This is a genomic window from Parafrankia discariae, assembly GCF_000373365.1.
Taxonomy (GTDB): domain Bacteria; phylum Actinomycetota; class Actinomycetes; order Frankiales; family Frankiaceae; genus Parafrankia; species Parafrankia discariae.
Window position 1 is genome coordinate 57672 of record NZ_KB891263.1, and the last position, 113196, is coordinate 170867.

At 72.3% G+C, this 113196-nt stretch carries 106 protein-coding genes and 1 pseudogene (1 of these 107 cut by a window edge); 57 read left to right on the plus strand and 50 right to left on the minus strand.

Going from position 1 to position 113196, the window contains the following annotated elements; translation table 11 throughout:
• Positions 1-60 carry the beginning of a helix-turn-helix domain-containing protein gene (locus B056_RS46270; RefSeq protein ID WP_076784804.1) on the minus strand. The gene continues 255 nt to the left of window position 1, outside the view, so only the first 60 of its 315 coding nucleotides appear in the window; the start codon lies at positions 58-60; its stop codon lies off the left edge, out of view.
• A 5-nt stretch (positions 61-65) separates the two neighbouring features.
• Here B056_RS46270 and B056_RS0130245 point away from each other — a divergent pair, with 5 nt between their 5' ends.
• Complete coding sequence (locus B056_RS0130245) at positions 66-2345, plus strand: S9 family peptidase (protein ID WP_018505589.1); 2280 nt, start codon at positions 66-68, stop codon at positions 2343-2345.
• A 49-nt stretch (positions 2346-2394) separates the two neighbouring features.
• Here B056_RS0130245 and B056_RS0130250 read toward each other — a convergent pair whose 3' ends face one another.
• Complete coding sequence (locus B056_RS0130250; RefSeq protein WP_018505590.1) at positions 2395-3018, minus strand: GNAT family N-acetyltransferase; 624 nt, start codon at positions 3016-3018, stop codon at positions 2395-2397.
• 286 nt (positions 3019-3304) lie between these two features.
• Here B056_RS0130250 and B056_RS0130255 point away from each other — a divergent pair, with 286 nt between their 5' ends.
• The 5 genes from B056_RS0130255 to B056_RS43220 all read left to right on the plus strand — a co-directional run bounded on the left by B056_RS0130255 (position 3305) and on the right by B056_RS43220 (position 7800).
• Positions 3305-3730 carry a GNAT family N-acetyltransferase gene (locus tag B056_RS0130255; RefSeq protein ID WP_018505591.1) on the plus strand — a complete coding sequence of 142 codons (426 nt, stop codon included), beginning with the start codon at positions 3305-3307 and terminating at the stop codon, positions 3728-3730.
• A gap of 474 nt (positions 3731-4204) precedes the next feature.
• Positions 4205-5503 carry a sensor histidine kinase gene (locus B056_RS0130260; protein WP_018505592.1) on the plus strand — a complete coding sequence of 433 codons (1299 nt, stop codon included), beginning with the start codon at positions 4205-4207 and terminating at the stop codon, positions 5501-5503.
• Between the two features lie 31 nt (positions 5504-5534).
• Complete coding sequence (locus B056_RS0130265; RefSeq protein ID WP_018505593.1) at positions 5535-6251, plus strand: response regulator transcription factor; 717 nt, start codon at positions 5535-5537, stop codon at positions 6249-6251.
• On the plus strand, positions 6244-7020 hold the full coding sequence (locus tag B056_RS0130270) for a DUF4097 family beta strand repeat-containing protein (protein WP_035753344.1): 777 nt from the start codon (positions 6244-6246) through the stop codon (positions 7018-7020). The genes B056_RS0130265 and B056_RS0130270 overlap by 8 nt, the downstream gene beginning before the upstream one ends.
• Before the next feature lie 612 nt (positions 7021-7632).
• Complete coding sequence (locus tag B056_RS43220; protein WP_018505595.1) at positions 7633-7800, plus strand: hypothetical protein; 168 nt, start codon at positions 7633-7635, stop codon at positions 7798-7800.
• Between the two features lie 536 nt (positions 7801-8336).
• Here the strand turns inward: B056_RS43220 and B056_RS0130280 are convergent.
• Complete coding sequence (locus B056_RS0130280; protein ID WP_020572795.1) at positions 8337-9446, minus strand: pectate lyase; 1110 nt, start codon at positions 9444-9446, stop codon at positions 8337-8339.
• 389 nt (positions 9447-9835) lie between these two features.
• On the opposite strand from B056_RS0130280, the gene B056_RS0130285 reads away from it, so the two are divergent.
• A complete protein-coding gene (locus tag B056_RS0130285) occupies positions 9836-10360 on the plus strand; it encodes a DUF3995 domain-containing protein (protein ID WP_230203269.1) in 525 nt (174 codons plus the stop codon).
• A gap of 165 nt (positions 10361-10525) precedes the next feature.
• Here the strand turns inward: B056_RS0130285 and B056_RS0130290 are convergent, their stop codons facing one another.
• Positions 10526-11305: a sporulation protein gene (locus B056_RS0130290; protein ID WP_026240319.1), complete on the minus strand. Its 780-nt coding sequence runs from the start codon at positions 11303-11305 to the stop codon at positions 10526-10528.
• Between the two features lie 317 nt (positions 11306-11622).
• On the opposite strand from B056_RS0130290, the gene fdhD reads away from it, so the two are divergent.
• Both fdhD and B056_RS0130300 read left to right on the plus strand, forming a co-directional pair.
• On the plus strand, positions 11623-12483 hold the full coding sequence (gene fdhD / locus B056_RS0130295; protein ID WP_026240320.1) for a formate dehydrogenase accessory sulfurtransferase FdhD: 861 nt from the start codon (positions 11623-11625) through the stop codon (positions 12481-12483).
• 117 nt (positions 12484-12600) lie between these two features.
• On the plus strand, positions 12601-13188 hold the full coding sequence (locus B056_RS0130300; RefSeq protein WP_018505600.1) for an Ntn hydrolase family protein: 588 nt from the start codon (positions 12601-12603) through the stop codon (positions 13186-13188).
• A gap of 41 nt (positions 13189-13229) precedes the next feature.
• Here B056_RS0130300 and B056_RS0130305 read toward each other — a convergent pair whose 3' ends face one another.
• Complete coding sequence (locus B056_RS0130305) at positions 13230-14264, minus strand: aldo/keto reductase (RefSeq protein ID WP_018505601.1); 1035 nt, start codon at positions 14262-14264, stop codon at positions 13230-13232.
• Positions 14265-14563: 299 nt separating this feature from the next.
• On the opposite strand from B056_RS0130305, the gene B056_RS0130310 reads away from it, so the two are divergent.
• The 3 genes from B056_RS0130310 to B056_RS38565 all read left to right on the plus strand — a co-directional run bounded on the left by B056_RS0130310 (position 14564) and on the right by B056_RS38565 (position 18020).
• The gene (locus B056_RS0130310; RefSeq protein ID WP_018505602.1) at positions 14564-16174 is read left to right on the plus strand and encodes a TerD family protein; all 1611 of its coding nucleotides are present in this window, start codon (positions 14564-14566) and stop codon (positions 16172-16174) included.
• Between the two features lie 78 nt (positions 16175-16252).
• Positions 16253-16930, plus strand: a complete 678-nt coding sequence (locus B056_RS0130315; RefSeq protein ID WP_020572796.1) for an AIM24 family protein — start codon at positions 16253-16255, stop codon at positions 16928-16930.
• A 28-nt stretch (positions 16931-16958) separates the two neighbouring features.
• On the plus strand, positions 16959-18020 hold the full coding sequence (locus tag B056_RS38565; RefSeq protein ID WP_063826678.1) for an AIM24 family protein: 1062 nt from the start codon (positions 16959-16961) through the stop codon (positions 18018-18020).
• A gap of 22 nt (positions 18021-18042) precedes the next feature.
• On the opposite strand, the gene B056_RS0130325 is transcribed toward B056_RS38565, so the two are convergent.
• Complete coding sequence (locus B056_RS0130325) at positions 18043-18930, minus strand: DMT family transporter (RefSeq protein ID WP_026240322.1); 888 nt, start codon at positions 18928-18930, stop codon at positions 18043-18045.
• Between the two features lie 276 nt (positions 18931-19206).
• Positions 19207-20535, minus strand: a complete 1329-nt coding sequence (locus B056_RS0130330; protein ID WP_018505606.1) for a hypothetical protein — start codon at positions 20533-20535, stop codon at positions 19207-19209.
• A 253-nt stretch (positions 20536-20788) separates the two neighbouring features.
• Here B056_RS0130330 and B056_RS0130335 point away from each other — a divergent pair, with 253 nt between their 5' ends.
• The gene (locus B056_RS0130335) at positions 20789-21874 is read left to right on the plus strand and encodes an LLM class flavin-dependent oxidoreductase (RefSeq protein WP_018505607.1); all 1086 of its coding nucleotides are present in this window, start codon (positions 20789-20791) and stop codon (positions 21872-21874) included.
• Between the two features lie 12 nt (positions 21875-21886).
• On the opposite strand, the gene B056_RS0130340 is transcribed toward B056_RS0130335, so the two are convergent.
• Both B056_RS0130340 and B056_RS0130345 read right to left on the minus strand, forming a co-directional pair.
• Positions 21887-22324, minus strand: coding sequence for a nuclear transport factor 2 family protein (locus B056_RS0130340; RefSeq protein ID WP_230203270.1), 438 nt, complete (start codon positions 22322-22324; stop codon positions 21887-21889).
• Positions 22321-22806 (minus strand): hypothetical protein, encoded by a 486-nt coding sequence (locus tag B056_RS0130345; RefSeq protein ID WP_018505609.1) that lies wholly within the window; start codon positions 22804-22806, stop codon positions 22321-22323. Before B056_RS0130345 ends, B056_RS0130340 begins: the two co-directional genes overlap by 4 nt.
• Positions 22807-22906: 100 nt before the next feature.
• On the opposite strand from B056_RS0130345, the pseudogene B056_RS38570 reads away from it, so the two are divergent.
• Positions 22907-23148, plus strand: a pseudogene (locus B056_RS38570) (flavodoxin); the annotation flags it as partial.
• Between the two features lie 403 nt (positions 23149-23551).
• Here B056_RS38570 and B056_RS41260 read toward each other — a convergent pair.
• Positions 23552-25198 carry a toll/interleukin-1 receptor domain-containing protein gene (locus B056_RS41260; RefSeq protein WP_076784805.1) on the minus strand — a complete coding sequence of 549 codons (1647 nt, stop codon included), beginning with the start codon at positions 25196-25198 and terminating at the stop codon, positions 23552-23554.
• Positions 25199-25441: 243 nt separating this feature from the next.
• Between B056_RS41260 and B056_RS45000 the strand changes: the two genes are divergently transcribed.
• The gene (locus B056_RS45000; protein WP_018505611.1) at positions 25442-25843 is read left to right on the plus strand and encodes a flavodoxin family protein; all 402 of its coding nucleotides are present in this window, start codon (positions 25442-25444) and stop codon (positions 25841-25843) included.
• On the opposite strand, the gene B056_RS0130360 is transcribed toward B056_RS45000, so the two are convergent.
• Positions 25816-26358, minus strand: a complete 543-nt coding sequence (locus B056_RS0130360) for a WD40 repeat domain-containing protein (RefSeq protein WP_026240323.1) — start codon at positions 26356-26358, stop codon at positions 25816-25818. The two genes, B056_RS45000 and B056_RS0130360, sit on opposite strands and share 28 nt — an antisense overlap.
• A 510-nt stretch (positions 26359-26868) precedes the next feature.
• Positions 26869-27138 carry a four-helix bundle copper-binding protein gene (locus tag B056_RS0130365; protein ID WP_230203271.1) on the minus strand — a complete coding sequence of 90 codons (270 nt, stop codon included), beginning with the start codon at positions 27136-27138 and terminating at the stop codon, positions 26869-26871.
• A gap of 310 nt (positions 27139-27448) precedes the next feature.
• Between B056_RS0130365 and B056_RS43755 the strand changes: the two genes are divergently transcribed.
• Entirely contained in the window at positions 27449-27598 is a 150-nt protein-coding gene (locus tag B056_RS43755) for a hypothetical protein (RefSeq protein ID WP_018505613.1), read from the plus strand.
• Positions 27599-27812: 214 nt separating this feature from the next.
• Here the strand turns inward: B056_RS43755 and B056_RS0130375 are convergent, their stop codons facing one another.
• On the minus strand, positions 27813-28085 hold the full coding sequence (locus B056_RS0130375; protein ID WP_018505614.1) for a helix-turn-helix transcriptional regulator: 273 nt from the start codon (positions 28083-28085) through the stop codon (positions 27813-27815).
• A 234-nt stretch (positions 28086-28319) separates the two neighbouring features.
• On the opposite strand from B056_RS0130375, the gene B056_RS0130380 reads away from it, so the two are divergent.
• Positions 28320-28604 carry a hypothetical protein gene (locus B056_RS0130380; protein ID WP_018505615.1) on the plus strand — a complete coding sequence of 95 codons (285 nt, stop codon included), beginning with the start codon at positions 28320-28322 and terminating at the stop codon, positions 28602-28604.
• Between the two features lie 98 nt (positions 28605-28702).
• Entirely contained in the window at positions 28703-29167 is a 465-nt protein-coding gene (locus B056_RS0130385; protein WP_018505616.1) for a flavodoxin family protein, read from the plus strand.
• Between the two features lie 590 nt (positions 29168-29757).
• Here B056_RS0130385 and B056_RS0130390 read toward each other — a convergent pair.
• Genes B056_RS0130390 through B056_RS0130400 form a run of 3 tightly spaced genes read right to left on the minus strand, consistent with a single transcriptional unit; the run spans position 29758 to position 32109 of the window.
• Entirely contained in the window at positions 29758-30498 is a 741-nt protein-coding gene (locus B056_RS0130390; RefSeq protein ID WP_268258403.1) for an NADPH-dependent F420 reductase, read from the minus strand.
• Positions 30498-31433 carry an SDR family oxidoreductase gene (locus tag B056_RS0130395; RefSeq protein WP_018505618.1) on the minus strand — a complete coding sequence of 312 codons (936 nt, stop codon included), beginning with the start codon at positions 31431-31433 and terminating at the stop codon, positions 30498-30500. Before B056_RS0130395 ends, B056_RS0130390 begins: the two co-directional genes overlap by 1 nt.
• Before the next feature lie 52 nt (positions 31434-31485).
• Complete coding sequence (locus B056_RS0130400) at positions 31486-32109, minus strand: NADPH-dependent F420 reductase (RefSeq protein WP_018505619.1); 624 nt, start codon at positions 32107-32109, stop codon at positions 31486-31488.
• A 199-nt stretch (positions 32110-32308) separates the two neighbouring features.
• On the opposite strand from B056_RS0130400, the gene B056_RS0130405 reads away from it, so the two are divergent.
• Together B056_RS0130405 and B056_RS0130410 are read left to right on the plus strand one after the other, a co-directional pair.
• On the plus strand, positions 32309-33232 hold the full coding sequence (locus tag B056_RS0130405) for a LysR family transcriptional regulator (protein WP_018505620.1): 924 nt from the start codon (positions 32309-32311) through the stop codon (positions 33230-33232).
• Positions 33233-33404: 172 nt separating this feature from the next.
• Complete coding sequence (locus B056_RS0130410) at positions 33405-33620, plus strand: hypothetical protein (RefSeq protein ID WP_018505621.1); 216 nt, start codon at positions 33405-33407, stop codon at positions 33618-33620.
• Between the two features lie 7 nt (positions 33621-33627).
• On the opposite strand, the gene B056_RS0130415 is transcribed toward B056_RS0130410, so the two are convergent.
• Both B056_RS0130415 and B056_RS0130420 read right to left on the minus strand, forming a co-directional pair.
• Positions 33628-34893 carry an MFS transporter gene (locus B056_RS0130415; RefSeq protein ID WP_018505622.1) on the minus strand — a complete coding sequence of 422 codons (1266 nt, stop codon included), beginning with the start codon at positions 34891-34893 and terminating at the stop codon, positions 33628-33630.
• On the minus strand, positions 34890-35768 hold the full coding sequence (locus B056_RS0130420) for an alpha/beta fold hydrolase (RefSeq protein WP_018505623.1): 879 nt from the start codon (positions 35766-35768) through the stop codon (positions 34890-34892). Before B056_RS0130420 ends, B056_RS0130415 begins: the two co-directional genes overlap by 4 nt.
• A gap of 94 nt (positions 35769-35862) precedes the next feature.
• On the opposite strand from B056_RS0130420, the gene B056_RS0130425 reads away from it, so the two are divergent.
• A complete protein-coding gene (locus B056_RS0130425; RefSeq protein WP_018505624.1) occupies positions 35863-36603 on the plus strand; it encodes a helix-turn-helix domain-containing protein in 741 nt (246 codons plus the stop codon).
• 235 nt (positions 36604-36838) lie between these two features.
• Here the strand turns inward: B056_RS0130425 and B056_RS45005 are convergent, their stop codons facing one another.
• Complete coding sequence (locus B056_RS45005) at positions 36839-37090, minus strand: CGNR zinc finger domain-containing protein (protein ID WP_018505625.1); 252 nt, start codon at positions 37088-37090, stop codon at positions 36839-36841.
• Between the two features lie 213 nt (positions 37091-37303).
• Here B056_RS45005 and B056_RS0130435 point away from each other — a divergent pair, with 213 nt between their 5' ends.
• On the plus strand, positions 37304-37741 hold the full coding sequence (locus B056_RS0130435) for an SRPBCC family protein (protein WP_026240326.1): 438 nt from the start codon (positions 37304-37306) through the stop codon (positions 37739-37741).
• A gap of 23 nt (positions 37742-37764) precedes the next feature.
• The gene (locus B056_RS0130440) at positions 37765-38196 is read left to right on the plus strand and encodes a MarR family winged helix-turn-helix transcriptional regulator (RefSeq protein WP_018505627.1); all 432 of its coding nucleotides are present in this window, start codon (positions 37765-37767) and stop codon (positions 38194-38196) included.
• Between the two features lie 46 nt (positions 38197-38242).
• Here B056_RS0130440 and B056_RS0130445 read toward each other — a convergent pair whose 3' ends face one another.
• Positions 38243-39202 carry a GlxA family transcriptional regulator gene (locus B056_RS0130445; protein ID WP_018505628.1) on the minus strand — a complete coding sequence of 320 codons (960 nt, stop codon included), beginning with the start codon at positions 39200-39202 and terminating at the stop codon, positions 38243-38245.
• 82 nt (positions 39203-39284) lie between these two features.
• On the opposite strand from B056_RS0130445, the gene B056_RS0130450 reads away from it, so the two are divergent.
• Positions 39285-40250, plus strand: coding sequence for an NmrA family NAD(P)-binding protein (locus B056_RS0130450; protein WP_154677318.1), 966 nt, complete (start codon positions 39285-39287; stop codon positions 40248-40250).
• A 149-nt stretch (positions 40251-40399) separates the two neighbouring features.
• Here B056_RS0130450 and B056_RS0130455 read toward each other — a convergent pair whose 3' ends face one another.
• Together B056_RS0130455 and B056_RS0130460 are read right to left on the minus strand one after the other, a co-directional pair.
• Positions 40400-41245, minus strand: coding sequence for an LLM class F420-dependent oxidoreductase (locus tag B056_RS0130455; protein ID WP_018505630.1), 846 nt, complete (start codon positions 41243-41245; stop codon positions 40400-40402).
• A gap of 191 nt (positions 41246-41436) precedes the next feature.
• Positions 41437-42354, minus strand: a complete 918-nt coding sequence (locus B056_RS0130460) for a zinc-binding dehydrogenase (protein WP_018505631.1) — start codon at positions 42352-42354, stop codon at positions 41437-41439.
• A gap of 99 nt (positions 42355-42453) precedes the next feature.
• Here B056_RS0130460 and B056_RS0130465 point away from each other — a divergent pair, with 99 nt between their 5' ends.
• Positions 42454-43386 (plus strand): LysR family transcriptional regulator, encoded by a 933-nt coding sequence (locus tag B056_RS0130465; protein ID WP_026240327.1) that lies wholly within the window; start codon positions 42454-42456, stop codon positions 43384-43386.
• A gap of 157 nt (positions 43387-43543) precedes the next feature.
• Here B056_RS0130465 and B056_RS38580 read toward each other — a convergent pair whose 3' ends face one another.
• Positions 43544-44893: an APC family permease gene (locus tag B056_RS38580; protein ID WP_018505633.1), complete on the minus strand. Its 1350-nt coding sequence runs from the start codon at positions 44891-44893 to the stop codon at positions 43544-43546.
• Positions 44894-45288: 395 nt separating this feature from the next.
• Here B056_RS38580 and B056_RS0130475 point away from each other — a divergent pair, with 395 nt between their 5' ends.
• Together B056_RS0130475 and B056_RS0130480 are read left to right on the plus strand one after the other, a co-directional pair.
• Complete coding sequence (locus B056_RS0130475) at positions 45289-45930, plus strand: type II toxin-antitoxin system PemK/MazF family toxin (protein ID WP_018505634.1); 642 nt, start codon at positions 45289-45291, stop codon at positions 45928-45930.
• Positions 45931-46674: 744 nt separating this feature from the next.
• Complete coding sequence (locus B056_RS0130480; RefSeq protein WP_018505635.1) at positions 46675-47670, plus strand: aldo/keto reductase; 996 nt, start codon at positions 46675-46677, stop codon at positions 47668-47670.
• Positions 47671-47761: 91 nt separating this feature from the next.
• Here B056_RS0130480 and B056_RS0130485 read toward each other — a convergent pair whose 3' ends face one another.
• Positions 47762-48736, minus strand: coding sequence for an alpha/beta hydrolase family protein (locus B056_RS0130485; RefSeq protein ID WP_018505636.1), 975 nt, complete (start codon positions 48734-48736; stop codon positions 47762-47764).
• A gap of 141 nt (positions 48737-48877) precedes the next feature.
• Here B056_RS0130485 and B056_RS0130490 point away from each other — a divergent pair, with 141 nt between their 5' ends.
• Positions 48878-49468 carry a TetR/AcrR family transcriptional regulator gene (locus B056_RS0130490; RefSeq protein WP_018505637.1) on the plus strand — a complete coding sequence of 197 codons (591 nt, stop codon included), beginning with the start codon at positions 48878-48880 and terminating at the stop codon, positions 49466-49468.
• A gap of 245 nt (positions 49469-49713) precedes the next feature.
• On the opposite strand, the gene B056_RS0130495 is transcribed toward B056_RS0130490, so the two are convergent.
• Positions 49714-50202 (minus strand): hypothetical protein, encoded by a 489-nt coding sequence (locus B056_RS0130495; protein WP_018505638.1) that lies wholly within the window; start codon positions 50200-50202, stop codon positions 49714-49716.
• Between the two features lie 6 nt (positions 50203-50208).
• Positions 50209-50829 (minus strand): GNAT family N-acetyltransferase, encoded by a 621-nt coding sequence (locus tag B056_RS0130500; RefSeq protein ID WP_018505639.1) that lies wholly within the window; start codon positions 50827-50829, stop codon positions 50209-50211.
• 494 nt (positions 50830-51323) lie between these two features.
• On the opposite strand from B056_RS0130500, the gene B056_RS0130510 reads away from it, so the two are divergent.
• A complete protein-coding gene (locus B056_RS0130510; RefSeq protein ID WP_018505641.1) occupies positions 51324-52430 on the plus strand; it encodes a lipase family protein in 1107 nt (368 codons plus the stop codon).
• Positions 52431-52552: 122 nt separating this feature from the next.
• Here the strand turns inward: B056_RS0130510 and B056_RS0130515 are convergent, their stop codons facing one another.
• Both B056_RS0130515 and B056_RS0130520 read right to left on the minus strand, forming a co-directional pair.
• Positions 52553-53347, minus strand: coding sequence for a nitroreductase family protein (locus B056_RS0130515; RefSeq protein ID WP_018505642.1), 795 nt, complete (start codon positions 53345-53347; stop codon positions 52553-52555).
• A gap of 180 nt (positions 53348-53527) precedes the next feature.
• Positions 53528-55051 carry a wax ester/triacylglycerol synthase domain-containing protein gene (locus B056_RS0130520; protein WP_020572799.1) on the minus strand — a complete coding sequence of 508 codons (1524 nt, stop codon included), beginning with the start codon at positions 55049-55051 and terminating at the stop codon, positions 53528-53530.
• 722 nt (positions 55052-55773) lie between these two features.
• Between B056_RS0130520 and B056_RS0130525 the strand changes: the two genes are divergently transcribed.
• Positions 55774-56442 carry an OsmC family protein gene (locus B056_RS0130525; RefSeq protein ID WP_084647279.1) on the plus strand — a complete coding sequence of 223 codons (669 nt, stop codon included), beginning with the start codon at positions 55774-55776 and terminating at the stop codon, positions 56440-56442.
• Positions 56443-56503: 61 nt separating this feature from the next.
• On the opposite strand, the gene B056_RS0130530 is transcribed toward B056_RS0130525, so the two are convergent.
• Together B056_RS0130530 and B056_RS38585 are read right to left on the minus strand one after the other, a co-directional pair.
• Complete coding sequence (locus B056_RS0130530) at positions 56504-56893, minus strand: SRPBCC family protein (protein ID WP_018505645.1); 390 nt, start codon at positions 56891-56893, stop codon at positions 56504-56506.
• An 89-nt stretch (positions 56894-56982) separates the two neighbouring features.
• Positions 56983-57570 carry a TetR/AcrR family transcriptional regulator gene (locus tag B056_RS38585; RefSeq protein ID WP_018505646.1) on the minus strand — a complete coding sequence of 196 codons (588 nt, stop codon included), beginning with the start codon at positions 57568-57570 and terminating at the stop codon, positions 56983-56985.
• A gap of 89 nt (positions 57571-57659) precedes the next feature.
• On the opposite strand from B056_RS38585, the gene B056_RS38590 reads away from it, so the two are divergent.
• Positions 57660-58574 (plus strand): TIGR03564 family F420-dependent LLM class oxidoreductase, encoded by a 915-nt coding sequence (locus B056_RS38590; RefSeq protein WP_035753314.1) that lies wholly within the window; start codon positions 57660-57662, stop codon positions 58572-58574.
• A 191-nt stretch (positions 58575-58765) separates the two neighbouring features.
• Entirely contained in the window at positions 58766-59650 is an 885-nt protein-coding gene (locus B056_RS0130545; protein WP_018505648.1) for a sigma-70 family RNA polymerase sigma factor, read from the plus strand.
• Between the two features lie 37 nt (positions 59651-59687).
• Here B056_RS0130545 and B056_RS0130550 read toward each other — a convergent pair whose 3' ends face one another.
• The 3 genes from B056_RS0130550 to B056_RS39810 all read right to left on the minus strand — a co-directional run bounded on the left by B056_RS0130550 (position 59688) and on the right by B056_RS39810 (position 61024).
• Positions 59688-60146, minus strand: a complete 459-nt coding sequence (locus tag B056_RS0130550; RefSeq protein WP_026240332.1) for a carboxymuconolactone decarboxylase family protein — start codon at positions 60144-60146, stop codon at positions 59688-59690.
• Between the two features lie 213 nt (positions 60147-60359).
• Entirely contained in the window at positions 60360-60527 is a 168-nt protein-coding gene (locus B056_RS43230) for a hypothetical protein (RefSeq protein WP_018505650.1), read from the minus strand.
• Positions 60524-61024 carry a MarR family winged helix-turn-helix transcriptional regulator gene (locus B056_RS39810; RefSeq protein WP_230203272.1) on the minus strand — a complete coding sequence of 167 codons (501 nt, stop codon included), beginning with the start codon at positions 61022-61024 and terminating at the stop codon, positions 60524-60526. The genes B056_RS43230 and B056_RS39810 overlap by 4 nt, the downstream gene beginning before the upstream one ends.
• A 263-nt stretch (positions 61025-61287) precedes the next feature.
• Between B056_RS39810 and B056_RS0130565 the strand changes: the two genes are divergently transcribed.
• The 3 genes from B056_RS0130565 to B056_RS0130575 all read left to right on the plus strand — a co-directional run bounded on the left by B056_RS0130565 (position 61288) and on the right by B056_RS0130575 (position 67408).
• The gene (locus B056_RS0130565) at positions 61288-62634 is read left to right on the plus strand and encodes an acyltransferase family protein (RefSeq protein WP_230203278.1); all 1347 of its coding nucleotides are present in this window, start codon (positions 61288-61290) and stop codon (positions 62632-62634) included.
• 90 nt (positions 62635-62724) lie between these two features.
• Positions 62725-63840 (plus strand): macro domain-containing protein, encoded by a 1116-nt coding sequence (locus tag B056_RS38600; protein ID WP_230203273.1) that lies wholly within the window; start codon positions 62725-62727, stop codon positions 63838-63840.
• Positions 63841-63874: 34 nt separating this feature from the next.
• Positions 63875-67408, plus strand: a complete 3534-nt coding sequence (locus B056_RS0130575; RefSeq protein ID WP_018505654.1) for a CHAT domain-containing protein — start codon at positions 63875-63877, stop codon at positions 67406-67408.
• Positions 67409-67414: 6 nt separating this feature from the next.
• On the opposite strand, the gene B056_RS0130580 is transcribed toward B056_RS0130575, so the two are convergent.
• From B056_RS0130580 to B056_RS0130590, 3 genes are read right to left on the minus strand one after another with little or no spacing between them, the layout of a single operon-like run.
• A complete protein-coding gene (locus tag B056_RS0130580) occupies positions 67415-67744 on the minus strand; it encodes a hypothetical protein (protein WP_018505655.1) in 330 nt (109 codons plus the stop codon).
• Positions 67741-69039: an ATP-binding protein gene (locus B056_RS38605; protein ID WP_154677320.1), complete on the minus strand. Its 1299-nt coding sequence runs from the start codon at positions 69037-69039 to the stop codon at positions 67741-67743. Before B056_RS38605 ends, B056_RS0130580 begins: the two co-directional genes overlap by 4 nt.
• Complete coding sequence (locus tag B056_RS0130590) at positions 69036-69530, minus strand: hypothetical protein (RefSeq protein ID WP_018505657.1); 495 nt, start codon at positions 69528-69530, stop codon at positions 69036-69038. The genes B056_RS38605 and B056_RS0130590 overlap by 4 nt, the downstream gene beginning before the upstream one ends.
• A gap of 112 nt (positions 69531-69642) precedes the next feature.
• On the opposite strand from B056_RS0130590, the gene B056_RS39815 reads away from it, so the two are divergent.
• The 3 genes from B056_RS39815 (at position 69643) to B056_RS0130605 (ending at position 72212) form a co-directional block, all read left to right on the plus strand.
• Entirely contained in the window at positions 69643-70380 is a 738-nt protein-coding gene (locus B056_RS39815) for a hypothetical protein (protein WP_018505658.1), read from the plus strand.
• A gap of 3 nt (positions 70381-70383) precedes the next feature.
• Positions 70384-71061 carry an RES family NAD+ phosphorylase gene (locus tag B056_RS38615; RefSeq protein ID WP_018505659.1) on the plus strand — a complete coding sequence of 226 codons (678 nt, stop codon included), beginning with the start codon at positions 70384-70386 and terminating at the stop codon, positions 71059-71061.
• Between the two features lie 377 nt (positions 71062-71438).
• The gene (locus B056_RS0130605) at positions 71439-72212 is read left to right on the plus strand and encodes an SDR family NAD(P)-dependent oxidoreductase (RefSeq protein ID WP_018505660.1); all 774 of its coding nucleotides are present in this window, start codon (positions 71439-71441) and stop codon (positions 72210-72212) included.
• On the opposite strand, the gene B056_RS38620 is transcribed toward B056_RS0130605, so the two are convergent.
• Entirely contained in the window at positions 72209-72667 is a 459-nt protein-coding gene (locus B056_RS38620; RefSeq protein WP_018505661.1) for a winged helix-turn-helix transcriptional regulator, read from the minus strand. The two genes, B056_RS0130605 and B056_RS38620, sit on opposite strands and share 4 nt — an antisense overlap.
• A 60-nt stretch (positions 72668-72727) precedes the next feature.
• On the opposite strand from B056_RS38620, the gene B056_RS0130615 reads away from it, so the two are divergent.
• Positions 72728-73474 carry an NAD(P)-dependent oxidoreductase gene (locus B056_RS0130615; RefSeq protein WP_076784807.1) on the plus strand — a complete coding sequence of 249 codons (747 nt, stop codon included), beginning with the start codon at positions 72728-72730 and terminating at the stop codon, positions 73472-73474.
• 101 nt (positions 73475-73575) lie between these two features.
• On the opposite strand, the gene B056_RS45010 is transcribed toward B056_RS0130615, so the two are convergent.
• Positions 73576-74763 carry a glycoside hydrolase family 26 protein gene (locus B056_RS45010; protein WP_018505663.1) on the minus strand — a complete coding sequence of 396 codons (1188 nt, stop codon included), beginning with the start codon at positions 74761-74763 and terminating at the stop codon, positions 73576-73578.
• 566 nt (positions 74764-75329) lie between these two features.
• Between B056_RS45010 and B056_RS43240 the strand changes: the two genes are divergently transcribed.
• On the plus strand, positions 75330-75479 hold the full coding sequence (locus B056_RS43240; RefSeq protein WP_018505664.1) for a hypothetical protein: 150 nt from the start codon (positions 75330-75332) through the stop codon (positions 75477-75479).
• A gap of 112 nt (positions 75480-75591) precedes the next feature.
• On the opposite strand, the gene B056_RS0130630 is transcribed toward B056_RS43240, so the two are convergent.
• The 4 genes from B056_RS0130630 to B056_RS0130645 all read right to left on the minus strand — a co-directional run bounded on the left by B056_RS0130630 (position 75592) and on the right by B056_RS0130645 (position 81293).
• The gene (locus B056_RS0130630; RefSeq protein ID WP_063826681.1) at positions 75592-76659 is read right to left on the minus strand and encodes an ADP-ribosylglycohydrolase family protein; all 1068 of its coding nucleotides are present in this window, start codon (positions 76657-76659) and stop codon (positions 75592-75594) included.
• Positions 76660-76743: 84 nt separating this feature from the next.
• Positions 76744-77184 carry a carboxymuconolactone decarboxylase family protein gene (locus B056_RS0130635; RefSeq protein ID WP_026240334.1) on the minus strand — a complete coding sequence of 147 codons (441 nt, stop codon included), beginning with the start codon at positions 77182-77184 and terminating at the stop codon, positions 76744-76746.
• A gap of 182 nt (positions 77185-77366) precedes the next feature.
• Positions 77367-79286 carry a serine/threonine-protein kinase gene (locus B056_RS0130640; RefSeq protein ID WP_018505667.1) on the minus strand — a complete coding sequence of 640 codons (1920 nt, stop codon included), beginning with the start codon at positions 79284-79286 and terminating at the stop codon, positions 77367-77369.
• A 228-nt stretch (positions 79287-79514) separates the two neighbouring features.
• Complete coding sequence (locus B056_RS0130645; RefSeq protein ID WP_018505668.1) at positions 79515-81293, minus strand: protein kinase domain-containing protein; 1779 nt, start codon at positions 81291-81293, stop codon at positions 79515-79517.
• A 392-nt stretch (positions 81294-81685) separates the two neighbouring features.
• Here B056_RS0130645 and lat point away from each other — a divergent pair, with 392 nt between their 5' ends.
• Together lat and B056_RS0130655 are read left to right on the plus strand one after the other, a co-directional pair.
• Positions 81686-83128: an L-lysine 6-transaminase gene (gene lat, locus B056_RS38625; protein WP_230203279.1), complete on the plus strand. Its 1443-nt coding sequence runs from the start codon at positions 81686-81688 to the stop codon at positions 83126-83128.
• Positions 83125-84726 carry an aldehyde dehydrogenase family protein gene (locus B056_RS0130655; protein WP_026240335.1) on the plus strand — a complete coding sequence of 534 codons (1602 nt, stop codon included), beginning with the start codon at positions 83125-83127 and terminating at the stop codon, positions 84724-84726. Before lat ends, B056_RS0130655 begins: the two co-directional genes overlap by 4 nt.
• A gap of 12 nt (positions 84727-84738) precedes the next feature.
• Here B056_RS0130655 and B056_RS0130660 read toward each other — a convergent pair whose 3' ends face one another.
• The 3 genes from B056_RS0130660 to B056_RS0130670 form a co-directional block, all read right to left on the minus strand.
• Entirely contained in the window at positions 84739-86136 is a 1398-nt protein-coding gene (locus B056_RS0130660) for an SAM-dependent methyltransferase (RefSeq protein WP_020572801.1), read from the minus strand.
• 302 nt (positions 86137-86438) lie between these two features.
• Positions 86439-89975, minus strand: a complete 3537-nt coding sequence (dnaE, locus tag B056_RS0130665) for a DNA polymerase III subunit alpha (RefSeq protein WP_018505672.1) — start codon at positions 89973-89975, stop codon at positions 86439-86441.
• Positions 89976-90423: 448 nt separating this feature from the next.
• Positions 90424-91857, minus strand: coding sequence for a pyridoxal phosphate-dependent decarboxylase family protein (locus B056_RS0130670; protein WP_018505673.1), 1434 nt, complete (start codon positions 91855-91857; stop codon positions 90424-90426).
• Between the two features lie 353 nt (positions 91858-92210).
• On the opposite strand from B056_RS0130670, the gene B056_RS45015 reads away from it, so the two are divergent.
• Positions 92211-92387 (plus strand): hypothetical protein, encoded by a 177-nt coding sequence (locus B056_RS45015; RefSeq protein WP_230203274.1) that lies wholly within the window; start codon positions 92211-92213, stop codon positions 92385-92387.
• Positions 92388-92548: 161 nt separating this feature from the next.
• Here B056_RS45015 and B056_RS0130680 read toward each other — a convergent pair whose 3' ends face one another.
• The 5 genes from B056_RS0130680 to B056_RS0130700 all read right to left on the minus strand — a co-directional run bounded on the left by B056_RS0130680 (position 92549) and on the right by B056_RS0130700 (position 99156).
• Entirely contained in the window at positions 92549-93889 is a 1341-nt protein-coding gene (locus B056_RS0130680; RefSeq protein ID WP_020572802.1) for a DEAD/DEAH box helicase, read from the minus strand.
• A gap of 725 nt (positions 93890-94614) precedes the next feature.
• Positions 94615-96141: a glycosyltransferase 87 family protein gene (locus B056_RS0130685; protein WP_018505676.1), complete on the minus strand. Its 1527-nt coding sequence runs from the start codon at positions 96139-96141 to the stop codon at positions 94615-94617.
• Between the two features lie 87 nt (positions 96142-96228).
• On the minus strand, positions 96229-97536 hold the full coding sequence (locus B056_RS0130690) for a DUF445 domain-containing protein (RefSeq protein WP_018505677.1): 1308 nt from the start codon (positions 97534-97536) through the stop codon (positions 96229-96231).
• A gap of 64 nt (positions 97537-97600) precedes the next feature.
• Positions 97601-97924 (minus strand): DUF6343 family protein, encoded by a 324-nt coding sequence (locus B056_RS0130695; protein ID WP_018505678.1) that lies wholly within the window; start codon positions 97922-97924, stop codon positions 97601-97603.
• Positions 97925-98169: 245 nt separating this feature from the next.
• On the minus strand, positions 98170-99156 hold the full coding sequence (locus tag B056_RS0130700) for a hypothetical protein (protein ID WP_018505679.1): 987 nt from the start codon (positions 99154-99156) through the stop codon (positions 98170-98172).
• Positions 99157-100439: 1283 nt separating this feature from the next.
• Here B056_RS0130700 and B056_RS0130705 point away from each other — a divergent pair.
• The 14 genes from B056_RS0130705 to B056_RS45850 all read left to right on the plus strand — a co-directional run bounded on the left by B056_RS0130705 (position 100440) and on the right by B056_RS45850 (position 113095).
• Complete coding sequence (locus B056_RS0130705) at positions 100440-103877, plus strand: sensor histidine kinase (RefSeq protein ID WP_026240338.1); 3438 nt, start codon at positions 100440-100442, stop codon at positions 103875-103877.
• Positions 103877-104296, plus strand: a complete 420-nt coding sequence (locus B056_RS0130710) for a roadblock/LC7 domain-containing protein (RefSeq protein ID WP_018505681.1) — start codon at positions 103877-103879, stop codon at positions 104294-104296. Before B056_RS0130705 ends, B056_RS0130710 begins: the two co-directional genes overlap by 1 nt.
• 119 nt (positions 104297-104415) lie before the next feature.
• Positions 104416-104787 carry a DUF742 domain-containing protein gene (locus B056_RS0130715; protein ID WP_020572803.1) on the plus strand — a complete coding sequence of 124 codons (372 nt, stop codon included), beginning with the start codon at positions 104416-104418 and terminating at the stop codon, positions 104785-104787.
• Positions 104768-105391 (plus strand): GTP-binding protein, encoded by a 624-nt coding sequence (locus B056_RS0130720; RefSeq protein ID WP_026240339.1) that lies wholly within the window; start codon positions 104768-104770, stop codon positions 105389-105391. Before B056_RS0130715 ends, B056_RS0130720 begins: the two co-directional genes overlap by 20 nt.
• 62 nt (positions 105392-105453) lie before the next feature.
• Positions 105454-106452 (plus strand): LuxR C-terminal-related transcriptional regulator, encoded by a 999-nt coding sequence (locus B056_RS0130725; protein ID WP_020572804.1) that lies wholly within the window; start codon positions 105454-105456, stop codon positions 106450-106452.
• Positions 106453-106784: 332 nt separating this feature from the next.
• Positions 106785-107162, plus strand: a complete 378-nt coding sequence (locus B056_RS0130730; RefSeq protein ID WP_018505685.1) for a TcmI family type II polyketide cyclase — start codon at positions 106785-106787, stop codon at positions 107160-107162.
• Between the two features lie 334 nt (positions 107163-107496).
• Positions 107497-107754: an acyl carrier protein gene (locus tag B056_RS0130735; protein WP_018505686.1), complete on the plus strand. Its 258-nt coding sequence runs from the start codon at positions 107497-107499 to the stop codon at positions 107752-107754.
• Between the two features lie 50 nt (positions 107755-107804).
• Positions 107805-108299 (plus strand): SRPBCC family protein, encoded by a 495-nt coding sequence (locus B056_RS0130740; protein ID WP_026240340.1) that lies wholly within the window; start codon positions 107805-107807, stop codon positions 108297-108299.
• Between the two features lie 10 nt (positions 108300-108309).
• A complete protein-coding gene (locus B056_RS0130745) occupies positions 108310-108732 on the plus strand; it encodes a cupin domain-containing protein (protein WP_018505688.1) in 423 nt (140 codons plus the stop codon).
• 77 nt (positions 108733-108809) lie between these two features.
• Complete coding sequence (locus tag B056_RS0130750; protein ID WP_018505689.1) at positions 108810-110081, plus strand: beta-ketoacyl-[acyl-carrier-protein] synthase family protein; 1272 nt, start codon at positions 108810-108812, stop codon at positions 110079-110081.
• Positions 110078-111367 carry a beta-ketoacyl synthase N-terminal-like domain-containing protein gene (locus tag B056_RS0130755; RefSeq protein ID WP_018505690.1) on the plus strand — a complete coding sequence of 430 codons (1290 nt, stop codon included), beginning with the start codon at positions 110078-110080 and terminating at the stop codon, positions 111365-111367. The genes B056_RS0130750 and B056_RS0130755 overlap by 4 nt, the downstream gene beginning before the upstream one ends.
• Before the next feature lie 152 nt (positions 111368-111519).
• Positions 111520-112257 carry an SDR family NAD(P)-dependent oxidoreductase gene (locus tag B056_RS0130760; protein WP_018505691.1) on the plus strand — a complete coding sequence of 246 codons (738 nt, stop codon included), beginning with the start codon at positions 111520-111522 and terminating at the stop codon, positions 112255-112257.
• Positions 112257-112580 carry an antibiotic biosynthesis monooxygenase family protein gene (locus B056_RS0130765; protein WP_018505692.1) on the plus strand — a complete coding sequence of 108 codons (324 nt, stop codon included), beginning with the start codon at positions 112257-112259 and terminating at the stop codon, positions 112578-112580. The genes B056_RS0130760 and B056_RS0130765 overlap by 1 nt, the downstream gene beginning before the upstream one ends.
• Positions 112577-113095 (plus strand): antibiotic biosynthesis monooxygenase family protein, encoded by a 519-nt coding sequence (locus B056_RS45850; protein WP_018505693.1) that lies wholly within the window; start codon positions 112577-112579, stop codon positions 113093-113095. The genes B056_RS0130765 and B056_RS45850 overlap by 4 nt, the downstream gene beginning before the upstream one ends.
• Positions 113096-113196: the final 101 nt, after the last annotated feature.

The following is a 113196-nucleotide window of genomic DNA, read 5'->3' on the forward strand; positions in this document are numbered from 1 at the left end:
CGTTCTGACGTGGGACGGCGTTTCCGCCCCGGTATGAAGGTCCGGGTCGCCACACCGCAAACCCGATGATCCGTCCGGTCGAGTCGGTTCTCACCGGCTTCCCGCCCCAAACCGTCGCGGCGCGGTGTGAGACCACCGCGGCACCAGCCGGTGCGCTGCCGGCTGGTGCCGTCCCGGTCCAACCGGTGGACTCGCCGATCCTGGGAGCGGTGGAGTCGTCGCCCCCGGCCCCGCGGGACCTGGTGGACGAGTGGGCCGCGCCGCCGAGTGTGCGCGGGCCCGCACCCGGCCCGGACGGCTCGATCGCCTTCGTCGGGGACGCCACCGGCCGGCCGGCCCTGTGGGTCCGCGCGGCCGACGGGACGGAACGGGTCCTCGACACCGGCCCGGCGCACGTCCGGGCGGCGCTGTGGTCCCCGGACGGCGCCTGGATCGCGATCACCGTCGCCCCGGGCGGCGGAGAGCACACCGAGGTCCACCTCGTCCGCCCGGACGGCACGGTCCGCCCGGACGGCACGGTCCGCCCGGACGGCACGGCGACGCACCGGCTGGCCGGTGGCGTCCGGCCCGGCACGGCGGGAGCCGTGGAGGCGTGCGCGGCCACGGCCTCCCGGTGGGCGGCGGGCGGGCGGCTGCTCGTGGTCACCGAGTCCGCCCGCTCCGGGCTGACCCACGTGGTCGCCGTCGACCCGGCCGGGCACCGCCGCCACCTCGCCGTGGGACTGGCCCTGCAGGTCTGCGCTGTCCACGAGACCGCCGACCGGTGGCTGCTGCTCCTGCGGGAGGGCCCGCGCGGCGCCCGGCGCGTGCTGGTGGCCCGGGTCGACGCGCCCGACCCGCTGGGACCGGGCGCAGCCCCGCTCGAGGCGTTCCCGCTCAACGACGAGATGACCAGCGGACTGGCCGCGGGGGCGGTCGGCGGCGGGACCGCCGGCGGGGTCGCGGTCGAGGCGTTCGAGGTCGCGGGCGGCACCGCCACGGCCGTCTCGGGCACGTTCGCCGCGGACGCCTCCCGCGCCCTGCTCGCCTGCGACCTCGGCCGCGACCGGGTGGGCCTGCTCGAGGTGCTCCTCGACCCGGCCGGCCGGCCGGGGCCGACCCGGCTGCTCGCCGGCCGCGCCGACGCGGACCTCGAGCGCCTGCTGCTCCTCGACCCGGCCACGGCCGTGCTCGGCTGGAACGTCGGCGGGCGCACCGAGCTCGCCGTCCACAGCCTGGCCGACGGGACGTCGCGCCCCCTGCCGTCGTTGCCCCGCGAGGTGGTCACCGGCCTGCTCCCCGGCCCCGACGGGGCGGGCCTGCTCCTGGCACTGGACGGCTCCACCGCCCCCGGCGAGGTGTGGACCTGCGACCTGACCGACGCCTCGGCGGGCACGGCGGGCACGGCGGGCGGCGGCGGGCCGGCCTACCGCTGCCTGATCTCGCACACGCCGACGGCGTACCCCACCGTCGAGATCACGGATGTCGCCACGAACGGCCCGGAGGACGTGGGCTACCGGTTCGTCCGCCCGGTCGCGCGCCGCTTCCTCGCCCACGACGGGCTGGAGCTCACCGGCTGGTGGTACCGCCCGCGGGTGGGCCCGGGGCCGGTGCCCACTCTGCTCTACTTCCACGGCGGACCGGAGGCGCAGGAGCGCCCGGTCCTCAACCCGCTCTTCCACGCGCTGCTCGCCCGCGGCATCGCCGTGTTCGCGCCGAACGTGCGCGGCTCCACCGGGTTCGGCCGCTCGTTCGAGGAGGCCGACCACCTGGCCGGCCGCTTCGCCGGGATCGCCGACGTCGCGAGCGCCGTGAACCACCTGGTCACCGAGGGCCTGGCCGCGCCGGGCCACATCGGCGTGGCCGGCCGCTCCTACGGCGGCTACCTGACGCTGGCCGCGCTGGTCCGCCACCCCGAGCTGTTCGCCGTCGGCGTCGACGTGTGCGGGATGGCCGACCTGGAGACCTTCTACCGGCACACCGAACCGTGGATCGCGGCTCCGGCGGTCACCAAGTACGGCGACCCGGCCACCGACCGCGACCTGCTGCGCGCGCTGTCGCCGCTGCACCGGATGGACGCGCTCGCGGCCCCGCTGCTGGTCGTGCACGGGGCCAACGACACCAACGTCCCCGTGTGCGAGGCCGAGCAGACCGTCGCGGCGGCCCGGGCCCGCGGGATCCCGTGTGAGTACCTGCTCTTCGAGGGGGAGGGCCACGAGGTCGCCGAGCGCGCGAACCGGCTGGTGTTCGTCCGCACCGTGGTGGAGTTCGTCGCGGGCCGGCTGACCGGCGCGCGGACGCCGGCGGACCACCTCGGCGAGGCCGGACTGCCGGTCGCGGCCGGGCGACCGGTCGAGGTCGGCTGACCGGACGGGAGCCGTCGGACCGGTCGCGCCCGCGACGGTCAGCGGGCGGTCAGCGGCGGGCGGATGGGCCGGTGGGGTGGTCCGCCCGCGCGCGTTCCAGCAGCAGCAGCTCGCCGGCCTCCTCGTCGTGCGCCCGGCCGATCACCGACAGGCCCAGCCGGCGCGCGACGCCGACCGACGCGTCGTGCGCCGGCGGGACGACGGCGAGCACCCGCCGGACCCGCGGGTCCTCGAACACCCAGTCGAGCAGCAGCCGCCCGCCCTCGACCGCGTACCCGCGCCCAACGAACTCGGGGTAGGTGGCGTACCCGAACTCGACGGTGCCGTCCGCGTCGGGCGGGCCGGACAGCGCCGGCGACCCGACCGCGGCCCCGGTGGCGCGGTCGACGGCGAGCCAGGCCCACCAGCCCAGCTCGGCCGGGCTGGCGGCCAGGCGGTCGCGCATCCGGGAGAGGGCGCCCTCCTCCAACGGGGGAGCCGCCAGCGGATCGGGGAAGACCGCCCCGGTGGCCCGCTGCGCGCCCGCGCGGTCGCCGCCGAGCAGCGCTCCCAGCGCCTCGACAGTCAGCGGCCGCAGGCACAGCCGCGGACCGTTCAGCGCCGGGCCACCCGCGCCGGGACGGGGCGGCTCGGGACAGTGGGGGTCGGGACGGGGTGGGTCAGCCGGCGACAACGCTGCTCCTGAAGGCATCCTGTAGGTCTCTCTGTGTACGCCCGCCCGGTGGGCGGGCCCGCGCGACCGGCGCCGATCTCCCGGTCGCGCTGGGGACCCTAGCCGGGGGGTCCGACAGTTCGCGAGGTGTTTTCGGCCCGGGTGGCGGGCCCGGGCCGCCGGACGGGCGCCGCGTCCCGGGCGCCACGCCCGGCGTGATGTATGTCATCCGCACCTGGCGTCCGCCTATGCCCGTCCACACATCCCTGTCCACACGTCACGCCATCGAGCTGTAACAATGCGTAATGTGAAGATAGAGGAGCTGGAGGCCGAACGCACCTGGCTGGCTTTCGATCCCATGCGGCAGCTGCGTCCTCATCTGACCTCGACCGGGTTCGTCAAGCTGGTGAACGAGGTGCAGCGTCCGCAGGGATACCGCCTGGTGGGGTCGTGGGACGGCGAGACCGGGAGGGTCGTGGCGGCCGTCGGCTTCCGGGAGAGCAGCTCGCTCGCCTACGGGCGGCACCTGCTCGTGGACGACCTGACGACGATGCCCGGGATGCGGGGGCGCGGGCACGCCACCCGGCTGCTCGCCTGGGTCGAACGGGAGGCGAAGCGCCTGGGCTGTGCCCAGATCCACCTGGACGCCGGCACGCACCGCCACGAGGCCCACCGCCTCTATCTGCGCAGCGGCTACATCATCCCGTCGTTCCACTTCGCCCGCCGGCTCTGATCGTCCCCGCCGACTCACCGACCCCGCGGCCTCGGCCACCCCGTCCCGTTCCGCTCGTTCGCCCGCCGGCGCCGACCGCGCCCCCCCAGTCGCGTGATCATCACGGCTGGAGGTGCGGTTAGCCCCCGGACGAACTGACGGGCCAGCTCGGTCGCCGGGCCGGGCACCGGCGATCTACCGTCGGCACGGACGGTCCTGACCCGTCGTCGGGCCCGGGCCCGCCGGGCGGATGCGGCAGTGGACGGAGCAGAGGTGAGCGAGGTACAGGTCGGCGCGTCGGCGGCACCGACGCCGGACGGACTGCCGGGACGGCCGGACCAGCCGGCCGCCCCGCCGCCCGGCGCGGTGGCGCCTGGAACAGTGACGCCCGGAACGACGGAGCCCGGGACTGCGCCGCCCGGGACGACGGAGCCTGGGGCAGCGGTGTCCGGGACGACGGAGCCCGGGACGACGGCGTCCGGGGCGGCACGCGGGGTGCGCCGTGCGATCGTGGGTGCCGCGCGGGCGACCTACGGGTCGGCAGGCTGGACCGCCACCATCTTCGTCGCCCAGTCGGCGGTGATCGCCACCGTGGCCTTCGTCGTGGTTCTCGTCGCGATCGCCGCCGGCGTCCCGATGATGTTCGTGGCGCTCCTCGGCCTGCCCCTGCTGTGGTTCGCCCTGTTCAGCGCGCGGACGGCGGCCGTCGTGGACGCCTGGCGGTTCCGGGTCGTGCTCCGCCAGCGGCTGTGGCTGCGCTCCCCGCCGGGCTCGGTGCCCCCCGGTACGCCCCCCGCCGACACCCCGAGCTGGTACCGCCGCGGCTGGCTCCGGCTGCGTGGCCGGGGGAGCTGGCTGGAGGTCCTCTACGCCCTGGTCATCCTGCCGCTGTTCGGCTGGCTGGGCGCCTGGCTGGTCTTCTCCGCGTGGGGCGGCGGCCTGTCGTTCCTGATGTTCCCGCTGTACGGGCACGCGCTCGCCGACGGCGACCGGGTGTTCGGGATGGACCTGGGCTACGGCGGCTCACTGGCGTTCCACGTGGGTGTCGGGCTGGTCGTCCTGCTCGCGGCGCCGTGGCTCGCCCGCGGGGTGGTCACCGCGCACCTGGCGCTGGCGCGGCTGGTCCTCTCCCCGCCGGGTGATCCCGAGCTGCTGGCCCGGGTGGACGACCTGGAGTCCAGCCGGGCCGGGATGGTCGCCGCGGCCGCCGCCGAGCGGCGCCGCATCGAGCGGGATCTGCACGACGGCGCCCAGCAGCGCCTCGTCGCCGTCGCGATGACCCTGGGCCGCGCCCAGGCCCGTTTCGCCGACGACCCGGACGGCGCCCACGGGCTCATCGCCGAGGCCCACGCGGAGACCAAGCGGGCGTTGGCCGAGCTGCGGGACCTGGCCCGCGGGATCCACCCGTCGGTGCTCACCGACCGCGGGCTGGACGCCGCGCTGTCCGGTCTCGCCGCGCGCTCCCCGGTGCCCGTCACCCTGGACATAACGACCACACCGCGACCGGACATCTCGACCGAGTCGGTGGCCTACTTCTTCGTCGCGGAGGCGCTGACCAACATCGCCCGCCACGCGCAGGCCCGGCACGTCCGCATCGCCGTGCGCCGGGCCGGCGACCGGCTGACGGTCGAGGTGTCCGACGACGGGCGGGGCGGGGCCAGCGAGGGCGCCGGCTCCGGCATCGCCGGCCTGCGCGACCGCGCCCGCGCCGTCGACGGAGCGTTCGAGCTCGTCAGCCCCCCCGGCGGCGGGACGACCCTGCGGATGGAGCTGCCATGCGGGGACGCGGCGTGACCGGGCCCGGCCGGCCCGGGGAGGTGGCCCGGTGAACATCATGATCGCGGAGGACTCGGTCCTGCTGCGGGAGGGGCTGACCAGGCTCCTCGAGGAGGACGGCTGCACCGTCACCGCCGCGGTCGGCGACGGCGAGGACCTGCTGCGGGCGGTCGCCCGGAACCGGCCGCGGGTGTGCGTCGTCGACGTCCGCCTGCCGCCGACCTTCACCGATGAGGGCATCCGCACCGCGCTCGTCCTGCGCCGGCAGTGGCCGGAGGTCGCGGTGCTCGTGCTGTCCCAGTACGTCGAGGAGCGCTACGCCGTCGACCTGATCGCCGGGCGGGCGCGGGGCGTCGGCTACCTGCTCAAGGACCGGGTCTCCGACGTGGCCGACTTCCGCGAGGCGCTGCACCGGATCGCCGCCGGCGGCACCGTGCTCGACCCGGAGGTCGTCGCCCAGCTGTTGCTCCGCTCGCGCCGGCGGGACCCGCTCGCCAGCCTGACCAGACGGGAGTCCGAGGTGCTGGCGCTGATGGCGCAGGGCCGGTCGAACACCGCGATCGCGGACGCGCTCGTGGTCACCGAGCGGGCGGTCGAGAAGCACGTGACCGGCATCTTCGGCAAGTTCGGTCTGGCTCCGGCCGAGGACGACCACCGCCGCGTGCTCGCCGTCCTGCGCTTCCTGGACTCCGCCGCCGGCGCCCGCGGCGAACAGCCGGCCCGTCCGGCGGGCGCGCGGGCGAGTGGGGGGCACGGCGATGTCTGAGCCGGGCCGGCGGGTGGCGCTCGCCGTCGGCGCCCTGCTCGCCGTGGTGGGTACCACCGTCTGCGGCGTGCAGACCGTCGACGAGACGTCCGGCGAGGTGCGGCGGGTGGAGCACCGGGTGTTCCCCGGCGACGTCCAGATGGTCCGGGTGTACACCAACTCCGGCCGGATCCAGATCGCCGGCGCCGCCGGGCGTGTCGTCGACGTCGAGGGCAGCCTCGCCGGGACGGTCGCCGTCCCGGCGATGTCGGCCGAGGTCCGCGACGGCGTCCTCACCCTCGACGCCGACTGCGGCGGGGGATTCTGGGACTGCGAGGCGTCGTTCGCGGTCCGCGTGCCGGCGGGCGTCCGGGTGGTCGCCGAGACGGGCTCCGGCGAGGTCGAGGCGACCGACCTGCTCTCCGCGGCGACGCTGCGCAGCGGATCCGGGACCATCCGGGTGGACGGTGCCCGCGCGGAGCTGACGATGTCGACGGCCTCGGGGAACCTGCGCGCGGTCGATGTCACCGCCACCGAGGTCGACGCGTCCACGGCGTCCGGGAACGTGCGCATCGAGCTGGCCACCGCCCCCGAGGACGTCTCCGCGCATTCGGCGTCGGGCAACGTGCGGATCACGGTGCCGGACGACGGCGCGGTGTACGCGACCGAGGTCCACACCGGGTCGGGCAACACCCTGGTCGGCGTGCGGACGGACCCGTTGGCACCGCGCCGCCTGCGCGCGTCAACCAGCTCGGGGAACGCCGAGATCGACTACGCCGATCCGGCCTGAGGCCGTCCGCATCCGGCACGGTCGGGCTGAGCTCCCGAGCGACGTCCGTCCGGCGGCGTCCCGACCGGCGTGGCCCGGGAGCGGCCGTATCGGATCGGGCCGGCTTCGGTGAAGGTCGCGACAGCGGTTAGCGCATCGTCGCTTCACCGCCGATGTCGACAGATTGCGGCGTTCGCCTCCGGTAAGGACATTGTTCTCCGCGGGTGTCGGCGCCGTTCTCATCTCCGCAGGCCACAGGGGTAGGGCGGCGCCTTCCAAGGCGATGCGCCCGCGTGCCCCGAGTGGTCTTTTGGTGCACTATGCTGGGGCAGCCGTCGGGGGGGGGCGTGGTTCCGCTCTCCTCGCGGCTGCCACGTCGCCTCGTAAGCCCAGCCCGGGCTACGGGGCTTTTTTTCTCTGAAGGAGAAAAATAGGACGTCCTGTTTGAGCGCGCACAACTTGAGTACTTTGCGTAACCGCCCCGGCACTGCTGACGCTAGATCTTTGGCGAGACGGCCAGCAGTGCCGGGGGATGATCCCACCTTGTCTGAAGGGACCACTTCCTTGGATACACCATCAACGCCTCCCGCGTCGCCATCTCCCCCACCGAGGGGCGGAAATTGGGGACCTCTGGTGATCACCGTCGTCGTCATCCTCATCGTCGTCGTTGTTGGCTGGCTGTCGCTCCGAACGCTGGCGGGCATCCTGGTGGCCGAGGCGCTCCGGACTGCGCTCACCTGTCGGCCGCGACGCCGGTCGATTCCGCCGGATGACGGTCCGGACGAAGCGCCCGACAGGTAGTCCCGTACCTTCCGGGTGCGCACGGGGCGGGGTTGTGGGGCAAATCCCGACCTGACATCGGAGCCCTTCCAGGGCCCGCTCAAGACTGCGGCGGCGCTGCCGAGACGGGGGGCGGCGGCGCCGCGGCTTCTCCGGTGCGACTTCCGGAAGCTGCTCGACCTGGGTGTCGGCCGGGAATCGCCGTGGTTCCCGGCGAAATACCTGTCAAGTATTTTGCTATTAGATGCCTAATGAAATCTTCGTTTCCGTTCCGGTCCTCCTCCGGCGCGCGGGATGATGGACGAATTTACGCCGGATACGCTGCCGCCGGGCGGCCCGTGTCGCCAGCGTGACCATGAGTCGCACGGTCACCGGGCGATCGGGTGAGGCGCGTCGTCAACCCCGTCCGCAAGGTGGTCGGACTGCCGGGGAGGTCGTCCCGTCCACCGGGAATGGCGCGGCAATTCATACCATTCATCGCACTCGGGCACCACGCGGTCACGTCGGCGGCTCCACCACCGTGCGCCGCCGGCCGGCGGCGCACGGTGGTGGACGCCCTACCGGTAGGTGATGTCGGACGCCGCGTAGCGGCAGTACGTCCCGTCCGCCCCGCTGCCCGTCTTCGTCGGCTCGGAGCCGCTGCTGTTGCCGGTGTAGCGGTCGCAGATACTGATCTTCCTGCCGCTGTCCCCGACGATGGTGATGCCGGACAGCTGCGCGGTGTCGCCGTAGTTGGTGTTGATGCCGACCAGCGTCTTGCCCGGGGCCGTCACGGTGACGCCGCGGACGATGACGTGCCGGGCGTACTGCTTCGAGCAGTTCCCGCACGACCGGTACAGCTTGCCGAAGTCCTGCACCTGGACGTTCTGAATGATCATCGTGCCGGGCCCGTTGTGCTGGAACACCTTGTCCGAGGCGCCGCGGGCCCCGCCGCCGTCGATGGTCATGGTCTGCGACGCGGACGTGCCCTTGAACGTCGCCGCGTCCTCGCCGACGTCCTCCCACCACACGTTGCGCAGTGTGCAGCTGCCCTTGCAGTGGATGCCGTCCGCGGCCGGCGACCCGATGATCACGTTCTGGACCGTCCCGCCGTCGGCCACCTCGAAGATCGGGTCCTGGCCCTCCTCCTGGCCGCCGTCGCTGACGCCGGAGTAGCGCTTGAGGCCACCGTCGAACGTTCCGGTCACCGAGATGGTGCTGTCGACGTCCACGTCCGCCGTGGCACGCGGCCAGCTCGCCGGCGGCCCCTGTGACGCGGGCGCGCCCGGGTTCGCGGAGGTCGTCGGCTCCGCGGGCGAGGCCGTGGCCGGTGCCCCGGTCGGACTCACCGGAGCGGACGGTCCCGCGCTCGGCGTGGCGCCGACCGGCGGCGCCGACGGCGTCGAGCCACCCGGCCCGGCGCTCGGCGTCCCCGCGGCCGGGGTGGTCGGGCCGGCGCTCGGCGAGGACGTCGGTGCCGGGGCGCCCCCGCCGCCCACCGGGGTGCCGTCGAACGGCTGGCACCCGGCGAACAGCGTGCCGGCCCCGAGGGCCAGCGTCGCCATCAGGACGGGCAGACCCCACCCGGCCCGCGGCCGCGCCCCGCGCGCCGGGCCGGCCGGTGCCGCCTCCCCGCTCGAGGTCGATTCACCCAGGTACGTGTGTCTGGTGCGTGTTCGGCGTGCCACCAATGTCGTCCTTTCAGCGGCGGCCACCAGCCGACCCGTCTTCGCCCCTCCTCGGTGGATGCCGCTCTCCGACGCTTCCACCAGAACTGTCGCCGTGGAGGGTCGGAAGGTTGCTCTCGGCGTCGCCACTTTCCGCACAACACAGGATGCTCACGGTCACCCGACGGGTTGGCGGAGCCCCGGGCGGTCGATCCAGGACCATCTCGATGAGTTCTCGGGTCGGGGCGGGTCTGGGGAGCGAACCGCCCGTCACGAGGAGTGCCGAAAAGGTCCGTCCCGTACCCGCCGACACCGCCGTACCCGCCGACCCCGCCACGCCGGCCGTGTCCGCCGACCCGGCCGCCGGGGAGCCAGGCCGCCGGGGGTGGGGACCGTGCCAGACTGCGGGCGTGAGCGTGGCGGCGGTGAGTCGGTGGACGGGCGCGGTGGGCCTGGCGGGGGCCGGGGTCCTCCACGCGGCCTGGGGTGCCGGGGCGAGCTGGCCGATGCCCGACCGGGCGGCGCTCGCCGATGCCGTCGTCGGCAGAGCCGCGGTGCCGGGTGGGCCGGCGGCGTCGGCCGTGCCGGGTGGGCCGGCCTCATCGGACGGTCCGGGGGCCGGCCCGTGCTTCGCCGTCGCGGGTGCGCTGGTCACGGCGGCCGCCGTCGTCGCGCACCCGCCCCGCCGCATACCGCGTCTGGACGCTCTGCACCGCGCCGGTGTCACCGGCGTCGTCGCCGTGCTCGCGGCCCGCGGGTCACTGGGGGCCGCAGGCCGGACCGATCTTGTCGCCCGGGGCTCCGTCTCCGACCGGTTCCGCCGGCTGGACCGCCGCGTCTACTCGCCGCTGTGCCTCGCCCTGGCGGGACTGTCCGCCGCCGGGGTCCTGCTCGACCGCGCGGAACCGCGGGGCTCCGGAGCGGGCCGGAAGTGATGAACACTCACGCCGGCCAGCCCTGCCGGCACGGTGCCGAGTAACCGTGGCGGTCGAGCGACAGCCCGGACCCACCTGACCGCCACACATCGCCCGGAGACAGGAGCTGGGTGCACACAAGGGCCGGCCGGCGCGAGGAAGGAGCTGGGAGGAGCAGGGGGAGGGTCAGAACCAGCCGCGGCGGGCGCCGAGGGCCTGCAGCTGCTGGTGCAGCGCGCCGGCGAGCTGGTGGCGGTCGGTGTCGTGGTGGCCGACCCGGAACCGGCTGAGCTGGTCGCCGCCGGAGGAGAGCAGCCCGCCGCGGCGGTCCGCCTCCAGGACGATGTCCATCCCGTTGCCGTCGACGAGGAAGGTCACCTCCAGCTCCTTGATCCGCCGGGCGTACTCGCCGGACGGCTTGAGTTCGATCTCCTGGTAGAAGGGCAGGTCGGAGCCGTGCAGCCGGCCCTTCTCGACGTCCGCGGTGTGGAAGTGGAAGCCCAGGTCGCCGAGCGCGGCGAGCACCGCCTCCTGCACGGGCAGCGGGTGCACCGACACCGGGTCCAGATCACCCGGGTCCAGCGCGCCGGGGATCGACAGGGTCGTCCGCACCCCGATCTTCATCCCGCGCAGGTGCCAGCCGGCGACGTCCGTGATCGGGGTCTGCCAGGGCACCGGCAGCTCGAAGCGCCCGGACTGCTCCTGCCCGGGCTGGATGACGAAGCCGCCGCCGATCTGCTGCGAACCGAAGGTCACCTGCTCGTACCAGGTGGAGTCGTCCCGCTCGACCTCGACCGTCGCCTCCAGCGCGACGAGCACCTTCTCGATCTCCTGCTCGACCTTGCCGCCCTTGATGGTGGTCAGTCCGGTCACCACCGCGCCGGGCAGTGCGTCCGGACGATCCAGCACGGTCTCCACCTCGGCGGCGCCGACCCCGAGCCGCGACATGAACCGCTTCATTCCCATCCCTCTTCCAGCCTTTCGTCCGTGAGTTCCGGTTGTCCTGTGGCGGGCGGCGCCGATCCCACAGCCGCACACTCCGCCACATAGCTGTAGCAGGTGCCCGCCGCCGCGCCGCCCCGCGTCGCCGAACAGACACCGCTTCCCCGCCGCGGGGCGTCCCACGGGGCGGGATGGTGCGCTCTGGCGGACAGCGCCGGGTTTCCGACTTTGTGTCCAGATGTGCTCCGTCCGTCCCGATGTGATCGCCGAGGAGGCGGTGACCGTGACGCCGAAGGCTCGACATGATGGATTTCTCGTCCCTCCTGGGGGACGGTTGGCCCATGGGGCGAGCAAGCACGCGACGCCGGGTCATGCGGGTGACTCTGGGGACGGAGCCGACGCTGCGGCCCGACACCGTCGTCGGGGAGGAACCGCTCGAGATCCGGGTCGGCGGCCAGCCACTGGCGGTCACGATGCGGACCCCGGGGGACGACATGGACCTCGCCGTCGGCTTCCTGATCGGTGAGGGCCTGATCGGGACCGCCGCGGACGTCGCGGGCATGCGGTACTGCGCCGCCAGCGAGGGCGCCGTCGACGACGAGGGCCGGCTGACCTACAACGTGCTGGACGTGACCCTGGCCCCCGGCGTGCCCGAGCCGGAGGTCGACCTGCGACGGAACTTCTACACCACCAGTTCGTGCGGGGTGTGCGGGCGGGCGAGCATCGACGCCGTGCGGCTGCGCGGGCGCTACGAGATCCGCGACGACCCGCTGCGCATCACCGCCGAGGTGCTCGTCGACCTGCCGGGACGGCTGCGCCGCGCGCAGCGGCTGTTCGCCACGACCGGTGGCCTGCACGCCGCCGCCCTCGCGGACGTCGACGGCGAGGTGCTGGCCGTGCGCGAGGACGTCGGCCGGCACAACGCGGTCGACAAGGTCGTCGGGTGGGCGGCGCGCGCGGGGATGGTGCCGCTGCGCGGGCTGGTGCTCCTGGTCAGCGGCCGCGCCTCGTTCGAGCTGGTCCAGAAGGCGCTGCTGGCCGGGATCCCGGTGCTCGCCGCGGTGTCGGCGCCCTCGGCGCTCGCCGTCGACCTGGCCGAGGAGTCCGGGATGACGTTGGCCGGGTTCGTCCGCGGGTCGTCGATGAACCTCTACGCCGGAACCCACCGGGTGATCCTGCCCGCGGTCGCCGCCGCCCACTGAAGATCCCGGACCGCCCCCGGTGGAAACCCGTCCCGGGATGGGATCCGGGCAGGTCGGGAGGGGACAAAGGGGATGAGGTCGCCGGGCCGTCCGAAGCACCGGATAGCATCCTCAACCGTGACCTGCATCGTCGGTGTGGAGCACGACGGACGGGTCGTGATCGGGGGAGACAGCGCCGGCGTAGCCGGCTGGTCGATCACGGTCCGGGCGGATACGAAGGTCTTCCGCAACGGCGAGTTCGTCATGGGCTTCACGGACTCGTTCCGGATGGGGCAGCTGCTTCGGTACAGCCTCGTCCCGCCCGTGCCGCACAGCTGGGACCTCGACCGCTTCATGGCCACCGAGTTCGTCTCGGTCGTCCGTGACTGCCTGCGCGACGGCGGTTTCGCCCGCAACGACGCCGGCAACGAGTCGGGCGGGCTGTTTCTCGTCGGCATCCGGGGCCAGCTGTACCGGATCGACTCGGACTACCAGATCGGCCGCACCCTCGACAACTACGACGCGGCGGGCTGCGGCGAGGAGTACGCGCGCGGGTCGCTGCACAGCACGGTGGGGGAGGAACCCGAGGAGCGGGTGCGCAAGGCCCTGGAGGCCGCCGCCCACCACTCGACCGGGGTCTGCCCGCCGTTCCACATCCTCTCCGACGACGGCTTCGACGGCGGCGGCCACGGCCCCGACGATCACGGCGGCCAGCCACTGATGTAGCCGCTGTGACCGGGGCGACCGAGGTAGGCGCCGGCCGGCGGTCAGGGGCGGCGCATCCGCTCCGCCGCGACGGCGGCCCACGAGGCGGGGCCGGTCAGCGGCCGGAAGTTCTCCGCGGCCGAGGTCAGGGCGTCGTACTCGGCGTCGGTCAGCTCGATGTCGGCGGCCGCCGCGTTGCTCTCCACCTGCGCCACGCTCGACGCGCCCGGGATCGCGACCACCGACGGATGGTGGATCACCCACGCCAGCGCGATCTGCGCCGCGCTGGCGCCGTGCGCCGCCCCGACCTCGCGCAGGGCGTCCAGCAGGGGCGTCAGCCGGGCCAGGTTCTCGGTCAGGAACAGCGGGTTCGCCATCCGCACGGCGCCGGTGGGCCGGCTCGTGACGTCGTAGCGCCCGGAGAGCAGGCCCTGCGCCAGCGGGCTGTAGGCGATGATCAGGCGCCCCTCCCGGCGGGCGTACGGCAGCAGGTCGCGCTCCGGCTCGCGGCGCACCAGACTGTACTGGACCTGGTTGGACAGGACGCGGTCACCGAGGGCGGCCTCGGCGGCGCGCCAGCGCTCGAGCGAGTAGTTGCTGACCCCGACCTCGTCGATGAGGCCGACCCGGCGCAGCGCGGCCATCCCGCGCATCGTCGTGCCGTCCCGAACGACGGGATTGGGCTGGTGCACCTGGTACAGGTCGATCGTGCGCACGCCGAGCCGGTTGGCGCTGCCGACGGCGCGCTGCTCGACGACCGGCGCCAGTGGCAGCACCGGGAAGATCTTGGTGGCGACGAAGGCCGCCTCCGGCGGCACGGCGGTCGCGGCGACCGCCGTGTCCGCACCCGGGTGCACGCCATCGCCGGGGGCGGCGGCCAGCGCCTGACCGAGGATGCGTTCACTGCGTCCGAACGCGTACATCTCAGCGGTGTCGAACAGGGTCACGCCGAGCTCGAGGGCGCGCCGGACGATCAGGGCGGCGTCGGTCTGCGCGTAGGCCGAGCCGTAGCCCCACTCCCGTGAGCCGAACTGCCAGGTGCCGAGCCCGATCTTGGAGATCTTCTTCGTGGTGGAGAGGCCAGCCGCGTAGCGCATGGGAACAGTCAACGCCAGGTACGCATCCGGGGCGAGGGCGCGGTCCGATGTGTCCCGCCGCCACCCCTCCGACCCGGGCGGGCCCGGCCAGTTCGCGCGGCCCTGCCGCCGGGAGCGCGGCCGGGCTCCTCGGTCGCGCTGTGTGTCCGCGGTCCGACAGGCCTTCAGGCGCACACAGGTTCTGCCGTGGGCCGTCCGGGCTGCTAGTTTCCGGACAGTCCGGTTCGTGTGGGTGCGGTCGGGCCACGCGCGCGACGCCCGCGCGCCGATTCAGCGGCATGCTGACGGGAGGGAGCGCGGTGGCAACGCAGTTCGGTCGGGGGCAGAAGTCCCAACTGTCGGCGATCACCGCTGGCACCGATCTGTACATCGGGATCCAGATCAACGCGCCGGGCGAATGGGACGTGTCCTGCTTCGGGCTGGACGGCACCGACCGGCTCTCGGACGACCGGTACTTCGTCTTCTTCAACCAGCCGAACTCGCCCGAGTCCTCGATCCAGCTGCTTGGTGCCCAGTCCGGTGACACCCAGTCGTTCCGGGTGACGCTCGACAAGGTCCCCGACGCGATCCAGAAGCTGTCGTTCTGCGCGGCGCTCGACGGCCCGGGCAGCGCCGCGCAGATCACGTCCGGCTACCTGCGCATCGTGGCCGGTGGTACGGAGGTGCTCCGCTACGCGTTCACCGGCGCGGACTTCTCCGACGAGCGCGCCGTCATGATCGGTGACGTCTACCGCAAGGGTGTCTGGCGGGTCGCCGCGGTCGGCCAGGGGTTCCGGGGCGGCCTGGCGGAGCTGATCCGCAGCTACGGCGGCGAGGTGGCCGACGAGCCCGAGCCCACGCCGGCGCCCGCGCCCGGGGCTCCGGGCGCTCCGGGGTTCGGTGCCCCGCCCGCGCCCGCCTTCAGCCAGCAGAAGCCACCCGCCGCGCCGGGCTTCGGTGCCCCGCCCGGGGGACCACTCCCGCCGCCGCCCCCGCCCGCTCCGGCGCCTCCCGGTCAGGGCTACGGCCAGCCGCAGCCGGCCTACGGCCAGGTCGGCAGCGCGCAGCAGGGCTACGGCCAGCCTCCCGGTGCGCAGCAGGGCTACGGCCAGCCCCCGCCGGCGATGCCCGCCGCCCAGGGCTACGACGCCCAGGGCTACGGCCCGCCCGGTCAGCAGCAACCCGGCCAGCCGATGCCCGGACAGCACCCGCCGGGCCGTCCCACGCCGGGCGGCTTCGGGCCGACGGAGGTCCTGCCGTCGCAGGCTCAGCCTGTCCAGCCCGGCGCCATGAACAGCCTGAACCCGTACCGCGAGGTGCCGACCGCGGGGCGCTGGACCCAGCAGAACGGCAAGCTGGTCAAGGTCACCCTGGGCCCGGAAGCCCTGGCGCTGCGCGGTTCGATGGTCGCCTACCAGGGCAACGTCGAGTTCGACTACAAGAGCGGCGGGATCCGCGGGCTGATCGAGGAGAAGCTCACCGGTCAGGGCCTCAAGCTCATGACGTGCAAGGGCAACGGCGAGGTCTTCCTCGCCCAGGACGCCGCCGACCTGCACATCGTCGAGCTCGGCAACCAGTCGCTGTGCATCAACTCGAAGAACCTGCTGGCGATGGACGCCACCGTGCGCTCGGAGATCCGCCGGATCGAGAGCCCCGGCATCCCCGGCGGCGGCTTCTTCCACTTCGAGGTCTCCGGCCCCGGGTCGGTCGTCGTGATGACCAAGGGCACGCCGATGACCCTCAACGTCGCCGGCCCCACGTTCGCCGACATGAACGCGCTGGTGGCGTGGACGTCCGGCATGCGGGTCAGTGTGTCCACCCAGGTCCGGATCTCCCGGCAGATCTACGCGGGAGCCAGCGGCGAGTCGTTCGCGTTGCAGTTCATGGGATTCGCCGGGCATTTCGTCGTCGTCCAGCCGTATGAGGTCTGACAGCCGGACGAGGTCCGGGACGCGCGCCGGGGCGATCCCGGGCATTCCCGCGGGTGCGCGGGGAGAGGGGAGCAGGCCGTGCAGGGCAGCCTGATGAACAACTACGGCCCGACCCCGATCATGGACCGGATGAGCAGGCACGGGTCCAAGATCGCCAAGGTGGTCATGCAGCCGGGCCAGGACCTGTTCGCCCGGGTCGGCTCGATGATCGCCTACGAGGGGCTCATCGACTTCAACCCGCAGCCGCCGCAGCTCGGGCGGATGGCCTCCTCCTGGGCGACCGGCGAGGGCGTCCCGCTGATGACCGCCACCGGCCAGGGCCTGCTCTATCTGGCGGACTACGGCAAGGAGGTCATCGTCGTCCAGCTCGCCGGCGAGGGCCTGTCCATCAACGGGAAGAACATCCTCGCCTTCGACGCGCACCTGCAGTGGGGCATCGAGCGGGTCAAGGGCGTGAACATGCTCTCCGGCATGGGCATGTTCAACGTCGTCGTGCGCGGCCACGGCTGGGTGGCGCTGACCGCCAAGGGCAACCCGATCATGCTGGACACCCGGGAGGCACCGACGTTCGTCGACACCGACGCGCTCGTCGCCTACACCGACGGCCTGCGCGTCGAACCGCGGCGCACCGCCCGGCTCGGCGGGTTGATCGGGCGCGGTTCGGGGGAGGCGTTCCAGCTCGGTTTCTCGGGCCAGGGCTTCGTCGTGGTACAGCCGAGCGAGGACGAGCGGCCCTCGTTCTCGATGCGCGGCTGACCGTCGGCGTGGGTGAGAGGATCTGATCATGACGCATGGCGGGATGTACGGCGGCCAGCCCGGTGGGATGCCCGGCGGCCACCCGGGCGGAATGCCCCCTGGCGGCTTTCCGCCCGGCCCCGGCCCCGGCATGCCCGGCGGGATGCCTCCCGGCGGGATGCCGCCGATGCCGCCCGGTGGGATGCCGCCCGGCCCCGGTGGGCCCGCGGGGGGCATCCGCAGCAGCCTGCTGAACAACCCGGAGGTCACCAGCGGCGAGCGGTTCGCCCTGCAGAACGGCAAGATGCTCAAGGCGACCCTCGGCGCGCAGGGGATGCGTGAGTTCTACGCCCGGCGCGGCGCCATGGTCGCCTACCAGGGCGCCGCGACCTTCGACGCCCACTGGGAGGGCTGGGGCTCCCGGTTCCGCAGCTTCTTCAGTGGCGGCGAGGGCCTGAACCTGATGAACGTCGCCGGCTCCGGCACGGTCTACCTCGCCAACCAGGCCCAGGACGTCCACATTCTCGACCTGGCGGGTGACGGCCTCACCGTGGACGGCAAGAACGTGCTCGCGTTCGACGCCGGCCTGAACTGGGATCTCGTCCGCGTCGACAGCCAGGTGGGCATCGCCGGTGTCGGTGGCTACCAGATCGAGCTGCGCGGCAACGGCCAGGCCGTCGTGTGCACCTCGGGCGCCCCGCTGGTGATGCGGGTGACCTCCCAGAACTACTACTTCGCGGACGCCGACGCCGTCGTCGGCTGGTCGTCGAGCCTGCAGGTCTCGATGCAGGCCGCGGTCACCTCCAGCGCGGCCTGGAAGCCGCGGGGCAACACGGGGGAAAGCTGGCAGCTCCAGTTCTCCGGTGAGGGCTTCGTGATCGTCCAGCCCTGCGAGCTGCTGCCGCCGTACAACGCGCTCGCCGGCTCCGGCCTGGCCGGCCAGTTCGGGCTCGGCCAGGGGGGCTTCGCCGGCAACCAGCTCGGCGGGCACGGCGGTGGTCACGGTGGCCAGGGCGGCCATGGCGGCGGGTTCGGCGGCCTCGGTGGGTTCGGCGGCGGTGGCCCCGGCGGCTTCGGCGGCCTGTTCGGCAACCAGGGCGGCCGCCACTGACCAGGCCGCCGCACGGCAGCGGTCAGGGCAGCTGGCGGCTGGGCCGGGGCAGGGTGGGCGTGCGGGCGAGCAGTGCGACACCGGTGACGATCAGTCCCGTGCCCACGGTGACGCCGAGAAGCTGGACGGCCGTGCTCGGCGCCGGGGCGCCGTAGAGCAGCACCGCCAGCAGGCAGGAGACCACCGGGTTGGTGATGTTCATGGCGGTGAGCGCCGGCGCCAGCGGCCCGCTGGCGTAGGCGGCCTGCCCGAGCAGCATGCTGGACAGCGTGGCCGCGGCGAGCCCGAAGCCACACCAGTCCGCCGCCGTGGCCAGGAACCCGTCCGTCACGAGCCGGTCCGCGGACTCCTTCATCAGGACGGCGGTCAGCGCGTAGACCATGCCCGCGGCGACCCCGAACAGCACGGCCCGCGCGGTGGGCGACCGGCCGAGAGAGACCACGGTCAGCACACCGGCGACGAGCACCATCGCCCCGATGGTGAGGAGCAGCCGCGGCCGGTCGACCCCGGCCGCTGTCGGTAGATCCCCCCGGGACGACAACAGAGCGGCCAGCCCGGCGCAGATGCCCGCCGCGCCCCACCAGGCCACGCCGGACATCCGCCGGCCGGTGCCGACCAGGCCGAGCGGGAGCGCGAACAGCAGCTGACAGACCATCAGCGGCTGTACCTCGGCCACCGACCCCAGGTGCAGCGCGGCGGCCTGCACGCAGAACCCGCTGATGTTCGCCGTCCAGCCCAGCACCCACAGCCTGTCCTGGACGAGCTCGGCCAGCAGGCCCACCCCGGGCACGGCGTGCGCGCTGTCGGCGCGCTTCGCGAAACTGCTCCGCCCGGCGGCGCGTTGCTGGAGGGCGGCGGACGAGGCGAACAGAAAGGACGCCAGCAGACTGACGGGGACGACGGCGGGCATGGTCACCCAACCAGGATGGCTACCGGACAGACAAGATCACGGGATCGGAATTGTCACAGAACCGGATCGACCCGCACGGGACGGTCACCGGACCGCGGTAGCCAGCCCGCTGACCTCGGCGCATGCCCAGATCCGCGCGGCCCACCCGGCGATCGCCGGGCCGCCGAGCGCCGAACACGACGCTCAGCCGAAGGCGACGGCCTGCACCCAGGTGGGCCTCCCACCATCGCCCACCGCCGTCGGCACGGCCCGCGCCAGCGCACCGTCCGCGCCGGCTCACCTGGGTTTGCGAGTGATGCGGTAGTGGAGAACGAGGAAGGGGATGCCGAACAGGGCGAAGGCGTGCTCGGCGCGGAGGTCACCGTCCTGCCGGTACACGTCGAGATCCTCGGCGAAGCCGTGGACGGCCAGCGCGGTGAGACTGTCGTCGGACGGGTCACGGTAGGCGAGGTAGTGGCCGGGGTGCTCCAGATCGCTGCGGCTGGTCAGGGCCAGACCGCCGTCCGCCCGGGCGCGCGGCAGCAGAGTCGCGGTGAAACTGGACTGGGCCAGCGGGAAGCCGACGCTGACATAGCCCCGGTCGCCATCCCGATAGGTCGTGTAGATGCCCACGTAGATGGGTTCGTCGGTGTCGGCGAACGAGCGGATCCAGCCACGGACCGCCACCGCGTCGGTACCGGGACCGGTGCCGGTGCCGGTGCCGGGAAGGGTGATCGTGTCGATCCGGCTCCGGATGCCCCGCTGCGTCTCACGCTGGTTCATCGGCACGTTCGCCTGCCCCAGCGGGCGGGCCAGCGCGTAACGGTAGAGCAGGTAGCCGGGGCGGACCCACAGCCGCCACCGCGGCACGATGTCGAGCGTGAACCGGGTGGTGTGCTCGTAGAACTCCCGGACGAGGGGGTCGACGCCCGCCGGATCGAAGTCCGGGCCGGCCAGGTCGTCCATGGAGGCGACGATTCCCACGTCGGCCGCGTCGGCGACATAGCCGCCGCCGAGCTCCCCGGCCAGCTCCCGGACATAGCCGGTGCCGACGACGCGTGAGCGCGACTGCCAGGGCACGACGAACGGCAGCTTCTCCGCCGGAACCCGCTCGGCGAGCAGATCGACCTGCGGATCCCGGAAAACCAGCGAGGAGGCGGTCCGGTAGGCCGCCATCGTGACGGCGGCGACGGCGGCGGCCGGCATGGGGCTGCCGTGGGCGCGGCCGTGCGCCACCAACGCCGCGCCCACGGCGGCGCCGAAGGGCGGCCCGAGCAGCACCTTCTGGGGCCGGAGTCCGAGCAGGCCACCGACGCTCCCGCTCGCCGCCCCCACCGCGACGGGGCCGGCGCCGGTCAGCCGCCCGGCCGCCCACCCGGCGGGTGCCACGAGCGCCGCGCTGGTCACGATCCGCTGCCACAACGCGGGTATCTCGCCGGGCCGCTGCCGGGCCCGCGCGACGGCTTCAGTGGCCGCCAGCGCGGCCGCACCCGCCAACCCACCCAGCCCGGCCGCCCGCCGGCCCCGGTGACCGGCGAGTGACGCCCCCGCCGCACCTCCGATGACGGCCGCGGACAGCACCGCCGCGCCGAGTCCCGCCGACTTCGTCCCCTCGCCCGCCGCCACCGGCCCAACGTATCGCCGGCCCGGCCCGGCGACAGGCCGTCCGGGGCGGGCGGAATCCCGGGTATCCCTACCGGTTTGATGGGTTTGCTGTCTGGGTCCTTCTGGAGTCCTAACGTGAGGGTGAGGACACGGCGGACGGGGGCCTTCGGGGAGCGGGCAGGAACGTTTCCACAGGTTCTCGGGTCCAGGTGGTGCGGGTGCGCGGAGACATCCGCCGGACCCCAGGCCGCCCGGGAACTGGAGGGCGACACAGATGAAGTTCCTGGCGATCACTCTGATCGTCCACGCGCCCGACCCGTTGACCGGGGTGCGCCGGTCGACCACGGCCCGGCTCCGTGAGGTGGTCGACAACGCGGTGCTGGCAGAGGAGCTGGGGTTCGACGGTTTCGGGGTCGGCGAGCGGCACGAGCGGCCGTTCATCTCCTCCTCGCCGCCGGTGGTGCTCAGCCACATCGCGGCCCGTACGTCCAGGATCCGGCTGTTCACCGCCGTCACGACGTTGAGTCTGCTCGACCCGGTGCGGGCCTTCGAGGACTACGCCACCCTCGACCAGCTGTCCGGGGGGCGGCTGGAGCTGATGGTCGGCAAGGGCAACGGCGCCGCGCAGGCAGAGCTGTTCCACGTCACCGCGGCGGACCAGTGGGACCGCAACCGCGAGTCCTACGAACTGTTCCGCCGGCTGTGGCGAGAGGACAAGGTCACCTGGTCCGGCCGGTTCCGCCCGCCACTGGAGGAGGCCGAGACCTGGCCGCGCCCGCTGCAGCCGGAGATCCGGATCTGGCACGGCAGCGCGACCAGCGAGGCGTCGGTGGACCTCGCGGCCCGGTACGGCGACCCGTTGTTCTCCGCCAACGTGACCAATCCGGTCGAGCCGTACGCTGAGCTGGTCCGCCACTACCGGGAGCGCTGGGTGGCCTACGGGCGCGACCCGGCCGCCGTCCTCGTCGGCGCCGGAACGGCCGGTTACTACAGCGCCCGCCGCTCGCAGGACGCCGTCGCGCGCTACCGGCCGATCTTCGACGCCCGGACGGCGATGTTCCGGAGGATGGGGCTGGAGCCGGTCTTCCCGACCCTTGAGGACGCGATCGAACGCAGCTCGATCCTCGTGGGCAGCCCACAGCAGATCATCGAGAAGGTCCAGTGGTACCACGAGCGGCTCGGCCACGAGGTGATGCACCTGCACGCCGACGCGGACGGCCTCAGCCCGAAGGAGCACCGCGAGACGATGGAGCTCTTCCAGAGCGACATCGCGCCGGTGCTGCGAAGGAAGATCCCGAGCCGCCCCTTCCCCTCCCCGCCGCCGCTTCCCGCCGACACCCTCCCCGACGCCCCGCGGTGACGGCGGAGTCGATCAACCCTCGGCCGGTATCCAGGTGGCGGCGGACAGGGTCCGCGTCGAGGGGCCGTCGGGGTCGTTGTCGGGCCGGTTGCCGCGGCTGACCGACCGTTCGGCGATCCGCCAGCCCCGCGACGTGCGGACCACGGTGTCCTGGTAGTCACCCGATCCCGCGGTGCCGTCGCCGCGGATCACGAAGTACTTCGCCCACACCCGCAGCGTGTCGTCGTCGACCCGGTGGACGGCGATGTCGGTGGTGTGGTGCGGGTACATCACCCGCCCGAACGGGAGCCCGCTCGCGACCTGCGCCAGCGGCGCCCCGCCCATCACCGCGTCGCCGGTGTAAGCAGTCGGCATGGCGCCCAGCGCGATGTTGTCGAACACATGCGGATGCCTGGCGAGCAGGCCGCACACTTCGGCGTAGGTGGCCGCGTCGACCGGCGCGATCCTCACGCCCACGGTGCCTCCCCGTCGGTGACGACGGCCGGTCCGCCATGGCGCGGGTGAACGGTCCGACTGGCCACCCGCCAGCCGGCCGGCGTCTCGGTGAGCGCGTCGACGACGTCGGCGCTCGCGACGCTGCCGTCGCCGGCGATCGTCACCAGCCTGCTCCACGCGGCGAGACCGCCGGGGACCCGTTTCACCTCCGTGTTGACGGTGTGGTGGGACGGGGACGTCGCCGGGTCGAGGGCCGGCGGGTCGATGAACACCTGTGCCAGAAGCTCCGTGTCACCGTTGTCGACCGCATGTCCGAAGAGCGCGAGAACCTGAACCACCGCCGCGGTCTCCTCGCTCGTCGCGTCACGCAGTGCGGCGAAGGCGGCGTATGTCCGCGGCAGGCGGTGCTGCTCCACCTTCACGTCGGCGCTGTCGCGTACGCCCCCCGGCGGATGGCCGCCGGGCCGCAGGTGCCCCGCGATGTGGTCCGTCGTCATGGCCTGGACGTTAGTTCACCTGGTGATACGGCGTGCTCGATAGTCAGAGACGGACGGGAGTGATCCGCGGAGCGCACCGCGGCCTGCCGCCGGTCGTAGCATGGCCGCGATATCAACCCTTCTGATCGTCCGTCACACGCCGTCGCCATCCATGCAGGCGCTGCTGGAGGCCGTGCTGTCCGGGGCCCGGGACGACACGATCGAAGGCGTCGGCGTCGGCGTCGGCGTCCGACCGGCGTTGAGCGCGACGGCGACGGACGTGCTCGCCTCCGACGGGCACCTGCTCGGCACCCGGCGAGCATCGGTCACATGAGTGGCGCTCTCAAGCATTTCCTCGATCAGAAGGAGCGGGCAATGGAATTTTCCTGGCCCGAATTCGCATCGAATGGACCTGGCGACGGGGGGCGCGCGTGGATGGCGGCATTCGACAGCTACGACCAGTACCGCGAACTCTGTTATTACCTGGTAAAGATATTCGACGGAGACCGGCAGGTGGGCGAGGTTACAGCCGAGGTGGGGACCGAATTCGCCGGAGACGACTGGACCACGCCGGCCTTCGGACGCGAGTTGCGAGCGCGGATAGCGCAGGTCGCCGCCGCCTTCTCCGGGTCGTAGGGGGCGGAGGCGCGTCTGACGCTCAGCTCTTGATACGCGGGTCTTCGCCGTCGCCTTGAAGGTCGCTTAAAGTCGATCTCAGCTCAAGGTCGGTCAATTCCTTGCCCCGATCGAGAACGGCCGTTCCTGGTCACGAAGGCGGCTCCCAGAGGAGTACGGTCCCGTCCACGCCCCCGGTGGCCAGCAATCGGTGGTCGGGTGACCAGGACACCGTCCCCACGGACCGACGATGATCTGCAAGGGCTGCTCGGCGAACTGGTTCGGCCGGGTCGGCCAGGTCCCACAGCCTCACAGTCCTGTCGTCACCTCCGGAGGCCAACCATCGGCCGTCCGGCGACCAGGACACCGCTCGTACGGCCTTGCGATGATCTGTAAGGATTCCCCGCCGTACTGGTTCAGCTGGGTCGGACAGGTCCCACAAGCCTACGGCATTGTTTGAACCTCCAGTGGCGAGCCATCGGCCGTCCGGCGACCAGGAGACATCAATTACTCTGGGATGACGCGACTCGATAACGGCCCGCTGCGCAGGCGTCTCTGGATTTTCCATGTCCCAGATTTTCAGCACGCTGCCGAGGCTGGTAACCAGCCACCGACCGTCCGGTGACCACTGGAGCAGACCCCATAATGGCTGGTCGACGGCGATGGCTGGAAGAGAGGACCGTAGGCCTGGACCGGTAGGGCCGGCGGTATCCCACAGGGCGATTTTTGTCATCCCTGGAGTGGGATCTCGATATCGTCCGGGAATGCAGGCGAGCAGCCAGCGAGCGTCCGGCGACCAGCACATTCTTCCTGTGTCATGCCGGTAGTAGCCACGGCTCAGACTGGCGACGCTCGCAGGCCGCGCCGGGTCGGCCATGTCCCATAGTTCCATATTCCAGCCGTCGTGGACCGGGTCCGACCCGATAGTTTCGCTGCCGGATGCCAGCCAGCGCCTGTCCGGCGACCACTCTAGTACCTTTATCGTGCCACGGTCCGAGTCTTTGAACGAGGTCAACCACTGCGGACTTGCCGGGGCGGTCGTGTCCCAGATGTGAATTTCTCGGCCGCTGACCGTGGCCAGAAATCTGCCATCCCCCGACCAGCACAGGGAGCTCATACCTGCCATGCGGATGCTGCGGGAAAGGGAGTTCCCATGACGCAGGACCGCGCAAGGTTCTGGCGCCGCCGAGCTGTTACCGGAGTACGGTACAAGGGGCGGCGACTGGCGGCCGGCGCGGTTGGAATTCTCGGGGGACGCCGATGTGAACGCGGGAGCGTCTCGCGGGCCAGGAAACGCCGGGGTTGTGGGTGGCTTCGCCCGGCCGGCTTGAATGGCCTCCACCTGTTCCAGCAGCAGTGCCGCGGCATGTGTTTCCGGGAGGCCGAACAGATCGAACGAGACAATCGTCCCGAGCAGGCCCGGCCGTCGACAGTCGGCGACCCTTATGGGCACCAGCTTGCGTGCTAACCCCGATGGATCCTTTTTGATGGCGGACTGAAACTCAAGTCTTCCAAATTCCGAGTCAAGATAGGCTTCGGAAATAAGGGCGATCGTGCGGTCCGCTTCCGCCACTCCTTTTTCCATACCCTGAAACCAGTTGGTTCCCGGGACGAAGTCCCAGGCCTGGATCAACACCCGCCATCCGACCCGCTCCAGCTGCCACGCGACCCATTCCGCCCACTGGCGGTCGGCCTGTGTGTAAGAGATGAAGAAGTCCCAGCGTGGCGCTTGCTCCGATTGTGGGTCCTCGGCCCATGACCCTTCACTCGCGCTGTTCATTCTGATCTTGTCGGGCATCGGTCCGGTCCCCCGTACTCGGCCGATACGAGCCGCCGCGACTGGTTACGAGGTAGGTCGGCGGCTGCGTTCGTCCATCTTGGCTGCTTCTACGGTAACAGTCCGGTTGCTGTTGGCGATCGCCTCGCTGACGACGAACGGGCAGGCACCCTCGTGGAGCTGAGCTTCCATGACGAGAAAGCGCGCGGCCGGCGACGCTGCCGAGGGCGCGGACCACGACCAGGCACTCGCCGAGGCCATAACATGGCCGCGATGTCAACGCTCCTGATCGTCCACCACACCCCGTCGCCGACGATGCGGGCGATGTTGGAAGCGGTGCTGGTCGGCGCCCGGGATGACGCGATCGAGGGTGTCGACGTCGTCGTCCGTCCGGCGCTGGCCGCGACAGTGGTCGACGCGCTCGCCGCGGCCGGCTACGTGCTCGGCACGCCGGCGAACATCGGCTATATGAGCGGAGCACTCAAGCACTTCTTCGACCAGAAGCAGCGCGAACCCTGTGCCGGATGGCTCTGGAGCGCTCAAGGGCGCGCAGAAGATCTTTCTTCGTGCGCCCGGGGGCGCTGTTCCCGGGATCACTCATGGTGTCAGACCTCGCCGCAAGGGTGGCTGCCGCGGCGTCAGCCGGCACCCCGCTGTTGGCCATAGCGGCGGAACCACCGCGAGCGTCCTGGCTGCCTGTCGGGCGCGGACTCCTTCTCCCGCGGGTCCTCCCACCGGATCAGGGCGCCGGCGAGAGGTGCCCGAGCCCCGGGATCGGGTCGTCCGGCCGCAGCATGCGGACGGTCGGATCGACATCGCCGTCCAGCTTGTGGGTGCTGTCCGGGCAACACCGCCCACCCGCGAGGAGGAAGGGTGACGAGCGTGGCGACCCCCTCGCCGGAGGGGCAGCGCCAGAGCCGGACGGTTCCGTCCGTGCCGCCGGTGGCGAGCAGCGCACCGTCAGGGCTGAACGCCAGCGCGTTGACCACCCTGGAACGGTCCGTCAGCAGACGTAGCGGGCGCGGATCCGTCCCCGGCTCCAGAGGATCGAGTAGCGGGATGCCACTGCCGGAGACGACCGCGAGCAGCGTTCCGTCGGGGAAGTAGGCCAGGGCCCGCGCCCTGTCCAGCGGGGACAGCAGCATCACCTCTGCCGGGTCCCGGCCGATGACGGCTGGCATCGGCCATGCCCTCGGGCAGGTTCGGGGGGGGGGGGGGGCCGAGCACCGCGGCCCGTTGCCAGCGGCTTCCGGTGAAGCGAGCATCGGTCAGCGTCGCCCGCGCCGTGTCGCCGAGTGCCGCCAGGTCCGCAGGGTCCTCGCCGATCTCCCAAGGCGACATTTCTACAATTTCATCTACTGTTCCGTCCTGGACGCCGCCGCCCGGGAGCCCTGCCGGGACCTTGACGCCACGGCCGCCGCGTCGCTGACGGCCGACTGGCGACCCCGGACCCCAGAGCTGGTGTGTCTCGACGGCCGGGATCTCGCGGTCACTGCCGCCGGGGGAATGCTCACTATTGCCGTCGACATTGTGGAGTGCGGTTCCGAGGCCTCCTGGGGGCGCGGGCCGGTAGCGGATTCGGAGGGGCGGGCTCCCGGCGTCGGTGAATCCCGTGTGCTCGGGTCCGTGCGGCGCGAAGGCGGTGGCACCCGTGGATGCCACCGCCTCGAACGTGTCTGTGGGAGCGCCGTCTACTTGGCCGCCGCCAGTGTCCGGCACGCGGCCGCGGCCCTGCGGCAGGCCTCCGCGCAGGCCGCCATCTGCTGGTCGTCGGGCATCTTCGCGCACATGTCGGCGCACCGGGTGCACATGTCCGCGCACATGCGGCATATGTCCTTCATGCTGCCCGAGTCCCGCATGATCATGTCGGCGCACGTGCCGCACATGTCGCTGCAGTCCAGGAGCATCCGCATCAGGGCGGCGTCCATCATCGCCCCGCCCTGGCGCATACAGTAGTCCATGGTGCTACGACACACCGAGCGGCAGTCGATGCATGCGTCAATGCATTCCTGCATCTCGCCGGTACGCACAGAAAGAGTGGCCACTGCACTTCTCCTTATTGAGGGTAAGCCTGATGGAAATTGCCGAGAGCGTGACCGTGGTGCGCCTTCATGAATGGGCGGACGATTCGTCGCGCGCGGCAATTTCAGCGTAGCACCGCGTGATAGTGCCAGCAAGGCGTGGTAAATAGATCAGGGGCAGTGGCCGGCAATTCTTGGTGCGGCCGGGTCTCGGTCGCGGTTCCGATTTTCTACCGCCGTGTGGTGGGGTGTGCTCGTCGCCGTATTCGGCCGGTTGAAGCAGGTCGGCGAGGAAGCGAGGCCTGCGCTCCAGGAAGGCGGCGACATCACTCTCCGACTCGAGTGGCAGGGGGTGCACGAGGAGACGGGCGACCCCGAGATCGGCATACCGGTGAGCTGATCCCGCATCGACCTCGACCGGATCGAGCCGCAGATAGATGATCTCCAGGGGCCGAGTCGGCCCGGTCCCGAGCACGGCGTCGACTGCCGTCCAGGGCCGGTAAGGCCCGCCTCGCGGGTGGGAGTCCGGCTCAGGGGATCTGCCGCAAGGACGCTGCTCGGTACCTTTTTCGCGTGATCGCCCGACTCTGCCGGCCCACCTCGGTCGGCCTGGCTCAGGCGGGGATCTGGTCGTCGGGATACCAGCCGTAGGGGCTGGGCTGGCTGACGTTGGCGCGGCGGGGCTCGTACTGCTGGACGTAGAGGGCGGCGACCAGTTCGGCGCGGGTGCGCACGCCGGTCTTGGCGAACACCGCCTTGAGGTGGTCCTGCGCGGTGAAGGGGGAGATGCCCAGCGCGGTGGCCGTCTGCCGGGTGGATCCGCCCTGGGCGGCGAGCCCGACGACCTCGCGTTCGCGCGGCGTGAGGCCGTAGGCGTCGGCGATCACTGGCGAGCCAGGCGCGGCCGTCGTCGGTGACCGACTCGATCTCGCCGCGGGCGGTGACGATCAGCAGGCCCGGCGGCCGTCCGACGCTTCCCGGCGAGGCGAGCGCGGCGCGGAGCATGGTGAGGCGGAACAGGTCGGCGACGGCGGTCAGGGCGGCGCGCATGGACGCCTCGTCCCGGTCGCTGGACGGCCGGCCCGAGCCCGTGCGGCAGAGCGTCAGCGTTCCCCCAGGTCATGGCGCGGGTCTGGGAACTGTGCGGCGGCGAGGAGATCGCCGTGACCCGCGCCCGCTTCATGGCCGACACGACCCCGGAGGTGATGGCCACGACGCTGCGGTACATGCTCCCCGCCCTGGAGCGGCCCACCCGGCACGCCCTGGTCGCCCGGCTGGCCGCCACCGCGCCCCCGCCCGTCCTGCAGGGACTCCTCCAGATCGGCGAGCGCGTCCTGGACCCCGCCGCCTTCGCCGACGTGCGCGCGGTCGCCGCTGCCGCTGTTGCCGCGGCGGCACACGGCTGACCGCACGGAGCCCTGCGCGACGGATCGTCACGACGCCCGTCACCGTGCCGGCCGATCACCGTGCCGACCGGTCGGCACGGTGAGGCCGGGGCAATAGCATGACCGCGATGCCGACGCTCCTGATCGTCCACCACACGCCGTCACCGACGATGCAGGCGATGCTGGAGGCGGTGCTCGTCGGTGCCCGGGACGACGCGATCGAGGGCGTCGACGTCGTCGTCCGCCCGGCGCTGGCCGCCACAGCGGTCGACGTGCTCGCCGCGGACGGCTACCTGCTCGGCACCCCGGCCAACATCGGCTACATGTCCGGCGCGCTCAAGCACTTCTTCGACCAGATCTACTACCCGTGCCTCGACGCGACCATCGGCCGTCCGTATGCCCTCTACGTCCATGGCAACAGCGACACGACCGGAGCGATCCGCGGGGTCGAGACCATCGCGACCGGGCTGAGATGGAAGCGCCTGCGGGAGCCGCTGTCCACCATCGGCGAGGTAGATGCCGCTGTACGCGAGGCCTGTTGGGAGCTCGGCGCCACAGTTGCGGCCAGCCTGATACCCAATTGACGCGGGCTCGCCGGTATGGCGCTCAGCGCGACCGCACGGCGCACGCAACTTTTCTCATGTTTTGGGGCCAGATCTACTATCCCTCGCTTGAGGTCGCCGCGGACACGGCATCGATACGCGCGCGGCGACCTTGTCGTGATGATCGACTGCCGTGACCTGGACCGTCCCGCCCGGTTCTGGACCGCCGCGCTCGGCTCTGTCGCTGAGGGCGAGGCCATGAAAGGCCGGGTCGCGAAAGGCCGGGTCGCGGAAGGCAAGGTCGCGGGAAGGCGAGCGGCGGCACGAACCGGAGCCTGCGCCCGCATGACGAGCAGGGCATCGAGTTCTCCTGCAGCGCACCGCCGACATGAAAGGTTGCGGAGAGCCGTCTTCACCTGGACCTGCGTGCCCGGGACCTAACCGCCGAGGTCCGCCGGTCACCGACCTGGGAGCGGCCCTGCTCACGGGCGTCCGGGCCGCAAGAACGGCAGGACCTGGCACATCCTGGCGGATCCGGACGGCAACGAGTTCTGCGTTATGGCCCCGCCCGACGCCTACCGGACGGGGCCATAACACGGCTGGACCATACCGCTGCCCGCGCCAACCTGCGGTTACCGCGTTGCGGCGGACAGTGCCGCGCGGATGGCGTCCTCTCCGACCGGCTGGCCCTTCTCGTTCGAGAACGGCCCGTACGGGGTCCCCCACACCGGCGTGCCCGTGGCCTGCCGCCAGCTATCGGCCAGCGGCCCCGCGTCCAGCACGCTGTACCCGATGGATTCGATGAATTCGGTCACCGCCGCCTTCGCCGACGCGGAGTCCCCGGCGATCGGCAGGTAGGAGCGGTCGGCCGCCCCCGCCGGGCGGGCGAGTGACAGCAGGTGCTTGAAGAAGATGTTGTTGAACGCTTTCACGAGCATGGCGTCCGGGATGTACCGCAGCAGCAGCTCGCTCGAGGTGAGCGACTTGCTGTCGAGCTCGGGGATGTGCCCGTCACGCTCGGAGCCGTAATTGCACGTGTCGATGACCGTCTTCCCTGCCAGTGGCGCGGCGGGAAAGTAGGGGAAGGCCTTGACCGGCACCGTGACCACGACGATGTCACCGGCCGCCGCGGCCTCCCCGCTCGTCGCCGCGGACGCCCGTGACCCCAGTTCCGCGGCCGTGTCCGCGAGCGTTTCGGGACCGCGCGAGTTGCTGAGCACGACCTGGTGTCCGGCCTCGACGGCGAGCCGCGCGATGGTGCTGCCGATGGCGCCGCTTCCGATGAATCCCACAGTCGTCATATTCTCAGCGTCCCCCAGAAGAGCCGAACCCTTGTCATTCGCCGGACTCGTTGCGATTCGGGTCCCTGCCATCAGCTGGCGGAGAAGTAATGGCCGTTGTCCAAATCGGCGAGCAGGCTGGGCTGAGCGGGCTCCCAGCCGAGGGTCCGGCGGGTGATGAGGCTGGACGCCGGGTAGCTCTGCGTGACTATGTTCGCGAGGAACCCAAAGTATCCCGGCACCATCAGTACGTCCACGGGAACGCTCACGACGGGCAGGCCCAGACGGCTGCCAATGGCCTCGGCGATCTCGCGGAACGGGATGCCCCCGTCCTCAACCGCGTGCCAGTATTTGCCAGCAGGCCCCTTCTCCAGCGCCAGGCGGAACAAGGAGGCGACATCGCGGACGTGCACGGCGTTCCACAGGTTCGCGCCGTCTCCGGGGTAGCCGACGAAACCCTTCTCCTTCGCGAGCGCGATCAGCTGCACGAGGAAGCCGGCACGATCGGTCGTGCTGTGCGCGATGTTGGCAATCCGCACGACCGAAGACCGCACTCCCCGCTCAGCGAGGCCGACTACGGCGGTTTCCACGACGTTACGGGCGTGCAGGGTGCCCTTGTACTCATCGCCGCCGGGAAGAGCCGGGTCCTCCTCGGTGGCCGGCCGGCCCAGGCTCCCCGGCGAGCCTATGCTCCCCGCCGCGACCAGCGGTTTTCCGGTTCCCGCCAGTGCCTCGCCGTACGCGAACATGATCGGGACCTCCGCGGCGGCCACGGCGTCGATCCCGCCGGATGGAAGCAGGTCCTGCCTGTGCGCGACGTGAATGACGCCGTCGGAGTCCGCGGCCGCCTCCTTGAGCCCGTCGAGATCCTCGAGGCTGCCGTGACGCACCTTCGCGCCATGCGCGGACAGCGCCGCCGCGGCCGTGTCCGACCGGGCCAGGCCGGTGACCTCGTGCCCGGCGGCGATGAGCTCGAGGACGATGTACGAACCGGAATGGCCGGTCCCGCCAGTGACGAAGACGCGCAAGCTTCTGCTCCTTGTCAGTGATGTGGTGCGAGAAGTGGCGGTGCGGGTGTGCTCAGCTGAGACTGCTGACGCCGAGGGAGAAGTTGAAGTCCCCCACGCCGTGGCGGGCCAGGCTGATCATCAGCAGGCCCGCCCCTTCCAGCCAGTGCGCCATCTCCAGGCCTCCGGCATCCAGGGGGCGCAACCCGAGGCTCTCGATGAACGCCGATACGCTTGCCTTGGCCCGCGCGTCGTCGCCGGCGAAGAGCACGTCCAGCGGGCGGCCCTGGGCCAGGACGTGGCCGAAGACGGTGTTGAACGCCTTCACGACGGGCGCGCTTGCCGGGGCGGCCTTGGCGATTTCCTGCGCGGCGGAAGTGCCGTCAGGGGTGACCAGCCCGGTGGCGTCGGCATTCATGGGGTTGATGATGTCGATGATGACCTTGCCGACGAGCGCGTTCCCGTACTGGGCGACGACCGGCACGGCGCTGGCGTTCGGCACGGCGAGGATGACGATGTCGCCGGCTGGGGCGGTGCCGAATGTCCCGGCCGTGGCGCCGCCGCCGAGCACGGCGGCGAAGTCCTTGGCCTTGGCCGCGTCGCGACCGACTACCTCGACGGCGTTGCCGCCCTCGACCGCGCGGGCGCCTATGGCGCGGGCCATGCCCCCCAGGCCGATAATGCTGATGCTGCTCATGGAGTGCCTGCTTTCTAGGGCTGGATAGCTGCACAGAACGCGGACGCCCACCCCGTTGTTGTTAACGGTGGTGTCGGCGACGCCCTTGAATGACGCAATGAACGGCGCTCAATTCCACGGTGCCACTGGCCTGAGTGGGTGTCCAAGACCTCTTCAGCCGTTGCGATACCCTGAAGGCATCGCCGGACCGGGAGGCTCCATGGATCTGGACCTGCGCAAGTTGCGCTACTTCGTCGCCGTCGCCGACACGTTGCACTTCGGCCGCGCAGCCGATGAGCTGCACATCGCGCAGCCGGTGCTCAGTCGGCAGATCCGGGCGCTGGAACAGGATCTCGGCGCTCCGCTGTTCATCAGGGACAGCCACGGCGTGGCGCTGACCGACGCCGGCAGGCAGTTGCTGACCGACGCCGGCCCGCTGCTGGCCTCCGCGCGCGCGGTCCGCCGCCGGGTGACCGTGGCCGCACGCGGCAGCCGACGGCTAATGGTCGGCTTCCGGGCCGGGATCCCGGTCATCCCGGCAGCGCGGGCGTTCGAGGCCCGGCACCCGGACGTGGTCGTGGACGTGCAGCGGATCGAATGGGACGATCAGGCCCCGATGCTGCTCGACGGCCGTATCGACGTCGGCTATGTGCGGCTGCCCATCGACGAGGCCGGCCTGCGCGTCACCCCGCTGTACACCGAGCCGCGGGTGGCGGTGCTCCCTGCCGGCCACCAACTGGCCGGCAGGGAGCAGGTCACCGAGGCCGAGCTGGCCGGCGAGCCGCTGGTCTGGCACGGCGACACGAGCACGCAGCCCACCAGGCGCGCGCACTCTAACGCCGGGTACCTGGTGCGCGGGGTGGACGAGACGCTCGAGCATGTCGCGGCCGGCCGGGGCATCTCGTTCCTGGCCCGTTCGGCGACCGTGTTCTACTCACATCCGGACATCAGCTACGTGCCCATCCCGGATCTGGCGCCCGACCAGGTGTGCCTCGCGATGGCGGCATCGCGCACCTCGCCGGTGGTCGACGACTTCTTCGCCGCGGCTCAGGCGACGGCCGAGATCACGGCAGAATGTGGGAACTATGAAATGTGGCAGCTTGTGAGCGGTGCCGTTTCAAGCACGACTGAGCGGCCCGACTGACAACAGCAGCGCCAACAAAGGGCGCGCGGCCACAGCAATGGCAAATGCATTGAGCTCGGGACCGGAGGTCGATGGCATATGCGGTTCGTGACGGCGAGCCTCAGGCGAGACGTGGCGCGACGACGCGACGCACGCGAGTTTCCGCAAGTTCTGCGACACGATCTACTACCCGGTGCTGGAGGCCACCGTCGGACGGCCCTACGCGCTCTACGTCCACGGCAACAGCGACACGACCGGTGCGATTCGTGGCGTCGAGACCATCACGACCGGACTGAAGTGGAAGCGCCTGCGCGAGCCGCTGTCGATCGTCGGCGAGGTGGACGCCGCCGCGCGCGAGGCCTGCTGGGAGCTCGGAGCGACGGCTGCCGCCAGCCTCATGGACGGGTGACGTCTGCTCAGGCCGGGCGCCTCCGTTCCTGTGCGGGTGGTTCCTGTGCGTCCTGCGGTGGTGCCGGCCGGACCTCGGGCAGGAACGTGGCCAGGAGCAGACCCGGCACCGGGACGAGGCAGAGGACCGAGAACACCGCGGCGATTCCCCATGTGTCGGCGATCGCCCCCAGACCCGGTACCCCAAGACCTCCGATGCTGACAGCGAGCCCCAGGGTGACACCGGCGGCGGTTCCCGGTCGGGTCGGCAGGTAGTCCTGACCCAGTTTGACGAGTACCGAGAACGGAATGTTGATGGCCACTCCGGTGGTCATGGCGGCCAGTAGCGCGGTTCCCGGGCCGGGCGCGGCACGCAGTGCGACCAGCGTCGGGATCGCCAGCGCGGTGCCTGCCTGGACCGTGCGCACGGCACCGGCGCGGTCGGCGACCCGCCCGCCGGCCAGTGTGCCGGCGACCCCGCCGGCCAGGAAGCAGGCCAGCGCGGCGCCGGCCGCGGTGTGACCCGCGTGCAGATGGCGGAGCCAGTACAGCTCGATGAACGTGTTCACGCCGACAAAGAGCACCGACCGCGCGATCTCGACCGTGGTGAGGAGGAGGAAGGGGCTCCAGAGATCCTTGCCGCCGGCCGTGGTGACCGCCGCCACCTTCGCGGCCGCCGCCTGCCGTTGGTGGGCCCGTAGCAGCACGAAGCCGACGGGCACCGCGGGAAGGACGAACAGCGCCGTGGCGGCCAGGCCCAGGGTGGCCAGCGCCGGGGCGGCGAGGACGGGAGCCAGGAAGAATCCGACGCTGCCACCGGCGGCGAAGATGCTCATCGCCGCCGTGCTGTCACCCGCGTCGATCCGAGCCGCCCGCCCGGCCACGGGGTGGAACATCGCCACGCCGATCCCGGAAAGCAGCACCAGCGACCAGGTCAGAGCGTAGCCGGGCACGAGCCCGGCGAGCCCGGCGAGAACCACGCCGACTGCGGCCAGCGGGCCGACCCGTCGGCGGTCGACGAGCAGGCCGATCGCCGGTTGCGGCAGCGCACTGCCCAGCGCCGCGGCCAGTGTCAACCCGGAGACGGCGAGGTAGCCGGAGTTCCGCTCGAGGACGAAGTACGGAACACTCGCCGGCACCAGTCCCTGATAAAGATCGTCTACGGCGTGGGCTGCGGCCCACATCCGCATCCGCCGCCAGGGTGTCGCCGACGCCGCCGCCGGCGGGCCAAGCCCGGGGGTGACCGGGGCCGGAGCGGGGAGCGCCGCCGCCCGCGGGCCGTCGACGGCGGTCATGCCAGGCGTCTCGTCGCCTCGGCCGGTCGCGCGGTGGTCGTCCGTGCGTCGGGCACGGCCGCCGGACCGCCGAGGAAGTCCAGCAGCTCCGGCATGAGCGCGTCGGCCAGTTCCTCTCCGGTCCGGACGGTCGGCCCGATCTCGGCCATCGCCATCGTGGCCGCAGGCATCACCCGCGCGGCCGCCTCGGCGAGCGCGCGTGGGTGGCGCCAGTCGGTGCCGGCGAAGACCAGCGCCGGCACCCGGACCGCTGCCAGGTCGTCGACGTGGCGGAAGCTACGGTCCCGCGCGATGGACGCGGCTGCGGCGATGCTGGCCGGGTCGCTGCGTCGGATCGCGTCGGTGACCATCGCCTCGACGACCGGCGGCAGCCTGGCGACGACCGGCGCCCAGGCGGCAGCCAGCCCCTCGTCGCGGACGCGGTCGGCGAACGCGTCGAAATACGCGATCTCGGCTGCCTTGGCCTCGTCGTCCTCGATGTCCTCGACGCCGAGGGCCGCCACCGCCGCCACCCGGTCGGGCCGGGTGATGGCCAGGCGAAGCGCAATCGTGGAGCCAAGCCCGACCCCGGCCACCACCACACCCACGTTCGCCGCCACCACGCCGGCCTCGGCGAGCCCGTCGAGCACCGTGAGGACGTCGACGGCGTACTGGTCCCAGGTGTGGCGAGCCGGGTCGCGGCAGACGGAGCCGCCGTAGCCCCGGATGTCCGGCTGCACGACCGTGTGACGGCCGGCCAGCCGCCGGGCGAACGGATCGAGACTGTGTCGGTCGGGACCGCCCGCGTGCAGCAGCACCACGACCGAGCCATGCCCGCTCACCTCCGCGACGAGAACGCAGCCGTCGGGGGCGGAAATCCGGTGCGGCACGGTCATGACGGTCTCCCTGACGTCGGTTCTTCGAGGGCGGACCGCCAGCATGGGCGTCGACTCGGGCGGCGGGCCACCGCCAGGCCGTAGAGTTCTGTCGATGAACCGCCGTTTCCTGGCCGGCCCCGAGCTGCGGCGGTTGACGGACCGGGAACGGATCGACTGGCACGACCACACCGACCACCAGCTCATCTATCCGGGCACCGGGGTCCTGCGAGTGGTGACCCGGGTCGGTTCGTGGGTGGTGCCGCCGCTGCGGGCTGTGTGGCTGCCGGCCGGTGTGGCGCACGCGCACCAGGCGCACGGCCCCACACACATGCACTCACTGGCCTTCTCGGACGTGGACGACCCGTTCGGTTCCCCCGACCCGACCGTGGTCGCAGTACCCGCCCTGCTGCGTGAGATCATCCGGGCGCTCACCGCGACGGGCCTGGCCGCCGCCGACCGCCGCGACCTGACCGCCGTCCTGCTGCGCTCGCTGCGGCCGGTGACCGAGCTGCGGCTTCGCCTGCCCCAGCCGCGCGACGACCGCCTCGTCGCTCTCACGGCGGCGCTGGCCGCTGACCCCGCCGATCCGCGGACCCTGGCCGAGCTCGGCGCCGCCGTCGGGGCGAGCGAACGTACCCTGAGCCGCCTGTTCCGCCGTCAGACCGGGATGACCTTCCCGCAGTGGCGGGCCCAGCTCCGGCTGCACCATGGCCTTACCCTGCTCGCCGCGGGTGAGCCGGTCACCACCGTCGCGTTTGCCTGTGGCTACAGCAACCCGAGCGCCTTCACCGCCGCGTTCCGGGATGCCTTCGGTGTCACGCCCGCCCGCTACGCCCGCGAGACGCGGCAGTGAACGATCCCGGAAGGTCCTGCCTCACAAAGCGGGTCGATCGCGTCGGCACGGGGCCGCGAGTGATCAGGACCTCAGGCAGAGGGCCGGCGGAGCCACCCGTGCTGGGCACGGGCCGATGGGCGAGGCGTCACGGGCCCTCTGCCGGGAGCCGCGCGACGAGCGTCAGGCGATGAACCCCATCCGTCTGGGCGTGGAAGCGGGCGCACCTCGCCACCCTTCGGTGTCGCGGGCGGCTTCAGATGGTCGTGGCTCTGCCGCGTAGTGCGTTCTTCTTGGCGAGGTTGCCACATCGGTCCATCGAGCACCATCGGCGTGTACCCGGACGCGAGCTGTCGAGGAACACGGCCCCGCAGCTCGGGTTGGCACAGCCACGGACACGGGCGATGGCGGAGGACGCGGCGAGATCAAGGGCGTCGCGGGCGACGAGAGCGAGGGTCGCCGACACGGGATTGTCGGCGTGCCAGTGCAGCGTGCCCGAAACGTCCATGCTGGGCGCTTGGTCCGATGCCCTGTGCGGCCTCGCGCCGGCCGGCAGCGGGACCGCCTCGCCCGGTCGCGGGTGCCTTGGGGGGGCGTGGACGGTGTGGCTCCGGGGTTCCGGCGTTCCAACCGCCACGTCGATGGTCTGGGGTCGGAGTCTGGCCATTAAGGATGCGCGCAGATAGTCTTCGCGAAGTCTAATTTCCAGAGAGGTGCCAGGATGTGGAGCTGTGAGCATGGCGTGGTCACGACGGCGTCGCCGGACGCGGTCTGGCGGCTGTGGGCGGATGTGGCCGGTTGGGGCAGCTGGAACGCCGACATCAAGTCCATCGACGTCGACGGTCCGTTCGAGGTCGGTACCGTCATCGTCATGAACCCCGCCAGCGACGACCCGGTGCGGCTGCGGCTGTCCGAGGTGCAGCCGCCGGAGCGGTTCGTCGACGAGGCCGAGCTCGATGACATCGTCGTGCGCACGACCCACCTCGTCGGGCGCATCGACGCCGAGCACTGCCGGGTCAGCTACCGGATGGAGATCGACGGCCCGGCCGCCGACGAACTCGGTCCCCGGATCGGCCCGGCGATCTCCGGCGACTTCCCCGAGACGATCGCCGCGCTCACCCGCCTCGCGGAGGCGGCGGCGGCTCCGGCGCGGCCCTGACAGGAAAGGACGACCAGCTCAGCGTGGCGCTGCATCCCAGCGAGTCTCCCGGCTTCCTGCTCTGGCACGCCACGCTGCGCTGGCAGCGTGCCATCACGGTCGCGCTCGCGCCGTTCGAGCTCACGCACGTCCAGTTTGTCCTGCTCACGTCGGTGTGGTGGCTGGATGGCCAGGGGGAGCGGCCCAATCAGCTCGCGGTCGCCGCGTACGCCGGCACGGACGTGAAAATGACGTCCCAGGTGCTGCGCACCCTGGAAAGCAACGGTCTGGTCCGACGCGAGACCGATCCCGCCGACACCCGGGCCAAGCTGGTGCGGGTCACGGAGCATGGTGCCGAGCTCGCTCCTCAGGCGCTCGCGGCCGTCGAGCAGGTCGATGCCGACTTCTTCCGTCCCGTTCCCACGGCCGAGGCGCTGCGTCTGCTGCGCCCGCTCACGGGTCAACCCGAGGCCTGAGCGGGCGCGGTGCCGATGAAGATTGTCCTGGTCGGACCACGTGCGGTCAGGAATGGCTGAAGGTCCGGCGGTAGTCGCTGGGTGACACCCCGCGGTGAAGGACGAACTGTTCACGGAAAACGGCCGCGTTGCGATAGCCGACCCGCGTCGCGACCTGTTCGACGGACAGGTTGGTCGTCTCCAGTAGTTCCTCGGCGAGTGAGAGGCGCTGGGTCCGCAGCCAGGCGTGCGGGGATGTCCCGGTGGCTGACCTGAAGTGGCGGATGAAGGAGCGGCGGCTCATCAGGGCCTGAGAGGCCAGCGTGTCGAGGGTTATCCGATGGTCCAGATGTTCCCGGGCCCAGGCGATGGCCGCGGCCAGGCGTTGGTCCTCGCTGTCCGAAGGCACCGGGGTACTGACGTACTGGGCCTGACCACCGTCGCGGTGGGGTGGTATCACCAGCCCGCGCGCGATCGTGTTCGCCAGTCCGGCGCCGTGTTCGCGGCGGATCAGATGGAGGCACATGTCCATGCCGGCCGCGGCTCCCGCTCCGGTGATGATCGCGCCTTCGTCGATGTAGAGGGCCTCCGGCGCGACCTTCACCTCGGGATGGCGGCCGGCGAGCTCGTCGGCGAACTGCCAGTGGGTCGTCACGGTGAGGCCGTCGAGCAGGCCGGCGGCCGCCAGGGTGAAGGTGCCGACGCAGTGGGCGGCGATGGTCGCACCTCGGTCGCGGGCCGCGCGCAGCATGGGGAGAACGGGGTGCGAGGGTTCGACGTGGTAGTCGACGGCCGGCAGAATGATGATCAGATCGGCCGTCGTCAGCAGTCCGAGGTCGTTCTCCACTGTCAGCGGTAGGCCGAGATCGGTCTGGAGGGGACCGGGGTGGCGCGCGCAGATGGCGAGGTCGAAGCCAGGAATGCCGGGCCGAGGACCGAAGGTCGCGTTGACGATCCCGAGGCCGAGAGCGGTGGCGCCCGGCGGGGCATAGGCGACGACGCGGCGGAAGGCCATGCCGTCGATCATGCCTGAGAGGTTGGCGCAAAACCTGCGGATGCTGGCCTTCGGGCCAGCGGACGGCCCGGATCCGATGCGGAAGTCTCGCGGTATGCGCGAAGACGACGAGACGACGAGACGGAACCGGGCGCCAGACGAGACCCGGACCGAGGGCGTCCTGGGTGACAAGGCCACAAAGGTCATCCTGGTGACCGGCGCCACCGGCAAACAGGGCGGAGCCGCCGCCGCGCGCCTGCTCGCCGATGGCTGGCGGGTGCGGGCCCTGACCCGCGATCCGGCGTCCGGGGCCGCGCGGCGGCTCGCCGCGGCCGGCGCGCAGGTGGTCGAGGGCGACCTGGACGACCGCGGGTCGCTGGATGCCGCCGTCGAGGGCGTCCATGGGGTGTTCAGCGTGCAGCAGGGCGCCTTGGGCGCACCGCCGGTGCCCTTCGACGATGAGGTCAGGCGGGGCAGGCACGTGGCCGACGCGGCGGCGGCCGCCCGGGTCCGGCACCTGGTCTACGCCTCGGTCGCCGGTGTGGAGCGTGGCGGCGGTGGCCGTGCCTTCGCGAGCAAGTGGGCGATCGAGGAGCATATTCGCCGTGTCGGTATCCCTGCGACGATCCTGCGCCCGGTCTCGTTCATGGAGAACTACGCGGACCCGGCCTTTGGCGTGCAGACCGGAACCCTGGCCACGCCGTTCGCGCCGGACGTCCCCGAACAGCTGATCGCCCTTGAGGACATCGGTGCCTTCGTCGCCCTCGCCTTCGCTGATCCGGCGCGCTATTCGGGGACGGCCGTCTCGATCGCCGGCGACGCGCTCCGCCCGGGGCAGACGGCGGAGGCGCTCAGCCTCGCCACCGGACGCGATATCCGCTACCTGCATGTGCCGGTCGAGGTTGTCCGTGGTCAGAGCGAGGAGGTCGCGGACGTCGCGAGCTTCCTGAACGATCGGGGCGGGTATGGCGTCGACATCGCCGCCACCCGCGCCCGGTATCCGGGGCTGACGAGTTTCGGGACCTGGCTGGCCGGCAGCGGCCGGGTGAGACTCGCCGAGCTGTTCGAGGGCACGGCGTGAACCCGACTCGGTGTCGCGACCAGCCCCGTTCGCGGCGAAGAGACGATCGCCATTGATTCGAAAGGGAAGCGAGCTCGGCCGCCCGTTCTGGTCACGGAGGGGCCGGGTGCCAGGCCGGCGAGGAAGTCGACGACCGCTGTCGTGCCGGCCTACGCCCGAAGGGAGGCGTGCCGTTCCAGAAAGGCGGCGACGTCACGCTCCGACTCGATCGGCAGCGGATACACGAGGAGACGGTCCACCCCGAGTTCGGCGTACCGACGGGCCGCGGCGGCGGTGACCTCGATCGGATCGAGCTGCATGTAGATGATTTCCAGGCGGCCGAGCCGGGCCGGTCGCTCGACCTCGGCCGCGGCCGCGGCCAGTCCGGACAGGTGGGTGGCGAGGTCGGCGGCGGTGCCGTTGCCGAACCATCCGTGCCCGCGGGCGACCGCGCGTCGGTAGGCGGCCGGACTGTGGCCGCCGATCACGACTCGCGGGCCGCCTGGGCGGACGGGGCGCGGGTGCGCGTCGACGTCCGCGAACGAGACGTACTGCCCCCGGTAGGAGGGCAGGGGATCGAGCCAGAGAGAGGTCATCGCGTCCAGGTACTCGTCCATGCGCCGGCCGCGCCCGGCCATCGGTACCCCGATGGCGGACATCTCCGGCTCCAGGTAGCCGGCGCCGACGCCGAGCAGGACCCGCCCTCCGCTCAGCACGTCCAGGCTTGCCACCTGCTTGGCCAGAACCAGCGGGTTGCGCTGGGGAAGGATGACGATCCCGGTGCCCAGTTCGAGCCGCCGGGTGGCCGCGGCCACACAGGTCAGGTGAATCAGCGGGTCGAGGATCGGGTCCGTCGCCTCCATCGGCGATGCCGGCACCCGAGGGCTGGGCAGGACGACGTGCTCATTGGCCCACCAGGAGCTGTACCCCAGCTCCTCGGCCAGCCGGGCCAGGCGGACGGTCGCCTCCGGGCCGGCCGTCGCCTTCGCGTTCAGACCACTGACACCGAGTTCCACGCTCGCGCTCCTTCAGGATCTCTGCTCGGATGGAAAACTTGCTCGGACGTCGCCTCGCCGGCCGTTCCGCCGGCCGGAGGCCCTGGCCAGCCCGTCGAGCCGTCAGCGGCAGTTCGGGTCGCGACGGCCGCTGAAGATCTGGTGCGACAACCGACGAGCGGATGCCCACCGTGGCCGATGGCGTCGCCTCGTCAGGCCGGCACGTCGAGGACGGCCTTGCCCGCGACGCGGCGGGACAGCAGCGCCTCGGCGGCTTCGGGCGCCCGCTCCCAGGGGCCCCGCCAGCCGATCTGCGAGTCCAGCTCGCCCCGGTCGAGCAACCGGACGAGGTAGCCGAGGTCCTCGGCCAGCCCGGAGCCGATGACGAACGGCTCGATCCGCCGGTCGCCGGGCCGATGCCGTTCCGCCTCGAAGTCGATGGTGGTCGCCCGGCCGGACGCCTTACCGATGGACAGCGCGACCCCGCCCGGCTCGAGCAGCGCGAACGCGTCGGCGAGCTGCTGTCCGCCCACGTTGTCGAGAACCCCGTGGACCGATCCGGTCACGTTCCTCGGACCGATGACGATGGCGGTGGCACCCAACCGGTCGAGCCCCTCGCCGCGCGCCGGGCTCCCGACCGATGCGACGACATCGGCGCCAGCGCGGGCAGCCAGCTGTACGGCGAACCGTCCCACCCCACCGGAAGCTCCGGTGATCAGGACGCGGCGGCCGAGGACCGAACCCAGCCGACGGACCGCGCGCAGCGCGGTAACTCCGGCGACGGGCAGCGCCGCCGCCGCGCCTGGATCGAGCGCGACCGGCAGCTCCGCCATGTCCGCCGTGGAGACGGCGCGGCGGCGCGCCCAGGCGCCGTTCCAGCCGAAGGTCACGACTGGCGTGCCGGGCGGCGGGCCGGATCCGTCCTCGGCGGCGGCGGCGACCACCCCGGCGGCGTCCCACCCGTGGACCTCCCCAGGCCGGGCGTGCCCTGTCCGGTAGGCCAGCTCGCCGAAGTTCAACGAGATCGCGCGAACCTCGACCAGCGCCTGGTCGGGCCTGGGAGCCGGTTCGACCACCTCCGCCAGCCGCAGGCCAGCGGGCTGGTCCGGGTCGTAGACGAGTGCCTGCATGGCGGCCTTCCTGGGACTGGGTGCCGGGGCAGTCGGGAGCCCCGCCAGATCACCGTGCCTGGTTCCGCCGTGCTGGTCCAAGACCCGTTGCTATAACCAATGGCTATGGACGTGCATGTGCGGGATCTCCGTTACTTCGTGGCGGTCGCCGAGGAACAGAGCTTCACCCGGGCGGCGACCCAGCGGCTGTTCATCTCGCAGCCGGCGTTGAGCAAGCAGATCCGCCAGCTGGAACAGTCGTTACGGACCGTCCTTTTCTATCGGGAGCGGCGGGCGGTCCGGTTGACGCCGGCCGGAGAGGCCCTGCTGCCGTATGCCCGGCGGCTCACCGAGGACTGGGAAGCGGCGCTGCTCGCGGTGTCGGAGGCGTCGGCCCGGTCCGGGACAACGGTGCGGGTCGGTTTTCAGACGCGGATCGGTCGCGGGCTCATCCCAGCCGTCACCGCGCGGATGCGACAGCGGCTGCCCGGCTGGAAGCTGGTGTTCCGCCAGGTCTCCTGGGCCGATCCCACGGTTGGCCTGGCCCATGGCGAGGTGGACGTGGCGATCGCCTGGCTGCCGGTGCCCGACACCGGCGCGCTTTCCTGGCGGGTCGTGGCACGCGAGGACGTCTGGGTCGCACTTGCGCCACGTCACCGCCTCGCCGGCCTGCTTACGGTGCCCTTCGCCGATCTGGTCGACGAGCCCTTCATCGCGTTGCCGAGGACGGCCGGCGCCCAGCGGGACTTCTGGCTCGGGGCGGCGGCCCGGCAGTCACCGGCCGTCATCGTCGCGGAGGCCGAGACCGCCGAGGAGTCCTTCGAAGCGGTCGCCTCTGGACTGGGGATCACCCTGCTCTCCGCCGGCAACGCCGAGATCTACCACCGCGACGACGTCGTCTGCCGGCCGGTCAGCGGACTGCCGCCCAGCGAACTGGCGGTTGTCTGGCGCACGGTCGACAACCGCCCGTTCGTCGACGTCTTCACCGATACCTGCCGTGCCTGCTCCCGTCCCGCGAGGGTGGCTTGCCACGCGGGCGAGCCGGAACCGTGAGCCGGGTGGAGGGCAGTGCACGGGCACCCACGGGCACGGGACCGGGGCAGCGGGGCAGCAGCGGTGGGCTGGCGCAGGCGGGCCGTGTGGCGCCCGTGCCGACTGGCCCCCGGACATGACGGAACGTGGTGAGATCCGCACGACTGCGACGGGGTGGTCAGGCAGCGCCGGATACCTCACACGCGCGGAACCGGTCGCTGACGGCTTTCTGGACGCGGAAGAGGACGGCGGCGAGCGCGAGCAGGCCGAGGGCGCGCAGGTAGACGGTGCCCTCGCGGTGGACCAGCGGGGAGGCCAGCGTCGCGCAGGACAGCGCGCCGAGTGCCGGGGCCCAGATGGGGGCACGGTAGGCGCCCGGTGGGGCGGGCTCGCGTCGCAGCACCAGCGCGCTGAGGTTGACGACGAAGAAGACCAGCAGCAGGAGCAGGACGGTGGTGTCGGCAAGGCCGGCCAGCTGGCCGGTGCTGGCCAGCGTCACCGCCAGGGCCGTCACGAAGCCGATCGCTATCGGCGGGGTGCGTCGGCCGGGCAGCACCCGCGCGAAGACGCTCGGGATCGTGCCCTGGGCAGCCATGCCGTAGACGAGACGGGAGGCCATCACCATGTTCATCAGGGCGGTGTTGGCGACCGCGACCAGCGCGACCGCGGCGAAGAGCTTCGACGGCACCGGCACGTCGGAGGCCTTCACCACCTCCAGCAGCGGGGCACCGGAGCCGGCGAGGATGTCGGGATCCACCAGCATCGCGCAGGTGAACGCGACGAACAGGTAGACCGTGCCGGCGATGGACATGCCGCCGAACAGCGCCCGGGGCAGGTCCCGGCGCGGCCGGCGGGCCTCCTCGACGAGGTTCACCGAGTTCTCGAAGCCGAGCATCGCGTACAACGCGAGCGTCGTGCCGGCGAGCAGGGCGAGCGGCGCAGGCCCCTCGGTACGCAGCTCGAAGGCCCGTCCCGGTTCGCCCGCTCCGGTAGCCAGCGCGTGCACGCCGATCCCGACGATCAGCAACAGCCCGGCCAGCTCGATCACGGTGAGGACAAGGTTCACCCGGGCCGACTCCGCGATCCCGCGGGCGTTGAGGGCCGCGGTCAGCAGGATGAACACGACCGCGACGAGGACCGTCGGGGCCGCCACGAACTCCGCGAGGTATTTGCCCCCGATGGCCCGCGCGGCGGTGGCGGTGGAGGTGATCCCGGCGGCCAGCACGGTGAAGCCGACCATGAAGGTGAGAAACGGGCGGCGGAACGCCTCGTTGGCGTAGAGCGCCGCTCCGGCCGCCTGGGGGAACTTGCCGACAAGCTCGGCGTAGGCCGTCCCGGTGAGGAACGCCAGCGCGAAGGCGATCAGGAACGGTGCCCAGATCATCCCGCCGACGTCGGCGGCGATCTGCCCGGTGAGCGCGTAGATCCCCGATCCGAGGACGTCACCGAGCACGAGGAACAACAGCATCCGCCCACTCAGGACGCGCGCCAGGGCGGGCTGTGCGGCGGGCGCCGTTCGCCCGGTCACCGCCGTCTCGTCATCGGTTGTCCTGTCCCCGCGGGCTTGGCCGGCCGTCGTCCCGGCCGATATTGGTCGGACGCCCGTTCATCGGGTGGCTGCCCCTGATGCGTGGGCTGGTCGCTGCCCGTCACGCCGTCGGGAGAGCCGGGCTGACGTCCCCCGACCGAATACTGACACCGTGCCTGCCAGCCCGCCTGTTGGAGCCTGCCCGGCTCAGATGGTCACGATCGGGAACCGTCGGACCCGGCGCTGATCTCCGTTGCGCGACGCACATCTGCGCGACGCGGGACTTGGGGACCGCCGGCGGACAACGGCGGCGGTACTCGGGGCCGGCGGGAGAACTGCCAGGTCGGGAGGGACGTTCCTTAAGGAGCTGTGGCCGGTCCGATTACCGTGGCGGCATGGGACTGCTGGGGGATCTGATCAAGGTCGTGTCCGACCTGGTGACGAGCGGCCGCCGTCGGGGCGAGGCACCCGCGCGGGAGGTGGGACGGGAGGGCCGGCGGCGGTCGACGTCAACACCGACGGCCCGTTCCACCTCTTCGTCCTCGGCGGCGGCCGCGCGCGGCCGCCCGGCCCGGGAGCGGGCGCGGCCGTCCCGCGCGAACGCGGAGGCCTCGCCGGGCGAAGCCGGGCCGAGCGCCACCACGGAGGTCGATCCGCGTCGCGTCGGGCCGGTGCGGATGAGCTACTCTCCGCAATCGGACGGGGCCCCGGATCCCGGCGAGATCGTCTGGACGTGGGTGCCGTTCGAGGAGAATGACGGACGGGGCAAGGACCGGCCGGTCCTCGTGGTGGCCGCCGAATCCGCGGGCACCTACCTGGCTGTGCAGCTGACCAGCAAGGACCACGACGGCGAGGGTGACTTTGTGCCCGTCGGCGCGGGCGGGTGGGACCGCGAGCACCGACCGTCCTGGGCCAATCTGGACCGGGTGATCCGGGTGCACGAGGGCGGGATGCGTCGAGAGGCGACGGCCCTGCCGCGCGAGCCGTTCGAGCGGGTCACGGACCGGCTGCATCAGCGCTACGGTTGGCGCCAGTAGCTCGTCGCCTCTGGCTTTCGGCGGGGTACGGGCAGCGTGGCCCCGGGGCCGGCTACGGTGATCGGATGGCTGCCGGTTCGTCCGGGAACGACGAAGTGCCCGGTGCCCGGTGCCCGGTGCGATCGCGGTGATGGCCGCTGGCAGTCGTGTACGGCCGGTCCGGCGGCGGCGAGCTCTCTGCGACACGTAATGTGACCGTGCGACGCGCGCGACTTTTCGAACGACGGGTGTGGTGACCGTCTGGACCGGCACCGGCGTGATCCGTAAGGGCTGACCCCTCCACTCCCTCCGTGTGGTCCGGCCGGCAGCGATCAGTGTTTCGGCCGGCCCGCGCGGGTCTGCCCTGCCCTGCGCGGTGGTGGTGGCTGGGGGCGGTGAGGAAGACGTAGGCGAGCATCGCGAGCAGGTCCGTAGGGTCCGGCGGTGTCAGGAAGTCCAGGTTGTCGCCTGAGGTGGCTCGTGACTCCGGGCGCGTTTCGTTCCTCGTCCCGCGGCTGTCCCGCGGCTGTCCCGCGGCTGTCCCGCGGCTGTCCGGCGACTGTCCGGCGAAGGGGCGGGCCCGGTCTGCCAGGGGCGACGCGGGGCGGAACCGCGGTTGCGGGGCCGGTCCGTGCCGGGTTCACCACGAGCTGACCGCCGTCGCGGGCTTGACCCGCAGCGCGCTCGACGTTGGAGACTGGGCCTGTACGGCGCCCGCCTGACGTGGCGCCGGCTGATCCCTCATCGGAGAGGACTCCGCCCAAGATGCAGTTCACACAGCTCGGTCGTTCCGGTCTGTCCGTCTCGCGTCTGTGCCTCGGCACGATGAACTTCGGCCCCCTGACCAGCGAGGACGACTCCCACAAGATCATGGAGTCGGCGCATGGGCACGGCATCAACTTCTTCGACACGGCCAACGCCTACGGTCTGCGTTCGGCCGGCGTGTCGGGCCTCGGTGAGGGCAGGGGCTACACCGAGTCGATCATCGGCCGTTGGTTCGCGCGGGGCGGTGGGCGCCGGGAGCGCACTGTGCTGGCGACCAAGGTCTACAGCCCCATGGGGGAGTGGCCCAACGAGGGCAGGCTGTCGGCGCTCAACATCCGCCGTGCCCTGGACGCGAGCCTGACCCGCCTGCAGACCGACTACATCGATCTCTACCAGTTCCACCACGTCGACCGCGCCACCCCGTGGGATGAGATCTGGCAGGCTGTCGACGTCGCCGTCACGGCCGGCAAGATCCTCTACGTCGGCAGCAGCAATTTCGCCGGCTGGCACATCGCCCAGGCGCAGGCCGCCGCAGCCCAGCGCGGGACGTTCGGCCTGGTCAGCGAGCAGCCGATCTACAACCTCCTCACCCGGGAGGTCGAGCTGGAGGTGTTGCCCGCCGCGCAGCACTACGGCGTGGGCCTCCTCCCGTGGTCGCCGCTGCAGAGCGGGCTGCTCGGTGGTGTGCTGCGCAAGGAGCGCGAGAGCCTGCGTCGCCTCGAAGGCCGTGCCGCGCAGACGCTGGAGGCCAGCCGCCCCCAGATCGAGGCCTACGAGGACTTCGCCGCCGAGCTCGGCCACGAACCCGGTGACGTCGCGCTCGCCTGGCTGCTGCACCAGCCGGCCGTCACCGCGCCGATCGTCGGCCCGCGCATCCAGCAGCACCTCGACGACGCCGTCCGGGCGCTCGACGTCCACCTGGACGAGAAGGCGCTCGCCCGGCTGGACGAGATCTTCCCGGGCTACCGGACGGCCCCCGAGCACTTCGCCTGGTAGCGAGGACCGCCCGCCGCGTCGGCCACCGCGCCATGGTCGAGGTGGTCGCCGCGGGCGGGCCCGGTCCGACCAGTTCGGGTGTGGCCGTGGGCTACTTGGACTCGAGTCGGCCCAGTGGGTGGTCGCTGTCGGCCAGCGCCCTGTGGGCCGTCCGCCAGCTGGCGTCCTCGACGCCCAGGGCGTGGCGCAGGTAGGCCCAGGTGACCTGCTGGAGCAGGGCGACGCGGGCGGGGTTCTCGTCAGTGGTCTCGGTGACCTGGTAGCCGGAGATCCCGCCCAGGAAGTGCTGGGCGCCGTTCAGGACGAGCAGGCTCTTGGGCCCGGGGCTGAGGTGGTAGGGGTCCGCGGTCCAGGCCGCGCCGCGCACGGTCAGCGGCAGGTCGTCCTGGTCGCCCATGACCACCAGGGCCGGCGTGGTCATCTGGGCGAAGCTCTGCTCGCGCAGCCACGGCAGGTTCTCCACCGCGAACGGCGTCAGGCCCGCCCCGCCCTGTCCGGCCGTGGCCAGCAGAACCCCGGCCTTGATCCGCGGGTCGGACAGGTCCTGGGCGATGCCGGTCCGCGGGTCGGTCACGCGCAGGCCCAGCAGGATGCCCGCGGTCTGGCCGCCGAAGGAGTGCCCGACAGCGGCGATCCGGCCGCGGTCGGTGCGCCCGGAGAGGCCCGGGACGGCTGCTTCCAGCCCGTCGAGGTGGTCCAGGATGCGCTTGTTGTCCTCCACCCGGTATCTCCAGGTGTCGGGCCCGCGCGGGTCGGCGGGGTCCGGGCCCGCCGTCCGCGAGTCCAGGTGGGTGGCCTGGATCACCACGAAGCCGTGCGCGGCCCAGAAGTCGACCAGCGGGCCGTAGCCCTCCAGCGAGGACCCGAAGCCGTGCGAGAAGACGATGATCGGCAGATTCCGCCCGGTCGCGGGCGCCGAGACCCGGACCAGCTGGTCGCGGCCGCGGCCCGGGGCCGGCAGCGCGATCGGCTTGACCGAGATCACCGGGACTCCCGCGCCCGTGTCCACGACCTCGATGGTCGCCGTCGCCGTGTCCGATGCGTTCCTGAGATCCGATGCGTTCATGACAGTCGCCTTCCAGGTGCTTCGATCGCCGGATCCGCGCTCGCGCCGACTTGGCCGACGGGTTCCGGTCTGACACCATCAGAAGTGGGACGCCGTCCCGATTGACGATATGGGACGCTGTCCCGTTTTTCAATCCGGCTGGTGAAGAAGGATGTGGTCGTGACCGGGAGCAACGTCGACAGGGCGGCGCAGCCCAAGCGGGCGGACGCGCGACGCAACGAGAAGAACCTGCTCGACGCCGCCGCCGCGGTCTTCGTCACCTCCGGCGTCGAGGCACCGCTGCGCGACATCGCGGCCCGGGCCGGCACCGGGACGGCCACGATCTACCGCCACTTCCCCACCCGCGCCGATCTGATCATCGCCGTCTACCGCCACCAGGTCGAGGCGCTCGCCGAAGCCGGACCCGCCCTGCTGGAGTCCAGCCCGACCCCCTACGCCGCGCTCACCCGGTGGATCGACCTGTTCGTCGACTTCGTGGTCACCAAGCTCGGCCTCGCCGCCGTCCTGCAGTCCGACGACCACTGCTACGACCCCCTGCACTCCTACTTCCTGGAGCGGCTCGTGCCCGTGTGCACCCGACTGCTCGAAGCCGCCGCCGACGAGATTCGCTCCGACGTCGACGCGTTCGAGCTGATGTACGGCATCGGGGGCATCTGCGCCGGCGCCGGCGCCAACCAGCGCTACGACACCCGGCGTCTCGTCCAACTCCTCGTCGCGGGGCTGCGCCGGTGAAAGTGGCCACGCCCGATCCCACGGGGTCGAGACCATCGCCACCGGGCTGAGGTGGAAGCGCCCGCGAGCCACTGTCGATCGTCGGCGAGGTGGACGCCGCCGCGGGCGAGGCCTGCCGGGAACTCGGGGCGACGGTCGCGGCTATGGCCGCTGGCAGCCGGGTACGGCAGCGGGACCTTTGCGTTCGGCGGGCTGTCCGTCGGGGAGCGCGAGACGGCCGAGCGGCCGCCGAGTTCGCGGAGTGATCAGCCGGCTCGCGGCTGAGGCGGCGCGGGTGTCGGAGAAGGATCGTCGAGCCACCAGGCCGACCGTTCCTCCTTGTGCAGACCCGTGAGAGTGGGATACCAGGTGCTGTTTTCGGAGAAGTAGTCCCTCATGGCCGGTGACGAGTTGAAGAGGTCCAGAATCCATGCGCGCCAGGAGCTGAGATCCTTCTTGGAGTACTCGAGTTTCCGATCCCAAATGCATTCCAGAATGTCGAGACAGAACTCGGTTATCGCCAGTACCTGGCTGCGGTCCTGGTGTGTGGAATCCGCGGGGATCGGCTTGTCGTCATAGAAGTGGGGTCGCCACTGGGGGTACTCGATAAAGACTCTGTCTATTTGGAGGGCTAGATCGGTCGTACTGTTGTAGGTCGTGACCGTCCGATTTCTTCTGGCGTCCGACACGGACAGTGCCGTCGCGCCGAGGGAAAGCATCAGCGCGACGACCGCGACAATGTTCGACATGTCCATCCGAGGTCACTTTCCAGATGTCGCGATGACAAGTGGGTGGTCGGGAGGGAGGTCGTAGCCTTCTTCGTACAGCGCTCGGACGAGGTCGGTCAGCTCGGCGCCGGTCGGCGGATCCGGCTGGGCGGCCGGTGCCCACATCAGGAGCATCGGCTGTTCTCCGTCTCCCTGGAGGAGCGGAACCCGGAAGTCCGTGACGGGCAGCATGCGGGCGCCTCTGTTCTCGTAGAAGCGGATGCGCCTTCGGCGTGCGACGGCCGCGGCTGGACCGATGTCCGGCTCGTCGGGGTCTTCGACCTCAAGGACAATCGCTGAGACGCCCTGACGGTGCCGGACGTCGGTACGGATGTGATGCCACAGCTCACCGCCGAACCCGCCGCCGCGGTGCCTCTTCTCGATCGCGATGTATTCAAGGAAGAACGTCTGGACCGACTGGAGGACGTAGGCCGAGGCAAAGCCCAGCGCAGTGTCCTCGTCAAGTGCGACGTAAGCAACGCGAATACCGGCGTCGACATCCCGCAGTATCTCCTTGAACGGCATCCGCTCCCCCGCGGGAAAGGCCTCCAGATAAATTCTCTCAACCGAAACGACCTGCGATGGCTCGAGATCAGACAGTGTCGTGACCCGCATACCTCGCATACTAGCCGGTTTGGTGGCATCCCCGTACGGATTACTGCGGAAGTCGATATCTGGTCCTGATCATGACAGGCCGTGGGCGGCGATCGAACCCTCGGCGGTCCGATGGCCCACCGGATGAACGGCGGTCGGGCGCTGCTCGCGCGTGAACCGAGGCTTTCCGCCGGTGAGCGTGGCCTGGCCCGAGTGTCCGCCGGGTGATCTGACGTCTGTGGGTACCGGACCGCCGGTAATGCTAGTGTCCTCTGCTACGGAAACGGCGTCCGATCTGACGTAGCTGTACGTGATAGACGGACTGGCGAGAGTTCCGTGGGGGGCAGGGGCTCGTGAGCGGCAGTCGCGTGGTCGCGTCGGTTTCTCGCGTCATGGCATGGACGACGACCTGTGGCCTGGCCTTGGTGGTCGCCGCCTGTGCGGGGTCGGGCGGAGGCAACGGGAACGACGCGCCCGCGTCACCGACATCTGCCGCCGTCCGCTATACCGGCCCGGTGGCGGCGCCGGCCGGTGACGCGTTCTATATTCCGCCCAAGGTGCTGCCGGCGGGTGATCCCGGAGACATTCTGTGGTCCCGGAAGGTCCCGGCCGCTGGCAAGCTCAAGGACGCCAATTTCACCGTCTACCAGGTGCTTTACCTGTCGACGGACACGCACGACCAACCGGTCGCCGTGTCCGGCACGATTGTGTTCCCACCGGCCGGGTCCCGGGCCGACATGCCGTTGCTCGGGTTCGCGACCGGCACCCACGGTCTCGGTGACGACTGCGCGCCGTCGAAGTCCCTCGCGGCCGGCGCGGATGACTGGGCCGACATCCTCGAGCTGGCGGCGAGCCACGGCTGGGCGGTCGCGGCCACCGATTACGAGGGTCTGGGCACACCCGGACCCCACACCTACGCTGTCGGCCGGGCCGAGGGGCATGCCGTCCTCGACGCGGCGCGGGCCGCGTTGCGCCTTCGCGAGGGCGGCCTGTCCAGGAACGCCAAGGTCGGCTTCTGGGGTTACTCCCAGGGCGGCGGCGCCGCGAGTTGGGCCGGAGAGCTCGCGCCGGGCTACGCGCCGGATCTGAACACGGTGGGGATCGCCGCCGGTGGGGTCCCCGCGGACCTGCTGAAGGTCAGCGCGGGGGTCGACGGCGCGACCTGGGCCGCGGTGGAGTTCATGGCGGCTCTCGGGTTCGACGCGGCCTATTCGGAGCTGAAGCTCGACAGTTTCGTCCTGCCGGCGGCTCGCGCCAGCCTCGACCAGCTTCGGACCGCGTGCGTGAAGCAGGCCGTTCTCTCGTTCGCGGGAAAACACGCCAGAGACGTCTTCACCACGGATCCGCTGAAGTCCACCACGTGGCAGAAGCGGCTGGCTGAGAACTCGTTGGGTTCCACACCGCCGAAGGTTCCGATCTTCCTCTACCACGGGGAAAAGGACGACGTCGTCGCCTTCGGGCAGGCGGAGAGCCTGGAGCGCACGTACTGCGCGGGCGGAGCGGATGTCACCTGGATGCCGATCGCCGGCGCCAACCACGACGCGGCCTCCTATCTGGAGGCCGAGCCGGTCGCGTTCCTCGCCGACCGGTTCGCGGGCAACCCCCTGGCCTCCACCTGCTGACCTGGCGCAGGGCCGCGCTGGCGGTAGCCGCATGAGCCGCATGCCGGGCAACGTCTGGGACTGGTGCCGGGACACCTACGGCGCCGAGGCGAGCGTGGTGAGGTGGGGGGCGGGAGACTTTGTCAGCGGGAGGGCAGGCCCAGGTTCTCCAGGATTTCGCGGAGGCGGTGGCGGCCCGCCATCGACTCCGGGCCCGCCAGACGGGCCAGCGCTCGGTCGCTCCAGGCGCCGTCCAGGCCGAAGCGCGTGTTGTAGGTGGACAGCCGCTGATCGTAGGTCTCGATGTGGGCGTCCGCGGCGATGTCGTAGCGTTCCCGGTGCAGCACCGCGTCCCGTGGCAGCCGTGGTTTGACGTCCGCCCGCTCGGTCGGGTCCGGCTCGCCGACAGCCAGGCCGAAGGCCGCGACGGCGTGCGGGGGCAACCCGAGCTCGGCCGCCACCTCCTCGGGGCGGTTGCGGACCGCGCCGACGAACACGGTGCCCAGGCCGAGTGACTCGGCGGCCACGGCGGCGTTCTGCGCCGCGAGGGCGGTGTCGACGAAGCCGACGATCGTGGTCTCCAGGTAGTCGACCGCGGTCACCTGGGTTCCCGCCCGCTCGGCGAGCCGGTGGACCCGGCTGAGGTCGGCGATCCAGACCAGGAACAGCGGGGCCCGCGCGATGAACCGCTGGTTGCCGGCGAGCGTGGCCAGGCGGGCCTTGCGCTCGGGGTCGCGCACCGCGATCACACTCCACACCTGGAGATTGGAGGATGTCGACGCGGACTGCGCGGCCGCGACCAGCGCGGCCAGTTCGTCCTCGCCGACGTCGCGCGGCCCGAAGCTGCGCACCGAACGGTGCGCGAGCTGCACCCGCAGGACGTCGTTGAGCACGTCGAGGGTCGCGGCGGGATCCCCGTAGCGGGCGGCGGCAGGCATCGGACGAGGACCTCACCTATCAGCGCATTGTCGATCGTTTTAGTGAAGAATAGCGACTCGCGCGACTACACGCGAGGCCGACCCGGCCCTGGGCGTCCAGCGCACCCCTGCGCGGGTCCCTGCGACGCGGGGATGGCGACCACGACGGCCTTCGGCCTCGCCCACGGCTGATCTCGTTGGTCAGCGTCCCCGCGGTGCCGGTGCGGGCGACGTGCGAGCGGCGTGCCCGGCGGCCCCGCTCGGAAGGGGCGAGTCAGGCGGCGGAGTCCGGGGACCTGGGAGGACCGGGACGACCGGGGGACGCGGGGAACCCGTGGGAGCGGGCGCCGGGCCGCCCTGCGCGCGGACGTCGAAGGCGGCGAGCTCGGCGAGCCAGTTGCCGGCCAGGTCGGTGTGACGGGGGACGCTCGCGCTGGCCGTGAACGCCGCGCAGACCTGCTCGTCCAGGCCGAACAGGGCGGACGACAGATGCTGGCGGCCCACGAGCAGCGGCGCCATGCCGATCAGCGTGGTGACCCGACGGCCGGCCACCGTGTACGGGCCCACCATCGTCCCCAGGTTGCTCGTGACCAGAGCGGTGTCCGTCGGACGGGCCGCGGTGGACACGATCTTCGCGAACACGCGGGGTGAGGTGTCCTGCGACATCCTGTCCAGAAGCCTCCGTTCGACCACGCCGAACCTGCCCCGCGCCTTGATGCGTCGGGTCTGCTCGGCGATCTGGGCGAGTCGCCGCCGGGGATCGGCCTCGGCGCAGGGCAGCGGCACCCGTATGCCCAGGGTGAAGTTGGAAAGGATCTCCTGTTCGTCCGGGGTACGCACGTTGATGGGCATCGCCGTGTGGATGGTCCGCTGACGGCGGCGAGGGAGGGCGCGGCGGGGCCGGCCCGACCCGTCGACCGTCGCGGGCAGCCATTCCGGCAGCGACCAGGCGCGCAGGGCGCCGGCGACCGCCGCGAGGTAGACGTCGTTGACCGTGACGGCTTCGCGTCGGGCGATCCGGCGCAGCCGCTCCAGCTCGGTCACCGCCCAGGTGTGCCGCGCCGCGCCCCGCGGTGGTCCGGCCCAGGACGCGAGCTGCCGGGTCCGGGGAAGGTTGCGGAACACCCCGGCGGCCATCCGGGCGTAGTCGCGGGCCTGCGGCGCCCCGAACGTCCGCAGCGTGCGCGGCGCTGGCTCGGGACCGGCTCCGAACAGCAGATGCAGCGCCTGGTGCACGGCGCTGCCGTCCTGGTGGATGTGGTTGAACCGGTAGACGATCGCGACCTCGGTGGGACTGTGACCGCGCAGCAGCCAGAGCCGCCACAGCGGGTGTTCCAGGTCGAGCGGCTGGGTGGCGATCCGGTCCATCGCGGCCCGCAGGCCGCTGTTCCCGCTGCCGGCGCGCAGGTTCTCGACGCTCACGTGATAGTCGAGATCGGGAGTGTCGTTGTCGTCGTGCCGCCAGATGACGGCGCCGGGGGAGTGGGCGACAGTGACCGGCCGGAAGAGGCGCTCGGTGAGCGCCGGCGCCCCGGGAAGCCGCGCCGTGACGTGCGCACGCAGCTCGGCGAGGGTCAGCGTCGGATCGTCGACACAGAGCACCACGCCCCCCTCCAGGAACTCTCCGGGATTCTGCAGGGTGAAATGGAAGAACGCGCGATCTCCGGTGGTCAGCGGCCTGGTCCTCAGCCCGCGCTCGGCGACATTCGTGGACACACAGGTCATGCCGTTTCCTCTCGACGACATCCACGCCAGAACGGACCCGGAACGGTCACTCACCGGACGTCGCCGGCGCGTATCCGTCACCGTGTCCACTTAGTCACGACGGGTGGTGAGCCTAAGTCCTGACGCATTCGAGTTCGGCGGACACGCCGGCGGATCCCGCCCGTGTCGCGGACCGACGACCAGGCATGGGGCCGCGGAGCCGGGGCGGATCGTCTGTTCGGGCGCGCGGTGCCGGGGCCCACCGCGCGGTGCCGGGGCCTGGTTCGCCTGTCCGCACGGCAGTCGTGCCACCGGGCGGCAGCGGGCGGAATCGGGCCTCGACATCGCCGCCTACTCCGGCGGCACACGGCCTCCGAACTCCTTCGGCGTGCTCCTGCCGGCTGGCGTCAATCTTCTCGTCCTCGACAACGCCCCGAAGGAGATTAATTCTCGCGGACTCTTCGAGCGGTAAACAGGTAACACCGGCCGGTGGTCTCGTGTGCGGGTGGAAGCCACCGCGCGGGCGGCTTTCCGGAGTCGAGAGCGATGGTCGCCACCCGTCTCGTCGGAAATCGACCTCCGCCTATCCCGATCTCGGCGGCGCCGGTGGGGTGTCGCTGTCCACGGGCCAGGTGGGAACGCGTACAGTTTGTCGCGCCTGTGACGGCGGAGTCGCCTGCTGTCACGCGCGTCCGTCGCCATGGTTCGGCATCGCGACACCACTGTTTCTGAAGGGAAAGGTCATGTCGACGACCAATGCATCGGCGGCCGGTGAACCCGGCCTCGCCAGCCAGCCCACTGCTCCCAGCGCGCCGGCGGGTGACGGCACCGGTAGTAGTCAGGGGGCCGAGCAGTACAGATCCACCTCTGACGGGTCGAGGCCCGGCCTGCGGGATTTTCTCGTCCACAAGCGCGCGGCTGTGCGGGAACGCGAGGACGCGATCGCCGCGGGCACCTTCCCGGGCCCGGCGGTGCTGCGGGCGCAATCGGTCGCCGAAGGGCGCAGCGGCGTCCGGCGCATCCGGATCCGCGACCACCAGATCCTCAGCGACTCGCAGCCTGACTACGCCGGTCACGATCTCGGGCCCAGCTCACCCGAGCTCGTGCTCGGCGTGTTCGCCAGCTGCCTGACCCACGTTTTCGAGATCGTCGCCGCCCGCCTGGAGATACCACTCGACGAGATCAGGGTGGAGGTCGAGGGCCAGATGGAGCCCCGGGCCGGCCGGCCCGGCTTCGAGGGTGTGCCCCGTGAACCCCACAACATCACCTATCAGGCCTCCGTCACCTCCCCGGCCGCACCCGAGGAGATCGAGGCACTGTTCCAGACCGTCGAGGCGGAGTGCCCGCTCCTCGCACTGTTCACGAATCCGCAGACGATCATCGGTTCGCTGCTTCACACCCCGAGTGCCTGACCGGCGGCGAGCTGGTGCCCGGTGCCGCCGCGACGGCTACCGGGACTGGGTACGGTCGTGATCACGCGCCGGCGGGCAGCTCGAGTACCTCCTTCATCTCCCTGATGCCGTGTGCGGTGCGGGCCTCGATGAGGCCCGCCAGGCTGTCGGGGAGGAGGTCCGTGATCCAGAGAAGTCGGCTGCGCCCGTCGCCGTCGGGCAGGACCTGGAAGGACGCATGGTGGTGGCGTAGCGGCGGTCTGGCTCCCTCGACCACCGCGTAGGCGAGCCGACGAGCCTCGTCGTCGACGGCGACGATGAGCTCACGCACCAAATGCCCGTCCGGCATGGTCAGTGTCCTGACGTTCCCGTCCACGCTGACGTCCAGCACCCGTCCCGGCAGCAGCCGCCGATGCACCGCTCCCACGTCGCGCAGGACGTCCCACACATCCTCCGGGGACCGGACGACCACGACTTCGTGTCGGATGGAGGCGATGGTGATCTCCCGGCGTCGGAGGCGGTTCGGAGGCGGTGTCGCGGGTGGGGGAACCCTGGCGGCGGTCAGGCGCGCAGGCCGGCGGAGAGGGCCGCGTCACCTGGGCCGGGAGCCGATGCCCGCGGCGGGCCGCCCGCCCGCAGGCCGTCGAGCATGACGGTGATCAGGTGGTCGTCGGCGCGGGCTCCCGGCCGGCAGACAACTACGTTCAGTATTTTGACGACTTCGCGGGGTGGGATGTCCGGGCGCAGCGTCCGTTCCCGCTGGGCCCGTTCGACGACGCCGACGAGCAGGTCTTCGGCCTCGGTGGTCAGACCGGCCACCTCCGGTGTGGCGGCCACCCCCTCGGCGAGCGTCTTGACCAGGGCCAGCGGCAGCCTTGTGCAGTGCTCGATGACGCGCAGCAGGACCTGCCAGCCGGGGAGGTCCCGGGCCGCCTCGGCGCGGCCGAGTGCGAGGAAGCGTCCGAGGGTGTCGGCCGCGACGGCCTCCAGCAGGGCCGCCCGATCGGGGAAGTGCCGGTAGAGCGTCCCCACCCCGAGCCCGGCCGCGCCGGCGATCTCCTCCATGGAGACGGCCGCGCCACGCTCGGTGAACAGTTCGCGTGCGGTGTCGGAGATCAGCTCGCGGTTGCGTCGGGCGTCGGATCGCACAGCCTGGCACCCCCCCGGAATCTGAGCCCCCAGATTACTGTTCACCGTCCAAGAGGAAGCGGAACATCCGATTCACCTTGGAGGCGTCGATGCGGTTGGGTGTCTATGTGGGCGGGGCCGGCTCCACCCTGGAGGAGATGATCGAACAGGCGCGCGCGGCCGCTGAAGCCGGCTTCGACAGCGTCTTCTTCAGCCAGCTCACCGCGTGGGACGCGCTCACCGTCGCCGCGCTCGCGGGACAACGGGTACCGGGCGTCGAACTCGGCACGGCCGTCGTGCAGACCTATCCCCGCCATCCGCTCGCGCTGGCCGGGCAGGCGCTCACCGCCCAGGTGGCAACGGGTCACCGGGTCACCCTCGGAATCGGGCCGAGCCATCGGGTCCTCATCGAGGATGCCTTCGGCCACTCCTACGACCAGCCGGCGCGGCACACCCGGGAGTACCTGTCCGCGCTGCGCCCGCTGCTGCGTGGGGAGCACGTCGAGCACCGTGGATCCTTCCTGACCGTGGCGGGACAGGTCGAGGTTCCCGGCGCCACCGAGGTCCCGGTCCTGCTGGCCGCGCTCGGGCCGGTCATGCTGCGCGTCGCCGGCGAGCTGGCCGACGGGACGGTGACGGTGTGGGCCGGTCCCGAGGCCATCGCCGGGCATGTCGTGCCGACGATCACACGTGCCGCCGCGGCGGCGGGACGGCCCGCCCCGCGGATCGTGGCCGGCGTCCCGATCGGCGTCACCGCCGATCCGGAGGGGGTGCGGCAGGCGGTCGAGGCCCAGGTGGGCTTCGCCGCCGACTTCCCCGCCTACCGCGCGATCCTGGCGCGGGACGGCAGGTCGGCTGTGCATGAGACGGTCGTCGCGGGAGACGAGGCGACCGTCGCGTCGGAGGTCCGGCGGTTCGCCGACGCCGGGGCGACCGATCTGCTGGTCAGCCTTGTCGGCAGTGAAGAAGATCGACAGCGGACCCTGCGGTGGCTCGGGCAGCGCCGCCTGGCCGACCTGATCTAGCCGCCTGGCCGGGCGGGCTCGGCGCCTTCGCGGCTGCCGCCCTGGCCGGCCCGGCGCCGGATCCGGTCCGGTCCGGTCCGCACATGGGAAGACGTCATCTCGACTCCTGCCGGCCGTTCACCTGACGGGTGTTACGCCGCCCTGATCATTCGCGTCAGGATGGTGGTGACAGCGGCGAAGCAAGGACGATCATGACTGGACAGGACGGGCTGGCCGCGCGGTTCGACGAGCACCGCGCGCATCTGCGCTCCGTGGCGTATCGGATGCTCGGTTCGCTGCACGAGGCGGACGACGCGGTGCAGGAGTCCTGGCTGCGGCTCAGCTCGTCCGACACCGGTGACGTGACCAATCTGCGCGGTTGGCTGACCACGGTGACCGGCCGGATCTGCCTGGACATGCTGCGGGCGCGTGGCTCGCGGCGAGAACAACCGTTGGACGTCCACGTGCCGGACCCGATTGTGAGCCCCGCGAAGGGCGGTGACCCTGAGCAGGAGGCACTGCTCGCCGAGTCGGTGGGGCTCGCCCTGCACGTGGTCCTGGAGACCCTCACCCCTGCCGAGCGACTGGCCTTCGTGCTGCACGACATGTTCGCGGTGCCGTTCCACGACATCGCGGTGTTGCTCGGTCGGTCCACGGCGGCCACCAGGCAGTTGGCGAGCCGCGCCCGCGGGCGGATCCGGGCCGGCGGGCCGCTGCCGGAAGCGGATCTGGCCCAGCAGCACGACGTGGTCCGTGCGTTCTTCGACGCGGCCCGTGGCGGTGACTTCGACGCCCTCGTCGCGCTGTTGGCCCCGAATGTCGAGATGCGTTCGGACGGCGGCACCGCGCGTCCCGCGGCCACCGCGGCGCTCCGGGGAGCGGCAGCGGTCGCCGGGCGGGCGCTGATGTTTGCCCGGCCGGATGCCCAGGTTCACCCGGCCCTGGTCAACGGCGCTGCCGGCGTGGTCGTCACCGTGGCTGGCCGGGCAGTCTCGATCATGGGTTTCACGGTCAGGGACCAGGCGATCGTCGCGGTCGACGTGCTCGCCGACGTCGATCGGTTGGGACGGCTCGAACTGTCCGCGTTCGAGAGCTGACGTCAGGGCGGCCCGGCCCGGGCCGCCCTGACGCTCCTCAGCCCCAGGTGGTGCCCGCGGGCTCCCTGATCGTGGTGTTGATCCGGTTGAAGAAGTTCGTGGTGGCGATCATCAGGATGATTGCCGCGAGTTGCCTCTCGTCATAGTGCCTGCTGGCCGCCTCCCAGAGCTCATCGGTGACCGAGCCGGGCCTGTCGCAGAGTCGGGTGGCGGCCTCGGTGAGTGCGAGGGCGGCCCGTTCTGCGTCATCGAAAAGCGGCGACTCGTACCACGCCGCCACGGCGAACAGCCGGTCCGCGCTCTCGCCGGCCTTCGTGGCTTCCGTCACCCCGGCGTGCACACATGCGCTGCAGCCGTTGATCTGGCTGGCCCGCAGGTGCACCAGCTCCAGTGTCCGCTGCGCCACTCCGCCCGAGCTCATCGCCTTGTAGAGCGACTGGACTGCCTCCATCGCATGCGGAAGCACCATCGCCGGATTGGTCATCCGTGCCTGCATCGTCGAAGCTCCTCCTGGGGTCCACGCCCCTTCGACTGACGAGTCACGGCTATGACGTGTCGGATCGGCGAAAAGTAACGCTCACGGTGCCTCTGCGCGGCCCGTGGACGAAGGTCCGCGGCGATCACCGCCCGCGCACGTGATGGTCGGCAGACCCGCCACACGCGGTTGCGCGTGGCTCGGGATCCTCGTCGCGTCGAGGTTCCGGTAGCCCTACGGGATCGGGACGGGGCGCCTGGGGGGAGTCTGCGGGGTGCCGGGGCTTGACGAGGCGATGAGGCTGACCGCGAGGGCGCCGACCCATCCGGTGACGGTCAGCGAGCGCCGGGCCGTCGCCGGGCGGGGCGTGGCCGGGGCGACCTCGGGCGGGCGGCGGGTCACGTCTGCTGCTCCCGCCACCACGCGTTCCCGCGAGCGGGCGCCGGGGGCACGACGACGCCGTCGGTGAGCCGCCTGGCCAGCGCCGAGAACGTCCGGACCTCCGCGGGCGTCCAGTCGGTGACCCAGGCGGCGAACAGCTCCAGTCCCTTGGCGACCAGGTCGTCGAGCTCCGCCTGGCCGGTCGGGCTGAGCGCCACCCGGTAGGACCGGGCGTCACCGGGATTCGGGCGGATTTCGATCTTTTCGGCGGCCTCGAGTGTCTGTAGTCGTCGGGTGACGGAGGAGCGCGGGGAGCTGAGAGCGTCGGCGATCTCGCTCGGCGCGAGCACGCGGCCGTCGCCGAGCAGCTCCATGACCGCGACCAGTTCGGTGCCGAACGCCCGCGCCTGGCCACGCCGGATGAGATTGACGAGCGCCATGACCGCGCCGGTGAACTCCTCGACGTCCGTTCTCTCGTGTATGCGGGTGATCCTAAAATAGTTGGTTCCAGATAGCAACTACATCGGTCGATGTGGGCCCGGCTGTGGGCTTTTTGTGCCACGGCGGGCCCGGTCGACGTAACCGCGTGGTCACAGCGCGGCACTGTGCCCACCGAGGCGGGGCACAGAAGCCTGACAGCCGACACCAAGCTTGGCCGGATACAAGGTGCTAACGACCAGAAGACGGGGAGTTCGACAGTTCTGACTCGACAGTTCTGAGAGGAGCGTGGATGGCCGAGCACGGACCTGACTCGGAACACGGATCCTGCCGCGTGGACGAGATGGCGCGCAGCGGTCCTGCGGTGGTGTACCGCCGGCCGAGGCCCCCGGTAGCCGGCCAGCCGCCGGCGCGGATACCCGGCCAGCCGCGTCCCGATCTCCGGTCGGCCGGTACGGCCGGACCGCCCGGTCCTCGCACCCAGGCCGGTCGGCTCACCGGAGCCGAGGAACGAGGCGGCGCCAGGACCGGCGGCCACAACCCCGCGCTGGACGGCGTCCGGGCGCTCGCGGTGCTCTGCGTGCTCGTGTTCCACATGGACTCACTGAGCGGCGGCTACCTGGGTGTCGACGTGTTCTTCGTGCTCAGCGGTTTCCTGATCACCAAACAGCTGCTGGCCGAACGGGACCGGACCGGCCGGGTGTCGCTCAGGCGGTTCTACCTCCGGCGCGCCTACCGCCTGCTGCCCGCGTTCTGGCTGCTGGCCCTGGTCGGCCTCACGACGGTCGTGGTGCTGGGGATCGGCACCGCCGGCGAGCGGGACGAGTTTCTCGACAGCCTGGCCGCGTCGATGTTCTACCTGAACAACTACTTCCAGGTGGTGCGGCAGAGCACCGGGGCCGGCTGGCTCGGGCACACCTGGTCGCTGTCGCTGGAGGAGCAGTTCTATCTGCTCTGGCCGCTGGTGCTGATCGTCCTGTGTCGCCGGCCACGGCTCGTCCGCCGGCTTCCCCTGGTCCTGCTGGGCGGGGCGGTCGCCGTCGCGCTGTGGCGCAACGTGCTGACCTCGTTCGGAGCCTCCGGAACGCGGACGTACTTCGCCCTGGACACCCGGGCGGACGCGCTGCTGGTCGGCTGCGCGGTGGCCGCCTGGCTGCGGGCGGCGCGACGCGGGGCGTCCGGTGAGAACGGTGCCGGTGCGGGCGGTGCCGCCAAGGGCGGTACCGGCGAGGACGGTGCCGCGCTCGCCTGGCGGCGCCGCCTCGACCGTGTCACCGCTGTCCTGCCGGTGGCCGGCCCGGTCGCGCTCGCCCTGCTGGCGGTGGCGGCGGTGACCGCGCCGGGCAGCTGGGGCCCACGGCCGACGGTGCTGTCCCACGGCGGGTACACCGTCGTCGCGCTGCTCGCCGGCGCCGTCGTCCTGGCCCTGGAGCTGGGGCCGAGAACGAGTTGGCTGTTCCGTGCCCTCGCCGCCCCGCCGCTCGCCTGGCTCGGCCGGATCTCCTACGGCTTCTACCTCTGGCACTTCCCCGTGGTCGCGCACTGGGGCCACGACCTGACCGGCGCGCTCGGCCGGTGGCCGGCGATCCTCGCCGTCGGCCTCATCTCCGTGGCCCTGGCCGCGGCCTCTTACTACCTGCTCGAACGACCCGTCCAGCGGCACCGCCCAGCTGGGATCAGCGCGGGCTGACCCGGCGCGGGAGGCCTCGGCGGTCGGCGCGGGCGTCATCCCACGGACCACTGCGTGACCTTCCGGCCTGACGTGCGCGACCATTGGATCGTGGGGGGACGTACAGAAAAACTTGTAGGGGAGACGGAAGGGCTTGTCGTCGAGCTGAAGACCGTTCGGCGGCAGGGTCTCGTCAGGCTCCGAGACGTCGAGCTTCCGCGACTGACCAGTGTGGTCCGCGCGCTCGGCCTGCCCGACGACGCGGCCCAGCTCGAAGGTTCACTGGCGCGGCTGCTGACGGAAGTGATCGCCGGCCTCGACGATCAGCTGGCGAATGCCGCCGCCTGCACCTTCGGTCTGGCGAGAGGGTCGCTGCACTGGTCACCCGCGCAGCGCCGCCAGGCCGCGGCCGAGGTCTACGGGATAGACCCGCAGTCCTTCCGGCGGCGCCAGGAGATCGACCTCCTGCATCTGGTCGCCGCGCGGATTTTGGCGTCCCTCGCCCGTCCGGGTGCCGACACCGCCGCCGGGACCGGTACGGAGCCGCTCCCGATCGGCGCGACCAGGCGAGTCGAGATCGCCACCCGGCAGGGCCCGCGGGTCGTGACGGTGCACCGCGGTCCCGTGGAGGCACTGCGCGACGTCGACGTCGTGGTGTCCTCGGAGAACACGTACCTGGAGATGGCGAAGACGTTCCGGACCTCGCTGTCGGGATCCCTGCGCAACGCGGCGGCACGGCGTGACGCCGTCGGCGGCCTGGTCGAGGACGTCCTGCAGGACGAGCTGCGGGAGTGGCTGCGCCGCAACGGGCGGACGGGCCTGAGCGTCGCCCCCGGGGTGGTGGTGCCGACCTCGTCCGGCGAGCTCGCCAAACACGGGATCCGGCGTGTCTACCACGCGGCCGTCGCGGAACCCCGACCCTTCAGCAACGGCTACGACGTGTCACCGGGCGCGCTGCAGCGGGCGGTGCGCAATGTGTTCCTGCTCGCGCGCGCCGACCCGGAACGGCCCCCGCTGCGGTCGGTCTGCCTGCCTCTGCTCGGCGCCGGTCGCGCCGGCCTGGAGCCCGCCACCAGTTTCGGGTTGATCTGGCGCGCCCTGCTCGACGAGCTCGACGAACCGGCCCGGTGGGAGGTCCATCTGCTGACCAGGTCGGAGATGGGGGCCGCCGCGGTCATCCGGGGCCTGGAGATCGGTGCGCCGAGCCGGAGCCAGGCCCGCCTGTGACGGACCATGACGGGACAAGGGGGCCTGGCTCGTCGTGCAGTACGACTTCCACAACAGCTACCCGCTCGCCCGGCTGGTGGTTCCCCGCGCCGGGCTTGTCGGCCTGGGGGTCGGCCCGCGGCTCGCCGCCTGGCTGACGGCGGGTGATGTGCGGGCGCAGCGACGCCTGCTGCTCGCGGACGGGACCCTGGCGACGTCCAAGGAGGCGGCGCGGTTCGTCGCCCGCGTCGAGGCCGAGCCGCCGTCGCGCCTCGCCCGGCAGCTGCGCCGCGACGCCGAGGTACTGCGCCGCGCGGCTGAGATGTCGTACCGCGCGGCCGGGGTGTCGTGCCGCGCGGCGGTCGGCCGTGCCTACGTCGACGTCTACGGAGGCTTCGCCGACGATCTTCCGCGCTGGCTGCTCCGGGTCGAGGCGCGCCTCGGTGAGCTGCTTGACGACCGGCACCGGCTGCGGCTGAGCCGGCGGCGGGTCGCGCTGCTCACCGGCGCGCTGCGCCGTCTCGACGCGACGGCGCCGCCCGGGTACCCGGACGCGCGGGCGACCCTGCTGCGCGAGCTCGCCGTCGCCACCGCCGAGGATCTGCGCGCGCCCAGGCTGGCCGCCTACGACCGGGCTGTCGGGCTGGCGGAGGAGGCCCTCGCCGCCTGCCGCGCCCGGGATCTCCCGTACCAGGAGGCGGTGACGGCGACCGCCCTCGGGACCCTGCTGATGGACCGCGTCGGTGGGGAGCTGGCGGCCAACCACCGCCGGGCCGAGGAGCTGCACCGGGCCGCCGTGGAGTTCTTCGACCCCGGGCGGTACCCGGTCGAACACGCGGAGGCCCTCGTCGGGCTCGCCATCGACTACCAGTACGGCAGGGCGCGGGAACGGCGGGCCAACCAGGAGCAGGCGATCGTGTGGTACCACGAGGCCCTACGGATCTTCGCGGCCTACGGCGTCGAGCAGCCGCTGGCCCGCACCCGTTACTTCCTCGGTACCGCGTTCTGGCAACGTGATTCGGGCGACCGGCGCGACAACCTGGAACAGGCGATCCGGTGCCTGCGCGGGGCGGCCGGCCACTGGGCCGCCGAGCTGCCCGTGCAGCATGCCCGTGTCCGGCACGGCCTCGGGCTGATGCACCTCGAACGACTCGCCGGGGACGTGACGGAGAACATCGAGTTGGCGCTGGACTACACGTCCGGAGTGCTACCGGTGTTCACCCGCGAGGAGTTCCCCGTCCAGCACGGCCAGACACTGCTGAACCTGGCCGGGATGTACCAGCGGCGGATCGCGGGCGACCACGCCGAGAACCTGGCGACGGCGGTGCGGTTGCTGCGGTCGGCGCTGCGCATCCGCACCCTCGAGGCGTTCCCGAACGAGTACGCCGTCACCCAGCTGATGCTGGGCCGGACCCACGCGCTGCTCGCGGCCGCGGCCGACCCGGCCGTTCCTGACCCGGCCGCGTCCGGTGGGAGCCTCGGTGCCGGGCTCGCCCGGCGCGTCGACGAGCTGCGCGCGGCGGAGTCCTGCTATTTGGAGGCGCTGCGGGTGTGGACGCTCGAGGTCTCACCTCGCGACAACTGGGAGGTGCTGCTCCAGCTGGCTCAGGCACGGGCGGACGGCGGCCGCTGGGCCGAGGCCGCGCGGGCCTACGGCGAGGCGATCCACGCCGAGGAGCTGTTGCTGGGCCGCGGAACCGGCGTGGCCGGGGTGGACGCGGTGCTGTCCCAGGGGCGTGACGCGGCCACCCGGCGCGCCTTCGCGCTGCGCCACGCCGGCGACCCGGCCGGCGCGGCGCTGTGCGTCGAGCTGGGCCGCGCCCGGGTGCTCGCCCAGGAGTCGCTGATCGACGCCGCGAACCCCGAGGACATCGCCGACCCGGCCCGCCGGGCCGACTTCGTGGCGGCCCGGGCCGACCTGGTCTCGGCGCACGCGGCCCTGAGCGAAACGGCACCGGAGACACTCGGCATCCTGGAGCGTCAGGTGGCCGAGCTCGACCGTATGCGCCGCTTCCACGGAGCGCGGGCCCGGTTCGATCGGATCGTCGCCGCGGTCCGGGCGGCCGGTGACCCGCCCGACTTCCTGGCCGAGAGCTGCGACCTCGACACGCTTCGCGGGGCGGCCGGAGCCCTCGGCACGGGCGGCGCGGTCGTCTACGTGCTTCCCACGCCGTGGGGTGGCCTCGCGCTCGCCGTTCGGGACCGGTCGGCCGGCGGCGGCGTCGTCGCCCTCGACCTGCCCGGCCTCACAGACGACCTGCTCGTCCCGTTGCTCGAGCACCTGGGCCTCGCGCAGGACGGCGACTGCCTGGCCGCGCTCGCCGAGCGTCACCCGGGTCGGACCACGCTGGACTGCCTCGCCGGCCTCGCCCGGACCGGGGCCGGCGGCCCGGAGCCGATTCTGGTGGCCGCCGGCCGGCAGGCCGCCGCCAGGCCGCTGTTCGCGGCCCTCGCGGCCCTCCCGCTCGATCTGCTGGGCCCGCGGGAGCGGGGCCTGCTCGACGAGACCCTCGCCGAGGCACTGGTACGAGTGGTTCTGGAACGTGCGGAGCCCACGCTGGGTGCTGTCGTCACCGAGCCGTTGACGGCCTGGCTGGGGGATCTCGGTCTCGACCGGGTGGCTCTGGTCGTGTGCGGCGGGCTCGCGGCGCTGCCGCTGACGTCCCTGCGGCGCGCGGACGGCCGCTGCCTCGCCGACCTGTTCGTGACCAGCGTCGTCCCCAACGCCCGGATCCTCGACCGCCGCCGGTGGGGCCCGGGCGAGCGGGCCGCGGACCGTCCCGGAGCCCGCGGCCCGGTCGGCCCGGTCGGGATGGTCGCCGTCGGCGACCCGACCGGCAGCCTGCCCTGGAGCCGGGTCGAGGCCGCGTCGGTGCTCGCGATCGCCCGGCGGGCGGGGCTGCGGGCTCACCTGCTGACCGAGGAGGGCGCGACCCGGGTGGGCCTGCTCGACGCGCTCGCCCAGGGGCAGATCGTCACGGTCGCCTGCCACGGGACGTTCGACCGGCGGGACAGCCTGGGTTCCGCGCTGCACCTCGCCGGCGGCGAGCGGGTCACCCTGGGGGAGATCCTGGCCCGTGCCGTCGACCTGCGCGGGCTCCGTCTCCTCGTGCTGTCGGCGTGCCAGAGCGCCACGCTCGACACGGGCCGGGTACCGGACGAGATGCGCAGCATGGCTGGAGCCATGCTGCAGGCCGGCGCCGGTGTGGTGCTGGCGGCCCTGTGGCCGGTCGACGACCGGGCGACGTGCCTGTTGGTCAGTCGGTTCGTCGCGCAGTGGCTTGACGGCGGAGCTGGCCCGCCGGGTCCGGCGCTCGCCCGTGCGCAGCGCTGGCTGCGCACGGCCACCGGGGCCGAGCTGGCGGGCTGGCAGGCGTCGCTCGGAGTCCTGGACGGGCCGGCTGGCGCGGCGGCGGTCCGAGGCCGTGTCCGGCGAGCGCGGACACCCACGCCGGTGGCCGGCGCCCCGCCTGTCGACAGCCCCGTGGCCGTAGGGGCGATCCGCCTCCCCGAGGGGCCCGGTGGGCCCGCGGACCGCCCCTACGCCAACCCGTACTTCTGGGCTGGTCTCCAGGTGTTCGGCTGGTGAGAGCCGTCAGCTCCAGACAACGACCTGTGAGTTGCGGTGTGCCTGACGGACCCGTGCGTCGACGTCGTCCGCGGACCACGGCTGGACCTCGATCAGCTCGTCCCGTCCGGGCTCGAAGATGCCCGTCACGTGGGTGACGTCCCCGTCGTCCAGCGCCTTCTTGATCTCCTTGTTGGCCTTCATGGAGATGGCCTTGCGGCGCTTCTTCTGAATCTTGTGCTGGCGCTCGCGGAACCAGTCGGCCAGCAGCACGAACGTCAGCAGCGCCACCCAGATCGCGGCGACGAATCCGAACGCGGCGAGGCAGCCGACGAGGGCGATGGCTTCGAGAATCATCGTTGTTTCTCCTCGAGATCGGTGGTGTCGGTGAGATCGGTGGTGTCGGTGGTGGTCAGGGTGGCGGCGGCGGCCGGCGGGTCGCCGGACGGCGCGCGGCCGCGTAGCGCGGTGGCGGCGGCACCGAGGAGACGGGTTTCCTGGTCGCTCCCCGCGGGCACCGGTGTGGCCTGGCCCAGCCCCGCGGAGACCCGGCTGGCGACCGCCTGGTGCAGGGCCGTGGCGAGCCGTTCGTGCCTTACCGAGCTCTCCCCGGCGAGCCGGGCGGCGGTCGCCGCCTCCACGACCGCGTTGCGGATGTCGCGCCCTGTCGTCGTGTCGACCGCGGCCAGCGCGTCGCGGTCCACGTCAGCGGCCAGCGGCAGCCCGGCCACGAGGTGGCGGTCCCACAGCCTGCGGCGGGTCTCCCCGTCGGGTGCCGGGAAGTGGACGTGACGGACCCGGCTCTCGAAGGCGCGGTCGTAGCTGCGGGCCAGGTTGCCGGCGAAGACGACGAGCCCGTCGTGCTGGTCGAGCGCGAGCAGCAGTTCGCTGCGCATGGCGTTGACGGCGTGCTCCGAGCCCTGGCTCAGGCTCTCGAACCGCTGCGAGAGCAGGGACTCGGCCTCGTCGACGAACAGCACGGCGTCGGTCGCCCGGGCCGCGTGGAACAGCGCCCGGAGGTTCTTCGGGCCCTCTCCGTGATATTTGCTCTCCAACTGTGAGTAGCTCGCACAGATGATCTTCTTCTTCAGGTGCGCGGCCACCGCGTGGGCGGCGAGTGTCTTGCCCGTCCCGGGGTCACCGTGCAGGCTGATCGCCGACCCGGGATGCGGCTGGATCTGTCGCAGCTCCCATTCGTCGAACACCTGCTGACGAAGCTCGACGACGGCGACCGCCAACAGCAGCCGCTCCATCGCGGCCGCCGGGAGAATCAGCTGGTCTAGGGTGTGGGCGGGGTCGATCGCCGGGAAATAGGCGGCCCGGTCCTCGATCGACACGACGTCGGGCTCGGCTACGCCGGTCCCCGTCCGCGGCCGGGCCGAACCGGCGGCCGACCCCCCGGTGGGACCGCCGCGACGTCCGTCGTTGGTCACCACGAAGGTCAGGCTCCGGCCCGGCTCGGTGGCCGCGAACTCACGGGCCGCCGAGAGCAGGCGGGAGCGCAGCTCGGCGGCCCGGGCCCGATCCGCGTCGGCCGGGACCCCGTGTATCGCGAAGCCGTCCCGGACGGCGTCGAGCAACCGGTCCAACCGGCCACCGGTCCCGGCCTGGTACGGGGGCATTCCAGGCTGCCCCTCGTCGGGCCGCCTCATGACACGATGATCACGTCGTGCCTGCCGAACGCCCGGTCCAGCTCGCGGTCGATGTGCTCCACCAGGTAGGAGGCGGCGGGCGCGGCGGCGAGCGGCTCGGCCTGAGCGTCCAGGAACACCAGGCGGATGATCATCTTTTCGGGTGCCGCGCTCCGGCCGGAAGGCGGGGCCTCGGCCCGCTCCCGCACGATCGCGCCGGCCTTCGCGCCGCCGGAGCGGCGCTGGTTCTCCGCGAAGAACGCGACCGCGTCGCGGTAGGTGAGTTCCCGCCTGGCCACGGGACGCTCGTCGTCGCGGCCGCGCCGGCCGGTGCTGTAGGCGGCGCGCAGCCGGCGGGCGAGCTCACCGACGCCCCGGGCCAGGTCCAGGCCCGCGGCGACGAGCTCGTCGGTGGACAGGGCGGCGACGGGCGGAGGAGGAGGCCCCGCGGACCGGGGATCACGGTTGTCCGGCCCCGCGGTGCGCGCAGGCCGGTCGTCTCGCTGATTCATGGGATGAGTGCACCGCGGGAACCTGGGCCGTTTCAGTACGGAAACCGCGCGACTTCTGGTTGTTTTCTGCCGGATGCTGGGACGGAACCGGTCGCGGACGGGAGGCGTGACAATGACAGTCGAGGACGCTCTGGCTGTTCTCCCGCACCACTGGCACGACGTCGTCGCACTACTCGGAGAGTCGGACGTGGCGCGGCTGCGCGCCCTCGCCAGCACCGGTGCCGGTGCCGGTGCCGCTGGGGCGGACCCGCCCGGGACGGGCCTGGACCAGATCGTCGCGCTGCTGCTCAGGCTGCCCGATGGTCACCCGGTGCGCGCGGCGCTGCTCGCCGGGCACACCCGGTTCCGCCCCACGGCGCCACCCGGAGGTCGGGTGTCCGGTTGGCCTGATCTCGCCTCGGCTGTCTCAACACCCCCGTCCGCCGCCGTGGCCTCCGGCCCGGCGGACGCGTCGGCCGCCGATCCGTCCTCCGCCGAGCCGTGGGCCGGTCAGGCGGCCTTCGTGAACGCCGAGGTCCGCGTCCGGCTGCTCCTGGCACCGGCGTACTCGCCGGCCGAGCTCCGTGCCTGCGGGGGCGACCCGGACATGCCGGACCTGATCTGCCTGGTCACGCCGGGCGGTGAGACACGCCTGCCCGCGTTCCAGTTCGACGACCTGGGTCGGGCCGTCGACGTGGTCGCGCGTATCAACCGCGCGCTGGGTGCCGCCGAGGACCCGTGGGGTGTCGCGGACTGGTGGCTGGGCCCGAACAGTCTGCTCAACGCCGTCCCGGCGGACATCGTCACCGCCGGTGCCGGTGCCGGCGGCCGGCTGCTGGCCGCCGCCGCCGACCTGCTCGGCGAGGAGTGAGCGGTGCCCCGCTACCTGCCGCGCGGCTGCGACGGAGTCCCGAACCGGGAGATCATTCCCGTCGGCACGACACTGTGGCGGGTGCACGGCAGCCACCGCCGCGTCGACGAGTTCAACCGGACGGCCAACGACCGCCACGTCGGCGGCGGGCGGTTCAGCGGCACGGAGGACTGCCCGTATCCCTACCTGTATCTGGCACTCTCCGAGGACACGGCGCTCGTCGAGGTCCTGCTGCGCGCGATCCCGTTCGGCGGGCCGCGGCGGCGCCTCGTCCCGCGCGCGGCGGTGGCCGGCCGTCGGCTGTCCGCGGTCACGGTCACGGCACCGGTCGTCCTGCTGCGGCTCATCAGCTCGCCGGACCTGGCCGCGGTGTGTCAGGACGAGTGGCTCGTCCACGCGGACCCGCCCGACTACGGGCTGACCCGGCGGTGGGCGCACTGGCTCCACGAACACCATCCGTGGGCGCAGGGCCTGATCTGGCACTCCCGGCGCAATCTCGGGGAACCGACCACCATGCTGTTCGGTGACCGTTGCCAGGGTGTCCTGCGCGGATCACCCGCGAGGTTCACCGACCTCGCCGACGCCGCCGCCCTGGGCTGGCTGAACAACCGCCTCGGGCCGTTCGGAGCCCAGGTGAGCGCCCCGGCCGTCCTGGCATCTCATCCCGCGGCGGCCCAGTAGGCGGGTCGCGCCGCCCGACGATCCCGCACACCGTCTCCTCGGCCATGCCCCCACTCAATGGCCGCCGTCGACCCGAGTCAAGATCCGGGCGCCAGGGGCTTCCGGCGTGCCAGCCACCGGATGTACGGAGAGGACCAGGGCGTGGCGCCTGTCGGTGCGCGGACGGCGTCGAGGGCGCGGGCGGTCGCCGGCGCGATTCCGAAGCCCGTCCGTGCGGGGCGTCATCCACCTGCTCGAAGACGTCCGGCAGCCGTGCGGGATGGTTGTCAACCAGGTGGCCGGCGCCGATGGCGCCCTCTACGCTTCCGGTGTCGGTGCTTCGCCGGGTGGTGGGTGATGCTCCGCCGCCGGTGAGTGACCCCTCCGGAGGGAGAATCATGAGCTTCTTGGAGAAGTACGGGCCCTGGGCCCTGGTGGTCGGCGGCTCGGAGGGAATCGGCGAGGGCTATGCCCGCAAGCTCGCCGCCCAGGGATTCAACCTGGTTCTCACGGCGCGCAAGCCGGGCCCGTTGAACGCCCTCGCCGACGACCTGCGCGAAGCCGGCACGGAGGTACGGGTGTTATCCGTCGACCTGAGCCGGCCGGACGCCCTGGAGCGGACGCGGACCGTGACCGACGACATCGAGGTCGGTCTGCTCATCTACAACGCCGGGGCCAACAGCGTCCGGGGGGATCTCGTCGAGCTGGATCCCGAGGTCTACCGGGCGGTCATCGCCGTCAACGTCCTCGGTCAGACCGAGTTCGCGCGGCACTACGGCGGCCTGATGCGCGAGCGGCGCCGCGGCGGGATCATCCTGTCCGGATCGAGCGCCGGGTACATGGGGGCGCCGTCGCTGGCCGCCTACTGCGCCTCGAAGGCCTTCAGTCGCATCTTCAGCGAGTCGCTGTGGATCGAGTGCGAGAAGTACGGAGTCGACGTGCTCCACTTCTGCGTCGGTTTCACCGCCACTCCCGCGATGGCCCGACTCGGATACCCCCTGGACGCCGCCCAGCCCGCCGACGAGGCCGCGCAGGAGGCCCTGGACAATCTCGCGAACGGCCCGGTGTGGATCGCCGGCGGACAGCGGTCGGTCGAGAACGCCGTCAACCGGTCCAGGGTCGACGACCGGGCCGAAGCCGTTCGCGCCTTCGCCACCCCGGGAAGGTTCTAGACCGGGCGGATCCCAGCAAGGGCTGACGGGGCCGCACCGGCACCGGCGCCCTCGCCGGTGCCGGTGCCGTGGCGGAGGAGGTCGTCGTGGTGCCGGCGGGCGGCCAGGAGGTCGTCGAGATTGTCCCGGGCCCAGCTCCGGGCCGCGTCGACCAGCTGCAGCAGTGACCGGCCGAGGGCGGTCAGCTGGTACTCCACCCGGGGCGGGTTCTCGTCGAAGGCGTTTCTGCTCACCAGACCGTCGCGTTCCATCGCGCGCAGGGTCTCGGTCAAAACCTTCGCGCTCACCGCGCCGAGAAGCTGCCTGAGCTCGGTGAACCGCCGCGGCCGCGTCTCGAGACACAGGACGACCATCGCGGTCCACTTGTCGCCGATCCGCACCGGGAAGGCGCTCATCGGGCAGGCCGGATCGAACGTCGGGGCTTCGGCCGCGGGGGCTCCGGCCGCGTTCTCCATTCGGCAACGGTAGCCGGTCACGTTGCGGTAACCGGCCTGTCGTCCGCTACTTTCCGCGCCATGACAGGAACACAGCCCGTCGGGACGGGGCCCCGGCCGCCCACCCGACTGCACACGGTCGTGCTCGGTGCCGGTGGCCGCGCCGGACGAGCCGTCAGCCGGGAGCTCGTCACCAGGGGGCACCGGGTGACCGGGGTGGTGCGGGACCTCCGCCGGCATTCCGCCCGCGCCGACTTCGCCGCCCTCGCGGGCCTCGGGGTCGACGTGGCCGAGGCGGACGTCACCCGCGGCGCCGACCTGGTGGAGATCCTCCCCGCGGCCGACGTCGTCATCGTGGCCGTCACGCCGTTCTCGGCCCCGCCGCCGTCGTTCGACGGTTTCGACGAGGCTTTCTACGAGAACGTCGTGGCCGGGGTGGTCGGCGCGGTGCGACGCTCGCCGGCGACCCGGCTGATCACGATCGGGCTGTTCGCCACGCTGACCCTGGCCGACGGGCGCACGGTCATGGACGATCCGGCGGTCTTCCCCCCGGGGCTCCTGCCCTTCGCGCGGGCGCACGCCCGCGAGCTGCCCGCGCTGCGCCGCCTCGCGTCCGGGCACGACTGGCTGGTCGTCACCCCACCCGCGGGGCTGCGGGCCGACGGCGCCGACGAGACGGCGGGCTACGCGCTCGTCGAACCACCCGTCGACCACCGCCTGTTCGACGGCGTGCTCGGCTACGGCCAGCTGGCACGGGCCGTGGCGGACCAGTCCGAGACCCCGACCCTGCACCGGACCCAGGTGGCCGTCCTGCCCACGCCGCCGTGACCGGGCGCCGGAGGGCCGGGCGCCGGAGGGCCGGGCGCCGGAGGGCCGGGCGCCGGAGGGCCGGGGCGGCGGGGGTGCCGCCGTCCCGGCCGTAGGTCGGATCAGGACCTGACGTACGGTCCCGTCCAGAGCTCCTTGTAGCGTTGCGCCGCCGCCTGGTGGTAGTCGTAGCCGCAGTCCTTGTCGTGCAGGGTGAACTTGCAGCTGTAGGCCTTCGATCCGTCGAAGTAGGACTCGTAGGCCAGCCCGGTCGGCGACGCGGCGGCGGTGGTGAACACCGTGCGCATCTGCGTGATGAACGCCGGGTCGGTCGAGCCCCACTCCTGGTCGTTGACGCCCCACTCGGGCACCGCCAGCGGGACGCCCTTCTCGGCGACCCAGGCCGCCCAGGCACCGATGCCCAGCGGTTCGCCGTGCGGCCCGCGCTTGTCCGGGTCGCGCAGCTGGCCGTTGTCACTGATCGCGTAGAAGTCCGGCCCGGCGGCGTCGACGTACTGCGCGCCCGGCCAGAACTCGGTGACGTCGACGTCCTGGTTGGAGCTCTCCGCATTGGGGTTCCACACCAGCTTGAAGTCCGGCGAGATGGACTTCACCACGTCGTGCCAGCGGATCCAGCAGGCCTTGAACGCCTCGGCGTCGCCCGGCTGCACGCTCCAGTGGTACCAGTTGCCGTTGAACTCCCAGCCGAGCCTGATGAAAGCGTCCTTGGACGGCCAGTACTCGACCAGCTTGTTCATGAGAGTCGAGATCTGGTCCTCGGTCGCGCAGTCCCTGACGTTCTGGTCGCCGGCGAACATCGGCTGGGCGAGGCTGAGCTCACCCGGCCAGGCGGCATCGGTGAAATACTGCTTGACCGTGTAGAGACCGTTCATCGACCCCCATGTGGTGACGCCGGTAGCCGGGTCCTTGGCGTCGTTCCACGTCTCGGAGATCTGGACCGGCCAGCCACGCCACGAAGCCCATTCATCGTGGTCGGCGTAGCCGGTACCGCTCAGCGCGGCCGCGGCGGGGGTCCCGCCGCCTCCGCCGGGTGCCGGACTGCTGCTCGGCGTCGCCCCGGCGGTGGGAGTGGCGCCCGTGGTGGGCGGTGTGCTCGGGCCGGGTGTGCCGGCGGGAGCGGTGCTGGTCGGGGCGGTGCTGGGCGGAACCGTGCTCGTCGGCGCGGCGGTGACCGAGGCGGTCGCGCTCGGTACCGGGCCGGCGCCGCCGCCCGAGCCCTGGGCCGGAAGGCAGGCGGACAGCCCCACCGCGGCGGCCGCGACAACCAGCGCGGCTCGCGCGGGCAGCACGGCCCTGTTTCTGGCCGCTGGTTTCGTCCGCCGGTTCTTCTGCATTGTTGACAGCATTGTCGATTTTTCTCCTCAGACGTTCGGGCATGTCCCCCTCCCCATCCCGTCTGCAATTAACGGCGCCGGTCACCGGCTTCTCCAAGGCCATTTGTCCGGACGCAGGGCGACCGTAGGAAAACGGTCGCCGAGTTGTCAACGGCCGGGAGTTCGACGACGCCGCATCCGTTGCGCCGACAACATCGCGCGCAATGCGGCGCATCGGCGGCGCCGGCTGGAATTGTGGCGCCGTCGTCTTCTCCGTGGTGTTTCCGGTCCGGCGGCCGGTGGGTCACGGGGCGTCTCGGACCGGCTGCGCGCACGGACATCCCCGGTGGCGCACGCGGTCCGGGGGTGTCCGCGGTGAGACGGCCGGCCGGCCGGCCCGGACAGCGGTTGATCTACCGGTCGGTAGCGGTGCCACTGTTCGAACCGCCCGCGGTGTCAAGTTCGTGACCGGCACCTTCGGGCCATGTCTTTCGTCCCATCAAGGCCCGCATGTCACCTCGCCACCTCGTCCGGCGCTCTCGGTGGCGGCGCTCTACCTGCAGCAGCGTCTGGGCGCGGGGCCGGACGGGGTGCGCGACGCGATCGTCGACACCGCGACCCGCGGCGCGCTCACCGGGATCGGTTCTGGCTCGCCGAACCTGCTGCTCTACTCGCGCGGGTCGGGCTTCTGAACTATTCAAGATAGTCAACAGAGTTGACGATTTACCCTGTCCAAAAACGATCTTGAAGATCTGAAGGGGCCCAGCACAACGGCCGGGCCCGACGGGGGAGACACGCTTCGCGTCAGCCCGTCGGGCCCGGCCCGCGCAGTGTGGCGAGGCCGTCCGCGAGGACGTCGATCGTGCCTTGGGGCGGGAGCAGGGCACGTGAGCTCCAGGGGAGTTCCGCGCGGACCTCCTCGGACGTGTGGCGGCCGCCCAGGATTCCGCCGGTGAGCGCGGCGACCGTGTCGGTGTCCCCGCCGAGACCGATCGCGGCTGGCAGCGCCGCGCCGAGCGTGGGCCGCGTCGCCACACAGTGCAACACGGCCCCGAGGGTCTCCACCGGGTCGAGGCTGACGCCGGCCGGCGGTGGCACCCACCGGCCCCGCTCGATCTCCCTGACCAGCGTGAAAAGTGACCGAACCTGGTCGGCTCCCGGCCGCGCGACGGGTTCGGCCGGCAGGGCGGCCCCGGCCGGCGCCTCGGCTTCGGCCAGTGTCTCGACTTCGGCCAGTGTCTCGGCTTCGGCCAGTGCCTCGACTTCGGCCAGTGCCTCGGCCTCCGCCACGGCCAGCAGCGTCGGCCCGTCCGCGCCCGCGACGGCCCAGCTCGCGCAGGCGGCGGCGATGACGGCCGCGGCCTGCGCGACCGGGTCGGGGTGGGTGATCGCTGACAGTGCGCGTACCCATCGGCGGCGGCGCGCCGCGTCGTCCGGCGCGGTGGCCCAGCCGATCGGCAGCGCCCGCATGAGGGCGCCGTTGGTACGGCCACCCCGCGCCGGTGGCCTGCCGTGCGCGCGGAAGTGGTCGATCGCGGCGATCGTGCTCGGACCCAGCCCGTGGATCGACGCCGCCCGGTCGGCCAGGGTCCCCAGCAGGGCGGCCGGATCGCCCGCGCCGCCGTGGGCGGTCAGGTGCTCGGCGACGAGCAGGGTCAGCGCCGTGTCGTCGGAGGTGCTGCCGCGTTCCCACCGCCCGCGGGCCGGGATGTCCGCGGCCCGCGGGACGTCGACGTCTTGGGGCGCGCTCCCCTCCCAGGGGAGCCCGAAGGCGTCGCCGCAGGCGTACGCCGTCAGCGCCCCCGCGATCCGCGCCGCGGCGGGCGTCGGGCCGGGCCGGTCCTCCGTGGATGTCCGGTCGCCGAGCGTCACGTCGATCACTATGGACCCGCCCGGCCGCCGTGGTTCGGCGTTCGCGCGATTCGCCTCGGATCCGTGGCCGGCCCGGCCGCGGGCTCAGACCGTCGCGGGAGGCTGGGTGCGGGCCGAGATCGCCACCCGGTTCCAGACGTTGATCGTCGCGATGGCGATCACCAGGTTCGCCACCTCCTCCTCGCTCCAGACCTTCGTCGCGCCGTCCCACACGTCGTCGGGGACGCCGTCCTGGCCGAGCCGGGTGACGGCGTCGGTCAGCGCGAGCGCCGCCCGCTCCTTCTCGCTGAAGAAGGGCGACTCGTGCCAGGCGGCGACCGCGAACAGCCGTCGGCTCGACTCGCCGGCGGCGAGCGCGTCGCGGCTGTGCAGGTCCACGCAGAACGCGCAGCCGTTCAGGATCGACGCGCGCAGCTTGACCAGTTCGAGCACGGTCCCGTCGACAACCGACCGGACGTACTTCTCCAGGCCCAGCACCGCCTTGTAGGCGTCCGGTACGACGCTCGCCATGTCGATGCGCTGCATGGTGACCTCCTCGTCATCGTGCGTGCCGTGGAAGGGTTCCACTTCGACGACGACGTTCCGGGGCGTGCCGTGACACCGTCACGATGTGCTCCCGGTCACATGATCGGGGCTCCCTGGGGCCGCCGCCAGCGGGCGGGCAGCCGCATCCCGCCGGCAGCGCACTCCCACCGGGGGGCGCCCGGTCAGCAGGGCTCGGGCGTGGCGGTGGCGACGACACCCTCCGGGCGGGCGCCGGCGGCGCACGGCGTCGCAGAGAGCGACGGGTCGGGCGTCGGCGGGGCGGACGCGTCGCCGGTGGGAGAGACGGCGTGCGTCGGCGTCGGCGACGCCGACGGGTCAATCTGGACGCCCACCGTCGGCGCGGGGTCGGCCGGAACGCCGGCCTGGGTCGGCGGCACACTGCCCGGCCCCGGCCCGGCCCAGCCGGTGCGCGCGACGGTGGCCGGCGTGACCATGGTGGGTCGGGAGGTGGGGGCGGGCGTGGTGGTGGCGGTGACGCCCCGCTGCGACGGGCCCGGGGACGGCTGGCCCGGGCCGCTCTCCGCCCGGGAGGCATCCGGCACGGTGAGCAGGACGACCACGCCGACGACGAGCCCGAAGGCGACGACGGCCGCGACCATGGCGGCACGGTCCCGCCGGCCCGAGGCCGCAAGCAGGCTCAGCCACGCCCGGGGGTCGGGCGGCCAGGCTCCCGGCTCCGCCCTGGCGTCGGTACCGGCCCCCCCGGCCTTGACCTTGGCCTTGGCGGTGGTGCCGGTGGTGGCGCCGACGCCGGTGGCGGCGGGGTCCTGGGCGGTCAGCAACGGTCCCGTCACCTCCGCCGCGTCGGACGCCGCCACCGCCGCCGCCACCGCGGCCGCGATGGCGGCGGCGGCGGTCCGACGCGGCCGGATCGACGGGTCGGTGATCTCGTTGCGGTTCTCGGTCAGCGCCGACAGCCGTGGCACGGGCACGGTGCCGAGCGAGGAGTCCCCACCCGGAGGCTCCTCCCACAGGCCGGGATCCGCGCGGGTCGCCAGTGGCTGGGTGGGCCGGTCGACGGCGCGGAACTTCGCCGGGCCGTCCCCGGGGCCGCCGGCCGGCCTGCCGGGACCGCGCGTCGCCGTCCGCCGGACGCCGGTGGCGGGCCCGCCGGAGTCGGCGGCGCCGGTCATCACGCCGGCCGAGGCCGAGGCCGAGGCCGCGGCCGCGATCCGTTCGGCGCGTTCGGAGCGTTCGGCCGGTGGTTCCCACTGCCAGGGGGTGAGCGCGTTCGCGGCCGCCCGAGCGGGATCGGGGGAGCCGCCGCGGGCGCCCGGTTCGGTGACCAGCGTCCGGACCAGCTCCGTCGCGCTCGGGCGGGCCTCGGGCCGGCGGGCCAGCGAGGCCCGTACGGCGGCCAGCAGGTCCGGTGGGACCCCGTCGAGGTCGGGCTGCTCGTCGCGGCGCAGCACGGTCAGCACGTCAGCCGGCTCGGCGCCGCCGAAGGGCGGGTGCCCGGTCGCCGCGTAGGTGACACAGGCACCCCAGGCGAACACGTCGGCCGCCGGGGTCGCGCGCTCACCGCGCAGCTGCTCGGGCGCCATCCAGGCGGGGGTGCCGACGAGGATGCCGGTGCGGGTGTGGGTCGGCGTGCCGCTGGCCCGGGCGATACCGAAGTCGATCACCTTCGGGCCGTCCCAGGCGAGCAGGATGTTGGACGGCTTGAGGTCGCGGTGCACGACGCCGACCGCGTGGATGGCGACGAGGGCGTCGGCGAGGCCCACCCCGAAGCCGTGCAGCAGCCGCTGTTCGAGCGGCCCGTGCCGGATCACCGCGTCGGCGAGGCTGGTGCCCTCGACGTACTCGACGGCCATCCAGGGCGAGGTCGCGTCGGGGTCGGCGTCGACGACCGCGGCGACGGCGCGGCCGCGGACCCGGCGGGCGGCCTCGACCTCGCGCCGGAACCGGGCGCGGAACTCGGGGTCGCCGGCGAGGCCCTCGGCGGGCACCTTGACGGCCGCGGCGCGGCCCTCGGCGGTGAAACCGAGGTACACCGAGCCCATCCCGCCGGCGCCGATCCGATTGTGGATCTCGAACGGGCCGATGCGCCGGGGGTCACCCGCCGCCAGCGGTGTCAGCACCGTGCCCCCTCGTTACCGGCCCGGCCGGGCCGTTGCGTCGATCCTGCGGTGGGCGTTGTCCGGCCCCTGTTCGTGATGTCGTGAGCGCGCGGCTTTCGCCCGACTGCGTCGGGCGTCCCACAATGCCAACTCTGGCGCCCGAATAGCGGTAGGCCCGTCCGGGTGCGTCCGTTGTGCCCGTCACACTCACCTGGCCGGGGGGTGGGCCGCCGGTTCTCGATGGCCACGTCAGCGGTGGTCGTCCACCGTCGGATCATCGGACGGGATGGGGTCGAGGGCCACGAAACCCGTGCCGTTCCAGCGGAAACGCACCGATGCCGTCCCCGTGGGTGTCGTTCCGTTCGCGGCGTAGGTCCGGTAGGTCACCGTCGCGTCAGTGTTCGTCCCGACCTCCACCGTGATGGCGTTGCTCGGCGCTTTGGTGTCGGTGCCCTGGTACGCGCCGTCGGCGAAGACGAAGGCCGTCTGGCGCTGCCGGCCGTCATCCCCCTGCCGGGTGCCGCGGACGAGGTTGAGCATCCGGTCCGGGTCGTAGGTGTCCATGTCGGGGGTGTAGCCGTGCTCGCGGACGACCCCGGCCGCCTCGTCGGCGCTCATCACCCGCCGCGGTGTCGAGGTGGACGTCGGCCCGCCCCCGGGTGTGGTAGGCGGCGTCGTGGTGGCATCCGGGCCGGGGCTCGTCGGGTCCGTGGTCGGCCCGGTCGGCCCGGCCGAGGCGGTGGGCCCGCCGTCGGGGCCGGTGGACGGGCTGCTCAACGTGGAGGTGACGCCCGGCCCCGTGGACGGGCCGGTTTGGCCGCCGTCCCCGTCGCCGCTCGAGAGCAGCAGGGCTCCCACGGTGACGCCACCGACGACGAGCAGCACGGCCAGGGCGGCGAGCACGGCCACCGGCGTCCCGCGGCGGCCGGGGTTGGGCTGCCCGCCGGCGTCGGGCCAGCCGCCGCGCGGGCCGGAGGCGTCGGGCCAGCCGCCGCGCGGCCCGGAGGAGTCGGACCAGCCGCGCGGCCCGGAGGCCGGCGGGCCGGGGTCGGGTCGGTGCGCCGGCTGGAAGCGCGCCCCGCCCGGAGACCCGTCGTGGGGACGGCCGCCCGCCGGCGGGTATCCACGCAGCGGCGCGGCGCCTCCGGGCGGGGTCGGCGGCAGGTTCCACCACCGGCTCATCAGGAGCCCGGTCGCCGCGTCCGAGTCGGCCGGGCCACCGACCGGCCGGCCGAGCAGCCCGCCGAGGATCTCGGCGGCGCTGGGCCGGGCGGCCGGCTCCTTGCGCAGCGCGGCGCGCACGTGTGGCTCGATGGTCGGTGGCAGGCGTTCCAGCACCGGCTCGCCGGTGAGGATCTGCAGGCCGACGGCCTCGGCCCGGTCGCCGCGGAACGCCGGCTGCCCGGCCGCCGCGAACGCGACGCACGCCCCCCACGCGAAGATGTCGGCGGCCGGGCCGGCGCGCTCGCCGCGCAGCTGCTCGGGCGCCATCCAGGTCAGCGTGCCGATGAGGCTGCCGGTCCGGGTGTGCGAGGTGTTGTTCTCGGCCCGGGCGATGCCGAAGTCGATGACCCGCGGCCCGTCCCAGGCCAGCAGGATGTTGGACGGCTTGAGGTCGCGGTGCACCACCCCGGCGGCGTGGATGGCGACCAGGGCGTCGGCCAGGCCGACGGCGAGCCCGGTGAGCAGGTGCTCGTCGAACGGGCCCCGGGTCGCGACCGCGTCGGTGAGGTTGCGGCCCTCGACGTACTCGGTGGCCATCCAGGGGCGCGTCCCGGTGAGGTCGGCGTCGATGACGGCGGCGACGGCGCTGCCGCGCACCCGCCGGGCGGCGTCCACCTCCTGGCGGAAGCGGGCGCGGAACTCGGGGTCGTCCACCAGCCCCGCCGAGGGAACCTTGATCGCGGCCGGCTTGCCGTCGTCGGAGAAGCCGAGATAGACGATGCCCATGCCGCCCGCGCCGATGCGGTTGGCCAGCCGGTACGGACCGATCCGCTGCGGGTCGTCCGTGGTCAGGGGCGTCAGCACCGCGTCCTGGACACCTCCTCGTGCGGGGGCGCCCTGCGGCGCTCGGTGGTGGCCTGCCCGGTGCGTTCGGTGCCGCCGGACGTTCCAGGTGGAACTGTCGGGAACGCCGGAAAGCGACTGGTCGGACTTTTCCGGTGATCCCAGACTGTGATGTTCCCAGAAGGCAGGGTGGAGGCACCACGCCAGGTGCCCGTATTGATGTCTGATCTGTCCTTGTAAGACATAATTCGTGCAGGTGGTGGGGTGGCGGGCGGCCGGGTGCCGACGGTCCGCGGGGCCGGCCCGCCATGATCGGATCGCGGTTCCGCTCGGTAACCGCGACCCTGGTGCCCTGACGCGGACGTCCTCGTGGGCCGGTCGCGCGGTGCGGAAGGAGGCCGGCCGTGGCCGTCATGAGTGTCGCGGGCCGTGCGGGCGGGGGGAGCCGGGCCCGGCCGGAGCCGGCCGACGTGATCCCGATGTTGTCCAGACACGTCCTGACCGACGGATACGACGTCGTCTGCGACCTGAAGGCCAGTACGGGCAGCACGATCGTCGACGCCCGCACCGGGACGCGCCACCTCGACCTCTACAGCTTCTTCGCCTCCGCGCCGCTCGGGATCAACCCGCCGGCCCTGCTGGGCGACCCGGAGTTCCTCGCCGAGCTCGCCCGGGCCGCCGTCAACAAGCCGGCGAACCCCGACCTGGCGACCGTCGCCTACGCCGAGTTCGTCGAGACCTTCGCCCGGGTGCTGGGCGACCCGGAGCTGCCGCACCTGTTCTTCGTCGAGGGCGGGTCGGCCGCCGTCGAGAACGCCCTCAAGTGCGCGTTCGACTGGAAGAGCCGGCACAACGAGGCGCACGGGCGGCCCCCCGAGCTCGGCGGGCGGGTGCTGCACCTGCGGTCGGCGTTCCACGGCCGTGGCGGGTACACCCTTTCGGCGACCAACACCGAGCCGGTCAAGACCGCGCGCTTCCCGGTCTTCGACTGGCCGCGGATCGACTGCCCGGCGATGACCTTCCCCTGCACCGGCGCGGCGCTGGACGCGGTGGTCGCCGCCGAACGGCGCGCGCTCGCCCAGGCCGAGGAGGCGTTCGACCGCCACCGCCACGACATCGCCTGCTTCCTCGCCGAGCCGATCCAGGGCGAGGGCGGGGACAACCACCTGCGCGGCGAGTTCCTGCGCGCGATGGCGGCGCTGTGCGAGCGTCACGACGCGCTGTTCGTCGTCGACGAGGTACAGACCGGGGTGGGCCTGACCGGCTCCGCCTGGGCGCACACCCAGCTGGGCCTGCGCCCGGACGTCGTCGCGTTCGGCAAGAAGGTCCAGCTCGGCGGGGTGATGGCCGGGCGGCGGGTGGACGAGGTCGCCGACAACGTCTTCCGGCTGCCCGGGCGGATCAGCTCCACCTGGGGCGGCGGGCTCGTCGACATGGTGCGCTCCCGGCGGATGCTGGAGATCATGGAGTCGGAGCGGCTGTTCGACCGGGCCGCCACCCTGGGCGCCGAACTGCTGGCCGGGCTCGAGGCACTGGCCCGCCGCCACCCCCGCCTGCTGTGCAACGCCCGCGGCCGTGGGTTGATGTGCGCCGTGGACCTGCCCGACCGCGCCCGGCGCGACGAGGCCGTCCGGCTGTTGCGGGAACGCGAGCACGTCCTGCTGCTGCCGTCGGGGGAGCGGGCGCTGCGGTTCCGCCCGGCGCTCACCATCGGCGCCGAGGAGCTCGCCGCCGGGGTGCGGGCCCTCGACCGCGTGCTCACCTCCCTGGCCACCCCCGTGTCCCCGGACGCCTCCACATCACCGGCCGTCCCCGTGTCCCCGGACGCGCCCGCACACGAGGAGAGAGCGCGATGACACTCGTTCATCCACGCCGGGTGGCGGCGGTGATCGGCGGTCGCCAGCACGACCTGTACGCCGCGGCCGGCCCGGCGGGCATCGCCCCGGAGACCGCCCGCGTCGTCAGCTCGACGAACCCGGCCCGCCTGAGCGACGTGGTCGCCGAGGTCGTGCTGGACGGGGCGGAGGCCATCGTCGCCGCCGCGGCCGCCGCCCGCGCCGCCCAGCGGGAGTGGGCGGACGTCCCGGCGCCGGTGCGCGGCGAGGTCATCGGCGCCTTCGGCCGGCTCGTAGAGGACAACGCGGAGACACTCGCCCGGCTGGTCACCCGGGAGATCGGCAAGCCGCTGGCGGAGGCGCGCGGCGAGGTCCGCGAGATCATCGACACCTGCGCGCTGTTCCGCGGCGAGGGCCGGCGCCCGCACGGCCAGACGGTGCCCTCCGAGATGCCCGACCGGGAGCTGTTCACCTACCGGGAGCCGCTCGGCGTGGTCATGGTGATCACCGCCGGCAACTTCCCGGTGGCGGTGCCCTCCTGGTACCTGGTGCCGGCGCTGCTGACCGGCAACGCGGTGGTGTGGAAGCCCGCCGAGTACGCCGCCGCCTGCGCCGCGGCCCTGATGGACCTGCTCACCGCCGCCGGCGTCCCGCCCGGGGTGGCGAACCTCGTCCTCGCCGACGGCCCGGTCACCTCGCTCGGCCTCGAACGCGCCCTGGAGGCCGGCCTCGTCGACAAGGTCGGCTTCACCGGCTCGACGTCCGTCGGCCGCTTCGTCGGCGCGCTGTGCGGGCGGCACCTGCAGTCGCCGTGCCTGGAGCTGGGCGGCAAGAACCCGATGGTGCTGGCCCCCGACGCCGACCTGGACGCCGCCGTCGCCGCCGCGCTGTTCGCCGGGTTCGGGACGGCCGGCCAGCGGTGCACCTCGCTGGGCACGGTGATCGCGCACGAGTCGGTGCACGGCGCGTTCCGGCGCCGGCTGGACGCCGCCGTCAGCGGCGCCGTGCTCGGCGACCCGACCCGTGACGTCCTCTACGGCCCGCTGCTCGACGCCCGGTTCGCCGCCGGGTTCGAGGACCACCTGGCGTGCGTGCGCGACCATCACGAGCCGTTCGGGTCCACCGCGCTCGGCCGGATCGGCCCGGCCAGCCCGCGGCGCGGGTTCGTCGGTGACCCCGAGACCGGCCTGTACTACCACCCGGTCGTCATCGACCGGGTGCGCCCCGACGACGAGCTGTTCACCGCGGAGACCTTCGGCCCGATCGTCGGGCTGACCACCTACCGCCACCTGGAGGAGGCCGCCGAGCTCGCGAACCTGCCCGGCTACGGGCTGTCCTCGTCGATCTTCACCGGGGACCCGGTGAGCGTCCGGCGCTTCCGGCGCGGGGTGCGCGCCGGGATGGTCAGCGTGAACACCTCCACCTCCGGCGCCGAGGCGCACCTGCCCTTCGGCGGCAACGGGCGCTCCGGCAACGGCGCCCGCCAGTCCGGCCAGTGGGTCCTCGACCAGATGACCCGCTGGCAGTCCCTGACCTGGGAACTGTCCGGCCGCCTGCAGAAGGCCCAGCTGGACGTCTCCGTCCCCCCGGCCGACCTCGGCTTCCGCCTGCCGCGCTGATCAGGGCGACGGTCAGTAGGAAGGCCGCAGCGGCTGGTGCGAGGCGCCGGAGTCGGGGCGTACGCCCAGGACCTGGTGGATCTGCGAGCGGCCGGCCTCGAAGCTGAGCGCGGAGCCGGCCATGTACAGCCGCCACACCCGGGCCCGGCCCGCCCCGACCAGCGCGACCGCCTCGTCCCACCGGTTCTCCAGGTTGGTGACCCACGCCCGCAGCGTCAGCGCGTAGTGCTCGCGCAGGTTCTCGACGTGGCGCACCTCGAAGCCGCCGGCCTGCATCAGCGTGACGAGCGCGCCGATCTCGTGCAGCTCCCCGTCGGGGAAGACGTAGCGGTGCAGGAAGTCGGCGTCGCGGGGCAGCGGGACCGGCCCGATCCGCGGCCGGCGGCGGGCCGCCCCGGCCGGGTCGCCCGGGAAGGAGATGCCGTGGTTGAGCAGCCGCCCGCCCGGCCGGAGCAGGCGGAACAGGGTGTCGAAGTAGACCGGGAGCTTCGCCCGGCCGACGTGCTCGACCATGCCCACCGAGCTGATCGCGTCGAACGGGCCGTCGGTGATCTCCCGGTAGTCCTGCAGCCGGATCTCGATCCGGTCCGCCAGGCCGGCCTCGGCGACCCGGCGGCGCGCCTCGGCGGCCTGCTCCGCGGAGATGGTGATCCCCACCGCCTCGACACCGTGGTGGCGCGCGGCGTGCAGCACCATGCCGCCCCAGCCGCAGCCGACGTCCAGCAGCCGCTCGCCGGGCCGCAGGCCGAGCTTGCGGCAGACCAGCTCGTGCTTGGCCGTCTGCGCGGCGGTCAGCCCGGTCTCCGGTGACTCCCAGACCGCGCACGAGTAGGTCATGGACGGCCCGAGGACCAGCCGGTAGAAGTCGTTCGAGACGTCGTAGTGGTGGGAGATGGCGGCGGCGTCGCGGGTGCGGCTGTGCTGGCGCCCGCGCCCGCGCAGCCGGGTCTCCTCGGGCGGCGGCTGCGGCGGCCGTGGGCCGAACTGCCGGACGAGCACCGCCAGCGCCCGCACCGCCGCCGGGGACGGTCGCAGCCGCGTGATCCGCTCCCGTAGCGCCAGCGCGGCGAAGACGTCCCCGTCGAGCTCGAGGTCGCCGGCCACGTAGCCGCGGGCGAACCCGAGTTCGCCGGGGTGGAACAGCGCCCGCCGCAGCGCGTGCGGTGAGCGGATGATCACCTTCGTCGAGGTGTCGGGCCCGATGGCGAACCCGTCCCACAATTCGACGCGGACCTCCGGGTCGGGTCCGAACAGGTCGAGCAGCAGGTCCCGACCGGCCCGGTCGACCTCGGGCGGCCAGTCGAAGCCCGCCGGCCGGGTCGCCGGTGGGCTCCACTGCCGAGGCGGCGCCGCGGATCTCTCGGGTGTGGATTGCTCGGGTTCTGTGTCGACGGGACGATCGACCGTCACATTGTCCTCCGGGTCCCGGGATACCGGGTCCGCCCGCCGGAGGCGCCGCCACCGGCCCGCGTCTTGCGCCACGCGACCCGGAGGCCGGTCTCGCGGTGTACGCGGAACTCGGCCCATCACTCTGCAAGGGCTGCGTCGGCGAAGGCAGGGCGACGCGACCCACGTCACGCCCATGGTCCCCCCACGGAGGGGTGTCGCAAACGGTGTCGTGGGTCGCGTCGCGCGTGTCGCGCTGGTGGGCCACCCGGCGGTGTCGCCGCGCGGGGCGACCGCGTGGGGCGCCGCGCGGGGCGGGGGTCCGCTCAGGCCACGGCGGAGGCACCCAGCAGGGCCTTGAGATCACCCATCAGCGCGGCGGTCCGCTGCACCTTGTACGCGTCGTCGAGCCGGAGCAGGGTCGTGCGGCTCGCCGACTGCAGGCGCAGGTGGACCTCGGTGGTGCCGGGGTGGTCGCCGAGCACCTCGCGCAGCCGGTCGACGGTCGGTGGGTTGACCCGCGACGCCGGCAGCGTGATCACGACCGGCGGGCTCAGGGCGTGCTCGCTGAGGTCGGGCACGGTCAGATCCGAGGCGACCAGACGCGGGGTGTCCTCCCGCTTGTCGATCCGCCCCTTGACGATGACGACCGCGTCCTCGGCGAGCTGGGTGGAGCAGGTCTCGTAGGTGGCCGGGAAGAACATGACCTCCAGGCCGCCCTCGAGATCCTCCACGGTGGCCAGGGCCCACAGTTTGCCCTGCTTGGTCACCTTGCGCTGCAGGCTGGAGATGATCCCGCCGATGGTGACGACCGAGCCGTCCGGGTAGTCGCCGCCGTTGAGGGAGGCGATGCCGCAGTCGGCCTTCGCCGCGAGGATGTGCTCGACCCCGAGCAGCGGATGGTCCGAGACGTACAGGCCGAGCATCTCCCGCTCGTGGGAGAGCAGTACGGACTTGTCCCATTCCTGGTCGGAGAACTCCTGCACGCCGAAGATGGGGGCGGTGTCCTCCGCGGCGTCGTCGCCGTCGAAGGCGAAGAGGTCGAACTGGCCCTCGGCGTTCTTCTTCTTCACGCCCATCACCGCGTCGACGGCCTGCTCGTGCTTTTCCACCAGGCCGCGGCGGGTGTGACCGAGGGTGTCGAACGCGCCGGCCTTGATGAGTGACTCGATCGTGCGCTTGTTGCAGGCGACGGCGTCGACCTTGTCGAGGAAGTCGGGGAACGAGGCGAACCGGCTCTTGGCCTTCCGGTTGCGCACGATCGACTCGACGACGTTGACGCCGACGTTGCGGATCGCGGCGAGGCCGACCTTGATCTCGTTGTCGCCGTGCGCGGTGTAGTCGGCGTCGGAGGTGTTCACGTCCGGCGGCAGGACGCGGATTCCCATTCGGCGGCACTCGTTGAGGTAGATGGCGCTTTTGTCCTTGTCGTCGCGCACCGAGGTCAGGAGGGCCGCCATGTACTCGGCCGGGAAGTTCGCCTTGAGATAGGCTGTCCAGTAGGAGACCAGACCGTAGCCGGCGGTGTGCGCCTTGTTGAAGGCGTAGTCGGAGAAGGGGACGAGAATGTCCCACAGGGTCTTGATGGCGGCCGGGGAGAACCCGCTGGCCTTCATGCCGTCGGAGAACGGCACGAACTCCTTGTCGAGGATCTCCTTCTTCTTCTTGCCCATCGCGCGGCGCAGCAGGTCGGCCTGGCCGAGGGTGTAGCCGGCGACCTTCTGCGCGATGGCCATGACCTGCTCCTGGTACACGATCAGGCCGTGGGTGGTGTCCAGGATGTCGGCCAGCGGCTCGGCGAGCTCGGGATGGATCGGGGTGATCTCCTGCTGGCCGTTCTTGCGCAGCGCGTAGTTGATGTGCGAGTTGGCGCCCATCGGCCCCGGCCGGTACAGGGCTAGGACGGCGGAGATGTCCTCGAAGTTGTCCGGGCGCATCATCCGCAGCAGCGAGCGCATCGGCCCGCCGTCGAGCTGGAACACCCCGAGGGTGTCGCCGCGGGCGAGCAGCTCGTAGGACGCGGTGTCGTTGAGTTCCAGGGCCATCAGGTCGATCTTGAAGCCGCGGTTCGCCTCCACGTTGCGCACCGCGTCGTCCATCACGGTGAGGTTGCGCAGGCCGAGGAAGTCCATCTTCAGCAGGCCGAGGTTCTCGCAGGTCGGGTAGTCGAACTGCGTGATGATCGCGCCGTCGGCGTCGCGGCGCCACACCGGGATGTGGTCGATGATCGGCTCGGCCGACATGATCACACCGGCGGCGTGCACACCCGCCTGGCGGATGAGCCCCTCCAGGCCCTTCGCCGTGTCGATGACCTTGCGGACGTCCGCGTCGGACTCGTAGAGGCCGCGGATCTCACCGGCCTCGCTGTAGCGGGGGTGCTTGGGGTCGAAGATCCCGCCGAGCGGGATGTCCTTGCCCATCACGGCCGGTGGCATCGCCTTGGTGATCCGGTCGCCCACCGCGTAGGGGTAGCCGAGGACCCGGGAGGAGTCCTTGATGGCGGCCTTGGCCTTGATGGTGCCGTAGGTGACGATCTGGGCGATGCGGTCGTCGCCCCACTTCTCGGTGACGTACCGGATCACGTCGCCGCGCCGACGTTCGTCGAAGTCGATGTCGATGTCCGGCATCGAGACGCGGTCGGGGTTGAGGAACCGCTCGAACAGCAGGCTGTGCGGGATGGGGTCGAGGTCGGTGATGCCCAGGGCGAAGGCGACCATGGAGCCCGCCGCGCTCCCGCGCCCGGGGCCGACCGGGATTCCCTGGCTCTTCGCCCACATGATGAAGTCGGCGACCACCAGGAAATAGGACGGGAAGCCCATCGCCAGGATGACCCCGAGCTCGTACTCGACCCGGGTGCGGTGCTCCTCGTCGAACCCGTCGGGGAACCGCCGGGCCATGCCCGCCCACGTCTCCTTGCGGAACCACGACTCGTCGGTCTCCCCGTCGGGGACGGGGAAGCGCGGCATCAGGTTCCGCTTGGTGAACATGCCCGCCGGGTCGACCCGCTCGGCGATCATCAGCGTCGTCTCGCAGCCCTGCTGCCAGGCGTCGGACGTGTCGATCGCGTACATCTGCTCGGCGCTCTTCAGGAAGTAGCCCGAGCCCTCGAACTGGAAGGCCGGGTTCGCCACCGTCGAGGCGGTCTGCACGCACAGCAGCGCGGCGTGGGTCGTCCGCTCGGACTCGTAGGTGTAGTGCGAGTCGTTGGTGACGACGAAACGCATGTCGAGCGCGCGGGCGATGTCGACCAGCCCGTCACGGACCCGGCGCTCGATCTCGATGCCGTGGTCCATGATCTCGCAGTAGTAGTTCTCGCGGCCGAAGATCTCCTGGTAGGTCGCGGCGGCCTTCAGCGCGGCGTCGTACTGGCCGAGCCGCAGCCTCGTCTGGACCTCGCCGGACGGGCACCCGGTCGTCGCCATCAGGCCCGCGGAGTGCTCGGAGATGATCTCCCGGTCCATGCGCGGCCACTTGATGTAATGGCCCTCGATGGATGCCCGGGAATTGAGCCGGAAAAGATTGTGCAGGCCCTCGGCGTTCCGCGCCCACACTGTCATGTGTGTGTAGGAGCCGCCACCGGAGACGTCGTCGCTCTTCTGGTGCGGCTCGCCCCAGCGGACGCGCTGCTTGAGCAGTCGTGATTCCGGCGCGACGTACGCCTCGCAGCCGATGATCGGTTTCACGCCCGCCGCGGTCGCCTGCTTGTAGAAGTCGTACGCCCCGTACATGTAGCCGTGGTCGGTGATCGCCACGGCGGGCATGCCCTGTCGCGAGACCTCGCTGAACATGTCCTTGAGTCGCGCCGCACCGTCGAGCATCGAGTACTCGGTGTGAACGTGAAGGTGGACGAAAGAGTTCGACATGTCGTCGGACCTTCCCGCGCGCGGAGGGCACGCCGGTCGATGCTCTGTGGGGGCTCGATGCTCGCTGGGGGGCGGTGCCGGGGCGGTCGCCCAGGGTGTTCGGGGTGTTCGGTGACGCGCTGAGAAACATGTGACGAGATTTAGGCGGTTCCCTCGTTCAATTGTTCTCAGGTTGATTCTCGGGGTGACGGTGACGGCATTGTGTCTCTCGGTGTCCGTGTGGGGTGCCGGTCGTCGTCCGGCGTCTTCCCAGCAGCCTAACCCGGCCCGCTGGGAGGGCTTCGGGAAGATGCCGACGTGTCCCACCCGGGGGCACGCAAACAGGCCGTCCCGCACCCGCCGGACACTTCAGCGGACTACATGCGGGACTACGCCGTCCGCGGGGCGCGCCGTTCGCGAGGCCCCCTCTTCGGGAGACGGGCGCGTCGCGGGACAGGCCGTCGCGGGACTACGGCCGCCGGCCGCCGACACGGGCCGCGGCGACGGCGGCCGCGACCGCCCGCACCGCCCGGTCGACATCGGCCTCGGTCGTCGTCCAGTTGCAGACCGAGACCCGCATCGCCACCCGGCCGCGCCACACCGTGCCCGACATGAACGCCTCCCCGCCCGCGACCACCAGGTCCGTGGTCGCGGCGGTCGTCGCGTCGTCGTCGTCCACCCGCACCAGCACCTGGTTGAGCTCGACCTCGTTGAGCACCGCGACGCCGTCCAGCGCGGCGAGGGACGTGGCGAAACGCCGCGCGTGCGCGCAGCAACGGTCGACCAGCTCGGTCAGGCCCGACCGCCCGAGCGAGCGCAACGCGGCGTACAGGGCGAACCCGCGGGCCCGCCTGCTGAACTCCGGCGTCCACTCCAGCGGGTCGAGCTCGCCGTCCGTGGCATGGACGAGGTAGTCGGCCCGGGTGGACATCGCCGCCCGGTGCGCCCGTTCGTCGGCGACGATCGCGATCCCGCAGTCGTAGGCCACGTTGAGCCACTTGTGCCCGTCCGTGGCCCAGGAGTCGGCAGCCGCCATCCCCGCGACCAGGTCCCGGCGCCGGGCCGACGCGGACACGGCCGCCCACAGCCCGAAGGCGCCGTCCACATGCACCCACGCCCCGTGCGCGTGGCCGATCGCGCAGATCTCCGCGAGCGGGTCGAAGGCGCCGGTGTTGATCTCGCCGGCCTGGGCCACCACGATCGCCGGGCCGGACCCGTCCGCGAGGGCCGCGCGCAGCGCGTCGGGCCGCATCCGCCCCGCCTCGTCCGCGGCCACCACCGTCAGCCGGCGGGTGCCGAACCCCAGCAGGCGCAGCGCGACGTCCACCGTGGTGTGTCGGTCGGCGCCCACCAGGATCCGCACCGGCGGGGCCCCGTGCAGGCCGTCGGCCTCCACATCCCAGCCGTGGCGGGCCAGCACCCGGTGCCGGGCGGCGCCCAGCGCGGTCACGTGCGCCATCTGGGTGCCGGTGGTGATCCCGACCGAGGCGGACGCGGGCAGTCCGAGCAGCTCCTTGACCCACGATCCGGCGACCGACTCGGCGGCGGCGGCCGCCGGGGCCAGGCTGGACAGGCCCGCGTTCTGGTCCCAGGCGACGGCCATCAGGTCGGCGGCCAGCGCCGCCGGCATGATCCCGCCGATCACGTACCCGAAGAAGCGTGGCGACCCGGTGGCGGTGAGCCCGTCGGCCGCCGCGGCGGCGAGCGCGTCGACGACCTCGACGGGATCAGCGGGCCCTGCCGGCAGCGGCCCGCCGAGCTGGGCGCGGATCTTCTCGAATCCCGAGGTCGGGGCGACGGGCCGCTGCCGCAGGCCGTCCAGATAGCCCGCGACATGCTCGAAGGCCCGCAGCGTCGTCGCCCGCACCGTCTCGGCCTGCGCTGCCGTGCCGTCGAGCGCCACCGGTCACCCCTCCAGTCCTGGACGGTCCGCGCCGGCCGCCGAGCCGTCCGCTTCCGTCTTCCCGTCGGCCGTTGCGGCCCGTCCGCGAGCTGTGTCCCGAGAATGCCGGACGTCCCGGCCCACCCGCGCGCCGGCGTGACCCTCCCGACTGCCGGCCCGGCGGCGAGGAGTCGTCCGTGCTGGATGTGGCGTTACGCGGCCCGAGACGTCCGGAGTGAGCACATCGGGCCCGCTACCGGAGGCGGGTCGGGATCACTGTGACCGCGGACACCTGGTGCGTAAGGATGCAGGTCCACTCGATACCGTTTTGGTATCCAGTGTCGATTCGGCGCCTCTTCGGAAAGGTGTTGCGCATGGAGCAGGACGAGTCGGTTGGCCCCGAGGTGGGGTCTGTGGTGCCAGGTCAGCGGGAGGTGGTCTCGGTGACGGCGGATGCCGCCGACCTCTCGGAGACGAGCACCGAGGGGCTCTCCTTCGGCCCGCTGGCGAACCCGAGGCGGCTACGACTGGGCGTGTCACCCTCGCTCTGACCGCTGTCGGGTGATCCTCCGGAGGTCGCGACCCGCGACCGGTCCAGGAGGCCGAGGCGAAACCAACGGTGCCCCGGAACGCGGATGCGTTCCGGGGCACCGTTCGTATGAGCGCCATCCTCAGGTCTGACCCGGCTTCGGGTCAGACCTGAGTCGATGGGTCAGGCTCCGGGAGCGGGGTGGGGGTCCACCCGCGGCGTGGGGCGGGTCTGGGCCGGGCCCCGGGCCGGGCGGCCCGGGCGGTGCGCGTCGCGGGCCGCCCCGGTGAAGGTGGAGCCGGCGGTACGGGCGCTCGGCCCGCCGCGCCGGTGGCCGCCCTCGCGCGGCGCGCCATCGCGCCGGCCCGAGTCCCGGCGGCCGCCGCCGTCGCGTCGGCCGTCACCACGCCGGCCCTCGCTGCGCTGGCGGCGAGCCTGGATGGTGGCCGGGTCGACCGGCGGCGCAGGCGGTCCGGCGAGCTCGATGACGATCGGGTCGTCGGGCAGCGTCGGGACCGGCTGGGTCGGGATGCCGACCGCCCGCAGCAGCGACCGGGCCTTGCCACGCTCGGCCGGCACGGTCACCAGGACGTCGGCGCCGTCAGCCCCGGCCCGGGCGGTACGCCCGCCGCGGTGCTGGTAGGTCTTGGCGTCCTCGGGCGGGCCCAGGTGCAGCACGAGGCTGATGCCGTCGACGTGGATGCCGCGGGCGGCGACGTCGGTGGCGACCAGCACCCGGTAGAACCCGTCGGTGAACCCGGCGAGCGCCCGGGTGCGGGCGCCCTGCGGCATGCCGCCGTGCAGGGGCTCGGCCGGTACCCCGGCCTCGGTGAGCGACTGCGCGACACGGTCGGCGTCGCGCTGGGTGCGCACGAACACCAGGGTGCGGCCGGCGCCGCAGGCGAGCGAGGTGACCAGCCGGAGCTGGGCGTTGCGGTCGACGGACTCCATCGCGTGCCGGGCCAGGGTCGAGACCTGCGACACCTCCGGGTCGACGGCGACGAGGACCGGCTCGGGCAGGTAGCCCCGGACGAGGACCTCGACCTCGCGGTCCAGCGTGGCGCTGAACAGCAGCCGCTGGCTGTCGGACGGGGTCATGTCCAGCAGCGCCTTGACCGCCGGGAGGAAACCGAGGTCGCACATGAAGTCGGCTTCGTCCAGGACGGTGATCTCGATCTCGTCGAGGATGCAGGCGTCGCGCTCGATCAGGTCGGTGAGCCGGCCCGGGGTGGCGACGACGAGGTGCACACCCCGGCGCATGGCCGAGATCTGCCGGCTGATCGACGTTCCGCCGTAGACCGGGGTCATCCACAGCCCCAGCGCCCGGGTGAGCGGGGCCAGCACGTCGTTGACCTGCTGGGCCAGCTCGCGGGTCGGGACGAGGATCAGCCCGCGGGGCTGACGGGGGCGGGCGGCGCCGGTGGTGGCGAGCCGGGCGAGCAGCGGCAGGCCGAACGCCAGGGTCTTGCCGGAGCCGGTGCGGGCCCGGCCGAGCACGTTCTCGCCGGCCAGCACGTCGGGCAACGTGGCGGCCTGGACCGGGAACGGCCCGTGGATGCCCTTGTCCGCGAGCGCGGAGACCAGCCGCGGGGGCAGACCCGCCTCGGCGAAGGACTCGGCGGGCGGACGGGGGGAACGGGTGGCGAGCGCCGGGCGCGCCGCCGGGCGCTCACCGCCACGGAACGGGGCGGGACGAGGCCCGCCGCGGCCGTGTCCGGTGGGACGGGTACGGCTGCCCCGGGAGGGACGGGCCGGACGGTGGGTGGGGGTGGGCTGGGTGCTGCGGGGCTGAGTCAGGGGATCCGCCGATCAGGTCAGGGCCGACAGAACAACGCCACGTCGGTTCCACGCGCCATGCGGCGTGGTCTACAAGCGCGGAAAGTGTCGTCCGGCGGCCAGGGGGGGCGGCCGGTTTTCACGCGACCGGACCCAACCGCGGTCTGAGACCGCCATGGCGCTCGCACCGACCTTCGGACACCCGGCCCGATTGGCCGGATGTCCCAGAGATCTTGTCTGCGCCTCGAGGTTGGTTGCCCTCGGTGACGCCGACATGAAGACGTTACCTCGTACCGGGCCGTGATCGGGGGCCGTGAGGTGTGTGGTTAACCATGCGGGGAGGAGGTTCTACGTCACATCCGGTCCAGTGAAGCACCGAACTGCGGTTCGGAGTCGGTTGGACGACATTTCCTCTTCAGATGACCTTGGAGACGTCAGCATACGCCGGAATGCCCATGCCTGGCGGGCATCTGTTACTGGGGGTGCACCCGGCCCGTTCGGGTGCGCGGCGCGCCGGCGGCGGGCGTCGGCGCCTGCCACCGGACCCGGCGTCGGCGCGGGCCCGTCGGGCTTCCCGGGCCTCCCGAACCGAGCGGGCTTCCCGGGCCGAGCGGGTCGCGCGGGCCCACCGGACCAGGCCGTGCCGCCCCCCGGTCCCGGCTGGCGGCGACCGCCCAGGCCAGGAGGGCCAGCGTGCCCACGAGCGCCCCGTAGGCCCCGATGACCCGGGTGTCCTCGCCGCGGGCGCGGGCCGCCGTCCAGCACACCGCCCCGACCCCGCCGACCAGCGCGGCCACCAGGACGGCCCGTAGCGCCGCGACGGCCATCCGTGGTGCGGCCCACGGCGCGGACCCGGCCGGGCCGGGTACGGCGCTACCAGGCACCGCCACGGTGGACGTGGCGGGCGCGGGCCCGGCCCGCCGCCGGGCCGTGCGCACCAGCGGCAGGGCGACCAGGGGACCGAGGACGACGGCCGCCACGAGCAGGTCGATCGGCGTGCTCAGGTGCGGGGTCACCAGGAGCCAGCTGCCGCCGGTGAACAGGGCGAGAGGCAGATCCGGGTCGCCCCCGGCGGCCGGACGGCCCGGGCCGCCGTGGGTGATCGCCAGCAGTGGGGCCACCAGCAGGAGCAGATAGTGGCTCCACACGATCGGCGAGGCCACGAGCGCCGCCGCCACCACGCCGGCGAACAGCAGCCCGTCGCCGCCGGGGCGCCCGCGGCCGCGGGCCAGCCACAGGCATCCGGCCAGCAGCAGGCCGGCGGTGGCCCGGGCGACCCAGGTGGCGGCGCCGAGGCCCAGCCCGACGTTCATCAGCAGCCCGGTGAGGCTCAGCCCGTCGGGCGCCTCCTCCCGGGCGAGGACCGACAGCATGTCGGCGTAGGTGCGCACCGCCACCGGGCTGTAGATCTCCCCGACGCCGAACAGCGCGGCCAGGGTGAGCAGGGCCACCGCTGTCGCGCGTGGCCGGCGGGTCAGCGCGAGCCAGAGCACGACGGGGACGAGGAAGAGCTTGCTGTACACGAGCACGGCGGTGAGGATCCCGGCCGCCACGGGGACGTCCCGCAGCCGCCACAGGGCCACCAGCCCGCAGAACAACAGCGCGTTGAGGGTGCCCATCTGCAGCCCGGTGATGGTGCAGGACGCGGTCAGCACCAGGGCGAACGTCCACCGGCCGGCGCCGGCGAGCCGGCAGGCGGCGAGCAGCGCGAGCACCGACAGCGCGATGAACAACTCAGCCGCGCCGGGGAGGGCCGAGAGCGGGACGAACGGCAGCGACACCAGGTACGGGTAGACGAAGGCGAAACCGGAGTAGACCTCGGGTGTCCCGGGAGGGGGATAGGGGTCACGGCCGTCGGCGACCGCCGCGCCGGCGCGCAGGAAGACGTCGACGTCGAAGTGGCCGATCGGGGCCACGTAGCCCACCCAGATCAGGGCGAGGAGCCCGGCGATGACCAGCGGGCCAGCCGCGGCGGCGCCCCGGTGTCGTCGTGCGGTCATGCGGCCTGGTCCGCTCGGCGCTCCACCCAAACCCCCGGGGTCGTCGTGTGCTGCGGCGGCCATGTTCCCACCCGTCGTTCCCACCGCTCAGAGCAGCAGCTCGGTGAGCAGGTGGATCACCAGCCCGGCGAGCGCGCCGACCACCGTCCCGTTGATGCGGATGAACTGCAGGTCCCGACCGACGTGCAGCTCGATCCGACGGGACGTGTCAGCCGGCTCCCAGCGGGCCACGGTGTCCCCGATGACGGCGGCGATGTCCTCGCGGTAGCGGCCGACGGCACGGGTGGCGACGTCGGCGGCGGCCCGGTTCACGGTGGCGGCCAGCTCCGGCTCGGTGGCGAGACGGTTCCCGAAGGCGGCCAGCTCCGCGGTGGCCCGGGTGCGCGCGGTTCCGCCCGGGTCCGTGGTCAGATCGAGCAGCACGCCGCGGGCGGTCGCCCAGATCGCCGACACGGCCCGGTCGGTCTCCGGGTGGGCGATGATCCGCCGTTTCAGCTCCTCCACCCGGTCGCCGAGCTCGTCGTCGGTGCGCAGCCGCTCGGCGAACGTGGTGAGGAAGGAGTCCAGCGCGCGGCGGACCCGGTGGTCGGGATCCGTCCGCAGATCGGTGGCGAACCGCAGCGCCTCGGCGTACGCCTTGGCGGCGACCGCCTCGTCGAGCCATTTCGGGGACCAGGCCGGCGCCTGCTCCCGGACCATCCGCACGACCGTGTCCGGGTTCTGCTTCAGCCAGTCGTCGATCTCGGTGACGAGCAGGTCGACCAGGTGGTGATGGGTGCCCTCCGCGACCACCCGGTCCAGGGCCACCCCGAGCACGCCCGCCCACCGTCGCTCCACGAGCCGGGGCAGGACGGTCTTCTCGACCAGCTCGCGGACAAGGTCGTCACTGATGCCGGAGATCAGCGAGGCCACCCGCGCCGAGACCTCGGAGGTGACCCGCTCGGCGTTCTCCCGGCGGCGCAGCCAGGCCCCGACCCGGCCGGCGACCCCGAGCTGGTCCAGCTTCTCGCGGACCACCTCCTCGGCGAGGAAATGCGTCCCGACGAAGTTCTGCAGGCCGCGGCCGAGGGCGTCCTTGCGGCGTGGGATGATCGCGGTGTGCGGGATCGGCAGCCCGAGCGGGTGCCGGAACAGCGCGGTGACCGCGAACCAGTCGGCCAGCGCGCCGACCGTGCCGGCCTCCGCCGCGGCCGCCACATAGCCGACCCAGCCCGGCCCGCCGGAGGCGTCCCACCGCCAGGCGACGACGTACACGGTGACCATGAAGGCGAGCAGCCCGGTCGCGATGGTGCGCATCCGGCGCAGCCCCTGGCGCATCCGGGCCTCGCTGAACGGGTCGCCGCCGAGATCGCGGGGGCCGCCGATGCCGGCCCCGTCCGTCGCTGTCAGTGTCATCCGCGCCCGCCCGCCCGCTGTCCGCCCGCCCGCCGACCCGCTCCGGCGGGGAGACAGCAACACCCTACGGGCGCGGGCCGCCGGCCCGGCGGCCCGCGCCCGCCCGGCGATGGATGACGACGAGGTCGACCAGCGCCGTGGCGGCGATGATCCCGAGGACGACGGCCGGCGCGGTTCGGCCGGCCACCGCCAGCAACCCGCTGAAGACTCCGCAGAAGACCAGGCCGAACAGCGCCAGCGCCCGGCGCAGACCGAGGGCGCTGGCGGCCGGCGCGGCACCCGTCCGCGCGTCGCCGAGCGAGCCCAGCCGGCGCCACCACGGGGTACGCCACCACGGTGGGGGGTGCGCGGGGCGCTCGGTGCGCTGCCGGGGTACGGGACCGGTCACGACCTGCGGTGTGCCCGCGCGGGCGCGGACGAACCTGGGTCACCCCGACCGATCGCGCCGACCCGGCGCGAGCCGGGTCACCGAGGTTAATCATCAGACATATAAAGGGCACCGAAAAGGTTTGGCAGGAAGTTGCCTGTTCGGCTGGCTGGCCCCCACTGATACTTCATCCCGTGATAAAGGCATTGAGGGGTCGGCTGGGGCGGTCGACGGCCGCCCTGACCGGCGAGCGGCCGGGCGAGCGATTAGTGACCTGGCCCGGCCGGGGCGTCGCCGATCGCGTCGACGAGCACCTTCGTCGCGGTGAAATCGACCGGGACCTCGATGACCCGGACCCCGCCCGCGCCCAGCGCGGAAGCCAGGCGCTCGCGGTGGTCGGCGGCCGAGCGGAGCCCGCCCCGCTGGCCCCACACCTCGACAACCAGGTCGGCGTCCAGCTCCGAGGCCAGCCTGAGCAGGGTGGCGGTGGTGCCGGTCGGGGGCTGCTCGACGACCGCCACCCCCACCTGGCCCCGCCGCCAGGCCAGCAGGGCACCGGCCACGGCGACCCCGCCCCCGACGGCCGTGACGCGCACCTGCGCGCCGGAGGCGGGACCGGTGTGCTCCACCCACAGTCCTGCGGCACCGGGATCGGCCAGGATGATCCCGTTCGCCGGCAGCACCTCGGCGACGTCGGCGGTGGCGCGGGCCGGGTTGAGCGGCGCGTCGTCCCGGGGGAGGAGCGCCCCGACGACCTCGGACGCCGCCCCGGCGCCGGGGCCCGTCTCGGCAACCGTCTCCGCCGTCTCCGCGGGCGCGGGCGCGGTGCTGGGGGCGGGCGTGGGCGCGGGCGCGGGTCCGGGGGAGTCGAGGGGGAACCCCAGCCGCAGCCGGATCTCGGACGTGCCGCGGGCGCGGGCCGCCGCCAGGGCGGTGACCAGGGCGGCTGGTGCGGAGATCAGCTTCGCCTGGGTCGGCGGGGCCGACTGTGCCCCGCCGAGGGCGGCCACGCCCGGCCCGAGCGGCCGAGGCGGCCCGGGCCGGGTGGGCGGCGCGGTCAGCAGCGTGAGCACCTCGCCGTCCCAGATCGCGCCCGGCCCGTGGTCGAGCGCGCCGGCGGCCGTCGCCAGCAGGCGGGCGCAGGCCTCGTCCGGCGCGGGTAGTGGCGGGGGCGTGCCCGGGACCGTCGGCACGCCCGGCATTGTCACCAGCTGACGCACTCCGACCGAGACGAGCCACTCCCCGACAGTCATGGACCGAACGCTCCTTCTCCGGACGGATGGCGGGCGTCGGTGTGGATTCGGCTGTTCATGGTGGTCTGGCCGCGTCAGCCCCGTTGCGCCCCGGTGTCCCGCATGTCCACGGTGGCGTGCCAGGCGGCGGCGGGGAAAGTGTTGTGACCCGCGTCCACCGGACGGACCTCGGTCGATCGCGCTGCGTGGCCCCGATCTGGCGCTGAGCCGTGACCCGCCGCGTGAGGTGACATCCCGGAAGTAAGCGCCTGCTCAGCGTTCGCCCACTCGGCGTGCCTCATCCCGCCACACATCCGGATCCCGCCACACATCCGGGGACGAGGCTGGTGCGGAGGTCGGTGGCTGGCGGGGCGAACCGGGTGGTGGCGCGGTCGATGGTGGAACGACCTGGTTCACGGTGCTACGCGGAGAATCCCCCTTTTCAGGGAAATTCGCGGCGAGGTGGGATCCCGCCGACCTCGGCGGATCGTGCCGGCCGATCTCACCCGGCCGTCTCACCTGGGCCTTCGTCTGGTTGTGCGCGGGATCGTCGTCGGGTGGCGCCGAGTCCGGCCGCCGCGCTGTGTCCGTCCGAGGTGCCGGCGGGGTGGTGTCGAGGCCGCGTGGCGGGTCGGCGCGGCGCTCCGGATCGCGAACTCAAACCCGACTTCAACCCAACAGTTGGCGGATTTGCTCATCTGCAGCGCTCCGCGTCCGCGGAGGATCTCGGGCCGGGCCGGGTCGCGCTCGGGCGCGGGGCGCGGTGGCCCGGGTGGCGGGCGAATGAGCCCCCGCGGGTCTCGGTCGGCCGCCACGGCTTCCCCGCTCGCTTCACGGTTCGCCGACGGTGATCGGTTCCCGTTTGCGAATGCGCAGGTAGTACGTCCGCTGACGGCTATCGGGACAGGATCTAGACCACAGGTGATGTGAGGTGCATCACCACTACCGTATGCATTCCTGTATATCAAAGGACGTCCGGCAAACACTGACGCCAAGGCGGGGAGTGCTTACAGCCTGTGATTCGATGATTCCTGCCGGGAATACCCTTCCGTGAGCCAGTTGACAAAAGCCGCCCACTCTCGCCGTCCTGGTCGGTGTGCTGATGGGACGTGCTGAGGGGACTTGTAGGTCGGCTCGCTACAGTTGTCCGACGTCGGACGCTTTCAGGCGGGCGCGGGCCGGATGTCATCGATCGCGGCCCGCCCTTGTCGCGCGCCGTCCGTCGCGGACCAGGCATCGAAAGAGCGACTCGCTCACCCCGCACACGAGGCGCCCAACCCCGGGGCGTCGGACGAGAGGACTGGATGCTCCGGAATTGGCCCATCCGCTCGAAGCTAGTGGTGATTCTGATCGTCCCGCTGGCCGCGCTGGCCGTGCTGAGCGCGATACAGGTGCGCGGGGACGTCGACAACGTCCGGGCCGCGGACCGCATCGAGGCGCTCGCCGACTTCTCGATCAAAGGTAACAACCTGGTCCACGTGCTTCAGCGGGAGCGCTATGCGACCAACTCTTACGTTGGATCGAACTTCCTCATCCCGGTGCTGGGCCAGCAGGCTGTGGATGCCCGCAAGCCCGTGGACGACGCCCTCGCCATCTACCTGGCCGACGAGCAGGCACTGCCCGCGTCCGCGCGGGACGCCCTCGGCTCGACGCTGAGTTCCATCCGTACGCATCTCGACCAGCTCGGCGAGCACCGCAAGCAGATCGACGCGCACCAGACCGAGATCGCGTCGAACGGGGCCTTCTACAACGAGGCCGTGAACGAGCTGCTGCTGCTCAACGCGCGGATCGCGGCCGGTAGCTCGGACGCCAAGCTGGTCAACGGCTCTACCACGCTGGCCGGTATCGCCCAGGCCAAGGAACAGGCCTCCCAGCAGCGCGGCGCCGTCGCCCAGATGCTCTCCATGCACAACGCCACGCCGCAGATGCTGCGTGCTCTGCTGGCCTACGCCGGTGCCGAGACCGCCTGGACCGAGCAGTTCCGCTCCACGGCGACGCCGGCCGAGCTGGAGCTGTTCACGAACACGGTCGGGCGCTCCGCCACCGGCGTCAACCAGATGCGCGAAGACGTGGTCAACACGTTCAGCGGGCAGCCGGCTTCCGAGGTCACCCTCGACGCCTGGCGGACCGCCGCCGACGGCAAGATCACGCAGATGCACGACGTCGAGGTGCAGATCGCCACCGACCTGGCGGCGACAAGCCGCGACATCGCCTCGACGGCCTCCCGGGACGCCCTGATCGGAAGCATCGGCGTCGCGATCATTCTCGTCCTGTCGGTCGTGATCTCGCTGCTCGTCGCCAGCCCCATGATCGGCCAGCTCCGCCGGCTGCGTGGCGGCGCGCTCGACGTCGCCAACGACCGGCTGCCCAGCGTCGTCGAGCGGCTGCACCGAGGTGAGCCCGTCGACATCGACGCGGAGTCCTTCCCGGTACCCGCGACCAGCAAGGACGAGATCGGCCAACTGGCGGAGGCGTTCGCCACGGTGCACGAGGTGGCGGTGCGCACCGCCGTCGAGCAGGCCGCGATGCGCAAGAGCATCGGGGACACCTTCCTCAACCTCGCCCGCCGCAGCCAGGCCCTGATCCACCGCCAGCTGAAGATCATCGACGCGCTGGAGCGCAAGGAGACCGACCCGGACGAGCTCGAGGAGCTGTTCCGCCTCGACCACCTCGCGACCCGTATGCGCCGCCACGCCGAGGACCTCATCGTCCTCTCCGGCTCCAAGCCGGCCCGTGGCTGGCGCCGGCCGGTTCCGATCAAGGACGTCGTCCGCGGTGCCGTCGCCGAGGTCGAGGACTACACCCGGGTCAAGGTCCTGCCCATCACCGGTGGCGCCGTCTCCGGCCACGCCGTCGGTGACGTGATCCACATGTTCGCCGAGCTGATCGAGAACGCGACCTCCTTCTCGCCCCCGCACACCCCGGTGCAGGTCTCCGGGCACCCGGTCTCCAACGGCTTCGTGGTCGAGATCGAGGACCGCGGGCTCGGGATGAACCAGGAGGAGATCGACGCGCTCAACAACCGGCTGGCCAACCCGCCGCCGTTCGACCTGTCGACCAGCGAGCGGCTGGGCCTGTTCGTGGTCAGCCGGCTCGCCGAGCGGCACGAGGTCCAGGTGCGGCTGCGGCCCTCGCCGTACGGCGGCACGATGGCGATCGTCCTGCTGCCCGCGACCCTGCTGCGCGCCTCCGACGACAAGGGCGAGGACAGCGGCCCGCGCGAGTTCGCCGCGGTCGGCGCGTCGAGCGCCGGTACGGAGGGCTCGGACCTGGCCGGCTCGCTCAACGGCACCGGCGACCGGGTGAACGGGGCCGGCGGCGCCGGCTCGGAGAGCAACGGCCACTGGGCGGGGGACATCCCCGGGGGCACCCTGGACGCGGCGGCGCTGTCGACGGCCGGAGCCAACGGTGCCGGCCCCAACACCGACGAGACGCTGATCGACGACCTCCCGGTCTTCGCCACGGCGCGGTCGAGCTGGTTCGTCGCGGAGAAGCCCGGTGGCAGGAACCGGACAGAGGACGAGGGGGGCGACGACGGTCCGGTACCGCCGCGCCGTCCGGGCGAGCTGACCGGCCCGACGCGGCGGGCCGAGCTCCCGCCGTCCCGGGACGGCGCCGGTTACCCGGACGACGCGGGGGCCGGGATGAACACGGGCTGGTCCGACGGCCGGTCCGACCCGGCGGCCTCGCTGTTCGGTCCGCCGCCGGGAGGCGGCGAGTTCGGTGGCGGCTCGCTGTTCAGCGCTCCGCCCGACACCGGTCAGTTCAGCGGCTTCGGCCCGAACGGGTTCGGTGACGGCGCCGGCGGCGGCTACGGCGACGCGGGCTTCGGCGACGGCGGCAACGGGTCGAGCGGCAACGGAACGGGCGGCTTCGCCGACTCGGACTACCACACCGCCGAGTTCAGTCGGTCCGGTTTCGGCTCCGGCGGCGGTTTCGGGAACGACGGTGGCTTCGGGAACGACGGTGGCTTCGGGAACGACGGTGGCTTCGGGAACGACGGTGGCTTCGGGAGCAACGGTGGCTTCGGGAGCAACGGTGGCTTCGGGAGCAACGGCGGTTTCGGCGGCGACGGCGGCTCGGGGCAGGAGACCGGCGACGGCTTCGGTCCGGCCGGCGGTTTCGGCTCGGGTGACGGTTTCGGTTCGGCCGACTCCCAGCCCGGGGCCGGGCTGCCGTCCCGTTCCAGAAACGGTCGAGGCTCGGGTGACTACGCCCGCGCCGACTACACGCCACCCGGCCAGCAGGGCCCGGCCGGGGACGGGACCGGCTACCGCGAGCCCTACGCGGACCGCGGCCAGCAGTTCGGCCGTCCTGCCCGGGAAAACGGGTACGGCGGGGCGGAACAGGCCCAGGGTGGCGACGGCGGCCTCGGTGACGGCGCCTTCCGCCGCTCGCCCCGGTCGTCACGCCCGGGGCAGCCGACCGGTGGGGGCTCCGCCTACCCCGGGGCCAACCCGCCGCCGGCGGCGCCCCCGCTCGACCCGGGAGCCGCCGCGCCGGAGGAGCCCGGCGACGACGGTCTCGACGAGCTCGGCCTGCCCAAGCGGCGGCGCCGCGCGAACCTGGCGCCGCAGCTGCGCCGGGAGAACGCCGACGCGGGCCGTTCGGCGCTCGCCGCGGGCCCTCGTTCACCCGAGGAGATCCGCAGCATGATGTCGTCCTTCCAGGCCAACTTCGGCCGTGGGATCGAGGACGGAACGGTGTCCAATGACGGAGATGATGTGAGGAAGGTAACCTGATGCGTCCGCTGGGGCCGTCGGAGAACATGAACTGGTTGCTCAACAACCTGGTCAAGAAGGTCCCCGAGGTCACCTATGTGATCGTGCTTTCTTCGGACGGTCTGCTGCTCGCGACCTCGCGTGGAATGGACCGGGCCACCGCTGACCAGCTCGCCGCGGTGGCCTCCGGATTCAACAGCCTCGCCCGGGGCGCCGGCCGGTTCTTCGGCGGCGGTAACGTCCGGCAGACCATCGTCGAGATGGAGGCGGGATTCCTGTTCGTCACCGCGGTCGGTGACGGCTCGTGTCTGGCTATTCTCAGCAGCCCGGGCGCGGACATCGGCCTCATCGCCTACGAGATGGCGCTGCTGGTGACGAGGGTGGGTGAGTTTCTGACGCCGGAGCTTCGCGCCGAGATGCAGTCGGCGCTGCCGATTTAGGACCTGTCCGAATGCACGCGCGGTGGCGCGTCACCGGTTTCCGGCCCGTCCCCCGACGGGCCGGAAACCGGTGACGCGCCCACCGCGGGCAAATGACGATCCCAGGCAGGAGGACCGCGGTGTCAGGGGATGAGGAATGGTTCGACGACGAGGCCGGGCCGGTGGTGCGGCCGTATGCCGTCACGGGGGGACGCACCCGTCCCAGTAACCGGACCCTGGATCTGGTGGCCCTGGTGTCCACCTCTCCGCAGGGACGGGCCATCGCGACCACGCTGGAACCGGAGCAGCGTGCCATAGCGCTGCTCTGCCAGCGACTCCAGTCCGTCGTTGAGATCTCCGCCCGACTCAACCTCCCAGTCGGCGTGGCACGTGTGCTCGTCGGCGACATGCTCGACGCCGGGCTGGTGAGTGTGCACCGGCCCGAACGAACGTCGGACCGCCCCAGCGTGGCGATTATCGAAAAGGTGCTCAGTGGACTCCAGGCTCTCTAGGACCCGAGCGGCCGATACACCGGCGCCGCATCCGGTCAAGATCATCGTTGCCGGTGGTTTCGGAGTCGGGAAGACGACGTTCGTCGGCGCCGTGAGCGAGATTCCCCCGCTCACCACGGAGGCCGCGATGACGGCCGCGAGTATCGGTGTCGACGACACCAGCGCCGTCGCGTCCAAGACGACGACGACGGTGGCCATGGACTTCGGTCGGATCACCCTGGTCGACAGCGTGATTCTCTACCTGTTCGGGACCCCCGGCCAGGACCGTTTCTGGTTCATGTGGGACGAGCTCGTCCTCGGTGCGATCGGCGCGGTCGTGCTCGTCGACACCCGCCGTCTCGCCGACTCGTTTCCCGCCATCGACTACTTCGAGGAACGTGACATCCCGTTCCTCATCGCCCTGAACCACTTCGAGGGCGCGCGCCATTACCGCAGCGAGGACATCCGCGCGGCGCTGGACCTCGACCCCCGCCGGCCGATGGTGCTGTGCGACGCCCGCCAGCGGGAGTCGGTGCGCCAGTCGCTCATCGCGCTGGTCCGCCACGCCCTGGAGGTGGTCTCGGCGGAGAGCCAGCGACCGGGGCTGCCGACCGGCTCCCGGTGAACGACACCGCGCGTGCCACCCCAGCGCCCGCGGGCCATCCGATTCTACCTGGGAAGGGGATCTTGCTCGAGCTCCTCGGTCTCGACGACGTGACGCTGTCGGCCTACCGGTTGTGGCTGAGACATCCCGACATGGATGTCAACGGGGTGGCCATCGCCGTGGGGCAGGCCAACGACACGATCCGCAGGTCCCGGGACCGGCTCGTCGAGCTGTCACTGCTGTTGCCCTCGACCGAGCACCCCGGTCACCTGGTCGCCGTCCACCCGGAGGCCGGACTGGAGCATCTGCTCCAGGCTCAGCACGAGGCGCTCATCCGCCGCCACGAGCGGCTCGTCCGGGCCCGGGCGCAGGTGAGCACGTTCGTCTCGGAGTACCTGGACAACCGGCCCGGTGGGGACGGCGCGGAGGTCGAGCACATCGACAGCGCCGACCAGGCCCGGGCCGAGCTGCTCACCCTGGTCGGCCGGGCCGAGAAGGAGGTGCTCGCGCTGCACACCCGGCGCGGCCGCCCACCGGCCCTGACCGCGGAGGTCCTCCCGGTCGAGCTGCGGGCGCTGCAACGCGGTGTGGCGATGCGCAGCGTCCTCCCACGCACGGTGAGTACCGACGAGACGGGGGTCGGGTATGTCCGCACCGTCGCCTCACACGGCCTGGAAGCCCGGCTCGCCGACGATCCGCGCATCGACGCGACGACGGTGGACGGCCGGGTCGGGCTGGTGCAGTTCGTGCAGCACGGCACCGACCCGCACGCTCTGATCGTGCGCTCGCCGGCGCTGGCGAACCTGGTCACGATGCTGTTCGAGCAGGTCTGGGACAGCGCCGAGCCGCTGGCCGTGGAGGCCGACGGTGACCTGGAGAGCCCCGCGGACGATCGACCGAACGACACCGAGCGGCTGCTGTTAAGGCTGCTCAGCCTGGGTGTGAAGGACGAGGCGGCGGCTCGTCACCTCGGGGTGTCCGTCCGCACGGTGCGGCGGATGGTCGCCGACCTCATGACCCGACTCGACGCCCGCAGCCGTTTTCAGGCCGGGACGGTCGCGGCCCGGCGCGGCTGGTTGTAGCCACGTTGTGATCAGTTGGTCGTTTTGTTGGCAGTAGATGGTCAGGGCAACTTCCTGCCACCCGGAATGCCGGACAGAAGTTCCGATGGGCCGCATGATTCCGATGAGCAACCGGAATTACGTATAGCTGGCGCGGACCACCACAGCAGGAACCGGCCAGGTGGCTTCGCCGACCGGCGAACGCGTGAGACCGGTCACTTGCGCGTGTCGGTGCTGAGCGCCTCCGATCCGGCCGGGGCCTTCGGGCCAGTCCGACCAGTCGATGGCGGTCAGCCGTGTCCGAACACGCGCGGCGCAGCCTGTTCATCGTGAACTCCGAAAGAGGAGATCGAGTGCCGACGGAATCCGGCTCGGTTCCGAACCAACGCACGACCAGCCAGCGGACGCTGATTGTCGCCCGCATGAACCCCGAGGACGCCGGCGCGGTCGCCGACGTCTTCGCGGAGTCGGACGCCGGCGAGCTCCCACATCTCGTCGGCGTCGCCCGGCGCGACCTTTTCCGTTTCCACGGGCTGTACTTCCACCTCATCGAGAGCCGGGCGGACATCAACGGCACGCTGCCGCCGGTTCGGGAGCACCCGCTGTTCGTCGATGTGAACAGCAAGCTCGAGAAGTACATCGCGGCGTACGACCCGCAGACCTGGCGCGGCCCGCGGGACGCGATGGCCGACAGCTTCTACACCTGGGTGGCCGATCAGAGCGGTCCCTGAGCCCCACGCCCGGCCGCTCGGCGCGGGGCCAGGTTCCGCGCCGGCGCCACGGGGGGCCAGCCCCCGCCCGGCCGACCGCCGCGGGGTGGACGGGCCGTCCCGGTCTTCGCAGCAGGCGCAGCCATCCGCTCCGTGCGGCTGGTTGCCCCGCCATGCCCGCGATGGCCCAGCCCCGAGGCCCGGACGTCGCCGTCCGGGCCGGGTTCGCGCGCCCCGGTTTCGGAACGCCTGGTCGCCGCGGTGCTGTCTTCCGAGCTTTCAGGATGCCCGAGTTCCAGAGATTGATGTCACAACCGTGTCCCGCGAACGCGGGAATGGTGAGAAGGGAACGCAGATGCCCCTGCAGTGGACCGCCGACGAGCTTCTCGACTTCCTCGTGGAGCAGGCCGGCCTGCCGCCGGAGGACCGTCCGGCCGAACTCGGCGTGACGTTCACCGACATCGGCCTCGACTCGCTCGCCTACCTGCAGCTCCAGGCCGAGGTGCAGGAGCGGTTCGGCGTCGACCTCCCGAACGAGGCGCCGGAGGGATACACCCTCGCCGACATCCTCACCACCGTGAACAGCGCGCTCCTGCAGTCCGAGGTCGCCTGAGACGCCCAGACCGAAACCATTCCCCTCCAGTGAGCGAACCGGAGAAACACGTGAGCGGGCACACCGACAACTCGATCTTCATCGATGCCGACATCGACCTCGTCTGGTCCATGACCAACGACCTGGAGTCCTGGCCGTCGTTGTTCACCGAGTACGCCTCGGTCGAGATCCTCGAGAAGGCGGAGAACACCTTCAAGTTCCGCCTGACGATGCACCCCGACGAGAACGGGACGTCCTGGAGCTGGGTGTCCGAGCGCACCCTCGACCCGGTGAACCACAAGGTCCGTGCCTACCGGGTGGAGACCGGGCCGTTCGAGTACATGCACATCGAGTGGACGTACCTGCCCGAGGGCGCCGGCACCCGGATGCGCTGGGTGCAGGACTTCCAGATGCGCCCGACGGCCCCGGTGACCACCGAGCAGATGACTCGGCGGATCAACACGAACACGCCGCGCGAGCAGGCGTCCATCCGCGACAAGGTCGAGGCGGTGGCCCGCGCCGCCGCGCCGACGGCCGACCAGGTCCAGGTTCCCGAGCAGGTCTGAGGAGATAACGGTGAGCATCGCGACCCCCGCGCCCCTGACGGTCCCCAAGGTCCTCTCGATCCACGACGTGCCGGCCAACCGGCGCCGCGGCGGTGACATCCGCACGCTGCTGTCCCCGGCGACCGTCGGGGCCAAGTCCGGGTTCCTGGGCACCCTCACCCTGCAGCCCGAAGAAGTGGTGACCGAGCACTGGCACCCCTACTCCGAGGAGTTCCTCTACTGCGTCAGCGGCGCGGTCACCGCCCGCCTCGACGGTGAGCACACCGCGCTGCCCGCCGAGCACGGCCTGCTCATCCCGATCGGCATGCGGCACCGGATCGTGAACACCGGCGACGAGGTGGCCTTCCTCGTGTTCCACCTCAGCCCGCTCGCCCCGCGGCCCGACCTCGGGCACGTGGACACCGAGCCGCTACCCGAGCAGTCGCAGCAGTGAACAAACCCACGCAGCGGTCGCGGCCGGACGGCGCCCACGGGCCGGCGTCGCGGGATGGGGGTCCGCGCCGCACCGCGGTGACCGGGGTCGGCGTCGTCGCCCCCGGTGGCTCGAACCGCAAGGAGTTCTGGACCCTGCTCACGGATGGCCGCACCGCCACCCGCCGGCTGTCCTTCTTCGACCCGTCGCCGTTCCGGTCGCAGGTCGCGGCCGAATGCGACTTCGACCCGCTCGCCGCCGGCCTCACCCGCCAGGAGATCGCGCGCAACGACCGGTTCGTGCAGTTCGCCCTGGCAGCGGCCGCGGAGGCGGTGGCCGACAGCGGGCTGGACCTCGGCCTCGGCGTCGGCGGCGCCGAGCGCGGGCCGGGTGACGGGCCGGTCGTCGGGGTGAGCATGGGCAGCGCTGTCGGGGCGACCACCCGGCTCGAGAACGAGTACGTGGTCGTCAGCGACGGCGGGAAGCACTGGGAGGTCGACCCGCGCTACGCGAGCTCGTTCCTCTACCACGCGCTCGTGCCGAGCTCCCTGGCCACCGAGATCGCCTGCCGGTTCGGCGCGCACGGCCCGTCGTTCGTGGTCTCCACCGGGTGCACCTCCGGCATCGACGCGGTCGGCTACGGCCACCAGCTCATCGTCGACGGCGAGGCGGACATCGTGATCGCCGGCGCCTCCGACGCGCCGCTCTCGCCGATCTCCATCGCCTGCTTCGACGCGATCCGCGCCACCTCGGCCCGCAACGACGACCCCGAGCACGCCTCGCGGCCGTTCGACGCCAGCCGTGACGGCTTCGTGATGGGCGAGGGCAGCGCCGTCCTCATCCTCGAGGAGCTGGAGTCGGCGCGGGCCCGCGGCGCGCACATCTACTGCGAGGTCGGCGGGTACGCCTCGCGGTCCAACGCCTTCCACATGACCGGCCTGCGCCCGGACGGCGTCGAGATGGCCGAGGCCATCCGCATGGCCCTGGGCCAGGCGCGCCTCGACCCGTCCGCCGTCGACTACGTCAACGCCCACGGGTCGGGGACGAAGCAGAACGACCGGCACGAGACGGCCGCCTTCAAGCGGTCGCTGGGCGCCCACGCCCACGAGGTGCCGGTCAGCTCGATCAAGTCGATGGTCGGCCACTCCCTCGGCGCGATCGGCTCCATCGAGCTCGCGGCCTGCGCCCTGGCGATCGAGCACAACGTGGTGCCGCCGACGGCGAACTGGACGACCCGCGACCCCGAGTGCGACCTGGACTACGTCCCGAACACCGCGCGCGACCACACCGTGGACGCGGCGCTGTCGGTGGGCAGCGGGTTCGGCGGCTTCCAGTCAGCGATCGTCCTGGCCTCGGCGGACCGGACATGACCGTCCTGGACACCGCACCGGCCGAGGCGGCCGGGGCGGCCGGCCGCCCCGCGGCGGGCGCGGTGCGGCCGGTCGTCACCGGGCTCGGGGTCATCGCGCCCAGCGGGATCGGCCTCGACGCGTACTGGGCCTCGACGCTGCGCGGCGAACTGCGCGTCGCGCCGATCACCCGGTTCGACGCGAGCCGCTACGACACCCGGATCGCCGGCGAGGTCCCCGACTTCGCCGCCGAGGAGTACGTCGACCACCGCTACCTGGTGCAGACCGACCGCTGGACCTGGCTGGGCATGGCCGCGTCCAGGCTGGCGCTGGCCGACGCCGCCTACGACCCGGCCGAGCGCGACCCGTACGAGACGTCGGTGGTCTTCGGTGCCGGCTCCGGCGGCAACGACTTCGGCCAGCGGGAGCTGTCCCGGCTGTGGACGCGCGGGCGCACCGCGGTCAGCGTCTACCAGTCGATCGCCTGGTTCTACGCGGCGACGACCGGCCAGACCTCGATCCGGCACGGGCTCAAGGGCCCGTCGGGCGTCCTCGTCTCCGACGGCGCCGGCGGTCTCGACAGCCTCGCCCAGGCCCGGCGCACCATCCGGCGCGGCACCCCCACGGTGCTCGCCGGCGGCGCCGAGTGCGGGCTGACGCCGTACGCGCTGACCTGCCACCTCAGCAGCGGCCGGGTCAGCTCCGCGGCGAGCCCCGCCGACGGCTACAAGCCGTTCGACGTCCGTGCCAACGGCTACCTGCCCGGCGAGGGCGGGGCGACCCTGCTCGTCGAGGACCCGGTCACCGCCGCCAGCCGTGGCGCCCGGGTCTACGGCGAGATCGCCGGCTACGCGGCCACCCACGACGGCGCGCACCACGAGCAGGCGCCGGCGGACTCGCGCTGGCTGGCCGCGGCGATGCGCCGCGCGCTCGCCGACGCGAAGCTGACCCCCGCCGACGTCGACGTCGTGTTCGCCGACGGCGCCGGCTCGCCGGACCTCGACGCGCTGGAGGCGGCGGCGATCCGGGACGTCTTCGGCGCCGGGGCGGTACCCGTGACCGCCCCGCAGGGGCTCATCGGACGGCTGTGCGCCGGCGGTTCCGCCCTCGCCGCGGCGACCGCGCTGCTGTCGATCCGCGACGGGGTGATCCCCGCCGTGGGCAACCTCGACGAGCCCGACCCCGCCCACGGCCTCGACCTGGTGCGCTCGCCGCGCGAGGGCCGGGTCCGGGTCGCGCTGGTCAACGCGCGCGGCCACGGCGGGTTCAACAGCTCGCTCGTCCTGCGGGCGGTCGGCACCGACTGAGGGTCGGCACCGACCGCGGGCCGGCACCGACCGCGGGCCGGCCCGCCTCACCTGTCTCTCCGGCGCGCTGACGACGCCGTCGGCGCGCCGGGGGATCCGGGTGGCCGCGACCACCCGGGACATTCCGGACTCACCTTTCGAGAGGATCATCGATGTTCCCAGACCTGGCCGGCAAGCGTGCCCTGGTCACCGGCGGCACGCGCGGTATCGGCCGGGCCGTCGTGCTCGGGCTCGCCCAGGCCGGCGCCACCGTCGTGGTCGGCCACCAGCGCCAGACCGAGGACGCGGAGAGCCTGCGCCGCGAGCTCAAGGACACCGGCAACGACCACCTGCTGGTGCAGGCCGACGTCGCCGACCCGGCGCAGATCACCGAGCTGGTGTCGGCGGCCGGCACCCATCTGGGTGGCCTCGACATCGTCGTGAACAGCGTCGGGACGATCAGCCACATCCCGTACGCCGAGCTGCCGCTGGACGCCTGGACGCAGGTGCTGACCACCAACCTGACCGCGACCCACCTCGTCACCCAGGGCGCGCTGCCGCTGCTCGGTGACTCGGGGACGGTCGTCAACATCGGCTCCGGCGCCGGGCTCGTCGGCGTGCCGCTGCGCGCCCACTACACGGCGGCCAAGACCGGCCTGATCGGCCTGACCCGCTCGCTGTCCAAGGAGCTCGGCTCCAAGGGCATCCGGGTGAACCTGGTCTCGCCGGGCGTCATCGAGACCGACCAGGCGGCCGGCATGCCCCCGGCGGCGCGCGCCGCGTACACCAACCGCATCCCGCTGGGCCGGCTCGGCGAGGCCCACGAGGTCGCCGCCGTCGTCCTGTTCCTCGCCAGCGACGTGTCCAGCTACGTCAACGGCGCCACCTTCACGGTCGACGGAGGAATCTGATGGGCCACCCCCAGCCGTTCCGCATCATGCTGACCATGCACATCCACCCGGGCCGCGAGCAGGAGTTCGAGCAGACCTGGCTGCGGATCGGCGACGGCGTGACCAGCCACCCGGCGAACCTCGGCCAGTGGCTGATCCGCTCCGAGGACGAGCCGAGCACGTACTACATCATCAGCGACTGGGTGGACGAGCCGAAGTTCCGCGAGTTCGAGCTGAGCCCCGGGCACCTGGAGCATCGCAAGATCCTGCACCCGCTGCGGGCCAGCGGCTCGATGGTCACCGGGACGGTGCTCACCCACCTCGTCGGCGCGGCGGCCGAGTGATCCGCCGCAAGAAGAAGGCGGACGCCCCGCCGGAGACCGACCCGCCGGAGACCGCCTCGGCCGAGGCGGTTCCGGGCGAGTCGGTTCCGGCCGAGTCAACCGCGGTGGACTCGGCCGCGGTGGATTCGGCTCGGGTTGAAGGATCGGCCGAAGCCGAAGCCGAAGCCGAGGCCGGTGCCGGGGGCCGGGTGCGGGTGATGCTGTGGGCGGTCGACCCGGCCGAGGACCAGGGCGCGGTCGAACGGGCCTACCACGAGATCAGCTCCAAGCTGGTGGGCACGCCCGGCCTGCTCGGGAACCGCCTGCTGCGCTCCGCCGCCGAGCCGACGAAGTTCGCCGTCGTCAGCGAGTGGACGAGCATGGCCGAGTTCGTGACCTGGGAGCGCGGGGCGGATCACAAGCCGGCCACCTCGCCGCTGCGCCCGCTGCAGGACCCGGCGATGCGCGCGACCATCTTCACCGAGGTCGCCGCCTACGGCCCGGACGGTCCCTTCACCGAACCTCAGGGGATCTAGCACGACTGTCTCGGCGGCGCGCAAGGATCAGCCCGGCGCGCCGCCGGGCCTCCGCCCCCGGGCTTTCACGGATGCCGCCGGATGGCCATCCCAGGTTGATC

Bases quoted from the DNA above. Each gene is read 5' to 3' on its own strand.
- B056_RS0130245 (WP_018505589.1), top strand. From the start codon at position 66: ATGATCCGTCCGGTCGAGTCGGTTCTCACCGGCTTCCCGCCCCAAACC.
- B056_RS0130270 (WP_035753344.1), top strand. From the start codon at position 6,244: ATGTCTGAGCCGGGCCGGCGGGTGGCGCTCGCCGTCGGCGCCCTGCTC.
- B056_RS0130290 (WP_026240319.1), bottom strand. From the start codon at position 11,305: ATGGGAATGAAGCGGTTCATGTCGCGGCTCGGGGTCGGCGCCGCCGAG.
- fdhD (WP_026240320.1), top strand. From the start codon at position 11,623: ATGGGGCGAGCAAGCACGCGACGCCGGGTCATGCGGGTGACTCTGGGG.
- B056_RS0130305 (WP_018505601.1), bottom strand. From the start codon at position 14,264: ATGCGCTACGCGGCTGGCCTCTCCACCACGAAGAAGATCTCCAAGATC.
- B056_RS38565 (WP_063826678.1), top strand. From the start codon at position 16,959: ATGACGCATGGCGGGATGTACGGCGGCCAGCCCGGTGGGATGCCCGGC.
- B056_RS0130325 (WP_026240322.1), bottom strand. From the start codon at position 18,930: ATGCCCGCCGTCGTCCCCGTCAGTCTGCTGGCGTCCTTTCTGTTCGCC.
- B056_RS0130335 (WP_018505607.1), top strand. From the start codon at position 20,789: ATGAAGTTCCTGGCGATCACTCTGATCGTCCACGCGCCCGACCCGTTG.
- B056_RS0130345 (WP_018505609.1), bottom strand. From the start codon at position 22,806: ATGACGACGGACCACATCGCGGGGCACCTGCGGCCCGGCGGCCATCCG.
- B056_RS41260 (WP_076784805.1), bottom strand. From the start codon at position 25,198: ATGCCCGACAAGATCAGAATGAACAGCGCGAGTGAAGGGTCATGGGCC.
- B056_RS45000 (WP_018505611.1), top strand. From the start codon at position 25,442: ATGGCCGCGATGTCAACGCTCCTGATCGTCCACCACACCCCGTCGCCG.
- B056_RS0130360 (WP_026240323.1), bottom strand. From the start codon at position 26,358: ATGCCAGCCGTCATCGGCCGGGACCCGGCAGAGGTGATGCTGCTGTCC.
- B056_RS0130365 (WP_230203271.1), bottom strand. From the start codon at position 27,138: ATGGACTACTGTATGCGCCAGGGCGGGGCGATGATGGACGCCGCCCTG.
- B056_RS0130380 (WP_018505615.1), top strand. From the start codon at position 28,320: ATGGCGCGGGTCTGGGAACTGTGCGGCGGCGAGGAGATCGCCGTGACC.
- B056_RS0130385 (WP_018505616.1), top strand. From the start codon at position 28,703: ATGACCGCGATGCCGACGCTCCTGATCGTCCACCACACGCCGTCACCG.
- B056_RS0130390 (WP_268258403.1), bottom strand. From the start codon at position 30,498: ATGGCAGGGACCCGAATCGCAACGAGTCCGGCGAATGACAAGGGTTCG.
- B056_RS0130400 (WP_018505619.1), bottom strand. From the start codon at position 32,109: ATGAGCAGCATCAGCATTATCGGCCTGGGGGGCATGGCCCGCGCCATA.
- B056_RS0130405 (WP_018505620.1), top strand. From the start codon at position 32,309: ATGGATCTGGACCTGCGCAAGTTGCGCTACTTCGTCGCCGTCGCCGAC.
- B056_RS0130415 (WP_018505622.1), bottom strand. From the start codon at position 34,893: ATGACCGCCGTCGACGGCCCGCGGGCGGCGGCGCTCCCCGCTCCGGCC.
- B056_RS0130420 (WP_018505623.1), bottom strand. From the start codon at position 35,768: ATGACCGTGCCGCACCGGATTTCCGCCCCCGACGGCTGCGTTCTCGTC.
- B056_RS0130425 (WP_018505624.1), top strand. From the start codon at position 35,863: ATGAACCGCCGTTTCCTGGCCGGCCCCGAGCTGCGGCGGTTGACGGAC.
- B056_RS45005 (WP_018505625.1), bottom strand. From the start codon at position 37,090: ATGGACGTTTCGGGCACGCTGCACTGGCACGCCGACAATCCCGTGTCG.
- B056_RS0130435 (WP_026240326.1), top strand. From the start codon at position 37,304: ATGTGGAGCTGTGAGCATGGCGTGGTCACGACGGCGTCGCCGGACGCG.
- B056_RS0130445 (WP_018505628.1), bottom strand. From the start codon at position 39,202: ATGATCGACGGCATGGCCTTCCGCCGCGTCGTCGCCTATGCCCCGCCG.
- B056_RS0130450 (WP_154677318.1), top strand. From the start codon at position 39,285: ATGCGCGAAGACGACGAGACGACGAGACGGAACCGGGCGCCAGACGAG.
- B056_RS0130460 (WP_018505631.1), bottom strand. From the start codon at position 42,354: ATGCAGGCACTCGTCTACGACCCGGACCAGCCCGCTGGCCTGCGGCTG.
- B056_RS0130465 (WP_026240327.1), top strand. From the start codon at position 42,454: ATGGCTATGGACGTGCATGTGCGGGATCTCCGTTACTTCGTGGCGGTC.
- B056_RS0130475 (WP_018505634.1), top strand. From the start codon at position 45,289: ATGGGACTGCTGGGGGATCTGATCAAGGTCGTGTCCGACCTGGTGACG.
- B056_RS0130480 (WP_018505635.1), top strand. From the start codon at position 46,675: ATGCAGTTCACACAGCTCGGTCGTTCCGGTCTGTCCGTCTCGCGTCTG.
- B056_RS0130485 (WP_018505636.1), bottom strand. From the start codon at position 48,736: ATGAACGCATCGGATCTCAGGAACGCATCGGACACGGCGACGGCGACC.
- B056_RS0130495 (WP_018505638.1), bottom strand. From the start codon at position 50,202: ATGGACATGTCGAACATTGTCGCGGTCGTCGCGCTGATGCTTTCCCTC.
- B056_RS0130500 (WP_018505639.1), bottom strand. From the start codon at position 50,829: ATGCGGGTCACGACACTGTCTGATCTCGAGCCATCGCAGGTCGTTTCG.
- B056_RS0130515 (WP_018505642.1), bottom strand. From the start codon at position 53,347: ATGCCTGCCGCCGCCCGCTACGGGGATCCCGCCGCGACCCTCGACGTG.
- B056_RS0130520 (WP_020572799.1), bottom strand. From the start codon at position 55,051: ATGACCTGTGTGTCCACGAATGTCGCCGAGCGCGGGCTGAGGACCAGG.
- B056_RS0130525 (WP_084647279.1), top strand. From the start codon at position 55,774: ATGTCGACGACCAATGCATCGGCGGCCGGTGAACCCGGCCTCGCCAGC.
- B056_RS38590 (WP_035753314.1), top strand. From the start codon at position 57,660: ATGCGGTTGGGTGTCTATGTGGGCGGGGCCGGCTCCACCCTGGAGGAG.
- B056_RS0130545 (WP_018505648.1), top strand. From the start codon at position 58,766: ATGACTGGACAGGACGGGCTGGCCGCGCGGTTCGACGAGCACCGCGCG.
- B056_RS0130550 (WP_026240332.1), bottom strand. From the start codon at position 60,146: ATGCAGGCACGGATGACCAATCCGGCGATGGTGCTTCCGCATGCGATG.
- B056_RS0130565 (WP_230203278.1), top strand. From the start codon at position 61,288: ATGGCGCGCAGCGGTCCTGCGGTGGTGTACCGCCGGCCGAGGCCCCCG.
- B056_RS0130580 (WP_018505655.1), bottom strand. From the start codon at position 67,744: ATGATTCTCGAAGCCATCGCCCTCGTCGGCTGCCTCGCCGCGTTCGGA.
- B056_RS38605 (WP_154677320.1), bottom strand. From the start codon at position 69,039: ATGAGGCGGCCCGACGAGGGGCAGCCTGGAATGCCCCCGTACCAGGCC.
- B056_RS0130590 (WP_018505657.1), bottom strand. From the start codon at position 69,530: ATGAATCAGCGAGACGACCGGCCTGCGCGCACCGCGGGGCCGGACAAC.
- B056_RS39815 (WP_018505658.1), top strand. From the start codon at position 69,643: ATGACAGTCGAGGACGCTCTGGCTGTTCTCCCGCACCACTGGCACGAC.
- B056_RS0130605 (WP_018505660.1), top strand. From the start codon at position 71,439: ATGAGCTTCTTGGAGAAGTACGGGCCCTGGGCCCTGGTGGTCGGCGGC.
- B056_RS38620 (WP_018505661.1), bottom strand. From the start codon at position 72,667: ATGGAGAACGCGGCCGGAGCCCCCGCGGCCGAAGCCCCGACGTTCGAT.
- B056_RS0130615 (WP_076784807.1), top strand. From the start codon at position 72,728: ATGACAGGAACACAGCCCGTCGGGACGGGGCCCCGGCCGCCCACCCGA.
- B056_RS0130635 (WP_026240334.1), bottom strand. From the start codon at position 77,184: ATGCAGCGCATCGACATGGCGAGCGTCGTACCGGACGCCTACAAGGCG.
- lat (WP_230203279.1), top strand. From the start codon at position 81,686: ATGAGTGTCGCGGGCCGTGCGGGCGGGGGGAGCCGGGCCCGGCCGGAG.
- B056_RS0130655 (WP_026240335.1), top strand. From the start codon at position 83,125: ATGACACTCGTTCATCCACGCCGGGTGGCGGCGGTGATCGGCGGTCGC.
- dnaE (WP_018505672.1), bottom strand. From the start codon at position 89,975: ATGTCGAACTCTTTCGTCCACCTTCACGTTCACACCGAGTACTCGATG.
- B056_RS45015 (WP_230203274.1), top strand. From the start codon at position 92,211: ATGGAGCAGGACGAGTCGGTTGGCCCCGAGGTGGGGTCTGTGGTGCCA.
- B056_RS0130685 (WP_018505676.1), bottom strand. From the start codon at position 96,141: ATGACCGCACGACGACACCGGGGCGCCGCCGCGGCTGGCCCGCTGGTC.
- B056_RS0130690 (WP_018505677.1), bottom strand. From the start codon at position 97,536: ATGACACTGACAGCGACGGACGGGGCCGGCATCGGCGGCCCCCGCGAT.
- B056_RS0130700 (WP_018505679.1), bottom strand. From the start codon at position 99,156: ATGACTGTCGGGGAGTGGCTCGTCTCGGTCGGAGTGCGTCAGCTGGTG.
- B056_RS0130705 (WP_026240338.1), top strand. From the start codon at position 100,440: ATGCTCCGGAATTGGCCCATCCGCTCGAAGCTAGTGGTGATTCTGATC.
- B056_RS0130710 (WP_018505681.1), top strand. From the start codon at position 103,877: ATGCGTCCGCTGGGGCCGTCGGAGAACATGAACTGGTTGCTCAACAAC.
- B056_RS0130735 (WP_018505686.1), top strand. From the start codon at position 107,497: ATGCCCCTGCAGTGGACCGCCGACGAGCTTCTCGACTTCCTCGTGGAG.
- B056_RS0130755 (WP_018505690.1), top strand. From the start codon at position 110,078: ATGACCGTCCTGGACACCGCACCGGCCGAGGCGGCCGGGGCGGCCGGC.
- B056_RS0130760 (WP_018505691.1), top strand. From the start codon at position 111,520: ATGTTCCCAGACCTGGCCGGCAAGCGTGCCCTGGTCACCGGCGGCACG.
- B056_RS0130765 (WP_018505692.1), top strand. From the start codon at position 112,257: ATGGGCCACCCCCAGCCGTTCCGCATCATGCTGACCATGCACATCCAC.